113 protein-coding genes and 3 tRNA genes (2 of these 116 cut by a window edge) are annotated in these 112,089 nt (G+C 57.7%); 47 read left to right on the plus strand and 69 right to left on the minus strand.

Translation table 11 applies throughout. From position 1 onward, the window contains the following. A tRNA-Asp gene (locus AC4FIA_RS04915) sits at positions 1-55 on the minus strand; it reaches 122 nt to the left of the window's first position. Between the two features lie 30 nt (positions 56-85). Next, a tRNA-Asp gene (locus AC4FIA_RS04920) sits at positions 86-162 on the minus strand. A 244-nt stretch (positions 163-406) separates the two neighbouring features. Here AC4FIA_RS04920 and AC4FIA_RS04925 point away from each other — a divergent pair. The 7 genes from AC4FIA_RS04925 to AC4FIA_RS04955 all read left to right on the plus strand — a co-directional run bounded on the left by AC4FIA_RS04925 (position 407) and on the right by AC4FIA_RS04955 (position 7,137). Next, on the plus strand, positions 407-1,402 hold the full coding sequence (locus AC4FIA_RS04925; protein ID WP_490364938.1) for a LytTR family DNA-binding domain-containing protein: 996 nt from the start codon (positions 407-409) through the stop codon (positions 1,400-1,402). Then, positions 1,359-2,012: an ABC transporter ATP-binding protein gene (locus AC4FIA_RS04930; RefSeq protein WP_490364939.1), complete on the plus strand. Its 654-nt coding sequence runs from the start codon at positions 1,359-1,361 to the stop codon at positions 2,010-2,012. The genes AC4FIA_RS04925 and AC4FIA_RS04930 overlap by 44 nt, the downstream gene beginning before the upstream one ends. Next, positions 2,009-4,411 (plus strand): ABC transporter permease, encoded by a 2,403-nt coding sequence (locus AC4FIA_RS04935; RefSeq protein WP_490364940.1) that lies wholly within the window; start codon positions 2,009-2,011, stop codon positions 4,409-4,411. Before AC4FIA_RS04930 ends, AC4FIA_RS04935 begins: the two co-directional genes overlap by 4 nt. Continuing rightward, a complete protein-coding gene (locus AC4FIA_RS04940; RefSeq protein WP_490364941.1) occupies positions 4,401-5,450 on the plus strand; it encodes a lipocalin-like domain-containing protein in 1,050 nt (349 codons plus the stop codon). Before AC4FIA_RS04935 ends, AC4FIA_RS04940 begins: the two co-directional genes overlap by 11 nt. Positions 5,451-5,506: 56 nt before the next feature. Further along, on the plus strand, positions 5,507-5,866 hold the full coding sequence (locus tag AC4FIA_RS04945) for a hypothetical protein (protein ID WP_490364942.1): 360 nt from the start codon (positions 5,507-5,509) through the stop codon (positions 5,864-5,866). An 86-nt stretch (positions 5,867-5,952) separates the two neighbouring features. After that, on the plus strand, positions 5,953-6,546 hold the full coding sequence (locus AC4FIA_RS04950; RefSeq protein WP_490364943.1) for a copper chaperone PCu(A)C: 594 nt from the start codon (positions 5,953-5,955) through the stop codon (positions 6,544-6,546). Positions 6,547-6,549: 3 nt separating this feature from the next. Next, the gene (locus AC4FIA_RS04955; RefSeq protein WP_490364944.1) at positions 6,550-7,137 is read left to right on the plus strand and encodes an SCO family protein; all 588 of its coding nucleotides are present in this window, start codon (positions 6,550-6,552) and stop codon (positions 7,135-7,137) included. A 33-nt stretch (positions 7,138-7,170) separates the two neighbouring features. Here AC4FIA_RS04955 and AC4FIA_RS04960 read toward each other — a convergent pair. The 7 genes from AC4FIA_RS04960 to lon form a co-directional block, all read right to left on the minus strand. After that, a tRNA-Val gene (locus AC4FIA_RS04960) sits at positions 7,171-7,246 on the minus strand. A 173-nt stretch (positions 7,247-7,419) separates the two neighbouring features. Continuing rightward, positions 7,420-8,991 (minus strand): GMC family oxidoreductase, encoded by a 1,572-nt coding sequence (locus AC4FIA_RS04965; protein WP_103908588.1) that lies wholly within the window; start codon positions 8,989-8,991, stop codon positions 7,420-7,422. A gap of 22 nt (positions 8,992-9,013) precedes the next feature. Further along, positions 9,014-9,538 carry a twin-arginine translocation signal domain-containing protein gene (locus AC4FIA_RS04970; RefSeq protein WP_490364945.1) on the minus strand — a complete coding sequence of 175 codons (525 nt, stop codon included), beginning with the start codon at positions 9,536-9,538 and terminating at the stop codon, positions 9,014-9,016. Between the two features lie 51 nt (positions 9,539-9,589). After that, on the minus strand, positions 9,590-9,985 hold the full coding sequence (locus AC4FIA_RS04975; RefSeq protein ID WP_287473192.1) for a VOC family protein: 396 nt from the start codon (positions 9,983-9,985) through the stop codon (positions 9,590-9,592). A gap of 103 nt (positions 9,986-10,088) precedes the next feature. Next, positions 10,089-10,394: a ribbon-helix-helix domain-containing protein gene (locus AC4FIA_RS04980; RefSeq protein WP_287473193.1), complete on the minus strand. Its 306-nt coding sequence runs from the start codon at positions 10,392-10,394 to the stop codon at positions 10,089-10,091. A gap of 145 nt (positions 10,395-10,539) precedes the next feature. Further along, positions 10,540-10,995: an HU family DNA-binding protein gene (locus AC4FIA_RS04985; protein ID WP_490364946.1), complete on the minus strand. Its 456-nt coding sequence runs from the start codon at positions 10,993-10,995 to the stop codon at positions 10,540-10,542. A gap of 194 nt (positions 10,996-11,189) precedes the next feature. Next, a complete protein-coding gene (gene lon, locus AC4FIA_RS04990; protein WP_490364947.1) occupies positions 11,190-13,595 on the minus strand; it encodes an endopeptidase La in 2,406 nt (801 codons plus the stop codon). A 556-nt stretch (positions 13,596-14,151) separates the two neighbouring features. Here lon and AC4FIA_RS04995 point away from each other — a divergent pair. From AC4FIA_RS04995 to AC4FIA_RS05005, 3 genes are read left to right on the plus strand one after another with little or no spacing between them, the layout of a single operon-like run. Then, complete coding sequence (locus tag AC4FIA_RS04995) at positions 14,152-15,369, plus strand: NAD-dependent epimerase/dehydratase family protein (protein ID WP_488049798.1); 1,218 nt, start codon at positions 14,152-14,154, stop codon at positions 15,367-15,369. Next, positions 15,366-16,202: a glycosyltransferase gene (locus tag AC4FIA_RS05000; RefSeq protein WP_490364948.1), complete on the plus strand. Its 837-nt coding sequence runs from the start codon at positions 15,366-15,368 to the stop codon at positions 16,200-16,202. Before AC4FIA_RS04995 ends, AC4FIA_RS05000 begins: the two co-directional genes overlap by 4 nt. After that, entirely contained in the window at positions 16,199-17,020 is an 822-nt protein-coding gene (locus AC4FIA_RS05005) for an NAD-dependent epimerase/dehydratase family protein (protein WP_490364949.1), read from the plus strand. Before AC4FIA_RS05000 ends, AC4FIA_RS05005 begins: the two co-directional genes overlap by 4 nt. 3 nt (positions 17,021-17,023) lie before the next feature. Here AC4FIA_RS05005 and tgt read toward each other — a convergent pair whose 3' ends face one another. Further along, positions 17,024-18,151: a tRNA guanosine(34) transglycosylase Tgt gene (tgt, locus tag AC4FIA_RS05010; RefSeq protein WP_103908597.1), complete on the minus strand. Its 1,128-nt coding sequence runs from the start codon at positions 18,149-18,151 to the stop codon at positions 17,024-17,026. 150 nt (positions 18,152-18,301) lie between these two features. Between tgt and AC4FIA_RS05015 the strand changes: the two genes are divergently transcribed. The 3 genes from AC4FIA_RS05015 (at position 18,302) to AC4FIA_RS05025 (ending at position 20,062) form a co-directional block, all read left to right on the plus strand. After that, complete coding sequence (locus AC4FIA_RS05015) at positions 18,302-18,664, plus strand: SUF system Fe-S cluster assembly protein (protein ID WP_103908598.1); 363 nt, start codon at positions 18,302-18,304, stop codon at positions 18,662-18,664. A gap of 202 nt (positions 18,665-18,866) precedes the next feature. Next, the gene (locus AC4FIA_RS05020) at positions 18,867-19,553 is read left to right on the plus strand and encodes a DUF3307 domain-containing protein (protein ID WP_287473200.1); all 687 of its coding nucleotides are present in this window, start codon (positions 18,867-18,869) and stop codon (positions 19,551-19,553) included. 125 nt (positions 19,554-19,678) lie between these two features. Beyond that, a complete protein-coding gene (locus AC4FIA_RS05025) occupies positions 19,679-20,062 on the plus strand; it encodes a HesB/IscA family protein (RefSeq protein ID WP_103908600.1) in 384 nt (127 codons plus the stop codon). 4 nt (positions 20,063-20,066) lie between these two features. Here AC4FIA_RS05025 and AC4FIA_RS05030 read toward each other — a convergent pair whose 3' ends face one another. Continuing rightward, a complete protein-coding gene (locus AC4FIA_RS05030; RefSeq protein ID WP_490364950.1) occupies positions 20,067-20,969 on the minus strand; it encodes an isopenicillin N synthase family dioxygenase in 903 nt (300 codons plus the stop codon). Positions 20,970-21,089: 120 nt separating this feature from the next. Here AC4FIA_RS05030 and tpiA point away from each other — a divergent pair, with 120 nt between their 5' ends. After that, positions 21,090-21,827, plus strand: coding sequence for a triose-phosphate isomerase (tpiA, locus tag AC4FIA_RS05035; RefSeq protein WP_490364951.1), 738 nt, complete (start codon positions 21,090-21,092; stop codon positions 21,825-21,827). A gap of 106 nt (positions 21,828-21,933) precedes the next feature. Here the strand turns inward: tpiA and AC4FIA_RS05040 are convergent, their stop codons facing one another. The 5 genes from AC4FIA_RS05040 to AC4FIA_RS05060 all read right to left on the minus strand — a co-directional run bounded on the left by AC4FIA_RS05040 (position 21,934) and on the right by AC4FIA_RS05060 (position 28,348). Next, positions 21,934-23,310, minus strand: a complete 1,377-nt coding sequence (locus AC4FIA_RS05040) for a TRAP transporter large permease (RefSeq protein ID WP_490364952.1) — start codon at positions 23,308-23,310, stop codon at positions 21,934-21,936. 4 nt (positions 23,311-23,314) lie between these two features. Then, a complete protein-coding gene (locus AC4FIA_RS05045; RefSeq protein WP_490364953.1) occupies positions 23,315-24,004 on the minus strand; it encodes a TRAP transporter small permease in 690 nt (229 codons plus the stop codon). A 77-nt stretch (positions 24,005-24,081) separates the two neighbouring features. Then, entirely contained in the window at positions 24,082-25,086 is a 1,005-nt protein-coding gene (locus tag AC4FIA_RS05050; RefSeq protein ID WP_200813144.1) for a DctP family TRAP transporter solute-binding subunit, read from the minus strand. A 272-nt stretch (positions 25,087-25,358) separates the two neighbouring features. Beyond that, a complete protein-coding gene (locus tag AC4FIA_RS05055; protein WP_488049807.1) occupies positions 25,359-26,585 on the minus strand; it encodes a sigma-54-dependent transcriptional regulator in 1,227 nt (408 codons plus the stop codon). After that, positions 26,582-28,348: a sensor histidine kinase gene (locus AC4FIA_RS05060; protein ID WP_490364954.1), complete on the minus strand. Its 1,767-nt coding sequence runs from the start codon at positions 28,346-28,348 to the stop codon at positions 26,582-26,584. The genes AC4FIA_RS05055 and AC4FIA_RS05060 overlap by 4 nt, the downstream gene beginning before the upstream one ends. 59 nt (positions 28,349-28,407) lie before the next feature. On the opposite strand from AC4FIA_RS05060, the gene AC4FIA_RS05065 reads away from it, so the two are divergent. After that, a complete protein-coding gene (locus AC4FIA_RS05065; RefSeq protein ID WP_490364955.1) occupies positions 28,408-29,580 on the plus strand; it encodes a cytochrome P450 in 1,173 nt (390 codons plus the stop codon). Here the strand turns inward: AC4FIA_RS05065 and AC4FIA_RS05070 are convergent. Beyond that, on the minus strand, positions 29,577-30,032 hold the full coding sequence (locus AC4FIA_RS05070) for an Lrp/AsnC family transcriptional regulator (RefSeq protein WP_287473206.1): 456 nt from the start codon (positions 30,030-30,032) through the stop codon (positions 29,577-29,579). The genes AC4FIA_RS05065 and AC4FIA_RS05070 overlap by 4 nt on opposite strands. A 154-nt stretch (positions 30,033-30,186) precedes the next feature. Here AC4FIA_RS05070 and cysG point away from each other — a divergent pair, with 154 nt between their 5' ends. The 6 genes from cysG to AC4FIA_RS05100 all read left to right on the plus strand — a co-directional run bounded on the left by cysG (position 30,187) and on the right by AC4FIA_RS05100 (position 35,708). Beyond that, on the plus strand, positions 30,187-31,581 hold the full coding sequence (cysG, locus tag AC4FIA_RS05075) for a siroheme synthase CysG (RefSeq protein ID WP_490364956.1): 1,395 nt from the start codon (positions 30,187-30,189) through the stop codon (positions 31,579-31,581). Further along, positions 31,581-31,880 carry a DUF2849 domain-containing protein gene (locus AC4FIA_RS05080; protein WP_287473208.1) on the plus strand — a complete coding sequence of 100 codons (300 nt, stop codon included), beginning with the start codon at positions 31,581-31,583 and terminating at the stop codon, positions 31,878-31,880. Before cysG ends, AC4FIA_RS05080 begins: the two co-directional genes overlap by 1 nt. Positions 31,881-31,941: 61 nt before the next feature. Next, entirely contained in the window at positions 31,942-33,615 is a 1,674-nt protein-coding gene (locus AC4FIA_RS05085; RefSeq protein ID WP_490364957.1) for a nitrite/sulfite reductase, read from the plus strand. Continuing rightward, positions 33,605-34,390, plus strand: a complete 786-nt coding sequence (locus tag AC4FIA_RS05090) for a phosphoadenylyl-sulfate reductase (RefSeq protein ID WP_490364958.1) — start codon at positions 33,605-33,607, stop codon at positions 34,388-34,390. Before AC4FIA_RS05085 ends, AC4FIA_RS05090 begins: the two co-directional genes overlap by 11 nt. Then, complete coding sequence (locus tag AC4FIA_RS05095) at positions 34,387-34,758, plus strand: DUF934 domain-containing protein (protein ID WP_103908613.1); 372 nt, start codon at positions 34,387-34,389, stop codon at positions 34,756-34,758. The genes AC4FIA_RS05090 and AC4FIA_RS05095 overlap by 4 nt, the downstream gene beginning before the upstream one ends. Positions 34,759-34,844: 86 nt before the next feature. After that, positions 34,845-35,708 (plus strand): ferredoxin--NADP reductase, encoded by an 864-nt coding sequence (locus AC4FIA_RS05100; protein ID WP_488049813.1) that lies wholly within the window; start codon positions 34,845-34,847, stop codon positions 35,706-35,708. 73 nt (positions 35,709-35,781) lie between these two features. Here AC4FIA_RS05100 and AC4FIA_RS05105 read toward each other — a convergent pair whose 3' ends face one another. Further along, a complete protein-coding gene (locus AC4FIA_RS05105; protein ID WP_490364959.1) occupies positions 35,782-36,822 on the minus strand; it encodes a hypothetical protein in 1,041 nt (346 codons plus the stop codon). Positions 36,823-37,111: 289 nt separating this feature from the next. Between AC4FIA_RS05105 and infC the strand changes: the two genes are divergently transcribed. Further along, the gene (infC, locus tag AC4FIA_RS05110; protein WP_490365007.1) at positions 37,112-37,567 is read left to right on the plus strand and encodes a translation initiation factor IF-3; all 456 of its coding nucleotides are present in this window, start codon (positions 37,112-37,114) and stop codon (positions 37,565-37,567) included. A gap of 115 nt (positions 37,568-37,682) precedes the next feature. On the opposite strand, the gene AC4FIA_RS05115 is transcribed toward infC, so the two are convergent. The 4 genes from AC4FIA_RS05115 to dksA form a co-directional block, all read right to left on the minus strand. Further along, positions 37,683-38,684: a molybdopterin-binding protein gene (locus tag AC4FIA_RS05115; protein ID WP_490364960.1), complete on the minus strand. Its 1,002-nt coding sequence runs from the start codon at positions 38,682-38,684 to the stop codon at positions 37,683-37,685. Further along, on the minus strand, positions 38,681-39,649 hold the full coding sequence (locus AC4FIA_RS05120) for an XdhC family protein (protein ID WP_103908617.1): 969 nt from the start codon (positions 39,647-39,649) through the stop codon (positions 38,681-38,683). The genes AC4FIA_RS05115 and AC4FIA_RS05120 overlap by 4 nt, the downstream gene beginning before the upstream one ends. A gap of 71 nt (positions 39,650-39,720) precedes the next feature. Continuing rightward, entirely contained in the window at positions 39,721-40,893 is a 1,173-nt protein-coding gene (locus AC4FIA_RS05125) for an FAD-dependent oxidoreductase (RefSeq protein ID WP_103908618.1), read from the minus strand. Between the two features lie 105 nt (positions 40,894-40,998). Next, positions 40,999-41,454, minus strand: coding sequence for an RNA polymerase-binding protein DksA (gene dksA, locus AC4FIA_RS05130; protein WP_103908619.1), 456 nt, complete (start codon positions 41,452-41,454; stop codon positions 40,999-41,001). 196 nt (positions 41,455-41,650) lie between these two features. Here dksA and AC4FIA_RS05135 point away from each other — a divergent pair, with 196 nt between their 5' ends. From AC4FIA_RS05135 to AC4FIA_RS05160, 6 genes are all read left to right on the plus strand, one after another. Continuing rightward, positions 41,651-42,499, plus strand: coding sequence for an AAA family ATPase (locus AC4FIA_RS05135; RefSeq protein ID WP_103908620.1), 849 nt, complete (start codon positions 41,651-41,653; stop codon positions 42,497-42,499). A 312-nt stretch (positions 42,500-42,811) separates the two neighbouring features. Further along, positions 42,812-43,096, plus strand: coding sequence for a hypothetical protein (locus AC4FIA_RS05140; RefSeq protein WP_490364961.1), 285 nt, complete (start codon positions 42,812-42,814; stop codon positions 43,094-43,096). Next, complete coding sequence (locus AC4FIA_RS05145; RefSeq protein ID WP_490364962.1) at positions 43,096-44,469, plus strand: DUF2927 domain-containing protein; 1,374 nt, start codon at positions 43,096-43,098, stop codon at positions 44,467-44,469. The genes AC4FIA_RS05140 and AC4FIA_RS05145 overlap by 1 nt, the downstream gene beginning before the upstream one ends. Then, positions 44,466-44,633, plus strand: coding sequence for an apolipoprotein acyltransferase (locus AC4FIA_RS05150; RefSeq protein WP_103908623.1), 168 nt, complete (start codon positions 44,466-44,468; stop codon positions 44,631-44,633). Before AC4FIA_RS05145 ends, AC4FIA_RS05150 begins: the two co-directional genes overlap by 4 nt. A gap of 9 nt (positions 44,634-44,642) precedes the next feature. After that, positions 44,643-45,824, plus strand: coding sequence for a vWA domain-containing protein (locus AC4FIA_RS05155; RefSeq protein WP_490364963.1), 1,182 nt, complete (start codon positions 44,643-44,645; stop codon positions 45,822-45,824). 51 nt (positions 45,825-45,875) lie between these two features. Then, positions 45,876-46,562 carry a M48 family metalloprotease gene (locus AC4FIA_RS05160; protein ID WP_490364964.1) on the plus strand — a complete coding sequence of 229 codons (687 nt, stop codon included), beginning with the start codon at positions 45,876-45,878 and terminating at the stop codon, positions 46,560-46,562. Here the strand turns inward: AC4FIA_RS05160 and AC4FIA_RS05165 are convergent. Together AC4FIA_RS05165 and AC4FIA_RS05170 are read right to left on the minus strand one after the other, a co-directional pair. After that, positions 46,559-47,695: a hypothetical protein gene (locus tag AC4FIA_RS05165; RefSeq protein ID WP_490364965.1), complete on the minus strand. Its 1,137-nt coding sequence runs from the start codon at positions 47,693-47,695 to the stop codon at positions 46,559-46,561. The genes AC4FIA_RS05160 and AC4FIA_RS05165 overlap by 4 nt on opposite strands. A gap of 1 nt (position 47,696) precedes the next feature. Next, a complete protein-coding gene (locus AC4FIA_RS05170) occupies positions 47,697-48,476 on the minus strand; it encodes an SDR family oxidoreductase (RefSeq protein ID WP_490364966.1) in 780 nt (259 codons plus the stop codon). 148 nt (positions 48,477-48,624) lie between these two features. Here AC4FIA_RS05170 and AC4FIA_RS05175 point away from each other — a divergent pair, with 148 nt between their 5' ends. Continuing rightward, positions 48,625-49,638, plus strand: a complete 1,014-nt coding sequence (locus tag AC4FIA_RS05175) for a Hint domain-containing protein (RefSeq protein WP_490364967.1) — start codon at positions 48,625-48,627, stop codon at positions 49,636-49,638. Between the two features lie 100 nt (positions 49,639-49,738). Here the strand turns inward: AC4FIA_RS05175 and AC4FIA_RS05180 are convergent, their stop codons facing one another. Further along, positions 49,739-50,110 carry a SnoaL-like domain-containing protein gene (locus AC4FIA_RS05180; RefSeq protein WP_490364968.1) on the minus strand — a complete coding sequence of 124 codons (372 nt, stop codon included), beginning with the start codon at positions 50,108-50,110 and terminating at the stop codon, positions 49,739-49,741. Positions 50,111-50,251: 141 nt separating this feature from the next. On the opposite strand from AC4FIA_RS05180, the gene AC4FIA_RS05185 reads away from it, so the two are divergent. The 4 genes from AC4FIA_RS05185 (at position 50,252) to AC4FIA_RS05200 (ending at position 56,290) form a co-directional block, all read left to right on the plus strand. Further along, the gene (locus tag AC4FIA_RS05185) at positions 50,252-51,862 is read left to right on the plus strand and encodes a peptide chain release factor 3 (RefSeq protein WP_287473222.1); all 1,611 of its coding nucleotides are present in this window, start codon (positions 50,252-50,254) and stop codon (positions 51,860-51,862) included. Between the two features lie 109 nt (positions 51,863-51,971). Beyond that, entirely contained in the window at positions 51,972-53,744 is a 1,773-nt protein-coding gene (locus tag AC4FIA_RS05190; RefSeq protein ID WP_490364969.1) for a glycosyltransferase family 2 protein, read from the plus strand. Next, a complete protein-coding gene (locus tag AC4FIA_RS05195) occupies positions 53,741-54,679 on the plus strand; it encodes a glycosyltransferase family 2 protein (RefSeq protein WP_490364970.1) in 939 nt (312 codons plus the stop codon). The genes AC4FIA_RS05190 and AC4FIA_RS05195 overlap by 4 nt, the downstream gene beginning before the upstream one ends. A gap of 165 nt (positions 54,680-54,844) precedes the next feature. After that, positions 54,845-56,290, plus strand: coding sequence for a DEAD/DEAH box helicase (locus AC4FIA_RS05200; protein WP_490364971.1), 1,446 nt, complete (start codon positions 54,845-54,847; stop codon positions 56,288-56,290). Positions 56,291-56,362: 72 nt separating this feature from the next. Here AC4FIA_RS05200 and AC4FIA_RS05205 read toward each other — a convergent pair whose 3' ends face one another. The 27 genes from AC4FIA_RS05205 to AC4FIA_RS05335 form a co-directional block, all read right to left on the minus strand. Next, entirely contained in the window at positions 56,363-58,033 is a 1,671-nt protein-coding gene (locus tag AC4FIA_RS05205) for a ribonuclease J (protein ID WP_490364972.1), read from the minus strand. A gap of 6 nt (positions 58,034-58,039) precedes the next feature. Further along, on the minus strand, positions 58,040-58,816 hold the full coding sequence (locus tag AC4FIA_RS05210) for a type III pantothenate kinase (RefSeq protein WP_103908635.1): 777 nt from the start codon (positions 58,814-58,816) through the stop codon (positions 58,040-58,042). 13 nt (positions 58,817-58,829) lie between these two features. Continuing rightward, complete coding sequence (locus tag AC4FIA_RS05215) at positions 58,830-59,570, minus strand: biotin--[acetyl-CoA-carboxylase] ligase (protein ID WP_490364973.1); 741 nt, start codon at positions 59,568-59,570, stop codon at positions 58,830-58,832. 91 nt (positions 59,571-59,661) lie between these two features. After that, on the minus strand, positions 59,662-61,104 hold the full coding sequence (nuoN, locus tag AC4FIA_RS05220) for an NADH-quinone oxidoreductase subunit NuoN (RefSeq protein WP_103908637.1): 1,443 nt from the start codon (positions 61,102-61,104) through the stop codon (positions 59,662-59,664). 11 nt (positions 61,105-61,115) lie between these two features. After that, positions 61,116-62,666: an NADH-quinone oxidoreductase subunit M gene (locus tag AC4FIA_RS05225; RefSeq protein ID WP_490364974.1), complete on the minus strand. Its 1,551-nt coding sequence runs from the start codon at positions 62,664-62,666 to the stop codon at positions 61,116-61,118. Beyond that, on the minus strand, positions 62,666-64,765 hold the full coding sequence (gene nuoL / locus AC4FIA_RS05230) for an NADH-quinone oxidoreductase subunit L (protein WP_490364975.1): 2,100 nt from the start codon (positions 64,763-64,765) through the stop codon (positions 62,666-62,668). Before nuoL ends, AC4FIA_RS05225 begins: the two co-directional genes overlap by 1 nt. Before the next feature lie 4 nt (positions 64,766-64,769). Continuing rightward, on the minus strand, positions 64,770-65,075 hold the full coding sequence (nuoK, locus tag AC4FIA_RS05235; RefSeq protein WP_103908640.1) for an NADH-quinone oxidoreductase subunit NuoK: 306 nt from the start codon (positions 65,073-65,075) through the stop codon (positions 64,770-64,772). 134 nt (positions 65,076-65,209) lie between these two features. Then, complete coding sequence (locus tag AC4FIA_RS05240; RefSeq protein ID WP_103908641.1) at positions 65,210-65,812, minus strand: NADH-quinone oxidoreductase subunit J; 603 nt, start codon at positions 65,810-65,812, stop codon at positions 65,210-65,212. Then, entirely contained in the window at positions 65,812-66,216 is a 405-nt protein-coding gene (locus AC4FIA_RS05245; RefSeq protein WP_103908642.1) for a carboxymuconolactone decarboxylase family protein, read from the minus strand. Before AC4FIA_RS05245 ends, AC4FIA_RS05240 begins: the two co-directional genes overlap by 1 nt. 124 nt (positions 66,217-66,340) lie before the next feature. After that, on the minus strand, positions 66,341-66,835 hold the full coding sequence (gene nuoI / locus AC4FIA_RS05250; protein WP_103909369.1) for an NADH-quinone oxidoreductase subunit NuoI: 495 nt from the start codon (positions 66,833-66,835) through the stop codon (positions 66,341-66,343). Between the two features lie 51 nt (positions 66,836-66,886). Beyond that, positions 66,887-67,924, minus strand: a complete 1,038-nt coding sequence (gene nuoH, locus AC4FIA_RS05255) for an NADH-quinone oxidoreductase subunit NuoH (RefSeq protein ID WP_103908644.1) — start codon at positions 67,922-67,924, stop codon at positions 66,887-66,889. A gap of 7 nt (positions 67,925-67,931) precedes the next feature. Beyond that, entirely contained in the window at positions 67,932-68,339 is a 408-nt protein-coding gene (locus AC4FIA_RS05260) for a YNQ4 family lipoprotein (RefSeq protein WP_407703006.1), read from the minus strand. 4 nt (positions 68,340-68,343) lie between these two features. After that, positions 68,344-70,365 carry an NADH-quinone oxidoreductase subunit NuoG gene (gene nuoG / locus AC4FIA_RS05265; RefSeq protein WP_490364976.1) on the minus strand — a complete coding sequence of 674 codons (2,022 nt, stop codon included), beginning with the start codon at positions 70,363-70,365 and terminating at the stop codon, positions 68,344-68,346. 10 nt (positions 70,366-70,375) lie between these two features. Beyond that, on the minus strand, positions 70,376-70,786 hold the full coding sequence (locus tag AC4FIA_RS05270; protein ID WP_200813145.1) for a DUF5333 domain-containing protein: 411 nt from the start codon (positions 70,784-70,786) through the stop codon (positions 70,376-70,378). 127 nt (positions 70,787-70,913) lie between these two features. After that, positions 70,914-71,237 carry a hypothetical protein gene (locus tag AC4FIA_RS05275; RefSeq protein WP_103908647.1) on the minus strand — a complete coding sequence of 108 codons (324 nt, stop codon included), beginning with the start codon at positions 71,235-71,237 and terminating at the stop codon, positions 70,914-70,916. 45 nt (positions 71,238-71,282) lie between these two features. After that, positions 71,283-72,572, minus strand: coding sequence for an NADH-quinone oxidoreductase subunit NuoF (gene nuoF, locus AC4FIA_RS05280; protein ID WP_490364977.1), 1,290 nt, complete (start codon positions 72,570-72,572; stop codon positions 71,283-71,285). Between the two features lie 3 nt (positions 72,573-72,575). Then, positions 72,576-72,794 (minus strand): DUF5337 domain-containing protein, encoded by a 219-nt coding sequence (locus AC4FIA_RS05285; RefSeq protein WP_103908649.1) that lies wholly within the window; start codon positions 72,792-72,794, stop codon positions 72,576-72,578. Positions 72,795-72,810: 16 nt separating this feature from the next. Continuing rightward, entirely contained in the window at positions 72,811-73,845 is a 1,035-nt protein-coding gene (locus AC4FIA_RS05290) for a helix-hairpin-helix domain-containing protein (protein WP_490364978.1), read from the minus strand. 29 nt (positions 73,846-73,874) lie between these two features. Continuing rightward, positions 73,875-75,101, minus strand: coding sequence for an NADH-quinone oxidoreductase subunit E (locus AC4FIA_RS05295; RefSeq protein ID WP_490364979.1), 1,227 nt, complete (start codon positions 75,099-75,101; stop codon positions 73,875-73,877). An 87-nt stretch (positions 75,102-75,188) separates the two neighbouring features. After that, positions 75,189-75,563 (minus strand): hypothetical protein, encoded by a 375-nt coding sequence (locus AC4FIA_RS05300; RefSeq protein WP_473030969.1) that lies wholly within the window; start codon positions 75,561-75,563, stop codon positions 75,189-75,191. Further along, positions 75,560-76,789: an NADH-quinone oxidoreductase subunit D gene (locus tag AC4FIA_RS05305; RefSeq protein ID WP_473030979.1), complete on the minus strand. Its 1,230-nt coding sequence runs from the start codon at positions 76,787-76,789 to the stop codon at positions 75,560-75,562. Before AC4FIA_RS05305 ends, AC4FIA_RS05300 begins: the two co-directional genes overlap by 4 nt. Further along, positions 76,789-77,397, minus strand: a complete 609-nt coding sequence (locus AC4FIA_RS05310; protein WP_488049837.1) for an NADH-quinone oxidoreductase subunit C — start codon at positions 77,395-77,397, stop codon at positions 76,789-76,791. The genes AC4FIA_RS05305 and AC4FIA_RS05310 overlap by 1 nt, the downstream gene beginning before the upstream one ends. 10 nt (positions 77,398-77,407) lie before the next feature. Then, a complete protein-coding gene (locus tag AC4FIA_RS05315) occupies positions 77,408-77,941 on the minus strand; it encodes a NuoB/complex I 20 kDa subunit family protein (RefSeq protein WP_200813146.1) in 534 nt (177 codons plus the stop codon). Further along, positions 77,932-78,297: an NADH-quinone oxidoreductase subunit A gene (locus AC4FIA_RS05320; RefSeq protein WP_103908655.1), complete on the minus strand. Its 366-nt coding sequence runs from the start codon at positions 78,295-78,297 to the stop codon at positions 77,932-77,934. Before AC4FIA_RS05320 ends, AC4FIA_RS05315 begins: the two co-directional genes overlap by 10 nt. Before the next feature lie 334 nt (positions 78,298-78,631). Next, a complete protein-coding gene (locus tag AC4FIA_RS05325) occupies positions 78,632-79,288 on the minus strand; it encodes a glutathione S-transferase family protein (RefSeq protein WP_490364980.1) in 657 nt (218 codons plus the stop codon). Next, positions 79,285-80,841 (minus strand): AMP-binding protein, encoded by a 1,557-nt coding sequence (locus AC4FIA_RS05330; protein WP_490365008.1) that lies wholly within the window; start codon positions 80,839-80,841, stop codon positions 79,285-79,287. The genes AC4FIA_RS05325 and AC4FIA_RS05330 overlap by 4 nt, the downstream gene beginning before the upstream one ends. Before the next feature lie 21 nt (positions 80,842-80,862). Beyond that, complete coding sequence (locus AC4FIA_RS05335) at positions 80,863-81,153, minus strand: hypothetical protein (RefSeq protein WP_490364981.1); 291 nt, start codon at positions 81,151-81,153, stop codon at positions 80,863-80,865. A 175-nt stretch (positions 81,154-81,328) separates the two neighbouring features. Here AC4FIA_RS05335 and AC4FIA_RS05340 point away from each other — a divergent pair, with 175 nt between their 5' ends. Beyond that, a complete protein-coding gene (locus AC4FIA_RS05340; protein WP_490364982.1) occupies positions 81,329-81,790 on the plus strand; it encodes a CreA family protein in 462 nt (153 codons plus the stop codon). 12 nt (positions 81,791-81,802) lie between these two features. Here the strand turns inward: AC4FIA_RS05340 and AC4FIA_RS05345 are convergent, their stop codons facing one another. The 4 genes from AC4FIA_RS05345 to AC4FIA_RS05360 all read right to left on the minus strand — a co-directional run bounded on the left by AC4FIA_RS05345 (position 81,803) and on the right by AC4FIA_RS05360 (position 86,754). Then, positions 81,803-84,034: a response regulator gene (locus AC4FIA_RS05345; RefSeq protein WP_490364983.1), complete on the minus strand. Its 2,232-nt coding sequence runs from the start codon at positions 84,032-84,034 to the stop codon at positions 81,803-81,805. Continuing rightward, positions 84,027-84,560, minus strand: a complete 534-nt coding sequence (locus AC4FIA_RS05350; RefSeq protein WP_490364984.1) for a hypothetical protein — start codon at positions 84,558-84,560, stop codon at positions 84,027-84,029. The genes AC4FIA_RS05345 and AC4FIA_RS05350 overlap by 8 nt, the downstream gene beginning before the upstream one ends. Before the next feature lie 315 nt (positions 84,561-84,875). Further along, the gene (locus AC4FIA_RS05355; RefSeq protein WP_490364985.1) at positions 84,876-86,057 is read right to left on the minus strand and encodes a DegT/DnrJ/EryC1/StrS family aminotransferase; all 1,182 of its coding nucleotides are present in this window, start codon (positions 86,055-86,057) and stop codon (positions 84,876-84,878) included. A gap of 31 nt (positions 86,058-86,088) precedes the next feature. Then, positions 86,089-86,754 (minus strand): HAD-IA family hydrolase, encoded by a 666-nt coding sequence (locus AC4FIA_RS05360; RefSeq protein ID WP_490364986.1) that lies wholly within the window; start codon positions 86,752-86,754, stop codon positions 86,089-86,091. Between the two features lie 110 nt (positions 86,755-86,864). Here AC4FIA_RS05360 and glmU point away from each other — a divergent pair, with 110 nt between their 5' ends. The 4 genes from glmU (at position 86,865) to AC4FIA_RS05380 (ending at position 91,546) form a co-directional block, all read left to right on the plus strand. Continuing rightward, entirely contained in the window at positions 86,865-88,220 is a 1,356-nt protein-coding gene (gene glmU / locus AC4FIA_RS05365) for a bifunctional UDP-N-acetylglucosamine diphosphorylase/glucosamine-1-phosphate N-acetyltransferase GlmU (RefSeq protein ID WP_490364987.1), read from the plus strand. After that, positions 88,220-90,037, plus strand: a complete 1,818-nt coding sequence (gene glmS, locus AC4FIA_RS05370; RefSeq protein ID WP_490364988.1) for a glutamine--fructose-6-phosphate transaminase (isomerizing) — start codon at positions 88,220-88,222, stop codon at positions 90,035-90,037. The genes glmU and glmS overlap by 1 nt, the downstream gene beginning before the upstream one ends. A gap of 296 nt (positions 90,038-90,333) precedes the next feature. After that, entirely contained in the window at positions 90,334-90,687 is a 354-nt protein-coding gene (locus AC4FIA_RS05375; RefSeq protein ID WP_490364989.1) for a hypothetical protein, read from the plus strand. 151 nt (positions 90,688-90,838) lie between these two features. Beyond that, a complete protein-coding gene (locus tag AC4FIA_RS05380) occupies positions 90,839-91,546 on the plus strand; it encodes a DNA alkylation repair protein (RefSeq protein ID WP_490365009.1) in 708 nt (235 codons plus the stop codon). On the opposite strand, the gene AC4FIA_RS05385 is transcribed toward AC4FIA_RS05380, so the two are convergent. Beyond that, positions 91,547-92,050 (minus strand): hypothetical protein, encoded by a 504-nt coding sequence (locus tag AC4FIA_RS05385; protein WP_490364990.1) that lies wholly within the window; start codon positions 92,048-92,050, stop codon positions 91,547-91,549. It lies immediately after the preceding gene. 75 nt (positions 92,051-92,125) lie between these two features. On the opposite strand from AC4FIA_RS05385, the gene moaA reads away from it, so the two are divergent. Beyond that, positions 92,126-93,133 (plus strand): GTP 3',8-cyclase MoaA, encoded by a 1,008-nt coding sequence (gene moaA / locus AC4FIA_RS05390; protein ID WP_490364991.1) that lies wholly within the window; start codon positions 92,126-92,128, stop codon positions 93,131-93,133. Between the two features lie 9 nt (positions 93,134-93,142). On the opposite strand, the gene AC4FIA_RS05395 is transcribed toward moaA, so the two are convergent. Further along, complete coding sequence (locus tag AC4FIA_RS05395) at positions 93,143-94,198, minus strand: anhydro-N-acetylmuramic acid kinase (RefSeq protein WP_490365010.1); 1,056 nt, start codon at positions 94,196-94,198, stop codon at positions 93,143-93,145. Between the two features lie 97 nt (positions 94,199-94,295). Here AC4FIA_RS05395 and tyrS point away from each other — a divergent pair, with 97 nt between their 5' ends. After that, positions 94,296-95,546: a tyrosine--tRNA ligase gene (gene tyrS / locus AC4FIA_RS05400; protein ID WP_103908668.1), complete on the plus strand. Its 1,251-nt coding sequence runs from the start codon at positions 94,296-94,298 to the stop codon at positions 95,544-95,546. Here tyrS and AC4FIA_RS05405 read toward each other — a convergent pair. The 3 genes from AC4FIA_RS05405 to AC4FIA_RS05415 form a co-directional block, all read right to left on the minus strand. Continuing rightward, the gene (locus AC4FIA_RS05405) at positions 95,543-96,496 is read right to left on the minus strand and encodes a DUF3179 domain-containing protein (RefSeq protein WP_490364992.1); all 954 of its coding nucleotides are present in this window, start codon (positions 96,494-96,496) and stop codon (positions 95,543-95,545) included. The genes tyrS and AC4FIA_RS05405 overlap by 4 nt on opposite strands. Before the next feature lie 151 nt (positions 96,497-96,647). Continuing rightward, positions 96,648-97,193, minus strand: a complete 546-nt coding sequence (locus tag AC4FIA_RS05410; protein ID WP_490364993.1) for a peptidylprolyl isomerase — start codon at positions 97,191-97,193, stop codon at positions 96,648-96,650. After that, complete coding sequence (locus tag AC4FIA_RS05415; RefSeq protein WP_490364994.1) at positions 97,186-97,692, minus strand: peptidylprolyl isomerase; 507 nt, start codon at positions 97,690-97,692, stop codon at positions 97,186-97,188. The genes AC4FIA_RS05410 and AC4FIA_RS05415 overlap by 8 nt, the downstream gene beginning before the upstream one ends. Before the next feature lie 120 nt (positions 97,693-97,812). Here AC4FIA_RS05415 and AC4FIA_RS05420 point away from each other — a divergent pair, with 120 nt between their 5' ends. Together AC4FIA_RS05420 and AC4FIA_RS05425 are read left to right on the plus strand one after the other, a co-directional pair. Continuing rightward, a complete protein-coding gene (locus tag AC4FIA_RS05420; protein ID WP_490364995.1) occupies positions 97,813-99,000 on the plus strand; it encodes a phosphoglycerate kinase in 1,188 nt (395 codons plus the stop codon). 97 nt (positions 99,001-99,097) lie between these two features. Further along, positions 99,098-99,400 carry an FtsB family cell division protein gene (locus AC4FIA_RS05425; RefSeq protein ID WP_490364996.1) on the plus strand — a complete coding sequence of 101 codons (303 nt, stop codon included), beginning with the start codon at positions 99,098-99,100 and terminating at the stop codon, positions 99,398-99,400. A 3-nt stretch (positions 99,401-99,403) separates the two neighbouring features. Here the strand turns inward: AC4FIA_RS05425 and AC4FIA_RS05430 are convergent, their stop codons facing one another. Further along, complete coding sequence (locus AC4FIA_RS05430; protein ID WP_490364997.1) at positions 99,404-101,062, minus strand: ABC transporter permease; 1,659 nt, start codon at positions 101,060-101,062, stop codon at positions 99,404-99,406. A 112-nt stretch (positions 101,063-101,174) separates the two neighbouring features. Between AC4FIA_RS05430 and AC4FIA_RS05435 the strand changes: the two genes are divergently transcribed. Next, a complete protein-coding gene (locus tag AC4FIA_RS05435) occupies positions 101,175-102,056 on the plus strand; it encodes a hypothetical protein (protein WP_490364998.1) in 882 nt (293 codons plus the stop codon). Then, a complete protein-coding gene (locus tag AC4FIA_RS05440) occupies positions 102,053-102,784 on the plus strand; it encodes a YkgJ family cysteine cluster protein (protein WP_490364999.1) in 732 nt (243 codons plus the stop codon). The genes AC4FIA_RS05435 and AC4FIA_RS05440 overlap by 4 nt, the downstream gene beginning before the upstream one ends. 21 nt (positions 102,785-102,805) lie before the next feature. Here the strand turns inward: AC4FIA_RS05440 and AC4FIA_RS05445 are convergent, their stop codons facing one another. Next, entirely contained in the window at positions 102,806-103,066 is a 261-nt protein-coding gene (locus AC4FIA_RS05445; RefSeq protein WP_287473251.1) for a DUF2312 domain-containing protein, read from the minus strand. Positions 103,067-103,185: 119 nt separating this feature from the next. Here AC4FIA_RS05445 and AC4FIA_RS05450 point away from each other — a divergent pair, with 119 nt between their 5' ends. Further along, positions 103,186-103,401, plus strand: a complete 216-nt coding sequence (locus AC4FIA_RS05450; protein ID WP_103908678.1) for a hypothetical protein — start codon at positions 103,186-103,188, stop codon at positions 103,399-103,401. Positions 103,402-103,407: 6 nt separating this feature from the next. On the opposite strand, the gene AC4FIA_RS05455 is transcribed toward AC4FIA_RS05450, so the two are convergent. Next, the gene (locus AC4FIA_RS05455; protein WP_490365000.1) at positions 103,408-105,399 is read right to left on the minus strand and encodes an enoyl-CoA hydratase-related protein; all 1,992 of its coding nucleotides are present in this window, start codon (positions 105,397-105,399) and stop codon (positions 103,408-103,410) included. Between the two features lie 224 nt (positions 105,400-105,623). Here AC4FIA_RS05455 and AC4FIA_RS05460 point away from each other — a divergent pair, with 224 nt between their 5' ends. Beyond that, entirely contained in the window at positions 105,624-106,049 is a 426-nt protein-coding gene (locus AC4FIA_RS05460) for a protein tyrosine phosphatase family protein (RefSeq protein WP_490365001.1), read from the plus strand. Positions 106,050-106,056: 7 nt separating this feature from the next. Here the strand turns inward: AC4FIA_RS05460 and AC4FIA_RS05465 are convergent, their stop codons facing one another. From AC4FIA_RS05465 to AC4FIA_RS05485, 5 genes are all read right to left on the minus strand, one after another. Then, positions 106,057-107,007, minus strand: a complete 951-nt coding sequence (locus tag AC4FIA_RS05465) for a flagellar motor switch protein FliM (protein WP_490365002.1) — start codon at positions 107,005-107,007, stop codon at positions 106,057-106,059. A gap of 94 nt (positions 107,008-107,101) precedes the next feature. Continuing rightward, positions 107,102-109,795, minus strand: coding sequence for an ATP-binding protein (locus AC4FIA_RS05470; protein ID WP_490365003.1), 2,694 nt, complete (start codon positions 109,793-109,795; stop codon positions 107,102-107,104). Further along, a complete protein-coding gene (locus tag AC4FIA_RS05475) occupies positions 109,792-110,088 on the minus strand; it encodes a hypothetical protein (RefSeq protein WP_490365004.1) in 297 nt (98 codons plus the stop codon). Before AC4FIA_RS05475 ends, AC4FIA_RS05470 begins: the two co-directional genes overlap by 4 nt. Then, a complete protein-coding gene (locus AC4FIA_RS05480) occupies positions 110,085-110,456 on the minus strand; it encodes a response regulator transcription factor (RefSeq protein WP_103908684.1) in 372 nt (123 codons plus the stop codon). The genes AC4FIA_RS05475 and AC4FIA_RS05480 overlap by 4 nt, the downstream gene beginning before the upstream one ends. Positions 110,457-110,558: 102 nt before the next feature. Further along, positions 110,559-111,863 carry a helix-turn-helix domain-containing protein gene (locus AC4FIA_RS05485; RefSeq protein WP_490365005.1) on the minus strand — a complete coding sequence of 435 codons (1,305 nt, stop codon included), beginning with the start codon at positions 111,861-111,863 and terminating at the stop codon, positions 110,559-110,561. 216 nt (positions 111,864-112,079) lie between these two features. Between AC4FIA_RS05485 and AC4FIA_RS05490 the strand changes: the two genes are divergently transcribed. Continuing rightward, positions 112,080-112,089 carry the start of a substrate-binding protein gene (locus AC4FIA_RS05490; RefSeq protein ID WP_103908686.1) on the plus strand. It continues 1,328 nt past the right edge of the window, so only the first 10 of its 1,338 coding nucleotides appear in the window; it begins with the start codon at positions 112,080-112,082; its stop codon lies beyond the right edge, outside the window.

A 112,089-nucleotide genomic window follows, 5' to 3' on the forward strand; every position in this document is an offset into this window, starting at 1 on the left:
ACCCGCGACCCCCGGCGTGACAGGCCGGTACTCTAACCAACTGAGCTACAACCGCGCATCGCGCTGGACAGGATCAAGGCAGTGGTGGCGCGGTTGACGGGGCTCGAACCCGCGACCCCCGGCGTGACAGGCCGGTACTCTAACCAACTGAGCTACAACCGCTCACTGCTGCTTGATCGTCCAAGCGTGAGAGGCGTTCTACGCACGACCCCCATCCCCGTCAAGCGCTTTCGCGCGAGATTTTTCATCAATTATAACCCGCACCTGTCGAAGGCGAAAATCACGGTAGAATCAGTCGATTTTCGCTATTCATCGCGTGTATGCTTTTGGCACAGCGCCCAATATAGTTGTAATTGAACTTGCTCTTTCCGCTTACTAGGCCGCATACAAATGGCAGAGAAACGCCATGCCTACTTCAAAAAGTTTAAAATTAGACCTTTCTATCTGGGATCCGATCGGTGTCGCGCGGACCTTTTCGACATACGACGCCTACAAAGCCCTCGCACACCCGCGCACTTTGGTATTCATCTGCCTTTGCATTCTTTTGATGTCGGTGGCCGATCCGGCAAACCATTCCGCGAATCTGGGCCCGCAGCTTGTTTTCCTACTCTGGAGCGCGATCACCTGCGTCTTTCTTGCGACAAAAATCGCCGCGCATTGGCTGTTCGCCCTTTTTCAGAAACACGTCCTGCCGCTCCGAATCCCGTTGCCAGTGTTGACGTTTGCGTCGCTTTTTCCGGTGGTCGGCCTGTCTGAAAATCTTGCATGGCTGCTGTCCAAGCAAACCTTCGTGTCTCACTTCTGGCAGCAGTTCACGATTCTCTTCATCATCGCGTTCCTTCTCGAGGTGCTTTTTTTCCTCTTTGTGTTGCCAACACTGGGAATCGAAATACGCCAACAGGCCAAAGAAAACGCGCCGGCAGAACCGGAAGAACCGTCTCCCCTGCCCGCTCAATCAGAAGACGCCGCGCTGATCATCGGCACAGACCGCATTTCCATTGCCGATATCGTCTGTATCGAGGCGAAAGAGCACCACGTCTCGGTCCATTTACACGATGGCCTAATTTCGACCCGTGCACGTATGAAAGACATCGTAGCGCAAACCGACACAGATCAGGGGATCCAACCCCATCGGTCATGGTGGGTTCCACGCCATATGGCCAAAGAAACCGTCAAAGTGCCCGGGCGGCACGTATTGCGTCTGACAAACGGGCGCGACATTCCGCTCTCTCGTAATCGCGTAAAAGAAGTGGCCGAGTGGTTGACCGAGACGGCACAAAACACGGCAAGCACGCCAACGCCCTTTCAGTCGGAAAAAAACCACCTAGCTAGTGCCCCAAGAAACGACGAGGCCCGCGATGCTGTCAGCAGAAAACCTGAGGAAAGCCTTCCAAGCCAGTGACGGGGCCGTCGACGTCTTGCGCGGCGTCTCGTTAAAGGTTGCAAAAGGCGAAAGCGTGGCTCTGACCGGAGAGAGCGGATCGGGGAAAAGCACCCTTTTGCATTGCCTGGGCTGCCTTGAAGATATCGACAGCGGCACGATTTTTCTGAACGGTGACGCGCTTCATGATCTCGATGATGACGGCAAGTCGCAGATCAGGCGGCAAAAGTTCGGGATCGTTTTTCAGCAGCTAAATCTGATTCCCTCGCTGACAGTTGCGCAAAACCTGTCGTTCCACGCGCGCCTTGTAGGGCGCGACGATGCCGAGTGGACGCAGGAACTGGCAGAAAAGCTCGGCCTGGCGGCATTGCTTCACCGTTATCCAGAACAGCTGTCAGGTGGCCAGCAGCAGCGCGTCGCAATCGGACGTGCCATCGCCAGCCGCCCCGAGTTCGTTCTGGCCGACGAACCCACAGGCAATCTGGACGAGGATACCGCCGAAGCGGTCATGACCTTGTTGCAGGATTTGGTCAAAGAGGCCGGTGCAGGGCTGTTGATGGTGACCCACTCGGAACGCCATGCGTCTAAACTGGATCGCAGGTTGCATCTGAAAAACGGACTGATCGCGTGAACCGCGTCATCTTTAGCGCGCTCCTGTCGCATTGGCTGCGTCACAAAGTTCAATTCGTTACGCTTTTTCTGGGCCTTGCTCTGGCGACTGCCCTTTGGTCAGGCGTGCAATCGATCAATGCGCAGGCGCGGGCCAGCTATGATGACGCGGCTGGCAGCATAGGACAGCGCGGATATGATAAACTCGTGTCAGAAAACGGCGTGTCGCTGGACGATTTTGTCCGGTTGCGGCGCCTAGGCTATCTGGTGTCGCCCGAACTGGAAGGACTGCTGGTGGTTGGGGCAGACCGTGTCCAACTGACCGGTTTTGATCCGCTGACCAGCCCGCCGCGGGTGGGCATGGCCAGCCTTGATGAGCAAGGGCTGTTCGCCTTTTTATCCGATCAGGGGTTGGTGCTGGCATCGCCGGAAACGGCCAAAACGCTGACTGCCTTTTGGGGCGACGACGGGCCGATTGTTCAGGTTTCTGCCGAAATTCCCATCGGTCAGGCGCTGACTGATGTGACGACGGCGCAATCGCTGCTCAAAGCCGAATACCTATCGGCGCTGGTGATCGCCCCTGACCAACCCTTTGGCCTGCCGCCGATCACAAACTTGGATGGATACGCGGTAATACCAGCGCAGGGCACCGGCGATCTGGCACAGTTGACGGACAGTTTTCACTTGAACCTGACCGCCTTTGGCCTGCTGTCTTTTGCCGTCGGTCTGTTCATCGTTCAGTCAGCCATCGGACTGGCATTTGAACAACGCCGCAGCACATTCCGGACCCTACGCGCGATGGGCATCGGCCTGAAACGGCTTGTGACGCTATTGGCTGTTGAACTGGGGTTGATCGCCTTGCTTGCCGGATTGGTCGGCATCGTCCTTGGCTACGGTATCGCCGCGTCCCTTCTGCCGGGTGTCGCCGGTACCCTCAGGGGGCTTTATGGCGCGGCTGTCTCTGGCGATCTGAGCTTTGATCCGGTTTGGGCAATCAGCGGTTTGGCCATGACAATGGCAGGTGCCGCCGTCGCGGGGGCGCAGGCGCTATGGCGGGTTGTACGGATGCCGATCCTTGCGCCCGCCCTTCCCCGTGCGTGGGCAATGTCCTCGGCCAGAACCCTGCGGTTTCAGGCGTTTGCAGGATTGGGGCTGCTGGGCTTTAGCGGACTTCTGGCGATGTGGGGCTCGGGCCTGATCGCGGGCTTTGCCTGCCTTGCATCGCTTTTGATTGGCGCGGCCATCGTTTTACCCCCGATGACAAACGCCGTCCTGAAAATGGCAGGCAAGCTGCCACGTTCGCCGCTTGGCCAATGGATCGTCGCTGACACGCGTCAGCAGGTGCCTGCACTGTCTCTGGCCCTGATGGCGCTGCTGCTCGCGCTGTCGGCAAATGTCGGCGTGGCGACGATGGTGGGCTCTTTCCGCGCCACGTTTGTGGGTTGGCTTGACCAACGCCTCGCCGCCGAAATCTACGTAACCGCCCGCACGCCGCAAGAAGCAGAAGACATCCGGCGCTTTGCCGCGCCGCTCACGACCGCCGCCTTGCCCATCTGGTCCGTAGAAGCCACGCTGCTGGAACAGAACGTCGATATCTACGGCATCATCGATCACCCGACCTACCGCGATAACTGGCCTTTGCTGCAGGCAACCCAAGACGTCTGGGACGAAATCGGCACGGGCCAAGGCGTTCTGGTCAACGAACAATTCGCCCGCCGGAATGGCATCACCGTTGGCACCACTCTTTCGGTGACAGATACGTGGCCCCTGCCCGTGGTTGGCATCTATTCCGACTACGGCAACCCGCACGGCCAGCTGATCACGGCCCTCGCACCGCTAGAAAGCCGTTTTCCAAACCGGCCCAAACTTCGCTACGCCTATCGTATCGCGCCGGATCAGGCGGGGGAATTGGCCCGCGATATCCGCGAAAAGTTCAATCTGCCCGCATCCGCGGTCGTCAACCAATCGGACGTCAAACAGATGTCTCTACGGGTGTTCGACCAGACCTTTCTGGTAACCGGCGCGCTGAATGTCCTGACGCTGGGTGTCGCCAGCTTTGCCCTGCTGACCAGTCTTTTGACGCTGTCGACCATGCGGCTTCCTCAATTGGCACCTGTCTGGTCTTTGGGGATCACGACAAAGACCCTGTCGAAAATCGAATTCTGGCGCAGCCTTGCCTTGGCTGTGTTCACATGGATCCTGTCGATCCCGGTGGGGCTGGCGTTAGCATGGGTGTTGCTGTCGATCGTGAATGTCGAGGCCTTCGGCTGGAAGCTTCCGATGTACCTGTTTCCCACAGATTGGTTCAGGCTGGGCGTGCTGGCGGTTTTGGCCGCAGCAGTGGCCTGTTTCTGGCCGATCTACCGTCTAAGGCGCGTGCCCTCGGCGCAATTGCTACGGGTGTTTTCCAATGAACGTTAAAATCCTTCTGCTCCTTATTGGTCTTTTTCCCTCGATCGCATCCGCGCAGGGCTTTGCCGGTTTGGGAACCGAGGTCGACGGGTTCGCCGTTCCGGAACGCGGAACAAAGTTCACGTTTCCAAAAGATCATGCAGCCCACCCCGATTTCCGGATTGAATGGTGGTATCTGACGGCCAATCTGACCGACAGTGCTGGACGGGACTACGGCGTGCAGTGGACGCTATTTCGCTCGGCCAGCCAGCCCACGGGCCTGCCTGAAGACCAGCTTTGGATGGGCCACGCCGCTGTGACGACAGAAGACACCCATTACCACGCTGAACGGCTTGCACGGGGCGCAACCGGCCAAGCAGGCATAAGCCAGCCTCTAAATGCGTTTATCGATGACTGGTCGCTGGCTAGCGTGGCCTCTGGAAACAAGGATCTTCTCTCAGCAATCGACCTGACCGCGCGCGGGGCCGAGTTTGCCTATCAACTGAACCTGACCGCCAATGGCCCATTGGTTGCCCATGGCGACCAAGGCTATTCGGTCAAATCATCCTCGGGCCAAGCCAGCTATTATTACTCGCAACCGTTTTACGCGGTCTCGGGAACGCTCAATTTGCCAGATGGCGATATCGATGTGACCGGAACAGCGTGGCTGGATCGGGAATGGTCTTCCCAACCTTTGGCCTCTGATCAAAGCGGTTGGGACTGGTTCTCGCTCAATCTTGATAGCGGCGACAAGCTTATGGCTTTCCGACTGCGCAGCACGTCAGGAGACGACTACACATCAGGAACGTGGATCACCGCAGACGGCACCCCCACTGCAATCGACAACGGCGCAATCGAACTGTCGCCGATAGCCCAAACCACCACGCATGGCCGCGAGGTTCCGACCAGTTGGTCGGTAAAATTGCCCGAGAAGGACTTGGACATTACGGTAGAGGCCGTTCAGCCCGACGCATGGATGGACACACTATTTCCCTATTGGGAAGGCCCGGTCCGCATCACGGGATCGCACGGTGGTCGTGGCTATCTCGAGATGACAGGTTACAATTAGGTAATGCGTCAGCACGTCACTTTCGGCCACGTCGAAACCGTGTCATTCTTGCCGCCATGTTTGGACGACTCAAAAATCTGGTGATTGCCTGCCTGTCGGTGACGCTGTTCGCAGCGCTGACGGTCTATTCGGCGACCCAGATGGCGCCCGATCATGATGCCTTGATGCAAAAGGCCGAAATGATCTCGGCTGGCGCAACGCTGGCCGATATCTGTTCCGAGAACCTTGATCAGCACGATCATGAACACCGCTGTCCGGTTTGTAATGAACTGCCGCGGTCCGAACAGGCCCGCGCACCGGAAAGCATCATCAAGCTTTCGATCGCACTTGAGCATCACTACGCTGCGGACCTGATCACCGGCCCCCAGCTTCGCCATTCGCATGTCGCAGCCCGCGCGCCACCGGCCGCTGTCTGATTTTCCACATTTTCACCTGACAACGGGCCCTCTGGGCCGCCTACCGCAGCATGCACACGGCATCTGCGCGACCTTTGGAAAACGACATGACATTTTTGAACACATCCGCCCTGATCACAGGGTTTCTCATGACCCTCGCAACATCCACTTGGGCCGAAGACGCCCCCAAACCCATTCCCTTTCCGCCAAACCAGCAAGGCGGCGGAATGAACCATATGGATCACGGGGCCTATGCCCAGGGCATGCACGCCGTGGAAACTGTCGGCGATCTGGAAATCTCGGGCTACTATTCGCGCGAAACGCTGCCCAATGCGCCGGTCGCTGGCGGCTTTATGACAATCACCAACACCGGCAGCGCAGATGATCGCCTGATCGCCGCCAGCTCTGACATTTCCGGCCGCGTCGAAATTCATGAAATGGCTATGGAAAACGACGTGATGAAAATGCGCGAACTGGCCGACGGCCTACCGATCCCCGCTGGAGAAACGGTCGAGCTGAAACCCGGCGGCTACCACGTCATGTTCATGGAACTGAACAAAGCCCTCGTCCAAGGCGACACGGTCTCAGTAACGCTTGAGTTCGAACAGGCAGGCAGCACGACCATCACAATGCCCGTCGCCGCACGACAAGGCGGCATGGGTCACACCGGCCATGGCGGCCACATGAAGCACGGAAGCTAAATTATGACCAACCGCAAATCTACGTTTGTGGTCGCGGGAGGGCTGGCACTTCTGGCCCTCTTCGCAGCCCTCTGGGTGGTGATGATCATCCCGAAAATGAACCGCACTGCCGCAGACAGTCTAGGCATGGGCGACTACGCCCTGCTGACCACCGACCGGACACCGTTTACAGAAGACAGCCTGAAGGGCGCGCCATCGGCTGTGTTCTTCGGCTTCACCCACTGCCCCGAGGTCTGCCCGACAACGCTGGGCGATATCGCCGGGTGGCAGGCGGAATTGGCTGATCAAGGAAAAGAGCTGCGCACATACTTTGTCACCGTCGATCCAGAACGCGACACCATCGACATGATGCAGGAATACGTATCATGGGTGCCCGGCGTCGTTGGCGTGTCCGGCCCCGAGGACGAGATCAAGAAAGCCATCACCTCGTTCCGCGTTTATGCTCAGAAGGTGCCGTTGAAAAACGGTGGCTATACGATGGACCACTCGGCCTTTGTGATGCTGTTCGATAAGAAAGGGCGCTTTGTACAAACGATCAGCTACGGAGAGCAGTTCGACTCGGCCATGAAAAAGATCGACGCCCTGCTGTAGCAAGGGTGTTTGGTATCGATTTCAGGAAGAAAGTGGTGGGTGATGAGAGACTCGAACTCCCGACATCTTCGGTGTAAACGAAGCGCTCTACCAACTGAGCTAATCACCCGCCGTGGCGTGCCTTCTAGCTAAGGGCGTTCGGGCTTGCAAGACGTTTGTGGCAGTTTTGGAGAAAATTTTTCGCCTTTTTAAAAGCCACGAAGTTACCTTGAAAAACCTCGCATCACAGACACGAAAAAACGCCCCGATTTGGCCTCGGGGCGTTTCGATTTTTGGCAGGTTTTACAGGTTGCCCGCGCTCATTTCGCGGGCGATGTGATCGGCCTGACGGATAGCCAAAGCCACAATCGTCAGTGTCGGGTTTTCTGCTGCCCCTGTTGTGAACTGCGACCCGTCGGAAATGAACAGGTTCGAAATGTCGTGAGTCTGACCCCACTTGTTCACAACGCCATCACGCGCGTTTTCCGACATTCGGTTGGTGCCCAGATTGTGCGTCGACGGATACGGCGGCGTCGGGAAAACGCGGGTCGCGCCGACGGCCTCGTACACCGCGATACCCTGTTTGTAGGCATGGTTGCGCATCGCGATGTCGTTGGGGTGATCATCAAAATGCACGTTCGCCACCGGCAGACCATATTGGTCTTTCACATCGTGGTTCAGCGTTACGCGGTTGGTTTCCTGCGGCATGTCTTCGCCAACCAGCCACATGCCAGCCATGTTTTCATAGCCGTCCAAGGCAGTCGTGAACTCACGCCCCCAAGCGCCCGGATCAAGGAAGGCCGCCATGAACGGAATGCCCAGCGCCAGCGTTTCCATTTCGTAGCCACCGACGAATCCGCGGGATGGGTCGTGTTTGGCTTCGTCCTGAATGATGCCAGCCATGGTCGTGCCGCGCCACATGCGGACGGGTTTATCGAACACCGCATAAACCGAACCGGTCATGTGACGCATATAGTTGCGCCCCACCTGCCCCGAGCTGTTGGCCAGACCATCAGGGAACATCGAAGATGCCGAGTTCAGCAGCAAGCGCGGGCTTTCGAACGAATTGCCAGCCACACAGACAATGCGTGCTTTCTGAAGCTGCAGATTTCCATCCGCATCGAAGTATTCGACGCCTGTCACCTTGCCCGCTTCATTGTGAACGATGCGTGCCACATGGGCGCGTTCGCGGACTTCAAGGTTCCCTGTCGCTTCACCGCGCGGAATGTCGGTGTAGGCGGCAGACCACTTGGCGCCCCACTTACAGCCTTGGAAACAGAAGCCCGTTTGCTGACAGGCCATCCGTTCGTCGTTCCACGCCGAGTTGATCGCCATGCGACCGGTCGACACCTCTTTGTACCCAAGCGCGCGTGCGCCTTTTTCAAAGACCTTATAATTGTTGTTGCCCGGAAGGCCCTCGCGGCCGCCAGTGCGCGTTACGCCCAGTTTGTTCTCGGCCTTGGTGTACCACTGGTCCATTTCCGCCGGATCAATCGGCCAGTCCAGCAGGTTCGCGCCCTGGACATCACCGTAGGTCGTCTTGGCTTTCCATTCGTGGTCCTGAAACCGCAGCGATGCGCCAGCCCAGTGCGTTGTGGTGCCGCCAACCGCCTTAACGATCCACGCAGGCAGACCGGAAAAGTCCTTGGCAACGCGCCAGTCACCGGATGTGGTGCGAGGGTCGGTCCAGGCAAGCTGACCAAAGCTTTCCCATTCGTCGTTGATGTAGTCATCGGGCAAATAGCGCCCGCCCGCTTCCAGCGCGACGACCTTCACGCCCTTCTGGGCCAGTTCATTGGACAGAACCCCGCCACCGGCGCCGGTTCCGATTACAACGACAACACTGTCGTCATTCAGATCAAAAGGTGCAGCCATAGCTATCTCCTCCCACAATGGCTCAAAGCCAGTTGATGTCGTTGAAACCGCGCTCGATGTAGCCACCTTTCGAGTAGCTCTCGCCCTCATAGCCAAAGATCGGCCACACGGCCTTTTGGTTATAAAGGCCGGTCACAAGACCACCGCGGATTTGCTGGAAGAAGGCGCTGTCCTCCATCGAACGCAGGATATCGACGCGGTCGCGTTCCCATCCCGCCCCAAGGTAAGACCCATGACCGCGCCCCTGCGCCGCCGCATCCAACGCGGCGATGCCCACCGTAATGCCAGCGGCAGCATCAGCATTGTCGTAGCCTTTGACGGCCAGAACATAGTTTTCATCGGGGATACGGTCGTGCGGATAGATATCGCGTGCCATCTGGACCAGCGTGGCAAAAACCTGCGGGTCCAGATGAGTGGTTTCCATCGCCCAAGCGGCGTTCGGGGCTGCAATAAATCCTGCGCCGATGACGAATGATGCGCCAGCGGCTGTCGCTGACGACAAAAGCTGGCGGCGGGTTAACCCCCGCGGGCTTGCTGTGTGTGTCATGGGTCTCCTCCATCTCATGACAGTGTGTTCGGGTATTTCCGGCAGGTCAGATCACTTGAAGCGACCACCCCGCTCCAACACCTCGATTTCATAGCCGTCCGGATCGGCCACAAAGAAAAAGCGGGCGATCACATCGCCACCCGGCGCAAATTCGACCAGTTTTCTGGGATTCAGCCCTGCCTCGACAAAGCGGGCATGTTCGGCATCAAGGTTTTCGACCGACACAGCCAGATGACCGTAGCCGTCACCAAGATCATAGGGCTCTTCCCGCCCTTTGTTGACGGTCAGTTCCAGTTCGAATTCTGTTTCGGGATTGCTTAGGTAAACAAGCGTGAAGCTGTCGAAATCCAGTCGGTCGGCAACCTTTAGACCGAACGCTTGTTCGTAAAATTCCAATGACCGCGCTTCATCGAGAACGCGGATCATGCTGTGTATGGCTTTGGCCAAGGGCCCCTCCTGAATTGGTCAACGTGGTTACCAAGTCAGGATGACGCAGCGGCAGATCAGGCGGGTAGTAGCGTCATACTACACCTGAATTTTCTTCTATGGCCTATTCGGCAGCGATGGATTGCGACCCGTCATGATGGTCCGTCGCGTTGGATTGCGCCATAAAAACAAGGCACGCGGTCCGCAGAAGCGACGTGAAGTTCACAGGCTCGCCCCGTGTTTCAAGCACTTCTGCATGTAGTTTGGAAATAAAAGCCGGTGTCGAAACGCCGTCCGCTTCGGAAATCTGATCAAGGATCACCCAAAACGCGTTTTCAAGGCGCAGGCTTGTGCTTTGACCGTTCAATCGCAACCGTCGAGTCGTTGACGTGTACCGTTCCGGATCCTGTCCGGCGAAGACCTGGCACATGAGTAACTCCCTTCTTGGATGTGTTACTCAGCTTGTCACGACCGATGCCGCGACGTCCAGTCATCTTTCTGGATACGTATCGTGGGACCACCACACGCATACCTTTGCGCGTGGTGTGCAATCGAAAAGCAGTGGGATAAAATCCTCAGGCAGCGTCTTCGGATGTTTGGCTATCGTCTTTCGCGGCATCATGCAGGCGGATTTTGGCAACCATCACCTGTGTGCCATCGTTTTCCTTCATCCGCTGAACCTTCAGCTTGCCCAGTGGCGGCAAGTTGAATTCGCGACCATCGCCCAGCTCTTGCCCGAGAACTTCAAGCATAGCTTCGACAACCGGTTTGACGTCTTTCTTTTTCATGCCCGACCGCGCAACGACAAGATCGATGAATTCCTTGCGCTTCAGCTCTTCCGGCTCGCTGCTTTTGTTCAGGGTCGCGGCGACCGCCTGATCGATTGCTTCCTGCACTTCAAGTTCTTCTTTGACACGCACCTGATCGATGGACACGACCTGCGGCGCAGGCGCCTTGGCTTTCGTGGTTTTAGAAGCCGGAGCCTTCTTGGCAGCCGTAGTTTTCGCAGTTGTTGTTTTACGTGTTGTCATGCTCAATTGCCCTATTTTTATGATGGCCGCTTTGCACGGCACTGCACTTATGGGTTGAAGCAACCCTAGCAGACTCTGGCAAAAATGCAAAATGTGATTGGTAGATGCCTTAAAACGTTAATAATTTCTGAATAGCAAAAGCAAAGGGCCGCCCAATTAATGGGCGGCCCTTTTCAATCAATCACAAGCCTTGCTTAGTGCGCGATGGCGCCCGTTTTCTCGTCGGACTTTGACAGCGCCGCAGCAGCAGCTTCTTCAGCCTCTTCGTCCCATTCGATCGCCTCAGGCTCACGAATAAGCGCGTGCTTCAGAACCTCGGACACGTGCTCTACCGGAATGATTTCCAAACCGTTCTTCACGTTGTCAGGCAGCTCGGCCAGATCTTTTTCGTTCTCTTTAGGGATGAGAACGGTCTTGATCCCGCCACGCAGCGCAGCAAGCAGCTTTTCTTTCAGACCACCGATCGCCAAGGCGTTCCCGCGCAGTGTGACCTCGCCTGTCATAGCGATGTCCTTACGCACCGGAATACCGGTCAGAACGGACACGATGGACGTCACCATGGCCAAGCCTGCAGACGGACCATCCTTGGGCGTCGCGCCTTCGGGCACATGCACGTGGATGTCCCACTTTTCAAACTTGGGCGGTTTGACACCAATCTGCGGGCTGATCGACCGGACATAGCTGGATGCCGCATCAATCGACTCTTTCATGACGTCGCCCAGCTTACCTGTGGTCTTCATACGGCCCTTACCGGGCAGACGCAGTGCTTCGATCTGCAACAGATCGCCACCAACCGAGGTATAGGCCAGACCAGTCACAACACCGACCTGATGTTCGTCTTCGGCCAGACCATAGCGGTGCTTCCGAACGCCAAGGAAGTCAGGCAGATTTTCTGCCGTCACAACGACTTTCTCTGCCTCTTTCTTGACGATCTTGGTCACAGCCTTCCGCGCCAGTTTCGACACTTCACGCTCAAGGTTCCGGACACCGGCCTCGCGTGTATAGTAGCGAATGACGTCTGTCAGCGCTTCGTCCGTGATCTCGAACTCGCCGTCTTTCAGACCGTGGTTCGCGACCGCCTTCCCGATCAGGTGACGCTTGGCGATTTCCGCCTTTTCGTCTTCGGTGTAGCCAGACAGCGGGATGATCTCCATCCGGTCCAGAAGCGGACCCGGCATGTTGTAGCTGTTCGATGTGGTCAGGAACATGACGTTTGACAGATCGTATTCGACCTCAAGATAGTGGTCGACGAAGGTCGAGTTCTGTTCCGGATCAAGCACCTCAAGCATCGCGGATGCGGGATCGCCACGGAAGTCCTGACCCATCTTGTCGATCTCATCGAGCAGGATAAGCGGATTCGTGGTTTTCGCCTTTTTCAGCGCCTGAATGATCTTACCGGGCATCGAGCCGATGTACGTCCGACGGTGACCGCGGATTTCGGATTCGTCGCGCACACCACCCAGCGAGATGCGAATGAATTCGCGTCCCGTTGCTTTGGCCACGGATTTACCCAGTGATGTCTTACCAACACCCGGAGGGCCAACAAGGCACATGATCGGGCCCTTCAGCTTTTTCGAACGCTGCTGAACCGCCAGATACTCGACGATACGTTCCTTGACCTTATCAAGGCTGTAGTGATCGTCATCGAGGATCTTCTGCGCCCGCGCGAGGTCTTTCTTAACCCGCGATTTTGTGCCCCACGGAATGGACAGCATCCAATCCAGATAGTTTCGCACGACGGTCGCTTCAGCTGACATCGGGCTCATGTTCTTGAGCTTTTTGATCTCGGCCTCAGCCTTTTCCTTGGCCTCTTTGGACAGATCGGTCTCAGAGACGCGCTTCTCCAGCTCGGCCACTTCATTCTGGCCGTCTTCGCCGTCGCCCAGTTCCTTCTGAATGGCCTTCATCTGCTCATTCAGATAGTACTCGCGCTGAGTGCGCTCCATCTGGCTTTTGACGCGTGTCTTGATCTTCTTCTCGACCTGCAGAACACTCATTTCGCCCTGCATGTGGCCATAGACCTTTTCCAACCGGTCCGAGATCGCCAGCGTTTCCAGAATTTCCTGCTTCTGGTTCACTTCGATACCCAGATGACCCGCAACCAGATCGGCCAGCGTGGCAGCATCGGTTGTTTCACCAACGGCGCTCAGCGCTTCGTCGGGGATGTTTTTCTTGATCTTGGCATAGCGCTCGAACTCGTCCGCAACTGTGCGCACCAGCGCTTCGATTGCGGTGCTGTCGCCCGGCATTTCGGTCAACAGTTCGGCTTTGGCTTCAAAGAAGCTGTCGTTTTCTACGTATTCTTCAATCCGCACACGTGCCTGACCTTCGACCAGCACCTTAACGGTGCCATCGGGCAGCTTCAGAAGCTGAAGCACGTTTGCCAGAACGCCGGTCTGATAAATACCGTCGCTCTGCGGATCGTCCTCGGCAGGATCAATTTGGCTTGCAAGCAGGATCTGCTTGTCGTCAGCCATCACCTCTTCCAGCGCGCGTACCGATTTCTCGCGCCCTACGAAGAGCGGCACGATCATATGCGGGAACACGACGATGTCGCGCAGCGGCAGAACTGGATAGGATGCATTCAAAGGCTGTTGCATAGACTTTCCTTATACTTGGCAAGACGACCGCGTCCCAAAATCGGCAACTCAGATCGCCCCCGTGTCAGAAGGATAAACTGGGGTCTCGTCCGCAGTTTTTCAACTGCCCAGAGCATCCTTTGAACCTAGAATGACGCGCGGCGGGCATGGGTGCAAGCTGTGCATCAGGGCTTATTTCCAGAAAACGGCCAATCGCGCCGCCTTATCAGCGAATTGAAGATATTTTTTCGCACCGCGCGGGAATTTTACCGAGACTTTGCACAGTAACGCGCCGTTGCTCCCCAAGGTCCCACTGGTGATTTTTGGCGCTAAAATCCGGAACAATAGTAAATCAATACATCCAGCACGCGCATCAAGCAGGCGACAGCACCCAAGCCAATTCAGAAAAATACTGTTATTTATCAGAGATCAAACCAAATACCCGACAAGCAAGACCCCGCCAACCCCTTCAAAACAGGTGTAACAATCGGCATTTTAGCGTCATAAATCTGTAGCGAAACTGTTTCACAAAGCAGCAAGCACACGAACTGACGATCTGGGTTAGAGGAAAAAATTTATGAAAATTGCAATTCTGGGTGGGGATGGCTTCTGCGGATGGCCCACAAGCCTGCATCTTTCCAATCAAGGTCACGAAGTTCACATCATCGACAACCTGTCACGCCGCTGGATCGACACCGAACTGGGCGTGCAATCCCTGACACCCATGGACTCGATCCAGGAACGTTGCCGCATATGGAAGCAGACCAGCGGCGAGACGATCCATTTTCATCTGCTCGACCTTGCCAAAGAATACGAACGGCTGAAGGCGTGGATGATCGAACACAAACCCGACGCCATCGTGCATTTCGCGGAACAACGCGCCGCGCCCTATTCGATGAAATCCGACCGCCATAAGGTCTACACCGTCAACAACAACGTCAACGCGACGCACAACCTGATCGCTGCTGTGGTCGAGTCCGGCATTGATCCGCATATCGTGCACCTCGGCACGATGGGCGTTTACGGCTACTCGACCATCGGCGCACCGATCCCCGAGGGTTATCTGGATGTGTCCATCGACACGCCTAATGGCCCCAAGCATCAGGAAATCTTGTACCCGACGCGCCCCGGCTCGGTCTACCACATGACCAAATCGCTGGATCAGATCCTGTTCCAGTTCTACGCCCAGAACGACGGTTTGCGCGTTACCGATCTGCACCAAGGCATTGTCTGGGGCACGCATACCGACCAGACCCGCCGCCACGAACAGTTGATCAACCGGTTTGATTATGACGGCGATTACGGCACCGTTCTGAACCGCTTCCTGATCCAAGCGGCCATCGGTTACCCGCTGACAGTACACGGCACAGGTGGCCAGACACGTGCGTTCATCCATATCCAGGATTCCGTGCGCTGCATCGAACTGGCGCTTTCCGATGCGCCCAAGGCCGGTGATCGGGTTAAAATCTTCAACCAGATGACGGAAACACACCGCGTTCGCGATCTGGCGGAGCTGGTGTCGAAACTGACAGGGGCCGAGATCAAGTATCTGCCGAACCCGCGTAAGGAAGCCGCCGAAAACGATTTGATCGTGGACAACGACCAGTTTCTTGCTTTGGGCCTGAACCCAACCACGCTGGCCGACGGCCTGCTGGAAGAGGTCGTTGAAGTGGCCAAGAAATACGCCCACCGCATCGACCGGTCGCGCGTTCCGGCGGTTTCCGCATGGACCAAAGATATCGCGGGTCGCGTTGATCACGACCCCGAAGGCAAAGCGCTTAAATCCGTTTCATGAGCCTGCCGGACGATCTGAAACCAGAAGGCCCGCCCACATCGGTTCGGGCTTTCGTCACGCTCGTGACCAACGCGGATTTCGCGATGGGCGCCAAGGCTTTGATGAACTCTTTGCGGATGACGGGGACGGCGGCGGACCTTGTGGTCATGCATACCGAGGCCGTTCCTGAGGAATCCCTAGCCCCGCTACGGGATGCAGGCGTGCGCCTGATCAAAACCGAATTGCTGCCCACATCAGACGCGTTCAACCGCGCCCACGCCCGCGACGCGCTGCATGGCGCTGCGCCCTTCACCAAAGGCACCAAACCACCCTTCCACACGCCGCTGGATAACTTTGCCAAGCTCCGTCTGTGGCAATTGGATTATGACCGCGTGGTGTTTCTGGACGCAGACACCGTCGTGATCCGCAACATCGACACGCTATTCGACTACCCAGAGTTTTGCGCGGCACCCAACGTCTACGAAAGCGTCGCGGATTTTCATCGCATGAACTCTGGCGTTTTCACTGCGCGCCCGTCGCAAGCCACCTTTGATGACATGCTGTCCAAACTGGATGTCGAAGGCGCCTTCTGGCCGCGCACCGATCAGACATTTTTGCAAAGCTATTTCCCTGACTGGCACGGCCTGCCAGTGACTTACAATATGCTGCAATACGTCTGGTTCAACATGCCCGATCTTTGGAACTGGGACAGCGTCAAAATCGTGCACTTCCAGTATGAAAAGCCGTGGCAGGATCATGAAAAGGTCGAAAAACTGCGCCCATTGATTGACCTTTGGCACAGCTACCTGAACGGTGTTTCACCCGATTTATCCGCCTTGAAGAACCCCTCATGAAGATCGCGCTGACGGGGGCAACAGGGATCGCAGGCCAAGCAATTTTGCAAAACCTTGCCGCGCACGACGTGACCATTCTGGGCCGATCCCCCGTGGCGGGGCATAGCCACATAAATTGGTCACTCGACGCGCCAGCGCCGGACCTGAGCGGCTTTGATGCTCTGATCCACGCCGCCTTTCAGCACACCCTTGGCAAATACCGCGGCGGTGAAGGGGATGACCCCGCCGGTTTCATCAAATCCAATCTGGACGGAACTGTACGGCTGTTCGACGCCTCTGCCGCGCATGGGTTATCCCACGTGATCTTCCTGTCGTCCCGCGCAGTTTTCGACGGTTACCCCAAAGGCACCGCACTAAAAGAAGACCTGCCCCCTAAACCAACCTCACTCTACGGCGAGGTCAAAGCAAAGGCAGAGGCCCACCTTGCCGCCCTACCCCTGACTGGCATCACGCTCAGGGCGACGGGCTTGTACGGCAAAGGAAACGCCAACAAATGGGCGCCGCTGTTTGCTGATTACCTGTCCGGAAACGCGATTGAACCGCGCGTCGCGTCCGAGGTGCATGTGCAAGATCTGGCGCAAGCGTGTCAGATTGCACTGTCGCAAAACCAATCATCCACATTCCATGTATCGGACATCTTGCTGGATCGTCACGATTTGCTGAGAATGGTGCAGAACCTGACGAACAGCCCAAATTCACTGCCCAAACGCAGCGACGCTGACGTCAGCCAGTTGGAGTGCACGAACCTGAAGGCGCTAGGCTGGCAGCCGGGCGGGATGGAATTGCTTTGCCAAACGCTGCCCGACTTACTGCCTTAACCCTCAAAGCCGCTCGATATCACCTTCAGCGCGCTGGGCGTGGAATTCTGCTTCGAACTCTGCAAAGCGACCCGCTGCAATCGCGTCGCGCATTCCCTGCATAAGCTCTTGGAAATAGTGCAGGTTGTGCCACGTAAGAAGCATTCCCGAAATCATCTCTTGCGCGCGGAACACGTGATGCAGATAAGCGCGCGAATAGTTGCTGCACGCAGGGCATGTGCACTGTTCATCCAACGGGCGCGGATCATCCTGATGGCGGGCGTTCTTGATGTTGACCTGCCCGCGACGCGTCCACGCCTGCCCGGTGCGACCGGAACGGGACGGCAAAACGCAATCCATCATATCAATGCCGCGCTTGACCGCGCCAACGATATCGTCCGGCTTGCCCACGCCCATCAGGTAACGCGGCTTGTCCACTGGCAGCATATCAGGCGCGTAGTCCAGACAGCTGAACATGGCCTCTTGCCCCTCGCCCACCGCGAGACCGCCAATGGCGTAGCCATCAAAGCCGATGTCCTGCAGCGCCTTGGCGCTTTCTTCTCGCAGGTCCTGTTCCAAACCACCCTGCTGGATGCCGAACAACGCATGCCCCGGTCGATCGCCAAAGGCATCCCGGGACCGCTGCGCCCAGCGCATCGACAGGCGCATCGATTCAGCGATCCGGTCCTTGGATGCAGGAAGCGCAGGGCATTCATCGAAACACATCACAATGTCAGAGCCCAGTAACCGCTGGATTTCCATCGACCGTTCCGGCGTCAATTCGTGCTTTGACCCGTCGATGTGGCTTTTGAAGGTCACACCCTTTTCGGTCATCTTCCGCAGATCGGCCAAGGACATCACCTGAAAGCCACCCGAGTCTGTCAGGATGGGCCGATCCCAGTTCATGAACTTGTGCAAGCCACCCAGCCGGTCAATGCGTTCCGCCGTAGGACGCAGCATCAGGTGATAGGTATTGCCCAGCAAAATATCCGCACCGGTCGCGCGGACGCTTTCGGGCATCATCGCCTTGACGGTCGCGGCTGTTCCAACAGGCATAAATGCCGGTGTGCGGATTTCGCCACGGGGCGTCGAAATCTCTCCGGTGCGGGCGCGGCCATCTGTGGCGTGAAGGGCAAAGGAAAACTGTGTCATGGGTTCTCTCATGACCTATGCACAAAAAAATGCCAAGAGCACGCAAACGGTCGATTGCACTTTCGCAATGCAGCGATTTCGATACCCGCTCTTTACCCCCGTTTGCCTATTCCCTATATGAACGGTCAGGAACTCTGGAAGGATCAGTCGATGTCCGACGCAAACCCGCAGCTGGAAGGTGCCCCCCTGATTGCGCCCTCAAGCACCGATCACCCCCTGTATGATCAGGTGGTCGAGGCGTGCCGTACCGTTTACGACCCCGAAATCCCGGTCAACATTTATGATCTGGGCCTGATCTATACGATTGATATCGACGCGGAAAACGCCGTGAAGATCATCATGACCCTGACTGCACCGGGCTGTCCTGTTGCCGGTGATATGCCGGGTTGGATCGCGGACGCGGTCGAACCGCTGGCAGGTGTCAAACAGGTCGACGTCGATCTGACGTGGGAGCCGCCGTGGGGCATGGACATGATGTCTGACGAAGCACGCCTTGAACTGGGCTTCATGTAAGACCCTTAAAAACCACAATTTCTGAATTGGCCGGCATCGCGTCCGGCCTTTTTTGTGTCCCGAAACTTTAAAAAACCGTGCGAATGTGCGAAAACACACGGACGGACACAGATTGTGTCAGCACTTTTGAAAAAAACGATTATTTTTATTAGTTTGGCGAACGATCCAAAGATCGGCGTCCAAAGAATTTTGAGGTCTCATGATGAGCGACGCCGCTTTGCAGACGGCTCTTGCCTTATATTTGGGCCACTTGTTGGCTGATTATGTTTTCCAGACCGACGCAATGGTCGCCTATAAAAAAGACGCCAAGGTCATCGGCACCCACATCGGAATAGTCGCGCTTTGCAGCCTTGCCACGCTGGGTGGATCGCTTTTGGTGGTGCTGATAATTTCCGTGCTTCACTTGCTGATCGATCTTGCCAAGATTCATCTGGTGCGGGGCGGTTTCGGGTCGTACACGGTCGATCAAATTGCCCACCTGCTCTCGATTTTATTTGTTGCGTCGACTTTCCCGTTGGCCTTTGAAACAGGGATCTGGGGCCAGCTACCCGATTTCATCTGGCCTTGGGTGGCCGCCACCTGCGGCATTTTCCTGACCACATTCGCAGGCTATTACGGCGTAGATCTGGCGTTGAACAAACCGCATCGCCCACACAGGTCCGGTCAGCTTGTCGGGATCACTGAACGCCTTGCCATCTTGGTTCTGGGGCTGGAGGGATGGCTGATTGCGGCCCCTGTCCTACTGATCATCAAGCTTACAGCAAACAACAACAGGCTACGCGACGCGACCACCGGCAAGATCACCAATTTCGTCCGGGGATCGCTGGTTTCCTTTAGTTGGGGGATCGGCGCGACTCTGGTAACCCTTTATTTCCGAAACAATTTATAACTTGCGCTCAGGAACTGCGCATACGCGGCGCCTCTCGGAAAAATGAACCTGTCCAAAGTTTTGCCCCCCTTGTGTCACGGCGCTTGCAGCCCTAAATTCAGTAGTAAGTGACAGGAGAGCATTCCATGTTCAGCATTCCGGGCAAAACCCCCGTGACCATTACACCCGCAGCCGTTCAGCAGATCAGCAAGCTGATGGACCGTGAAAACCGTCATGGTTTGCGCATCGGTGTGAAAAAGGGCGGCTGCGCAGGCATGGAATACACCATGGATTACGTGGACGAAGCCGACCCCAACGATGAAGTCGTTGAACAGGATGGTGCCCGCGTTCTGATCGCGCCGATGGCGCAAATGTTCCTTTTCGGCACCGAGATCGATTACGAAACGTCGCTGCTGGAATCCGGCTTTAAATTCCGCAATCCGAACGTGGCCGACGCTTGTGGCTGCGGCGAGTCAATCAAGTTCAAGGACATCGAAGAACTTGAGGCTGAACGCGCAGCGGGCGAATAAAACCCTAGCTGGCCTTCATGTGCAGATAGGTTTCGGCAAAGCGCTTACCCAGATGCTCCCCCGCGATGATCGGGTCTGATCCCTTGGGGGCCACGTTGGTCTCGTAGTTCGGATTAAAGAACAACGGCACGGAAATTCGTGTCTCGGAAGTGCCTTTCACGCGGTGTAGCGTGGCCTTCACCTGCCCTTCCGTCCAGAACTCAAGCATCTCGCCAAAGTTGATCACAAACGTGCCCGGCTTGGCAGATACCGGCAGCCACGTGTCATCGCCAGACAGCACCTCAAGCCCCGCGACACCATCTGTGCCCAACAAGGTCAAACAGCCATAGTCGGTGTGCGCAGCGATGCCGAAATCCTTCTCGCCTGCCCAATCAGGCCGCTCGGGATAGTAGTTGCCCCGCAGCAGCGCCATTGGCCGGTCGAAGTGCTGATCAAAGTACCCGTCATCCTGTCCCAGCGCATTCGCCAGACCGCGCAGCAACACGCGGGCCACGGCCATCGCATCGCGGTAGTAGGCGGAAATGACAGTTTCAAATCCTTCAGGCAAATCCGGCCAGCGGTTCGGCGCATAGACGGCAAGGTCGGAAAATTCTGCGCCTTCCGGCAACGCAAAACCTGAATCGTAAACCTCTTTGTAATCGGGGTTGGCGTTTGGATCGACCTGTTCGGACTTGGGCGCCCCCCAACCGCGATTGGCCCCTGTAACAGCCATATTCACACGCTGTTTCTGATCCTCGGGCAGTTCAAAGAACGCGCGATACATCGCAAGGACTAGACCCATCCGCGCTGGCGTGATGGGGGTGTTGGTGACCGTAAGAAACCCGACCTCGCGCGCGGCTTTGGAAAGCTCCGAGAGGGTTTCAGGTGTACCCTGTTCAATATCGGCAAAGTCGAATTCGGGGATCATGCCAGTGCTCCGATCTGTGATCCCACCGATATTGCCCAACGGGTTTCCAGCCGCAAGTCGGCTTGACGTTTAGGCGGTAACGGGGAAGATGCGACCAAGATTTCAGGTAAGGGATACGACATGCGGATCAAACTGGCAGCAGGCAACTGGAAAATGAACGGCGTACAGGCCTCGCTGGCGGAGATCTCGGCGCTGTCCGGCCACGCTAAAGGGCCGTCCGAGGTCGCTATCTGCCCTCCCGCCACACTGGTCGCCGCAGCGGTTGGTGTTGCCGGTGATGTGGCGATTGGCGGTCAGGATTGTCACGCCAAATCGTCCGGTGCGCACACGGGCGATATCTCGGCCGAGATGCTGAAGGACGCCGGCGCAACGTATGTCATCACCGGCCATTCCGAGCGCCGCGAAGACCACAGTGAAAGCGATGCGGACGTGAACGCGAAAACCCAAGCCGGTTGGGCCGCAGGTTTGTCCGTGATCCTGTGCATCGGCGAAAGCCTTGAAGAACGCGAAAGTGGCGCAACGCTGGACCGGATGGCCGCGCAACTGGAGGCCTCGGTGCCGGATGGTGCCACAGGGGCCAATCTGGTCATTGCATACGAACCCATCTGGGCCATTGGTACGGGCAAGGTTCCGTCGCTGGATGAAATCGCCGAAGTACATGCCTTTATCCGCAAAACGCTGACGGATCGCTTTGGCGACGAGGGTGCGAAGATGCGCGTGTTGTATGGTGGTAGCGTGAAGCCGTCGAATGCGGCAGAAATTTTTGCCGTGGCTGATGTGGATGGTGCGCTGGTTGGGGGCGCGAGCCTGAAGGCCGCTGATTTTTCCTGCATCATCGCTGCCCTGAACGCCGCATAGGGGCTTTGCCCCCTTGGCCTACGGCCAATTCCCCCAAGGTATTTGGGGACAGAAAATACATGAGGTCAAAATGAAAGCGGCGCCCGATTGAGGCGCCGCTTTTGGTTCATTTGGTGATGATCTCGGGTCCCATCAGCATGGTCGGTAGCCATGTGGACAGGAACGGGATGTAGGTCACCATGATCAGGAAGACGAACAGCACCGCAAGGAACGGCAAGGCTGCACGCACCACCCGCATCATCGGCATGCCCGCGACGCCAGACGTCACGAAGAGGTTCAGACCAACCGGCGGTGTGATCATGCCGATTTCCATGTTGACCACCATGATGATGCCCAGATGGATCGGGTCGATGCCCAGTTCGATCGCAATCGGGAAAACCAGAGGCGCCACGATGACGATCAGGCCCGAGGGTTCCATGAACTGACCACCGATCAGCAGGATCACGTTGACGATCACAAGGAACATCACCGCGCCAAAGCCAGCAGACAGCATCGCGCCAGCGATGTGCTGCGGGATCTGTTCGTCGGTCAGCACGTGCTTCAGGATCAGCGCGTTGGCGATGATGAACATCAAGGTGATGGTCAGCTTGCCAGCCTCGAACAGTGTGTCCTTCGTATCTTTGTGCAAGAAGGCTGTGATCAGAGCGATGGGTTTGCGGATCAGGGACAGGTTCGCCTCACCTTCCGGACGGGACAGCGGCCCCATGTCGGAGTAGATGAAGTTCGCGATGATGAAGGCGTAAACAGCGGCCACAGCTGCCGCCTCGGTCGGGGTGAAGATACCACCATAGATACCGCCCAGAATGATCACGATCAGGAACAGGCCCCAAGATGCTTCACGTGCCGAGGAAAAGACCTCGCCCCAGCCCTGCCATTCACCTTTCGGCAGGTTACGGACGCGGGCGATCACATAGATCGTGGTCATCAGCATGAAACCAGCCATCAGGCCGGGGATCACACCCGCAAGGAACATACGGCCCACGGACACGTCGGTCGCCGACGCGTAGACAACCATAACAATCGACGGCGGGATCAGGATGCCCAGCGTACCCGCGTTGGCGATGACGCCAGCGGCAAAGTCCTTGGAGTAGCCCACCTGACGCATACCTGCGATCACGATGGAACCGATGGCAACAACCGTTGCGGGGGACGAACCGGACAGGGCCGCGAACAGCATACAGGCAAACACACCCGCAATCGCCAGACCACCCGGCAGATGACCCACCAGCGCAATCGAGAAGCGGATGATGCGGCGTGCCACGCCACCCGTCGACATGAACGACGACGCCAGAATGAAGAACGGGATCGCCAGCAGTGTGTAGTGGCCCGCCATCGCCTGAAAAAAGCTTTGGGCGATAGAGGCAAGCGACGTGTCAGACAGCACCAGAAGGAACACTGTCGAGGCGAAGCCAAGTGATACCGCAATCGGCACACCAAGCAGCATCAGCCCGATGATGAGGGCGAAAAGAATGACGACTTCCATTGTATTAACCCTCGCGGTTCATGTGCGCGACGTCTTCGATCGCGTCTTCTGCTTCGTGGCTGACGATCAGACCGGACTGTGTACCCTTCCACAGGCGAACAAAGGCCTGAGCAAAGCGGAACAGCAGCAAACCAGCGCCAAAGGGCAGCATCGCATAGGGGATAAAGCGCGGGAGCTTTTCATAGGATTCACCTTCGTTCATCAAAGGCTCGATCCAGCGCAGGAAATCGGGGATGGGAATGTCGATCGTCTCGTACCATGCGCGGTAGGACGTGCGCTTCATTTCCTCGAACCCTGTCGGGAACCAGCGGCCGGTTGTTTGCGGCAGGTTCGCGAAGTTCGCCCAATAGTCCCACGCGCCTTTGAACAACAGGAACGCATAGGCCAGACACACAACGCCAGCAAAAAGCGTAACCACACGACGTGTCCCTGTGGGCAGAATGTTGACGACCGCGTCAACACCAAGGTGTGCTGTAACTTTCACGCAATAGCTGACACCGAACAGGACAAGCCATGCAAACAGAAGTGATGTTGCTTCTAGGCCCCAGATAAGGCCGGTATTGAATCCGTACCGCAGAACCACGTTCACGAACGTGATCAGCGTCATAAGCCCGAGGATGATCGCGATGACGCTTTCCTCCAGCTCATTGACAAAACGATGTACGGCACCGTTGGCCGTGCTTCCGCTGGACATCGCTATCCCCTTTTTGAATGTCGGATACAAATAGCCCCGACACTGACCTTCAGCGCCGGGACAATTTCTAAGTCAGATTAGTGTTTTTCGTTGATCGCCTGAGCGGCGTCGATGTTTTCCTGACCTACATCTTCACGGAACTGATCCCAGACCGGCTTCATGGTTTCGACCCATGCCTGACGCTGGTCTGCGTCCAGTTGACGAACAACACCACCGGCTTCGATGATCGCCTGCTTGGCTGCTTCGTTCACGTTTGTGGACTCAGCGTTCCGTGTGGCTGTGACCTCGGCGATGATTGTGCTCAGCTGGTCACGAACCGCCGGATCAAGGCTGTCAAACCATTCTGTCGATGTAACGACGAGATAGTCGATGATGCCGTGGTTGGTTTCTGTTGTACCGTCCTGAACTTCAAAGAACTTCTGGCCGTAGATGTTGGACCACGTGTTTTCCTGGCCATCCACAACGCCTGTCTGCAGCGCGCCATATACTTCCGAGAATGCCATCGGCTGCGGGGATGCACCCATCGCTGCCATCTGTGCTTTCAGAACTTCAGAGTTCTGAACACGGAATTTCAGGCCGTTTGCATCGGACGGCAGGTTCAGCGCTTTGTTCGCCGACATCTGCTTCATGCCGTTGTGCCAGAACGCCAGACCCAGCAGGCCGCGACGTGTCATGGATTCTTTCATCGCCTGACCTGTTTCCGAGTTCTGGAACTCGTCTACAGCGTCGATGTTCTTGAACATGAACGGCAGGTCGAAGATGCGGAATTGCTTGGTGAACTGTTCGAACTTGGACAGCGAAGGTGCCGCCAGCTGAACGTCGCCCTGAAGCATCGCTTCCAGAACCTGGTCATCGTTATAGAGTGTCGAGTTCGGGAACACTTCCATGCAGGCCGTGCCGTTCATCTCTTCGTTGACACGCTCTTGCAGCAAGGACGCCGCGATACCCTTGGGGTGGCGGTCTGTGTTGGTGACGTGGCTGAACTTGATTACCATTTCGCCTTCGTCACAGGCAGCAAATGCAGTTGTTGCACCGGATGCCATTACCGCAGCGGTTGCTACGGTCATCATCAATTTCTTCATATTGTCCTCCCAAAGACAGCTTTGAAGCCAAACACCTTCAGCAAGATGGACCTTGCTCAGGCGTTGAGAGGAACAGACAACCCAAGGAAGCACCGTGCAAGGGATGTCTGGAAACTTTCTGAAATCTTAAGATAGGGCGTAAAAACAGGCGGTTATCCGCACGTCGCTGACAGGGCGATTTTTCCATGTGCGGATTTCCACACAGCGGTTAGCGCGCACAGTGCGGAAATCCGCACACCTTTTCCACAGGGCGAATCTGCTGCAAAGCAGCATTATTCGCGGAAATCTTCCGGCTTAAGGTTGTACTTGGACAGCTTGTCATAAAACGTCTTGCGCGGAAGCTTCAGGGCTTCTGCAGCGCGGCTGGCCTGCCCTTTTTCCCGCGTCAGTGTTTCAATCAGCAGCGATCTTTCGACTTGAGCCATACGCTCGGCCAGCCCCATACCTTCTGTCTGTGTGGCCGCATCCACAAGCCCAAGGGCAAAGCGCATCGCTTCGGACATGACAGCGCGCGCGTTGCCCGGCCATTCCCGCGCCATCAAGACCGCAATATGGTCTTCGGTGATCGCGGGCGGGGTCAGCCCTGCCTGCTCGCTGGCTTGTGCAACGTATTGCCGGAAGAGCACCGGAATATCTTCGGGGCGTTCTGCCAGCGACGGAATACGCAAGGTGCAGACCTGCAAACGATAGTACAGATCCGGCGTCAGCGGCCCGTCGTTGTCTGCATCGTCCAGCGGAACGTCCGTCCCGCCGATCAGCGTCGGACCGCCCTGTTCGATCAGATCGACCAGCGCGATCTGCGTATCCGCGGGCAGTGCGCCGATTTCATCCAGAAAAACGGTGCCGTCCCCTGCGTCCGTCCATAGCTTTTGAATATCACTGCGGGTCAGCCCGCGGGATGAGCGCTTTTCAAAGTTCAGCTTTGCACGTGGCGAACTCAGGTGAATGACCTCGGCCACCTTGGACAGGCCCGATCCCGGTGCCCCCGTGACCAGAATCGACGCCTTGGTTTTGGCCGCCGCCCGCACCGCGTTGCGCAGCGCCTCGGCCTGTGCAGACCGACCAAAGATCAGACGCGACGCCGGATCACCGGCTTCAAGCTCGGCCTTCAAGCGCCTGTTTTCCAGCACCAATTGCCGCGTTTTCAGCGCACGTTGGATCACAGCCACCAAATCGGCCGGCGCACAGGGCTTTTCAATAAAATCAAATGCCCCGTTCGACATGGCCCGCACGGCCATCGGAATATCGCCCTCGCCGGTCAGCAAGATCACTGGCAGATCTGCATCGGCCTTCTTTGCATACTCCAGAACATGAAATCCGTCGCGACCGGGCATGCGAATATCCGACAGGATGATCCCGTCGAAGTCCGGCGCGATCTTTTCTTTCACCTCGACAAACGACCCTGCGACCAGCGGTTCCAGATCGTTCAGCTCAAGCGTTTGCCCAATAGCATCGCGAACAGCAGCATCATCGTCGATCACCAGCACACGGTTCGTCATGCCGCCTGTCCTTCTTCCGTCGTTATTCCGTCGACCCAACGCTCAAGGATCACTGTAAAAACAGCACCGCCACCCTCTGCGTTCACGCCCCGAATGGTGCCGCCGAAACTTTGCACAAGGCCATAGCTGATCGACAGCCCAAGCCCCATGCCCTCGGCGCTACCCACCTTTTTCGTGGTGTAGAACGGATCAAAAAGCCGTTCGGGTTCTTCGATGCCCGGTCCCGTATCGCGCACGCTCACAGACAGCTCTGGCCCATCGTCGACGGCCACGTACAGCTTCCGTTCGGGGCTATCAACCATGGCATCGGCGGCATTGGTGATCAGATTTACGAAAACCTGTGCCAGTCGCACCTCACCTGCACGGGCCCAGACAGGACCCTTGGGAATATCGCAGATCAGCTCGACATCCGCCGCCTGAAGACGGGCTTCGGTTAATTCGAAAGCCGTCTGAAGAACCCCGACAACATCAATCTTGCCCGACGGAATACTTTCCTGCCGCGAGAACGCGCGGAGGTTTTGAATGATGCGGCCCATACGTCTTGCCAGATCGGAAATCCGGCTCAGGTTTTCGGCTGCACGGTCGGGTTTATCACGGTCTAGAAAGGCCGATCCGTTTTCTGCAAAGGACCGGATGGCCATCAACGGCTGGTTCAATTCGTGGCTGATACCTGCCGACATCTTGCCCAGCGCCGACAGCTTGCCTGCCTGGACAAGCTCGTCCTGCGCCTTTTTCAATGCGGCCTCGGCCTCTTGCCGTTCAGTGACCTCGCGGCGCAATTCCTTGTTCAACTGCAACAGCGCCTCGGTTCGCTTTGACACGCGGTCTTCCAATACAAGGTTGGCCTCGGCCAACGCACGGCGCCGTTCTAACGCCAGAAACAGCAAAGCGCCGAAGAACAGGCTGACCGCCCCGACAAATGCGGCCTGAAGGCTGGCAATACGGCGGGCGGGCGACACATCAATCAGTGCCGCACCCGTTAAGCCAACAACAGGAAGTGCTTCGGTGATATAAACAGCCGTTTCGGGGACATAGGGGCTCCAATCCTGCTGCCAGATCGTGTGGCTTCCGAACTGTACCGTGATCGCCTCGTAGGTACGCCCGTTCGGGGACACCATCTGCCGCGCGCCGTCCTTTCGCCAGAACAGAAGCTCGGACCGGTTGGTCGCAATGATGCGCCCGTCTTCGTCGGTAAAGAACACACTGGGCAGGTTGCCCCGCCAGTCCTGCTCCAACGTATCAAGGCTGACGGCCACAAGGATGATGCCCACCACATTCGCATCGCCGAACTGGGGCGCGGCGAAATAGAATACGCGCTTGGCGACGCGATCCCCAAGCACACCACGGCCCGACCCCAGCGCCCCGTTGGCCGCACGCTTCACGAAGGAGGAAGTGAGAACATTGGGCGGAACAGCCTCGCCGATCGAAGCCAGCAACGTCCCGTCCGGAGCCAGCAAAGCCGCCGCCAGCGTGCCGGTTTTATCAGAGGCACGCAGCAATACCTCTTCGGCACGCGCACGGCCTTCTTCGGTGTCAGCACCGTACATATCGGGATGATCGGCCATCAGAACCGCAAATTCACGGTAGCGCTGAAGCTGGATCACCAGACGATCCGCAGCCAGTAGCAAATCAGACCGGCCACGTGCCGCCACGGGATCAAGCGCCTGCTTATAGCCGTTCGCCCACACGCTGCCGACGATGGCCATCACGACCATCAGAAAAACTGCCAGCGGCGTTTTTTGTGTCCGAAAGAAACTTCCCATGCCTCACACTATCAACAGCGCCCTTGCCTGCGCCAGAGCGAACCGTCTACGGATTGTGTATGCAAACGTTCCAACAGCGCCCGACCGATCAGTCTTTTGTCCAAGACCCCTATCCGACCTACGCAAGGATGCGTGCTGCGGGGGATCTGGTGGCGTGGGCCGACTACGGGATGATTTGCGCAACCAGCTACGCGGCTGTCGACGCGATCCTGCGCGACAGACGGTTCGGGCGCGAAGTGCCCCCCGAGATGGCCGAAGAACCTGCCGACCACATCCGCGATTTTGCCCGCGTCGATGCGCATTCGATGCTGGAACTGGAGCCACCCCGCCACACACGTTTGCGCGGACTTGTCCTTCGCGCGTTCACGTCGCGCCGGATCGCAGCGCTGGCACCGGAAATCCACGCGTTAGCCCATCAGTTGATAGACGATCTGCCAGAGCCGCCCTTTGATATTCTACCATCCTTCGCGGAAAAGCTGCCCGTCATTATCATCGCGCGGCTGCTCGGGGTGCCGGACAGCATGGCGGACGACCTGTTGCGCTGGTCCCACGCAATGGTCGCCATGTATCAGGCGGGCCGTACGCGGCTGGTTGAAGACAAGGCCAACGCTGCTGCGCGCGAATTCACCGATTTCCTAACCGGTTACATCAACAAACGCCGCGCGACGCCAGCCGATGATCTGATCACACACCTGATCGCCGCCGAGGAAGACGGAGAACGCCTGAGCACGGATGAGTTGATCTCGACCGTCATTTTGCTCTTGAATGCGGGGCACGAGGCGACGGTTCACACCATCGGCAACGGATTGGCCGCGCTACTGCGCCACAGTGAAATCGTCACAACAGCAAATGCGGTGACGGCGGCAGAAGAAATCCTGCGCTACGATCCGCCGTTGCACATGTTTTCGCGCTACGCCTATGAACCCGTCACCCTGTTCGGTCATGACTTTGAACGCGGAGATGAGGTCGGGCTGCTGTTGGGATCCGCAAACCGCGACCCTGAATTCTGCGACGATCCCGACGTGTTCGACATCCAACGCCCCGCCACGCGACACACCAGCTTTGGCGCAGGGCTGCATTTCTGCGTGGGCGCGCCGCTGGCACGCCTGGAATTGCAGATCACCCTACCGATCCTGTTTGAACGGCTGCCAAACCTCGCGCTAAGCCACAAACCGCATTACGCCAACAGCTATCATTTTCACGGGCTGGAACGGCTGCTGGTCAGCGCCTAAAGCGGCAATGCTGTGGTCGACTTGATCTCTTCCATCGACAAAAGCGCGGTCACGTTGTGGACCTTCACCTCGGAAATCAGCGCCTGATAGAAGGCATCGTAGGCGCGCGCGTTTTTGACCCGCACTTTCAGGATATAATCGATGTCGCCCGCCAGCCTGTGGGCCTCTTGGACTTCTGGGCGTTCCTTCAGCGCTTTCAAAAACGCCTTTTGCCATTCAGCCTCGTGCTCAGAGGTGCGGATAAGAACAAAGAAACACGCTTCAAATCCAAGCGCTTCTGCATCCAGACGTACAGTCTGCGGCCCAATGATCCCTGCATCACGCATTTTGCGGATTCGGTTCCAAACCGGTGTTTTCGACGACCCAACCGCCTTGGCGATTTCATCCAAGGACAGGCTGGCATCCCGCTGAAGCTGGTCCAGAATTTTGCGATCCGTGCTGTCAATCCGCATGTTTGTTTCGTCCTTTGCGCAAAACGAAGACGCTGACCCACCCAGCCCCGCCAAACTAGAACAAACATCCTTGTTTCCGCAAGCATCTAGGCAGAAAGCGGAACAAAATTCTATATAGCAGGGACGTTTGCAGTCGCAGCAGGAGTCGGCCCCGATGCAGCATTTTCCGATCTTCGTGGCCCTGGCCGGGCGACGCGTCGTCCTTTCGGGCGGCGGCGATGCGGCAATTGCCAAATTGCGCCTGCTTTTGAAGACAGAAGCAAACCTGACAGTCATCACCCCCGCGCCCGCGAAAGAAATCGAAGCGTGGGAAGCAGAAGGCAAACTGCGCATCATCCGTCGTGCAATGGAACCCGGCGATGCGACCTGCGCGGTTCTGTTCTACGCCGCAGATGAAGACGAGGCAGAAGACGCCCGCACGGTTGCCCTGGCCCGTGCAGATGGCGCGCTGACCAACACGGTCGACAATCTGCAAGACAGCCAGTTCATCACACCCGCCATCGTGGATCGTGATCCCGTCACTGTCGCCATCGGCACCGAAGGCGCCGCGCCCGTTCTGGCCCGCGCGATCAAAGCCGATCTGGAAGAACGCCTGCCGACACAGCTAGGCACACTGGCCCGCATCGGCAAAGCCTTCCGCAAAATGGCAGATGCCCTGCCCATGGGCCGCAAACGTCGTGATTTCTGGGCAGACTACTATTTCAACCAAGGCCCCCACGCGATCGCCGAGGGCGAAGATGCTGTGCGCCCAGCGCTTGAGACCCTTTTGGATCAGCACCTGAACGCACAGGACAAAGTAGGCCACGTCTCCTTTGTCGGCGGTGGTCCGGGCGATCCCGAGCTTTTGACCCTGAAAGCCCGCAAGGCGCTGGATACAGCCGACGTGGTGATCCACGACCGTCTGATCAGCAGCGAGATTCTGGAACTCGCCCGCCGTGAAGCGATCCTGATTGACGCTGGCAAAGAGGGCTTTGGCCCGTCGATGAAGCAGGAAGACATCAACGCGCTGATCGTGAAGCACGCCAAGACAGGCGCGCAGGTCGTTCGCCTGAAATCCGGCGATCCGACCGTTTTTGGCCGTCTGGATGAAGAACTGGACGCCTGCAACGACGCTGGTATCAGCTGGAACATCGTTCCAGGCATCACCGCCGCGTCGGCATCTGTTGCCAGCATCGGCCAGAGCCTGACCAGAAGAGGCCGCAATGCGTCGGTCCGCTTCCTGACCGGCCACGACATGAAAGGCTTTGCCGATCACGATTGGAAAATCCTTGCCCGTTCCGGCGAGGTGGCAGCGATCTACATGGGCAAAAAAGCCGCGCGTTTCATCCAAGGCCGCCTGATTATGCACGGCGCTGATCCGGCGACCCCCGTCACAATCATCGAAAACGCATCGCGCGCCGATCAGCGCGTGCTGCCGACCACACTTGCCAATCTGGCACATGACATTGCCGAGGCCGGCCTCTCCGGCCCTGCACTGACCCTTTATGGCCTCGCCCCACGTTCTGTGGATGCGGTGCTGTCCCAAATCAAGACACAGGAGTTTGCCTGATGCCCCGCGCCTTTACCCCCAAGGTTGTTACCGGAAACGCATTGCTGGAAGGCGATGTCATCTATTTCACCGACAGCGACAGCTGGACCCGCAATCTGAAAGACGCCGAAGTCATCACAGATGAGGCCGTTGCACAGGTTCGCCTTCTGACGGCTGAATCGCAGGCAGCCGAAGTTGTTGGCGCATATCTGGCTGACGTCAAAGTCACCGAAGACGGCCCCGAGCCCACGCATTTCCGCGAGGATTTCCGCCGCACCGGCCCCTCCAACTATTTCCACGGCAAACAGGCAGAAGCCTGACCCCGCCGCAGACACCCGATCTTAGGACCCAGCGCTGGCTCCAGCACAAGGACACGTAAAGATGTACGCTTACTCCGAGTTTGACACAGACTTCATCGCAGAACGGAACCGCCAGTTCCGCGCTCAGGTTGAACGCCGCATTGACGGTTCCCTGACCGAAGACGAATTCCGCCCGCTTCGCCTGATGAACGGCCTGTACCTGCAGTTGCACGCCTACATGCTGCGCGTCGCGATCCCTTATGGCTCGCTGGACAGCGCCAAGATGCGTCAGCTGGCGTATATCGCGCAGCGTTGGGACAAGGGCTATGGCCACTTCACCACACGCCAGAACATCCAGTACAACTGGCCCAAGCTGAACGACGTGCCGGACATTCTGGATGCGCTGGGCGAAGTTGGCATGCACGCCATCCAGACCTCGGGCAACACGATCCGTAACGTGACCGCAGACCATTTCGCAGGTGCCGCCGCCGACGAAATCGCCGATCCGCGCCCCGTTGCCGAACTGATCCGCCAGTGGTCCACAGACCACCCCGAATTCCAGTTCATGCCGCGCAAGTTCAAGATCGCCATCACCGGCAGCCCGAACGACCGCGCCGTGACCGCAGCGCACGACATCGGCATCCGCATTGTCGAGAAAGACGGCGAGATCGGCTATCAGGTCATCGTTGGTGGTGGCCTTGGCCGGACCCCGATGATTGGCAAGGTGATCTCGGACTTCGTGACCGAAGAAGACCTGCTGCCGTATCTTGAGGCTATCGTGTCCGTCTGGAACGTTCTGGGCCGTCGCGACAACAAATACAAAGCGCGGATCAAGATCACCGTGCATGAACACGGCATCGACGAAATCCGCCGTCTGGTGGATGCCCGCTTTGCCGAGGTCAAGCCGACCTTCAAAGGCGTCGATCAGCAATTGCTGGCCGAAATCCGCAAGCACTTCCACCCGCCCGCGTTCCGCAACGCGCCGACGGATGCGTTTGATCAGGCCTATGAAAACGATCCGGTCTTCCGTTCGTGGGCCGATACGAACCTGACCGAACACAAAATCAACGGCTATGCCATCGCGCAGATCAGCATCAAGGCCCACGGCGAAACGCCGGGCGATGCAAGCGCCGAGCAGATGGAAGTCATGGCGGATCTGGCCGAAAAATACGGCCACGACGAACTGCGCATCAGCCACGAACAGAACGTCGTGCTGCCGCACGTCCACAAATCCGACCTGCCCGCGCTGCACGCCGAGCTGAAAAAGGTTGGTCTGGCGACAGCAAACATCGGCCTGATCTCGGACATCATCGCATGCCCGGGCATGGATTACTGCGCGCTGGCCACGGCCCGCTCGATCCCGATTGCACAGGAAATTGCCGTTCGGTTCGACGAACTGAAGCTTGAGCACGAAATCGGTGACATCAAGATCAAGATTTCCGGCTGCATCAACGCATGTGGTCACCACCACGTGGGCCACATCGGCATTCTGGGTCTGGATCGCGCTGGCATCGAAAACTACCAGATCACTCTGGGCGGCGATCATTCAGAGAACGCCAATCTGGGCGACCGGACTGGTCCCGGCTTCCCGGCTGAATCGGTTGTAGATGCCATCGAAACCATCGTGCGCACCTATCTGGCGGTTCGCAGCAGCGCCGACGAAACGTTCCTGGAAACGTATCGCCGCACCGGCATGGAGCCGTTCAAAGCCGCGCTGTATCCCCCCAAGGAAGAGGCAAAGGCCGATGCAGCATAATAGACGTCCCTCGGGCGATGCCGAAGGCGGTACAAGCGTTGCCGACCTTCAGGCATTGGCCGACAGGGTCAAATCCCTGAACGACCGGTATCGCCATCACGGCGCGACCGACGTGCTGCGCGGTGCCTTGAAGGATCCCGAGGCAGGCAAGATCGCGATGGTGTCCAGCTTTGGCGCGGAATCCGTGGCCTTGTTGCACCTGATTGCCATGGTCGACCGGAATACACCGGTGCTGTTCATCGACACGCGCCTGCTGTTTCCCGAAACACTGGCCTATCAGGCAGAGGTATCGGAACGTCTGGGCCTGAAAGATGTGCGGATCATCCGGACATCGGAACAGGAACTGGCGGCCAACGACCCCTACGGTGCCTTGCGGTTCTCGGATAAGGATGCCTGCTGCGCCCTGCGCAAAACGCTTCCGCTGGAACAGGCGCTGGACGGGTTTGACGGTTGGATCACCGGTCGCAAACGCTACCAGTCCGGCAGCCGCGCCAGCCTTGAGTTCTTTGAACTTGAAGAGGCCACAGGCCGGATCAAAGTGAACCCTCTTGCGCATTGGAACCCCGAGGACGTGCGCAACTACATGGATGAGAACCGCCTGCCCCGCCACCCGCTGGTCGCCCAAGGCTATCCGTCGATCGGATGCCACCCGTGCACCAGTAAGGTCGCCGCAGGTGAAGACCCCCGTGCCGGTCGCTGGCGCGGTGAGGACAAGGAAGAGTGCGGCATTCACATTGTGGATGGTCGCGTCGCAAGACAAGGAGAAAGCGCATGAGCGTGATCGTAACAGACAGCGGTTTTGCCGCAGACGATTGGACGGGCGCAACGGTCGAGATCGCATCGGATACGTCGCCGGAAGAACTTGAAACCCTGACCAAGGGTGCCGACATGGTGCGCGTGGCCTTTCCGTCTTTTTCGGATGGTCGTGGCTTTACACTGGGTCGCCTTTTGCGCTTACGTGGCTACCAAGGTCGCCTGCGGGCGGCAGGGCACGTGATTGCCGAGCAATACGCCATGGCACGCCGGTCCGGTTTTGACGAGGTCGAGATCAACGATGATCTGGCCGCCCGTCAGCCCGAAGATCAATGGCTGTCCCGCGCCAACTGGCAACAGCACGACTACCAGTCCCGCGTGCGGGGCTAATTGACCCACGAAAGACCTCTCCCCTTTCGTGATGACACAAACCGGATTACCTCAGAGGCGTCGGATGCTCCGGCGAGGATTTTGATATGACCGAACAAGCGATCGTTTCCGATACGACCCGCGACAAGCTGAAAGATGCACCCAAGCTTACTCTGCCCGACGCGCAGAAGGTGACATCGGTGCAGCATTGGACCGACAAACTGTTTTCGTTCCGCGTAACGCGCCCCGCGTCGCTGCGCTTCCGCTCGGGCGAGTTTGTGATGATCGGCCTGATGGGCGACCCCGACCCCAAGACGGGCAAGCAAAAGCCGCTGCTGCGCGCTTATTCCATTGCCTCGCCCAGCTGGGACGAAGAGCTCGAGTTCTACTCGATCAAGGTTCAGGACGGCCCGCTGACATCCAAACTGCAGCACATCCAACCCGGCGACGAAATCATCCTGCGTCCCAAGCCCGTTGGCACGCTGGTGCATGACGCCCTGCTGCCCGGCAAGCGCATCTGGTTCTTCTCGACCGGTACCGGCTTTGCGCCGTTTGCATCGCTTTTGCGCGAACCGCAGACCTATGAGGATTATGACGAGGTCATCATCACCCACACCTGCCGCGAAGTCGGTGAGTTGGAGTATGGCCGCAAGCTGATCGAAGACATCAAGCAGGACGAGCTGATGCAGGAACTGATCGGCGAAGAGAACCTGAACAAGATCCGCTACTACCCGACCACAACACGTGAAGAGAGCCCCAAGATGGGCCGCATCACCGATCTGATGCGCTCGGGCGAAGTGTTTGCCGATCTGGGCGTTGAGCCGCTGAACCCTGAAACAGACCGCGCGATGGTCTGTGGCAACCTGGCGTTCAACCTCGACATCAAAGAACTGTTGGAAGGTTACGGTCTGGAAGAAGGCGCAAACTCGGACCCGAAACACTACGTGGTCGAAAAAGCGTTCTTGGACTAAACTTCTGCCAAACAAATAAAAAAACGGCGCGAAGGAAACTTCGCGCCGTTTTCGTTTAACGAGCTGTCAGACGTTACTGGGTCAGGCCCATTGCGTCTTTCAGCTTTTCCAGAACGCCTTCCAGCATTTCCGGATTATCGCGTGCTTGGGTCAGAGCCGCTTTGGTCGATGTTTTAACCATCGCGTTCAGCTCGGAGCCGTCGATCATTTCGATGACTTTGTCATAGTCGAAACCTTCGACTGTCAGCAGTTCAGCAACTTCACCCAGACCCGAGTTTGCTTCTTCGGCAGCGTCGGATGCTTCTTCCGCTGCGTCTGCGGCTTCTGCAGCGGCATCAGCCGCCTCGGATGCAGCGTCAGCAGCTTCGGTCGCAGCCTGAGCCGCTTCTGTTGCAGCGTCGCCAGCGGCATCCGCCGCCTCTGCTGCTGTTTCAGTCGCTGTGTCAGCGGCAGCGTCTACGGCCTCTTCAGCCGCGTCAGTAGCAGCATCCGCTGCATCAGCTGCGGCGTCTGCTGCTGCCTTGGCTGTTTCTGTGGCGGCATCTACGGCGTCAGATGCAGCTTCGGTCGCGGCATCTGCAGCGTTCGATGCTGTTTCTGCGGCATCCGCAGCAACAGCTGCAGCTGCATCAGCGGCTTCGGCTGCTGTTTCTTGTGCTGCGTCTACTGCATCACCTGCTGCATCCGCTGTTGCGGCTGCGGCGTCTGTGGCGGCGTCTGTCGCTGCATCAACTGCGTCGCCTGCGGCTGCGGCTGCATCGCCAGCGGCTTCCTGCGCGGCATCTACTGCGTCGCCAGCAGCTTCGGTTGCGGCGGCAGCGGCATCTGCGGCTGCGTCAGCTGCATTCTCGGCCGCTTCGGTTGCTGTATCTGCCAGATTCGCTGCAGCTTCTGCTGTTGCGTCGGCTGCGCCCTCGACTGCTGCGGCTGCGTTGTCTACTGCGTTGCCCGCGGCGTCGCCAGCAGCGTCGGCTGCATTGGCGGCTGTTTCGGTCGCTGTAGTCGCTGCCTCGGACACAGTCTCCATTGCCTCTTCAGGCGTTTGACCTGTGTACCAGAAATAACCAGCGCCGGCAGCTACAACAACTGCTGCGCCAATAAGAACATTTTTCATAACCTTTTCCCTTTTTGGGCACTTAAGGGCATTCGTGACAAAACCGTTTGTCAGCCCCCCGTGCACCAGATGCGCCCATCAATGCGTGGCTTCAAGGGTAAAGCGACGGAAATAGCTGCAAATTTGACGTTTTGCCGCTTGAAAGCGCGTCTGCCCAAGTTTACCTTGCGCATTCGATAAATGTACCGAAAGGACCAAAACCATAGCCCGCAGACCGCATAATGCGCCGCCCCAACGCGAAACTGGCCCCCGTGTCAATGATCGTATCCGCGTCCCCGAAATTCGCCTGATTGGCGCTGAAGGGGAAAACATCGGAGTTGTGACTCCGGCACGTGCCATGGAGCTTGCTGACGAAGCAGGTCTCGATCTGGTCGAGATTTCGCCGAACGCAACGCCGCCCGTGTGTAAGATCATGGACTTTGGCAAGTTCAAATACGAACAGCAAAAGCGTGAGGCCGAAGCGCGCAAAAAGCAAAAGATCATCGAGGTCAAAGAGGTCAAGTTCCGTCCGAACACTGACACGCATGACTACGAAGTCAAAATGCGCAACGTGTTCAAGTTTCTGGAAAACGGCGACAAGGTGAAGGTCACTTTGCGGTTCCGTGGTCGTGAAATGGCGCACCAGAACCTCGGGCGCGATCTGCTGGAACGCGTGGCAGAAGACGTCAAGGAATTGGGCAAGATCGAAAACATGCCCAAGATGGAAGGCCGTCAGATGGTCATGATGATCGGTCCGAACAAGTAATCGGAACGGTTCAGGATTTTGGGAAAGGCACGCAGTTTGCGTGCCTTTTTTGTTTGGGGCTTTGCCCCCTTGGCCTGCGGCCAATTCCCCCAAAATATTTGGGGACAGAAAATACCTAGTCTGAATTGGCGTTACGCAGACGGCCCCGCAGCGGGATATCTTTCAGCAGACCGCCAACCCCCATCGCCGCGATGTCATCCGGCGTCACGGTGACGCCACACAGGATTCGTTCCAGAACCCAGTCTGCACCATTCAAAGCAGGCGAGCGCGCGCAGCCGGGCAGCCCGATCACCGGTTTGCCGTTCAGTTCACCGAAGAACAACAGGTTGCCGGGGTCGACCGGCATGCCGAAATGGTGAACCTCGCCGCCTGCGCGCACGACGGCCTCGGGAGCGGTGTCACGGATGTCGGAGGTGGCGGAACCAGTTAGGATGAACAGCACCTCTGCGTCCGAGGCCAGCAGAGCATCTGCAATCTGGTCTTCGTGGTGGCCGACAAGGCATTTGTCACCCAAAGACACCCCGAGCCGCGCCAAACGTTCGGCAATCGCCTTATGGCCTTTTTCGCCATTCTCATCGCCGATTGTACTTTGGATCAGATCGGCGGTTTTGTATTGCGGGGCGCGCATCGAAATTGCGTCCCGTGCAGCGTCACAGGCCGCATCGAGCGCCGTTTCAGGCACCGCATAAGCGATGATTTTGACCGTCGCGACCATATCCTTGGGCTCAAGCCGCTGCCATTCGGGCACCGTGGCAACAGTGATCATTGGATGAATGCGGTTCAGCGCGTGGATTTTCTTCGCATCAACCTGAGCGATCCCAGCGATGCGCGAGGTGACATTGACCCGCCCCGTTGCTGCGACCCCCAAGGCGATCTCGGCCGCTTCAGGATCAGGGACCAGCGCCTTGGCCAACCTGTCGGCGGCTTCGTCTTCGGGCACATCGCGTGCCTCGAATATCGCGACGGTGACCTGCGTCAGACCCTCGGTACGCAGGGTTTCGATGTCATCGTCGGTCAGCTCTTTGCCTTTGCGCAGCCGCCGACCGTTCGACAACGGGCAGGAATGCGCAAGGATACCGCCCTTGGCCTGATCAAGCGGGACTGGTCCGAATTTCATACGCCAAGCCTTAGTGCACTGGTGATTTGCGCCATGATTGAAACTGCGATTTCAGACGGGCCCGCCGCGCCGATGTTGAGCCCCACAGGGCCGTGGATGCGGGCGATTTGATCGTCTGTGTAGCCAGCCTTGCCCAGACGCTCGACACGTTTGGCGTGGGTTCGGGTTGACCCCAAAGCACCGATATAAAAGCATTTTGACGTCAGCGCGCGTTCCAGAGCCGGATCATCCAGTTTGGGATCATGGGTCAGCAGAACCAAGGCCGTACGCGTGTCCAAACCGATTTCATCGACGGCGTCGTCCGGCCAGTCGGTCAGGATGGTTTCACCGGGGAAACGGGCCTCGGACGCGAAGGCTTCGCGCGGGTCGATGATGTAGGGATCATAGCCGGTGATGCGGGCCATTTTGACCAGCGCCTGCGCGATATGCACCGCACCAACAATCACCATACGAAGAGGCGGGTTGTGAATGCCAACAAAGGTTGCCTCGTCATCCTCGAACCCAGAGCGATCCATCGCAAAGCGGCTTTCATGGCCCGAGCGATCCAGACGGCGGTCGCCGGTATCGGTGTTGATGACGTAAGCGACGGGTTCACGGGCAGCACGGGCCGCGACAAGATCCGCCAGAAGCGGCTCGGGCAATGCCGCGCCAACCGGTTCGATCCACACGCGGATGGTGCCACCACAGGCCAGACCGACGGCAAAGGCGTCTTCATCGCTGACGCCGAATTCCAGCATCTTGCCGGTGCCGCTTTCCAGCACGTCCATTGCCTCCATGATGACCGCACCTTCGACGCAGCCACCAGACACAGAGCCCTGAATGTCGCCCTTGCCCGAAATCACGAGCTGCGATCCAACGCGGCGCGGGGCCGAGCCCCACGTCTGCACGACCGTCGCAAGAACCGCACCTGTCCCGTCCTGATGCCACTTTAGGGCAATTTCGGGAATTTGATCGAAGTTATCCATGGTCTCGGGCCTCCCCCTGCCTGTTTAGACCTGTCTGACAGTGCTGTCTGCCCCTTCCAAAGTGCAACCCGTTAAGTTTGTCGGGTCACATCAAATCCATAGAGCCAATCGAACTGATGCAGCATCTGATCGGGGGCAAATCTGCCACCCAACGACAGAACTGTATGGGCCGCGCGGCGGATCAAGGGGTTGGACAGATGGAATTTTTTCGCGTTTCCGTTGGCCGTGGCGATGACACGCGGAACGCGTTGCAGGCGACGTTGCTGATACCGCGCCAATCCGTCTTTCTGGGTCTCGGCCTTCGATAGACTGTCCGCCAGGCACCAGGCATCCTCAAGCGCCATGTTTGCACCCTGCGCCAGAAACGGCAGCGTCGGATGCGCGGCATCGCCGATCAGGGCCACACCATCGCCAACCCATGTTTTCGCAACCGGGTGGCGATGAAGCCCCCACAGATTGACCTGTTCCACCGCTTGCAAAAGCGGTTTCGCCCCACCGCCGAAGCCAGCAAATGCACGCCGAAGGTTTTCCGGATCATCCTGATGATGCCAACCGTCATCCGCCCACGCCTGACGCTCTTCGACCGCGACGATGTTCACAACCGATCCGTCGCGCAGTGGATAACTGACCATATGACGCCCCGGCCCCATGTGGACCTGTGCCTCAAACGGGTGATGCGTGACGTTCGGGACAATCGCACGCCATGCCACCTGCCCTGTGAAAAAGGACTTGGTAGCGGGGTTCAAATGCGGTCTGAGAACGGAATGCAGGCCATCTGCCGCGACAACCAGATCGGCTTTGGCCACGTCGCCGGATGTAAACTTGATCGTTGCGGGGCTGCCTTCGGTGATTTCCTGCACCACTGCGCCCAGATGAACCGGAATACCTGCCTGCCTGACAGCGCGGGCCAGAACCTCGATCAAATCAGCGCGGTGCACCAACAGATATTGCTGATCCTCGGGCAAACGGGACAGGTCCAGTCGGGTCACTTCGCGACCCTGAGCGTAATCGCGCAGCGACACAGCGCGTGCGCGGGGCGTTTTGTCGAATTCAGGCAAAAGCCCCAATGCGCGCAGAACACAGACACCATTGGGCGAAATCTGAAGCCCTGCTCCTATCTCGGTCAGCGCATCGGCCTGTTCGTAAACGGTGACCTGTGCGCCGAACCGATGCAACGCCAGCGCCGAGGCCAGACCGGCGACGCCCCCACCAACAATCGCGATCTGCGTCTTTGACAAATCCATAAGCCACCCTTTGACAGACTTCCCTGCCCTTAGATCAATCCTTGCTGCAAAATGCAAAACGCCGAGGACATGCCCCGGCGTTTCAAATTTCAGTTTCGGATCAGATCAATCGTCGCGGTGAACTTTTTCGCGGCGTTCGTGCTGTTCCTGTGCTTCCAATGTCATGGTCGCAATCGGGCGTGCGTCAAGGCGCTTGAGGCTGATCGGCTCACCTGTTTTTTCACAGTAACCGAACTCGCCCTCATCAATGCGGCGCAGTGCTGCGTCGATCTTGGACACCAGTTTGCGCTGGCGGTCACGCGTCCGCAGCTCAAGGGCACGGTCGGTTTCTTCGCTTGCGCGATCTGTCACATCCGGAATGTTGCGGGTGCTGTCTTGCAGACCCTCAATCGTATCGCGGCTATCCGCGAGCAGTTCGTGTTTCCAGGCAACCAGCTTACGCCGAAAATATTCAAGCTGGCGGTCATTCATAAACGGCTCGTCCTCGGCAGGACGGTAATCATCAGGAAGAAAAGATTCAGGCTTCATTTCCGTACCCTTAGTAATGCCGATTTCTGCCATGATAAAAATACTCTCCAGTAAACCGGCTCCCCTACGGCGTGGCATTAAATGAACGTTCACAGGATGTCACTACCGAAAGGTCGTTTTCTAAGTAAACACACAGTCAAATAACGTTATGGCGCTATTGCGTGCAGCGCTTGCCAATGCCGTCAGGGATGTCTACCTCAGTCAGGACCCTGAATAAGAGTACTTGACGATGACTGCACGTTTTGACGGAACTGATCGCTATGTTGCCACCGACGACCTAACAGTCGCCGTGAATGCCGCAATCACTTTGGAACGCCCCCTTTTGGTCAAGGGTGAACCCGGTACCGGCAAAACAGAACTGGCCCGTCAGGTCGCCGACGCTTTGGGCGCCAAGATGTTGGAATGGAACATCAAATCCACGACCAAGGCACAACAGGGCCTGTACGAATACGACGCCGTCAGCCGGCTTCGTGACAGTCAGTTGGGCGACGAACGCGTCAATGACGTCAAGAACTATATCCGCAAGGGCAAACTGTGGCAGGCGTTCGAGGCAGATGAGCGTGTTGTTCTGCTGATCGACGAGGTCGACAAAGCCGATATCGAGTTCCCGAACGACCTGCTTCAAGAACTCGATAAGATGGAATTTCACGTTTACGAGACCGGCGAAACGATCAAGGCGCAAAACCGCCCGATCGTGATCATCACCTCGAACAACGAAAAGGAATTGCCCGACGCTTTCCTGCGCCGCTGCTTTTTCCATTACATCCGTTTTCCCGATCCCGACACGCTGCGCCGTATCGTCGAAGTACACCACCCGGGCATCAAACCCGCCCTTCTGACCGAGGCGCTGACGCAGTTCTACGAAGTGCGCGAACAGCCCGGCTTGAAGAAAAAACCGTCGACTTCTGAGGTTCTGGATTGGCTGAAACTGCTTCTGGCCGAGGATCTGGAGCCCGAAGATCTGAAACGCGATGGCGCGAATGCCCTGCCCAAGCTGCACGGTGCGCTGCTGAAGAACGAACAGGACGTGCACCTGTTCGAAAGACTCGCGTTCATGGCGCGTCGCCAAGGCCGGTAAGTCCGGCCTTTCGCGCAAAAACACATTCCGCCGACGTAGATTGTGGCATTGGTGGACACAGGATTTTCGGCATTTTATCGCTGAACCCTGTGGTTTCTACCCCGCCCCAACCTGCAGTTGTTGCTGAAAAGCCGCTCAAAACCCTCTGAAAACAAATAACTTTAACAAAACTCAGGGAAGTTGTCGGAAAATTAACAAGCCACGTTTCTCAACCGTGGCGTAATTCCCTGATTTTGCCCTATAGTGTCCCAACAGTGGACAAAAAAAACATGGATGTCTTGAACATCCGAATTGAGCAGGCAGGCTTCAAACGTGTCCGACAACGGTTCTAAAACGATGTGCATTGCGCGCATCGCCCAAAATATTGTGCCCGCATTGGCAATGTCCAGTGACGCGACATCCTGCAAGGATTTGCAGGGCGCGAAGGCCGTATCGGAAACAGATTTCCTGACAGACAGCACACACTTTCGCCAACCAAAAATATATGGCTTGGCAGCCGTCACTCTCTGGTTCGTTCGGATGTTCAAAGACACGGAAAAACGCCGCAAAGGCGCGACTGACGTGTTCAACCTGAGCTTCCAACCCCAGAGTATCTGATGCGTCGATTTATCCTTCCATTGTATCTGCTGCTGGGTGCTTGTGTGCCCGTTTCGCCGAACGAAGTGACCACACGTGCCGCCACCATGGCCGAAAGCACTTTGCCCGCGATGAAAACATTTGCGGTGCCCCGCCCCTACGCGCCCGAGGCATCGAACCGCGATATCGCCCGTGATTTCCTTGATCTGGCCTTTACGCTGGAAAGCGGCCGTGGCCTGACCAAGTTGACCCGTTTCGAAGGCCCGATTCGCATTCGCGTCACGGGTTCGCCGCCGCCGACACTGCCATCAGACCTGAACCGTGTCGTGCACCGCTTGCGGACCGAAGCACATATCGACATCGGATTGTCGCAAGATCGTTCGTCCCAAGTCACGGTCGAGGCTGTGCCGCGTTCGGAAATCCGCCGTTACCTGCCGCAAGCTGCTTGTTTTGTTGTACCCAACGTGTCGTCTTTGGCCGAATACGGAAAAGCACGCCGCACGTCTGTTGTGAACTGGTCCCGCATGGATCGCCGCGAACGCGTCGCTGTTTTCATCCCCGCAGACGCCAGCCCGCAAGAAGTGCGTGACTGCCTGCACGAAGAACTGGCGCAGGCCATTGGCCCGCTGAACGATCTGTATCGTTTGCCGGATTCTGTCTTCAACGACGACAACGTCCACACGGTTCTGACCGGCTTCGATATGCTGGTCCTGCGCGCCTATTACGATCCGGCCCTGCGCAACGGCATGTCACAAGGTGAGGTCGCCCAGCGCCTTCCCGCCATTCTTGCCCGTCTGAACCCGGCTGGCGAACGCATTCCAAGCCGCAACATCTCGCGCACGCCGCGCGCGTGGATCAGCGCCATCCAAACCGCCCTTGGCCCTGTTGCCAGCGATGCGCAGCGTCGTGCCGCAGCCTACGAGGCGCTACAAATCGCGACGGCCATGGGCTGGCAGGATCACCGTCGTGGATTTTCGCACTACGCCATGGGCCGCATTCTGCAGTCCGAAGATCCCTCTGCCGCGCAACGCTCGTTCCTTGCGGCGGACAAATTCTTTGCCGCCTCCCCGCGCACCCGCCTGCACCGCGCTTATGTCGCGTCGCAACTGGCCGCCTTTGCCATCAGCCAGAACCAGCCTGATCAGGCCCTGGACATCCTGCGCCCGCACCTTGACGTCGCGGCCCGCCACGAAAACGCAGCGCTTTTGTCGACCCTCATGCTCTTGCGCGCCGAAGCGCTTGACCTAGGTGGACAAGTGACCGCAGGGCGCGAAGTACGGGTGGACAGCATCGGCTGGGCAAGATACGGCTTCGGTCCGGATTGGGCCGTCCGCGCAAAGCTGCGCGAGATAGGTTCCCTTAACCCGCTAAAAGGAAGGATCGGCCGGTTATGATCGTTATTGCAGCTGCTCTGATTGGGGCCTTGCTTGGGGGCTTTAACGCCAAACGCCGCAAAGGAAACGCTGCAGATATTGCTCAGTACGCCGCGGTCTACGCCATTCTTTTTGCTGTGATCGGCCTGATCATTACCATCGTCATCGAAAAGATCGTGCTGTAAGAACAGGACATGTTTGTCCCGTTCTTCGAAACGCTCCGCTCTGCCGGTGTTCCGGTGTCCTTGCGCGAATACCTGTCCTTTCTGGAAGGACTGCGCGCAGGGCTCGCCACCTATGACCCCGAGACATTCTACTATCTGGCCCGCACGGCCATGGTGAAAGACGAACGGCATATCGACCGTTTCGACCGCGCCTTTGCCCACAGCTTTCAAGGGTTAGAACAGATCAGTGCCGATCAGGTTCTGAGCGCTGTCGACCTGCCCGAAGACTGGCTGCGCAAGATGGCTGAAAAGCATCTGAGCGACGAAGAAAAGGCCGAGATCGAAGCGCTAGGCGGCTTTGATAAACTGATGGAAACCCTGAAAGAGCGCCTGAAAGAACAGCAGGGTCGCCATCAGGGGGGCAACAAATGGGTCGGTACGGCCGGAACATCCCCGTTCGGGGCCTATGGTTACAATCCTGAAGGCGTCCGCATCGGCCAGAACGAAAGCCGCCACAAGCGCGCGGTCAAGGTTTGGGACAAGCGCGAGTTTCGCAATCTCGATGACAGCGTCGAACTGGGTACGCGCAACATCAAGGTCGCCTTGAAACGACTTCGTAAATGGGCACGTGACGGGGCAGCAGACGAACTGGATCTGGACGGCACCATCCGCGCCACAGCCGAAAACGGTTATCTTGACGTCAAAACCCGCCCTGAACGACGCAATGCCGTGAAGGTTCTGTTGTTCTTTGATATCGGCGGATCGATGGATGCGCATATCAAAGTGGTCGAGGAACTGTTTTCCGCTGCCCGTGCGGAATTCAAACATCTTGAACACTATTACTTCCACAACTGTCTGTATGAAGGCGTGTGGAAGGACAACCGCCGCCGCTGGGACGAACAGACGCCGACGCACGAAATCCTGCGGACCTATGGCTCTGACTACAAATGCATTTTCGTAGGTGACGCATCGATGTCACCGTATGAAATCGTGCATCCGGGTGGGGCCAACGAACACTGGAACCCCGAGGCCGGACAAGTCTGGCTCGAACGTGCCCGTGAACAGTGGCCGAACCACCTTTGGATCAATCCGGTGCCGGAAAAATACTGGCCCTACACCCAGTCCATCGGGCTTATTCAGGAAATCTTCGACAACCGCATGGTGCCGATGACACTGGAAGGGTTGGAACGCGGGATGCGGGTTCTGACCTAGGGCGACAATTCCGCCCTTGGCGACCTTCCCGCGCCGCCCCATATTAAGCGCATGTTGAAATTCACGCCCCTTCTTCTGGCCATTATCTACGGGATCATCATGTACCGCTTTTCGGCATGGCGTCTGGGTAAGACATTGGACCAGCAGTCGACCGAGCTGGCTGATCCTCAGTTGAAACAGTTCACAGACAAACTGGCTGCCGCGCTCGATCTGCCGCGCATCAAGGTACATATCTACGAAGTCGATCCGGTGAACGGCTTGGCCGCGCCCGACGGGCGGATTTTCATCACGCGCGGTTTTTTCAACAAATACCGTCAGGGCGAGGTGACAGCCGCAGAACTGACATCGGTCATCGCGCATGAATTGGGGCACGTGGCGCTTGGCCATTCGCGGCGCCGTATGATCGATTTCTCGGGCCAAAACGCACTGCGCACGGCGCTGATCCTGATCATCGGACGTATCCTGCCCGGTATTGGCGTTCTGATCGCCAACGCGCTGACGTCCATGTTGGCCGCGCGGCTGTCGCGGTCGGATGAATACGAGGCCGACGCATATGCCGCGGCCCTTTTGTCCAAGGCTGGCATCGGGATCGGCCCGCAGATTTCGCTGTTTGGAAAACTGGAAGATCTGACCAAATCGCGCAAAGGCGTGGTGCCCGCATGGTTGATGAGCCACCCCGCCACCGAAGACCGCATCGCCGCGCTGCGCAAGCTTGAGGCGAAGTGGACGAGCGCCTAGTTCGTCACCAGAAACGGCGCTTGAGCGACGTCCTTTCCATTCACTTGAATGATCAATTCGTGCGGGCCTTCGTGCCATGTGAACGTGCTGGCGTTGGCCTTGATCGAATGGCTTTTTGACAAGGTTACAGGCATTGCTGATGCCTGCCCGAGCTTGAATACCTTTTCACCCATGCGACCCGACGGACGATGAAAACGGATACGGTAGTCCACCATAAGCTTGCTGTTGGCCGTGCCTGACAGGTCGACATCAAACTGCAGTGCATCCCCGATGCGCACCTGATCATGCGCCAAGGTCAGGCCGACTTTCACGTTCACATCGGGATCAAAGCCCAGCAACGCCAGCGCCTTTGGCTCACCCCGCTTGACCGCTGTCCGCAAAGCATGGCGCGTCATCCACTCCAGCTCTTTCTCCGACTGACGCCCTTGAGACGCCCAGACAGACAGCCTGCCTGTCACCGCATCGGGTGCGATTTTCGACAAATCATTCAAATGGTTGGCAACAGAACGCGTCACGAACCGCGCGTTATCGGCGTGCAGTTTATCCAGCAGGCCCAAGGGCACCAACGGATCGATCGTGATATTTGCAGCCCACGGCAAACGCGGGCGTGTGCCTTCGGACACCAGACGCCGCACATGGTAGTTTTCATCCTCGGCCCAAAGGTGCAGGCGCGACAAGGTTTCCTCTGGCCAGCGGTTCAGAAAGGGTCGGATATAGAATTCCATTGAAAAGCGCTGCGTCGCATCGTGCAACAGATCCAGCGCCAGATCGCGATGGTCTGCCAGCCCGTGGCGCACGGCCAAAATGCCCGGCACCGCATGGATAAACCTACCGAAATCGTTGTCGGTCAAAGACGGATCCAACCGCGGCGGCATCGCGGCGCGCAGCGCCTCGACCATCGACGGAAAGTCGCGGGGCATCTGGGCCTCGACACAGGTCGCGATCCAATCCAGCCGTTCCAGCAGACCACGCCCTGCTAAGCCGCCGAGCGTGTCCGAGACGAAACGTTCAGCGTCAAAGCGTGGCAGCACCGAATACTCGCGCGCCAAGTCGCCAATGCTGGCCTCATTGAACAACTGGTCGGACAACGACGCGCCCGCGCCGCCGCCCTGCCCGTCTGGACCTCGCGCCATTTCAGAGGGTCGCGTTTGTTGCGCCACCATCCAGCAGAATGTTCTGCCCGACGATAAAGCCCGCGTGCTGCGAACACAGGAAGGCACAGGTCTGGCCGAACTCTTTTGCGGTACCATAGCGCCGCGCAGGAATGGTCGCTTCACGGGCCGCGCGGGCCTCATCCAATGTCATCCCCTGCTGCTTGGCAACGCCGGTGTCCAACCCAACAGCCCGATCCGTCGCGTGAATGCCCGGCAGAAGGTTGTTGATGGTCACACCGAACGGCGCCACCTGACGGGAGGTGCCCGCGACAAACCCCGTCAGACCGGCACGCGCCGAATTCGAAAGCCCCAGCGCCGCAATCGGGGCTTTGACCGACTGCGAAGTGATATTGACCACACGGCCCCACCCCTTTTCGATCATCGCTGGCAGGACGGCCTGCATCAAAGCAATGGGCGCCAACATATTGGCATCCAACGCCTTGATGAAATCATCACGCGACCAGTCGCTCCAGATCCCCGGGGGCGGGCCGCCTGCGTTCGTCACCAGAATGTCGACTGTTCCCGCCGCATCCAGAACCTTGGCACGGCCTTCGTCGGTGGTGATATCTGCGGCAACCGCCGTGACACCGACGCCATAGGCATCGCGGATTTCAGCGGCTGTCGCCTCCAGCGCCTCTTCTCCGCGCGCATTCAAAACCAGATCGACGCCAGCCTCGGCCAGCGCCTCTGCACAGCCACGACCCAACCCCTTGCTAGACGCGGTTACAAGTGCACGCTTGCCCTTTAGTCCCAAATCCATAAATTGCTCCTGTTCTCACTTGTCTTCAGCTATGCGGTCGCACCCTCTCAGGCCCGCTGCGCGGCATGGATCGCAATCGCCACCCGTGTTATCGAAAGAGTTATCAGTTGCCCGTATACCCCCACTGTCGTTTGCGTAGAATAGACCAATGTACAACAGAGACATAGAAGCCTCGCAGACACTTACCGTCTATCGCGCGGATCATTTTCGTGTGTCGAACGGCGCAAACCTTGGCGACAGCCTTGGCACCTCTGACGACGTGGCGCTGGATGATGTTTACCGCCTGTCGCCAGTGGCCAATGCGGTTCGCCTGTCGGTGATCGCGCGTCATGATGCCCCCTTTCAGATTGGCAAAGACAGCGAGATCGGTCAGTCGGGTGCGGATTTGCATCTGGACTGCGTCATCACGCTGATGTCCGGTACTGGTGAAACAAGCGAGGCACTGGTTTTGGTCGAAACCGACGCCGAGTTCGATATCGCGGGCGTCTACCTTCTGCCGCTGGCCGATATGCAGCGCCGCGTGGATTACGTTCTGGTGGGCATCGACACAGAAGGCGCGTTGCAAAAGTTCGCGCAGCTGGCCTGCGTGTCTTTCACGCGCGGCACGCTGATCACCATGGCAACAGGCGCCCAACGCCCTGTCGAAGACCTGAAGGTCGGCGATAAAATCCTGACGCGCGATGACGGCCCGCAAACCTTGCGCTGGATCGGCCATAGGACTGTGCGCGCCACCGGCGATTTCGCCCCGATCCTGATCAAGGCCGGTACGCTGAACAACACAAACGATCTGGTCGTTAGCCCCGATCACCGCCTGTTCATCTACCAGCGTGTCGACCGCATCGGTGCAGGTCGGGCCGAGCTTCTGGTCCGCGTAAAACATCTGGTCAATGAAACCACGATCGTGCGCCACGAAGGCGGCTTTGTGGAATACTACGAAATGCTGTTCGACCGGCACCAGATTATCTACGCCGAAGGCATCGCGGCTGAAACCATGCTCTTGGACACGCAGCGGCAGGCGTCCCTGCCCGATGATGTGCAAGACATGCTCGAGGAATTCACCGAAGGCCATTCCGACCGTTCCCATCAGGCGCTTGAGGTGCAGGAAGCACTTCTGAAAGGCCACGACGTGGCCGCGATCCTGCGCAAGTCGTCATCCGGCTGATTATCACACAACACCAGCCAAACGGCGGCCCGAGGCCGAAAGCCGAAGGCGACAGGCCGAGATATAAAGCGCGCGGGCGACCCGCCCGCGCTCGATCAGATCAATAAAAAAACTCTTCTTGCACGATCTTTCCGTTCGCAACGGTGTAGACGCCAACGTCATGCATGGGCATCCGCTGACCGGTTGCGCGATCTGTTGCATCAATCTTGAAGCAAACGGCAAAGCGGTCTGTCCCGTGCAAAAACGGCCCTTCGACAACCTGCTCATGCAACTCAATCGCGCTTTCGAACCACGCGTGCTTGCCCTTGATGCCATCTAAACCTTCGGTCCGGCGGCTGCCCTCTGGCTGCCCCTCCATATCCCGCGGTTCAATCGACACCGCATCGGGCGCATACAGCACATCCAGATTGGCCAGTTCTTCGCCCTTCCGGCATCCTTCAACCAATGCGTTTGCAATTTCTTCTAGCGTCACAGCCCCACTCCAATCTCATGTTCACATAATGTTCTCATCGATACGCTGATTCCATGTCCACGTCCACAACAATTCCGGCAGTGGGCTGGCGATGATCTAACCCCATTGCCGCCGCCCCATCGCGCAGGTATATGCGCGGGCATGTTGGATACCGCTTCAAACCGCCCCGAATTGCCGCCCGAAATCGCGCGGCGCCGTACCTTTGCGATCATCTCTCACCCCGACGCGGGTAAGACGACGCTGACCGAAAAGTTCCTGCTTTTCGGCGGGGCGATCCAGATGGCCGGTCAGGTCCGTGCCAAGGGTGAAGCCCGCCGCACGCGATCGGACTTTATGCAAATGGAAAAAGACCGCGGTATCTCGGTCTCGGCCTCGGCGATGTCGTTTGATTTCGGCAAGTATCGCTTCAACCTTGTCGACACCCCCGGTCACTCGGACTTTTCCGAAGACACCTATCGCACCCTGACGGCGGTGGATGCGGCTGTGATGGTGATCGACGGCGCGAAGGGTGTTGAAAGCCAGACACAAAAGCTGTTCGAGGTCTGCCGCCTGCGTGATCTGCCGATCCTGACCTTCTGTAACAAGATGGACCGCGAAAGCCGCGACACGTTCGAGATCATTGACGAAATTCAGGAAAATCTGGCGATTGACGTCACGCCTGCGTCCTGGCCCATCGGGGTTGGTCGCGATTTCCTTGGCGCATACGACATGATCAACGACCGGCTGGAACTGATGGACCGTGCCGACCGGAACAAGGTCGCCGAGTCGATCAAGCTGGAAGGTCTGGACGATCCGAAATTGGCCGAACACGTGCCTGCCGAGTTGCTGGAACAGCTGCGTGAAGAGGTCGAAATGGCCCGCGAACTGCTGCCGCCGCTTGATGCCCAAGCCGTTCTTGAAGGTCACCTGACGCCGATCTGGTTCGGTTCTGCCATCAACTCTTTCGGCGTGAAGGAATTGATGGAAGGCATAGGTCGTCTTGCGCCCGAACCCCAACCGACCCGGGCCGAGCCGCGTGAAATCGCGCCAGAGGAAAAGAAGGTCTCGGGCTTTGTGTTCAAGGTACAGGCCAACATGGACCCGAAGCACCGCGACCGCGTGGCGTTCCTGCGCTTGTCGTCGGGCCACTTCCAGCGTGGCATGAAGCTGACGCATGTGCGCACGAAAAAGCCCATGGCAATTTCGAACCCCGTGCTGTTCCTCGCCTCTGACCGTGAACTGGCGGAAGAGGCATGGGCCGGCGATATCATCGGCATCCCGAACCACGGCCAGCTGCGCATTGGCGACACGCTGACCGAAGGCGAATCCATCAAGGTCACAGGCATCCCGTCGTTCGCGCCGGAACTGCTGCAAAGCTGCCGTGCAGGCGACCCGATGAAGGCCAAGCACCTTGAAAAGGCGCTGATGCAGTTTGCCGAAGAGGGCGCGGCCAAAGTGTTCAAACCCGCCTTCGGCTCGGGCTTTATCGTCGGCGTTGTTGGCGCGCTTCAGTTCGAAGTTCTGGGCAGCCGGATCGAACTGGAATACGGCCTGCCTGTGCGCTTTGAGGCGTCTCAGTTCACCTCGGCCCGTTGGGTGCACGGCAAGAAAGACGACGTGGACAAGTTCGTGAACGCGAACAAACAGCACATTGCCCACGATAACGATGGCGACGTCGTCTATATGACCCGCCTTCAGTGGGACATTGATCGTGTTGTCCGCGACAATCCGGAAATTACCCTGTCGTCGACCAAGGAAATGATGGTCGGATAAGGCGTAAGGCCCCGAAACGTCTGAAAACTTGTCCTGATCCTGCCACAGCGGCGCGATATCCGGTGCGATCAATCTTGCCCGGTCCGCGCCACTCGGCCAAGGTTGCGCCATGAGCAGTCGCGAGAGTGATAAAACGCCCACCTATCCCGGTGGCATACAGGCCGTCCTGAAACAGATGGAAGGCCGCCGCGATGCTTTGGGCTTTGCCAAGGACGAGGCGCTGGCAGGCTTGGACACCGATCTGCACGCGCTGACACAACTGATCGTTCCAAACCCCGAAAAGCAGCCGGAATTTGAACGCCCCTTCCGGTCGGATCATCACCGCAAGACCTTTGAGGTGCGTCGCGAACTGTATGGCTCGTCCGAGCTTTGCGCCCTTCACGGGTTGACCATCGCGCATCTGCGCAAACGATCTTTTCCCGATCATGCCCCTGCCCTTTTCCAGAAAATCTGGGCCGAGGAGTATGACCATCTTCTCAAGCATCTTGATGCCCGCTGGCTTGTCTCTGCGATCACCACCTTTGGGGATCATGGCGTGAACGCCATCCAGCGCAGCACGGGTTTGGCGCTGTCGACGCTGTTCGGCACAATGAAGCTTTATGAAAACGAACGCCTGTATTCCGGAAAGACGCCCGACAAACCCTTTGCCCTGAAGGACAAAGTGCGCGCGTCCCTTCCGCTTGAGATGGATCCCTATTCGATCACCAGCGGCGGGTTGGACGTGAATATGCTCGGGCGGCTCTGGCAAGAGGCCTGTCAGGACCCTGTCGTTGCCCCCTTGGCCCAGCATCTGATCGATCTTCTTATTCACGACGACCGCACTGTTTTTCGCCGCCTGATGACCATGCGCAAACGCAAAAAACGTCAGGAAGAACGCCCCGCAGGTGCGCATGAGGCAGAAGCGCCCAACCCGGTTGTCGTACCGGACAACCCGCGCGCTTTAGATGTCAGAACCCTTCGTTGGGGCATTGTTGCGACGATCAAAGCGCCGCTTACTGACATTGCGCGCTTCGTGGCGCATCACCTTGAATTGGGCGCACATGAAATCTGGATTTATCTGGATGAACCTGATGCCGCGGTTGCGGACTATTTTGCGCCCTTCAGCCAAGTCAAAATCATCCAGTGTGATGATGCCTACTGGAAGGCCACGGGCAAAAACCGGATGGAGCAGCACCAGTTGAGACAGGCCTTCAATGCCACGCGGACGTTACGCGAGGCCGCTGGCAGCATCGACTGGCTTGCGCATATCGACGTGGACGAATTCCTGCTGCCCGACAGCGATATTGTCTCGGCTCTGGCAACGGCATCGCCCAAAACCGCCTTTCTGCGCATTCCAGCGATCGAGGCGCTGGCAGATGACGCACGCACGCCAACCGCATTCAAACGCACCCATCTGGCGGCGGGCGTCGCCAAGGCCAAGTTGGAAGATATCTATCCCACCTTTGGCATGCACCTCTGGGGCGGGTTTCTTAGCCACGTTTCGGGCAAGGTCTTTGCGCGGACAGGTATTGAAGATGCCCGTTTCGGCATTCACACGCTGAAGTACCAAGGCACGGAAATCACCGATAACCAAGACCTGACGTCGGTCGCGGTGGCCCATTTCCACGCCCCGTCGTGGGAACATTTCAAACAGCACCTCGAATTCCGCCAGACCAAAGGGTCGTACCGGCGCAAAACCGACGATCCGGACAAGATTCTGTTGGGCGACATTCTGGACCTTCTGATCGAAGAAGACGGCGAAGACGGGCTGCGCGCGCTGTTTAACGAAGTCGCCTTGGACACGCCCGATTTGCGGCAACGCCTGTCTGAACATGGAATGTTGGTGGAACATGACTTTGATCTGGATGGCGCCGTCAGGCGTGTGTTCGGGGATCTGCCATGACCCGCTGGGGAATTGTCACCACGACCAATGCCCGGCAGCAAAAGGTGCTGGAATTCGCTGCGTGGCATCTGGACCTTGGTGCCGACAGGCTGTTCATCTACCTCGACGATCCCGATCCGGAAACGCAGGCCATCCTGAATGCGCATCCGAAAATCCGCGCGATCCACACTGATGAAGCGTGGTGGGAAAAACGCAACCGCCGCCCTGTCAAACATCAGGTACGCCAATGCGCCAATGCGCGACACGCCAACAACCAAAAGCCCGACGTGGACTGGTTGGCGCATATCGACGTGGATGAATTCCTGATCCCGGACCAGTCCGTAGCCGAGGTTCTGGCCAACCTGCCACAAGACACCTTCTGCGCCCGTGTCCGGCCGATCGAGGCATTGGCTCCGGCCGAAGGCGATCCTGAAAACTCGCGTTATTTCAAAGCCTTTCATCGGGACCCGAAGCTGCGCCAAGCCGCGACAGACCGTTGCTTTTCTAGATGGTCAGAACATCTGTCAGGCGGCTTTCTAAGTCATGTCGCGGGCAAGTTGTTCTTCCGCACGGGCCACAAAGGTCTGGATATCAAAATCCACAATGTGATCCGCGACGACGTCCAGAACCCCGGCATGGTGGAACTGAGCCAGATCTCGCTTGCCCATTTCCATGCCGACAGTTGGGATCACTTTATTCACGCCTACCGCTTTCGTCTGGAACGCGGGTCGTATCGCGCCGATCTGAAACCGCAGGTCAAACGGGATCGCTCGATGTCCCTTCATGATCTGTTTCAAACCATCGAAGCAGACGGTGGCGTAGCGGCCTTGCGGCAGTTTTACGAGGACGTCGCGACCGCAACGCCCTCTCTGCGGGCAGCGTTAGACAAAGAAGGGCTGTTGCGGCAAATCGATTTCCAGCCCAAGGCGTTGCTTTCTAAACACTTCAACCTTTGACCAAAGGGCAATCCGCCTTAAATCACGGGCGTAGATTGACGATTTCACCAGTTTTCGCTAGACGGGCCACACTAAAGCGGCCACTGCTACCGCTCGGCGACCATTCGGGTCCCACACATACGTTGATGTACGGGCCGCAGTTGTGTCCGTAAAACTCGGATACAAATGACGAAATTTTCTGATCTGAACCTCAGCCCCAAAGTGCTGAAAGCCATCGAAGAAGCTGGCTATGAAACCCCAACGCCCATTCAGGCAGGCGCAATTCCCGCCGCGATTGAGGGCAAGGACGTTCTGGGAATCGCCCAGACCGGTACCGGGAAAACCGCCAGCTTTACGCTGCCGATGATCACCCTTCTGGCCCGTGGCCGCGCCCGCGCACGTATGCCGCGCAGCCTTGTTCTGTGCCCGACGCGTGAACTGGCTGCTCAGGTAGCGGAAAACTTTGACACCTATGCAAAACACGTAAAGCTGACCAAGGCGCTGTTGATCGGCGGCGTCAGCTTTAAGGAACAAGACCAGCTGATCGATAAGGGCGTTGACGTTCTGATCGCGACGCCTGGCCGTCTTCTGGACCATTTCGAACGCGGTAAGCTGCTGCTGACAGGCGTTCAGATCATGGTGGTGGACGAAGCCGACCGGATGCTGGACATGGGCTTTATTCCCGATATCGAACGCATCTTCTCGCTCACGCCGTTCACGCGCCAGACGCTTTTCTTCTCGGCCACCATGGCACCGGAAATCGAACGGATCACAAACACCTTCCTCTCCGCGCCCGAGCGTGTCGAAGTGGCCCGTCAGGCCACCGCGTCCGAGCGGATCGAACAGGGTGTGGTGATGTTCAAACCGTCGCGCCGTGATCGTGCCGATAAGGAAAAGCGCACCATTCTGCGCAGCCTGATCGATGCCGAAGGTGATAAGCTGGTCAACGCGGTTGTCTTCTGCAACCGCAAGATGGACGTGGATATCGTCGCGAAATCGCTGAACAAACACGGCGTCGACGCGGCCCCGATCCATGGCGATCTGGACCAGTCGCAGCGGACGGCCACATTGGACAAGTTCCGTGGTGGCGAGCTGAAGATCCTTGTGGCGTCTGACGTTGCCGCCCGTGGTCTGGACGTGCCGTCGGTCAGCCACGTGTTCAACTACGATGTTCCCAGCCACGCAGAAGACTATGTGCACCGTATCGGTCGTACAGGCCGTGCCGGTCGTGACGGTAAGGCCGTGATGATTTGTGGCCCGCGTGACGACAAGAACTTTGCCGATATCGAGACGCTGATCCAGAAAGAGATCCCGCGCCTTGAAAATCCTCTGGGTGACGTTGTCGAAGCGTCTGCGACACCGGAAGAGGCGAAAGAAGAAAAACCCAAGCGCCGCAGCCGCAGTGGCCGTGGGAGCCGCAGTAAAGATCAACAATCCGAGGCGACCGAAGCCGCGCCAATGCAGCAGGAAGAGCCGCAGGCAAAAGAGCGGAATGATCGCAACGATCGGAATGACCGCAAGAAAAGCGACAACAACCGTCGTGGCCGCGGCAATGACGACAAGGTCGTTGGCATGGGCGATCACATGCCGTCCTTCATCGCCATGAGCTTTGAAGAACGCCGCGCAAGCTGATTTTTTAAAAATAGAATACAAAAAGGCCTGATCATTCGATCAGGCCTTTTTCGTTTCACCAGTCGTCGGTTGTCAGGCCGAAAGGCGCGACACCACGACTGTGATCTCGGGCTTTTTGCCGATCTCGTTCTGGCAGGCATTCCGTGCCGCGCGACGCAGGGTCTCTTCGATCTTGTCGTCATCGGCCAGAACCTTGCGGCCAGCGCGCATGAGCGCCTGCCCCAGTTCTTCTTCCAGCATCTCGACCAGCGAATGACGGCTGCGGCCTGTTTCCGGCAGACCGTTCAGATCACACCACGGATCACCCAGAGGTTCGTCCGCTTCATCCAGAATGACCGTGACCATCACATGACCATTCAGCGCCATCCGGATACGGTCACGCACGATGCCATCAAGTGCCCCGATTTGAACGGAGCCGTCCAGATATGTGCGGCCTGTTTCGATGTAATCGACGATCTTGGGGGCGTTGCCTGTCAGATCAACCATGGTCCCGTTGACAGCCAGTACGCCTTGCATGCCCTTGCTGTCGGCAATCTTGGCATGTTCGCGCAGGTGACGGTGTTCACCGTGCATCGGAATAACGATCTGCGGCTTGACCAGATCATGCATCGCCTCAAGATCGGGGCGGTTTGCGTGACCGGATACGTGATACAGGTTCGAGCTGTCATCAACCACATCAACGCCCAGTTCGGACAGCTGGTTCATGATGCGGATAACGCCCTTTTCGTTGCCCGGAATCGTTTTCGACGAGAACAGGAAAAGGTCGCCTTCCTTCAGTTCGATCCCGAAGTGTTTGCCCCGTGCCAGTTGGGCAGAGGCCGCGCGGCGTTCGCCTTGGGACCCTGTCACGATCAGCATGAGGTTTTCACGCGGAATGTCATTGGCGTTTTCAACCGGAACAACCGAGGGGAAGTTTTTCAAGACACCCGTTTCAACAGCTGCTTCGACCATGCGGCGCATCGCGCGGCCCATCAGAACGATGGAACGGCCCGCTTTGACGCCAGCCTCGGCCAGCGTTTTTAGACGTGCGACGTTCGACGCAAACGTTGTTGCGACGACCATTCCAGACGCGCTGCGCAAAAGCTTTTCGACCTCGGGGCCGACAAGCGCCTCGGAGCGGCCTTCGTGATGCGAAAACACGTTGGTTGAATCGCAGACCAGTGCCTTAACTCCCGACCGACCCAACTCGGCCCACGCGTCGCGGTCGAAGGGTTCGCCCACGACCGGCGTTTCGTCGATTTTAAAGTCACCAGTGTGCACAACACGGCCCGAAGGTGTGTCGATAACCAGTCCCGAACTTTCGGGAATCGAATGCGAAATCGGCATAAAGCCAACGGTGAACGGGCCTGCCGTAATCGTTTCCGGCCATGCCGAGGCCGTGCGCACGGTTTCGGGCGAATGGCCATGCTCGGCCATCTTGTGGCGGGCGATGTTGGCAGTGAAGGCACGCGCATAGATCGGCGCGCCAAGCTGTTCCCAATAGTGCCCCACGGCGCCAACGTGGTCTTCGTGTGCGTGGGTGATAAAGATCGCCTCGATCCGGTCGCGGCGTTCTTTCAGCCACGTGATGTCAGCAAAGATCAGGTCCACGCCCGGTGACGTGTCCATATCCGGGAAGGTCACGCCGAGATCGACAACGATCAGGCGTTCTTCATCCGGTTTGCCATATCCGTAGACATAGCAGTTCATACCAATCTCACCGGCCCCACCGAGGGGCAGGTAGATAATGCGGTTCTCGCTCATAAGCGGTTAGTTTCCTTTGGTAACGTTGTGCTGATGGATGACAGTCAGTCCGTGCATCGTCAGCTCGTCCTTCCAGTCGTCAAATAGCTCTTCGTGTTGCTGGAACAACGGGGCCAGCCCTCCCGTCGCGATGATTTTCATAGGACGGTCGCGCTCCGTCTTAATTCTTGAACAGATTTCGCGAATGACGCCGACATATCCCCAGAACACGCCGGATTGCATACACTCTACTGTGTTGGTGCCGATCACCTTGTTCGGCTTGGTGATATCGACATGCGGCAGGGCAGCGGCGGCTTCGTGCAGGGCGCGCAGCGACAGGTTCACACCCGGCGCAATCACCCCACCGATATAGGCGCCATCAGCGGCCACAACGTCGAAGGTTGTTGCGGTGCCGAAATCGACCACGATCAGGTCACCCCCATACAGATCGTAACCCGCAACCGTATTTACAAGGCGGTCAGGCCCGACTTGCGTGCCCGCATCGACGCGCACGTCAACCGGCAGGTCGCATTCAGGCTTACCCACCACCAGCGGCCGGGTGTTAAAATAGCGATCCGACAGGACGCGCAGGTTGAACACCACACGCGGCACTGTGGTCGAGATGATCACATCGGTGATTTCAGCGTCGATTTTCTGGGCAGCCATCAGGGTCGACAGCCAGACATAATACTGGTCCGCCGTCCGGTTATGGTCCGTCGCGGTCCGCCACGTCGCGATAAAGCTGGTCCCGTCCCAGATGGAAAAGACCGTATTCGTGTTCCCGCAGTCGATGGCCAGAAGCATGTGCTTCGCCCCCTCAGAAAAAGACATCAGCCGCCGCAATGCTTTCGCGGCCCTTGCTGGTCTTTAAGACAAGATTGCCCGATGCGTCCACCGTCTCAAAGGTTCCGACGGTTTCGGACGTTACGGTCCGTGCTGTTATGACCTCACCCAAGCGCGCGGCGCGCGCGAGCCATGCTTCGCGCGTCGGGCCAAAGCCATACGTTGCCAAGGAATGTTCGCGGACGGCAAAAGCCGCCGCCAGTTCGGTCAGGAAGGTTTCGGTATCAACGTCTGCACCGGTTTCTGACACCAGCGAGACGGGGCGTACCGCGCCCTCTTCGACTTCGGCCTGATGGGGCGCGTTTTGCAGGTTCACACCGATACCTATCGCCAAAGCCTGAGACCGCCCAACGGTTTCCAGCAGAATGCCCGCGAGCTTGCCACCGTTCAGCAGCACATCGTTCGGCCACTTCAACGAGAACGCCTCCGGTCGGCCTGTAACAGAGACCAGCGCATCATAGAGCGCCAAAGAGGCCACGAAAGACCGCAACGCGAACAGTTGCGGCGGACCGACTGGGCGCAGGACCAGTGTGGCGGCAAGGTTGCCTTTGGGGTTGGCCCATGCCCTGCCCCGTCGGCCACGTGCTGCCGTCTGCTCATGCGCCATGATCCAGAACGCGCCCTGATCCACATCGGCACGGCGCGCCGCTTCGGCGTTGGTGCTGTCCACGGTATCGAGGATGATTACTCCGTATCCCTTGGGCCAATCGCTCATGTCTGTTCGTTCCGGAATTCAGGGGTGTTTCAAAGCAATACGACGCGCCCCTTGGGACGCGTCGTATTCGATTTTCAATTCTATGTGCCGATCACTGCAACAGGGTTGCTGCGGCGGCTTCTGCGATGCCTTCGATCCCGAACAGGTTCACAACACCGGCGACCATGATCACGGCCGATACCATGAGGAAGGCCCACTGGATCGGCGAACCGCCTGCGTCCAGACCATCGTCACGCTCTTCGCCGAAGTACATGAAGAACACGAGGCGCAGGTAGTAGAAGGCGCCGATCACGGATGCGACCACACCGGCAACCGCCAGCCATGCCAGACCTGCATCATAGGCCGCGCGCAGAACGTACAGTTTGCCGAAGAAGCCAACCAGCGGCGGAACGCCGGCAAGGCTGAACAGCAGAACCAGCATTGCCAGTGCGCGACCAGGCTCTTTCTTGGAATACATATTCAGCGACGCGATGTCCGTTACCGGCTGACCGTCACGGGACATGGACAGGATGAACGCGAAGGTACCGATGTTCATGGTGACATAGATCGCCATGTAGATCAGCATCGCCTGAACACCCAGCGCCGTACCAGCGGCCAGACCCATCAGGGCAAAGCCCATGTGCGCGATGGACGAGAATGCCATCAGACGCTTGATGTTTGTCTGACCAATGGCTGCAACCGCGCCAAGGAACATCGACAGAACCGACAGGAACGCGATGACCTGCTGCCATTGCTCTGTGATTGTGCCGAAGGCATCGAACATCAGACGGGCAAACAGCGCCATGGCGGCGACTTTGGGGGCCGTCGCAAAGAAGGCTGTAACCGGTGTGGGCGAACCCTCGTAAACGTCTGGTGTCCACATGTGGAACGGAACTGCGGACACTTTAAAGGCCAGACCGGCCATCAGGAAGACCAGACCGAACAGCAGTCCGACAGACACGCCTTCACCTTCAACCGCACCAATGATGCCCGAGAACAGGGTTGTGCCTGTGTAGCCGTAAACCAGCGATGCACCATAAAGCAGCAGACCGGAGGACAGCGCGCCGAGCACAAAGTACTTCAGACCCGCTTCGGTCGATTTCACGCTGTCACGACGCAAGGATGCCACGACGTAAAGCGCCAACGATTGCAATTCGAGGCCCATGTAAAGCGACATCAGATCGCCAGCCGATACCATGACCATCATGCCCACAACGGACAGGGCCACCAGCATCGGATATTCGAAACGCAGGAACCCGCGTTTCGCCATGAAATCCTGGCTCATCACAAGAATGGCCGCGGCTGATACAAGGATCATCACCTTAGCAAAGCGGGCAAAGCCGTCGTCGATGAAGCTGCCGCCAAAGGCCACCTTGGTTGTGTTGCCACCACCAGCAATCCAGAGCGCCAGAGCCACAAAGATACCTGCGGTCGCCCAGACCATTACCGGAGCGAGCGCGTCCTTGCGGGTATACACCGCAACAACAAGCGCCAGCATGGCGAATACCGCCAATACGATCTCGGGCAAGATTATAGAGAGGTCAGTCCCGATCATTGTCTTGGTCCTCAGTGCGAAGCGTCTGTGGCCACATGCGTCACAGCGGGTGCTGCGGCAACGGCGGTTTCATAGTCAGTGACAAGCGCGGCAACCGACGGTCCGATCCGGTCAAGGATCGGGGCCGGATATACGCCCATCCAGATTGTCATCACGACCAGCGGTGCGAAAATCGCCTTTTCGCGTGTGGTCATGTCAGTGATTGTGCGCAGGCTTTCCTTGATCAGGTCACCCATCACAACGCGGCGATAGAGCCACAGGGCATAGGCCGCCGACAGGATCACACCTGTTGTGGCAACCATCGCGACCCATGTGTTGACCTGGAAGATACCCATCAACGTCAGGAATTCACCGATAAAGCCCGATGTGCCTGGAAGGCCAACGTTTGCCATGGTGAACAGCATGAAGATCAGCGCATAGGCCGGCATCCGGTTTACCAGACCGCCATAGGCGTCAATCTCGCGTGTGTGCATACGGTCGTAGATCACGCCAACGCAAAGGAACAGCGCGCCCGAGATGAAGCCGTGGCTGATCATCTGGAAGATCGCACCGTCGATACCCTGCTGGTTGGCAGCAAAGATACCCATGGTGACATAGCCCATGTGTGCGACCGACGAATACGCGATCAGTTTTTTCATGTCTTCCTGAACCATGGCGACCAGCGATGTGTAAACAATCGCGATAGCCGACATCCAGAACACCAGCGGCGCCAGAAGATCAGACGCAACTGGGAACATCGGCAGCGAGAAGCGCAGGAAGCCATAGCCACCCATCTTCAGCAGGATCGACGCCAGAACAACGGAACCCGCCGTCGGGGCCTGAACGTGCGCGTCAGGCAACCAAGTGTGGACAGGCCACATCGGCATTTTCACCGCGAAGGAGGCAAAGAACGCCAGCCACAGCATCGTTTGCAAACCGCCCACCACATGGACACCCGCAATGTTGAAACCAGCTGCCGAGAAGTTGTGCTGCAGCAGCGTCGGGATGTCTGTTGTGCCAGCATCGGCAAACATCGCAACCATCGCCACCAGCATCAGAACCGAGCCGAGGAAGGTATACAGGAAGAACTTGAACGACGCGTAGATGCGGTTCGCGCCACCCCAGATTCCGATGATCAGGAACATCGGGATCAGGCCGGCTTCGAAGAACAGGTAGAACAGCACCAGATCCAGCGCCATGAACACGCCGAGCATCAGCGTTTCAAGCAGCAGGAAGGCGATCATGTATTCCTTGACGCGTGTCTTCACATCCCAGCTGGCAGCAATGACCAGCGGCATGATGAAGGTTGTCAGCATCACGAACAGAACCGAGATACCGTCGACACCCATCTTGTACTGAAGACCCAGCAACCATTCACCGGTTTCCACCATCTGGAAGTCGGTGTTCGACGGGTCGAACTGGGCAAGGATCAGAAGCGAAACAAGGAACGTCGCAGCCGTCGCGGCCAGCGCGCACCATTTTGCATTGCGCGCCGCTGCTTCGTCGTCACCACGCAGGAAGACCGCCAGAATGACAGCTGCCAGCGCAGGCAGGAAGGTAACAATGGACAGAAGGTTGTACATTATTCCGCTCCTCCTGTGAGCGTCATCCATGTGATCAGAACAGCGATGCCGATCACCATGGCGAATGCGTAAGTAAAGATGTAGCCGGACTGCGCGCGCCCTGCGAGACGTGTGAAGAACGGGATGATGCCCATGGCAACGCCGTTGATCGAACCGTCGATCACCTGACCGTCACCGCGCTTCCACAGGAAGCGGCCAATGGCCATCGCAGGCTTCACGAACACGAAGTCGTAGATTTCGTCGAAGTACCATTTGTTCAGCAGGAACTGGTAGAGCGGACGCTGGCTTTCGGCCAGACGCTTGGGCAGCGCTGGGTTCACAATGTAGAACCAGTAGGCGGTTGCCAGACCGATGATCATCGCGATGAACGGGCTGACCTTGACCCACTTGGGCACTTCATGTGCTTCGGTCAGGACGTGGTTGTCCGGTGCTTGATAGATCGCACCTTCGCCCGGCTGACCGGTAAAGACATAATGATGCTCACCTTCTTCGCCGTGCATGGCTTCTTCGCCATGGTCGTCGTCTGCTTTATGCGCAGCATCGTCTGCACCATGCTCGGTTGCTTCGGCATAAGGCACACCAAAGAACTTGGCGACCGTGTCGGTGTGACCAAAGAAGCTGTTGTACCAGACCATACCCGAGAACACCGCACCCAGCGCCAGAACACCCAGCGGGGCCAGCATGACCATCGGGCTTTCATGCGCGTGCTCATGCGTGTGCTTGTCGCCGCGTGCTTCGCCGAAGAACGTCAGGAAGATCAGGCGCCAGCTGTAGAACGAAGTGAACAGAGCCGCCACAACCAGCATCCAGAAGGCATAGCCACCTGCGGTGCCTGCATACGCGCTTTCGATCACGGCGTCTTTCGACAGGAAGCCCGCGAAACCGATGTGTGTCAGCGGAATACCAACACCGGTGATCGCCAGCGTGCCGATCATCATCGCCCAGAATGTGTAGGGCAGCTTTTTACGCAGACCACCGTAGTTCCGCATGTCCTGTTCGTGGTGCATGCCGTGGATCACGGAACCCGCACCAAGGAACAGCATCGCTTTAAAGAACGCGTGCGTGAACAGGTGGAACATCGCGACCGAGTAAACACCGACACCGGCAGCTACGAACATGTAACCCAGCTGGGAACATGTCGAATAGGCGATGACGCGTTTGATGTCGTTCTGAACCAGACCGACGGTCGCAGCAAAGAAGGCCGTTGTTGCGCCAAGGAATGTTACAAACGACATCGCCTCGGGAGCGAATTCCATCAGGGGCGACATACGGCAAACAAGGAAGACACCCGCAGTAACCATGGTCGCCGCGTGGATCAGGGCCGAAACAGGTGTCGGGCCTTCCATCGCATCCGGGAGCCATGTGTGCAGGATCAACTGAGCCGATTTACCCATCGCACCGATGAACAGCAGGAAGGCCAGCAGGTTTGCGGCGTTCCATTCGGTCCACAGGAAGGTCAGGTTGGTTTCTGCCAGTGCGGGTGCCGCAGCAAAGATGTCGTCAAAGCGGATCGAGTCCACCAAGAAGAACAAGCCGAAGATACCCAGCGCAAAGCCGAAGTCACCGACACGGTTGACGACAAACGCCTTGATCGCAGCCGCGTTTGCGGACGGCTTTTTGTAGTAGAAACCGATCAGCAGGTAGGATGCGACGCCCACGCCTTCCCAGCCGAAGAACATCTGAACAAGGTTGTCCGATGTGACCAGCATAAGCATGGCGAAGGTAAAGAAGGACAGGTACGCAAAGAAGCGCGCTTTGTAGTTCTCGCCCTCTTTGAAGTTGTCGTCATGGGCCATGTAGCCCATCGAATACAGGTGCACCAAGGCCGAGACCGAGGTGATCACGATCAGCATGATCGCAGTCAGACGGTCCAGACGGATCGACCAGTCAGTGGACAGCGTGCCACTTTCGATCCAGCGCAGGATTTGGATCTGTTCGGTTGTGCCGTCGAACGTCAGGAAGACAACCCAAGACAGGATTGCCGCAAGGAACAGAAGGCTGGTGGCGATCCACTGCGCAACAGTTTCGCCGGTAAACTTCCAGCCAAACCCCGCAATGAGCGCGCCCACCAATGGGGCAAATAGGATGAGCGTTTCCATCGGATCAGCCTTTCATCACGTTGACGTCTTCCACGGCGATCGTGCCGCGGTTGCGGAAGAAGCAGACGAGAATGGCAAGGCCAATCGCCGCCTCTGCTGCCGCAACGGTCAGGACAAACAGCGTGAACACCTGCCCAACCAGATCATTCAGGAAGGAAGAGAAGGCGACCAGATTGATGTTTACCGCCAGCAGCATCAATTCGATCGACATCAAAAGAATGATGACGTTCTTCCTGTTCAGGAACAGTCCAAAGATGCCGATGACGAACAATGTCGCCGCGACTGTCAAATAATGTTCAAGTCCGATCATGTCGTCCCTCTGGGCTTACGCCCGCTTCCCAACCGGGCCCTTATTGGTCCCGTTTTCATCAGTACACACCGTGGTTTACCCACGGCACTTTCCCTAGTTTTCGGCCCGCGCGACTTGGCGGGCCAAGGCAAGGATCAGAGACCCTGCCCCGGTTTCACATCGTGCAGTTCCATGGCTGTCGCCGGATCGCGATACATCTGGGCCAGAACATCCTGACGCTTAACGTCCGAACGGTGGCGCAGTGTCAGAACAATCGCACCGATCATCGCAACGAACAGGATCAGACCTGCCAGCTGGAACAGCAGGAAGTAGTCGTCATACAGGATCAGACCCAGCGCTTCTGTGTTATGGCGGCCTTCGGGTGTCGCCTGCGCAACCAGACCTGCTGCGGCCTCGGATGTCTGCCATTCGCCGAACGCGATGGTGAACTGCATCAGGATCACGATGCCGATCAGAAGTGCCAACGGCAGGTAGCGCGACATTTCCGCCTTCAGTTCGGCGAAATCCACATCAAGCATCATCACGACGAACAGGAACAGAACCGCGACCGCGCCAACGTAGACGATAACCAAAAGCATCGCGACGAATTCGGCGCCCAGCAGAACAAACAGACCAGCCGAACTGAGGAATGCGAGGATCAGCCAAAGCACCGAATGAACGGGGTTACGGCTGATGACTGTGAACAGGCCGCCCACAATCGTGCTGATGGCGAACAGATAAAAGGCAAAAACGGTCATTATTCGTCATCCTTGTCGTCAGCCATGACGTCACGCGCCAAATCCATTGCGCGTGTCATAGCGGGTAAGCCGGCAAACATCGACATTTGTGCGATGGTTTCGGCAATTTCTTCTTTTGTGGCTCCGGCCTCGAGCGCGTGGCGCACGGTTAGCCGGATTTGCGCATCAGCCTGCGCACCCTGCATGGTCAGACCGGCCAGCGTCAGCAAAAGACGTGTCTTTGCATCCAGCCCGTCCTTGGAGATGCCTTTGCCAAAGGCCATCTCCATGATTTCCTTGGGCATGGTCGGCCATAGCTTTTCAAACCCCGAGGGGCTGAAGTTTTCCAGCGCCGGATTGAACGCTTTCGCCATTTCCTGCGCTTGCGCCATCATCAGCTCGAACGGGGTCTTGCCAGTGTTCATGCTGCCGTCTCCGAAGTGAATGATTTGCCGGACGTCTGTACCGCCCCCACAACGCCGCGCGCTGTCACTACAAATGTGACCGCGTCAAAGCCCTTGAAGGGGGTGTTATCCGACAGCGCATGGATCATCGGTAAGGCGCATCCAGTTCCAGATTGCGAGCGATTTCAGCTTCCCAACGTTCGCCGTTCGAAAGCAGCTTTTCTTTATCGTAGTAAAGCTCTTCGCGGGTCTCGGTCGAGAATTCGAAGTTCGGGCCTTCGACAATCGCATCCACAGGGCAGGCTTCCTGACAGAAACCACAGTAGATGCATTTGGTCATATCGATGTCATAGCGCGTGGTGCGGCGGCTGCCGTCTTCGCGGGGTTCCGCGTCGATGGTGATCGCCTGTGCAGGGCAGATCGCTTCGCACAGTTTGCAAGCAATGCAGCGCTCTTCCCCGTTGGGATAGCGGCGCAGCGCGTGCTCACCGCGGAAACGCGGGGACAGCGGGCCCTTTTCGTGAGGATAGTTCACGGTGGCCTTGGGCGCGAAGAAGTACTTCAGGCCCAGTTTCATGCCCTGCCAGAAATCCTGCAGCAGGAAATACTTGGCCGCGCGGGTGTAATCGATCTGTGTCATCTCAAACCCTCCGGGTTCGTTATCAGTCATGCGCCCGAAAGCGCGCTATCCTCAGGCGCCTGTGGTCCAGCGGGCGAATAGGCCCCAGAACCAGCCGAACTTGGCGGCAAAGGCGACAAACACAACCCAACCAAGGCTGAGCGGCAGGAACACTTTCCAACCGATGCGCATCAGCTGGTCATAGCGGTAGCGCGGTGTGATTGCCTTCACCATGGCGAAGAGGAAGAAGAAGAAGCCCATCTTGGCAACCATCCACAGCGCACCATCCGGAATACCCGGGATCGGGGACAGCCAGCCGCCGAAGAACAGCAGCGTTGTCAGGGCACACATCAGGAAGATCGCGATGTATTCACCAGCCATGAACAGCAGGAATGGGGTCGAGCTGTATTCAACCTGGTAGCCCGCAACCAGTTCGGATTCCGCTTCGGGAAGGTCGAACGGCGGACGGTTGGTTTCTGCCAGCGCCGAGATGAAGAACAGGAACACCATCGGGAAGTGCGGCAGCCAGTACCAGTTGAAGAAGCCATAGGATCCGTCCTGCGCGCGAACGATGTCACCGAAGTTCATCGAACCGGTCGAGATGATCACGCCGATGATGATCAGGCCCAGCGATACTTCGTAGGAAATCATCTGAGCGGCGGACCGGAGCGAACCGAGGAACGGGTATTTCGAGTTCGATGCCCAGCCGCCCATGATCACGCCGTATACCTCAAGCGAGGACACCGCGAAGACGAACAGTACCGCCACGTTGATGTTCGACAGAACCCATGTGTCCGTGAAGGGGATCACCGACCATGCGATCATCGCCAGAACAAAGCTGATCATCGGGGCCAGCATAAAGACCGTGCGGTCCGCGCCGGCGGGGATAACCACCTCTTTCACGACATATTTCAGGGCGTCAGCCACTGTTTGAAGCAGACCGAAGACGCCAACGACGTTCGGGCCACGACGCATCTGGACAGCCGCCCAGATCTTACGGTCGCCGTACACAAGGAACAGCAAGCTGATCATCACAAAGCTCAGGACTGCGAGGCACTGCGCCACGATCAGAAGGGCGGTTCCGCCGGGAGTGGTCAGAAATTCAGACATCGGGTCCTCACACCATCGGTATTCCATTGTCCGCGCAGTTGAAGGCGGTGACTTCGGCATCGATCGTCTTCAGCCCGCGCGGGAGGGCTGGCGAGATGGTGTAAACCGCATCTGCGCGCCAGAGGCCACCCTCTTCGGTGACATTTGTGCGTAAATGCCGTGCGAAACCGTAGCCTCGTATCAGCGTATACTGCGCCGCAGCGCATTCTGCATAGTTCTCAACATCGATCGAGTCACGCGCACCGCGCATCTCGACCAGAAACGACACCAGATCACCGTCCAGAAGACGTGTCTCGACCCCGTTATACACGGGATTGAACGGCAACGAATCCCTGTCGACTGTCTCGACAGGCTCGCATCCGGCCAATGCCCCCGCGACAACCGCGAGAGAGAGTGATGTGGTGTCGAACCGCATCATATTACTCCGCGGCGATCTGTGTCTCTTTGCGCGCTTTCGCGTTGGCAGAGAGTTCCGCCATCAGCTGCGACGCACGTGCAATCGGGTTGGTCAGGTAGAAATCTGCGACCGCTGCGCCAAAGGCGCCCTGCCCCAGCTTGCCAGCGTCTTCCAACTTCCATTCGTTTTCAGGAACGTCGTCCACCTTGGCCAGATGCGGAACCGCCGCGACCAGCGCCTGACGCAGCTGCGCAAGGCTGTCGAACGGCAGCGTTTTGCCCGCTTCGGCAGACAGCGCACGCAGGATGGCCCAGTTTTCCTTGGCCTCACCCGGTGCGAAACCGGCGCGGAACGCCAGTTGCGGGCGACCTTCGGTGTTTACGAACAGACCGTTTTCTTCAGTGTAAGCAGCACCCGGCAGGATCACGTCAGCGCGGTGTGCACCGCGGTCGCCGTGGCTGCCTTGGTAGATAACAAACGGACCTTTGGCGATTTCGATTTCGTCTGCGCCAAGGTTGTAGACCACATCGGCACCGTCCATCGCGGCTTCGATGCCGCCTTCGGTGACTGCACCGATGTCCATCGCGCCCACACGGCCAGCGGCTGTGTGTAGTACCATGAACTTGGAGTTCGTCGCATCTGCCAACTTCATCGCGGCAGCCAGAACGGCAGCGCCGTCTTCGCCACGCAGGGCGGCCTGACCGATGATGATTACGGAAGGTGCGTCTTTGACCGCGCCGAACTCTTTGTTCAGCAGGCCTTCTAGCGCTGCGCGGTCGGTGCCGACGTGCGCATATTCGTATGTCAAATCAACGGCTTCGCCAACCAGACCGACGTTCGCACCAGCGGCCCATGCCTTACGGATGCGGGCGTTCAGAACCGGAGCTTCTGTACGGGGATCGGTGCCGATCAGCTGAATGAACTTGGCGCTGTCGATATCTTCGATGGACGCGGTGCCAACATAGCCCGAACGGTTGTCAGCAGGCAGCTTCGCGCCGTCTGTACGGCATTCAATTGCACCGCCAAATTCGGAAACCAGAGTTTTCAGGGCGAATGCGGCCTCGGTCGACACCAGATCGCCAACCAGACCGGCAACTTTCGTGGCCGACGCCAGCTTTTCTGCTGCCAGCGACAGGGCCTCGGGCCATGTTGCGGGGCGCAGTTTGCCGTTTTCGCGGATGTACGGGCGATCCAGGCGCTGGCGACGCAGGCCGTCCCAGACGAAACGGGTTTTGTCCGAAATCCATTCTTCGTTCACGCCGTCGTTGTTACGCGGCAGGAAGCGCATGACTTCGCGGCCTTTGGTATCCACGCGGATCGCAGAGCCCAGAGCATCCATCACATCGATGGATTCTGTTTTCGTCAGTTCCCAAGGACGCGCAGTGAAGGCGTAGGGCTTGGATACCAGCGCACCAACCGGACACAGGTCGATGATGTTGCCCTGCATGTTGGAATCAAGCGTTTGGCCCAGATAGGACGTGATCTCGGCGTCTTCGCCGCGACCTGTTTGGCCCATCTGCGTGATACCGGCGACTTCGGTCGTGAAACGGACACAACGTGTGCAGGAAATGCAGCGCGTCATGTGGGTTTCGACCAGCGGACCCAGATCCAGATCGGCATTGGCGCGCTTCGGTTCACGATAGCGGCTGAAATCAACGCCATAGGCCATAGCCTGATCCTGCAGGTCGCATTCGCCACCCTGGTCACAGATCGGGCAATCCAACGGGTGGTTGATCAGCAGGAATTCCATGACGCCTTCACGCGCCTTTTTCACCATGGGCGAGTTCGTGCGGACCTGCGGCGGCTGGCCTTCGGGGCCAGGACGCAGATCACGCACCTGCATGGCACAGGAGGCCGCCGGCTTGGGCGGGCCGCCTACAACCTCAACAAGGCACATCCGGCAGTTACCGGCGATCGACAGACGTTCGTGATAGCAAAAACGCGGGATTTCGATACCGGCCACTTCACAGGCCTGAATCAGCGTCATCGCGCCATCAACTTCGATTTCATTGCCGTCGATGATTACCTTGCGGAGGTCTGACATCTGTCTCGTCTCACCTTGCTTTAAGAAGAACGCCGATTTGGCTGCCCTTCGCTATTTCTTGTTTGCCAAAGGTGCAATAGGCGGCGTCGTTCTTTCGATCCACACCACGTTCGGCGAGGTATTCTTCACCGCGTGCACGCATTCTTTTCTGTTCGTCTTTCGACCCCGTGTACGCCTTGATTTCCTCGTCAGAGTAACCCAGCGAACGGGCTTTGCTTTTCAGTCCCTGGATATGCGTCAGGGCCTTGATCATACGGGCGTCGATGTCATCGCAGTTTTTGCGAAGATCATCCGCAATCGCGACCATCAACAGAGCATCGTCAATCTCGGGCACATCGCGCAGCGGCGGTTTCGCCACGGCGGACGTCGCCATGAAAGTCGCGGTCAGAGCCAGTGCGATCGATGTTTTTACCGGTGTCATGTCATCTCTCCTAAACAAGACAAAGCACCCCGCAGAAACGCAGGGGCATCGCCCGAGAGATGGGGATTGTGGCCATTGCTATGCAATAACCACGGCGATTTCCCGCCTGTATGTGCGGTGAAACCGATCATTCCTGACATGTCCCCCGCAGAACGATCCGGTCGCCATCACGCGGCAGCTGATCAACAGGGGTTTCCGGATCGAAGGCGAACTCGATGTCGGATGTGCCGTAGTATTTGATGCAGTGCTTGGTCGCCTCGTAGAAAGCGGCCGCTGCGGCACCTTCGATGCCACGGCTGATCGGGCCAGCGGTGGCAACAAAGTTCTGGCGTTCCTTACGCGGAGCTTTGGCCGAGGCGCGATAGTATTCGCCCTCGAACTGGGTGCGGCTGCCCTTGCCGCAGGACGCCAACATGGCCAGTGCGGCCAAAATCAGAACTGTCTTACCCATTCCTGTCACTCCGCTGTGCCGACACTGACGCGCCGGACGGTGGTGTTATTCAGCCGCGATACGACCGGCGCGCTGGTCTTTGATGCGATCTTCGATCTCGTCCCGGAAGTTCCGGATCAGACCCTGGATCGGCCATGCTGCCGCGTCACCCAAGGCACAGATTGTGTGGCCTTCGACCTGCTTGGTCACGTCCAGCAACATGTCGATTTCTTCGACCTCTGCCTGACCTTTCACAAGACGATCCATCACGCGCATCATCCAGCCTGTGCCTTCACGGCACGGCGTACACTGACCGCAGCTTTCGTGCTTGTAGAACTTGGACAGACGCCAGATCGCTTTGATGATGTCTGTGGACTGATCCATGACGATCACAGCTGCGGTCCCCAGACCGGACTGCAGATCATTGCGCAGATAGTCAAAATCCATGATCGCTTCGCGCATGTTTTCACCGCGCACACAAGGAACCGACGAACCGCCCGGAATAACCGCTTTCAGGTTATCCCAACCGCCACGGATACCGCCGCAGTGCTTTTCGATCAGTTCTTCGAAAGAAATCGACATCGCCTCTTCGACAACGCAGGGGTTGTTCACGTGGCCCGAGATTGCAAACAGCTTGGTGCCTGCGTTGTTCGGACGACCGAAGGACGAGAACCAGTCACCGCCACGACGCAGGATCGTCGGGACAACGGCGATGGATTCAACGTTGTTCACAGTTGTCGGGCAGCCATAAAGACCCGCACCCGCCGGGAACGGCGGCTTCATGCGGGGCATGCCCTTTTTGCCTTCAAGGCTTTCCAGCAGCGCGGTTTCTTCACCGCAGATATATGCGCCCGCGCCGTGGTGGACGAAGATATCAAAGTCCCAACCGGAACCGGCAGCATTCTTACCAACCAGACCAGCATCATAGGCCTCGTCGATCGCGTTCTGCAGCGCTTCGCGTTCACGGATGTATTCGCCACGGATGTAGATGTAGCAGACGTTCGCATTCATCGCGAAGGACGCGATCAGGCAGCCTTCGATCAGCGTGTGCGGATCGTGGCGCATGATTTCGCGGTCTTTACATGTACCGGGCTCGGATTCGTCAGCGTTGACCACAAGATAAGACGGACGACCGTCGCTTTCCTTGGGCATGAAGGACCATTTCAGGCCGGTGGGGAAGCCCGCACCACCGCGACCACGCAGACCGGATTTCTTCATCTCGTCCACGATCCAGTCGCGGCCTTTCTTGATGATGTTCGCGGTGCCATCCCAATGGCCGCGCGCCTGCGCACCTTTCAGGGTGCGGTCATGCATCCCGTAGATGTTGGTAAAGATGCGATCCTGATCCTGCAGCATTGCCTAGTCCTTGTCCTTCTGGCGGGACCGCCAGAGTTGGTAGATCATCCAAAGTGCCCATCCGAAACCAGCCAGCACGGCCAGATCGAACAATGCGCGGGTGCGCTGGCTCCAGTCCAACGCACCCCCAAGAGCGGTGATCGCGATCCAGAAGATGCCCAATCCGGCAACGACCAGCGCAAGAATGCGCCCTTGTCGTACTGTAGGATCGGTTTTCGTCATCGCGATTTAAGCCCCTTTATTTGTACGTGCCGTCTTTCGACGCGCGCTTGGAGAACTCGGTCTCTTCGCCCGCAGCCAAAAGTTTGGCCTGTTCGACCCAAGCGTCGCGCGTCGCGCGGCCCTTGAAGCCTTTGAGGTTCTGGTCAACCCATGCGACCTCGGCGTCTTTCCACGCCGCGACCTGATCGTAGTGGTAGAAGCCCAGCGAATGCAGCATCTCTTCCAGCTTGGGGCCAACGCCTTTGATCATTTTCAGATCGTCTGCGCCGCCTGCACGGGGTTTTTTGAGCGCCGCAGGCTTGGTGCCAGCGTCGGTTGCCGCCGCCGCAGGTGCAGCCTCGGGTGCTGCCGCCTTCTTGGCCGGTGCTTTCTTGGCCGCAGGCTTCTTTTCAGCCGCCTTCTTTGCAGGTGCCTTCTTAGCCGCTGGCTTTTTCGCCGGTGCCTTTTCTTTGGCGGGGGCTTCGTATTTCCACTCGCCCTTACGGCTGGCCAGCTCTTCCTCACCTGCAAGCGTGGTGTTCGACTTCACCGGTGTCGCGGCGGGGGCCGCAGCGGTGGATGTCGATACCGACGCAGCAGACGCTTCGGCAGCAGCAGGTTCGGCAGCTGCGCTTGCAGCAGGTGCTTCCGCGTCTGCCGATGCAGATGCGTCGCTTGCAGCATCGCCTTCGTATTTCCAGTCGCCCTTGCGGCTCGCAAGTTCATCTTCACCAGCCAGCGTGGTCTTCGACTTTACAGCGCCAGAGGTCTCTGTGCTGGCGGGTGTCGCCGCCGCAGGTGTCGCAGCAGCAGCGCCAGACGCGGCAGCGGCCGCCGGTGCAGATGTGGAAGATGTCGCGGTTGTTGTCGAAGTGGCGGCGTCATTGCTTGCGCAGAACAGCCAGTTGAACAGCAGCCCCGAAAGAACAAAAACCAACAGCCCCAAGAACAAAGCGGCAAATAAGCTGAAACCACTCATGATCGTCAAAATCACAAAGGTGATCAGACCGATGCCAGCGGCAAGTGCCCAGCATCCCGTCGAGCAACTCATGCCATTCTTCGGTTCACCCATTTTTTAACTCCCTGTCCGTATTCTTAAAGTTACGTGTCGTACACGTTGCCCTTTTTAACACGGGAAGAGAACTCCGTCTCGCCTCCGGACGCCAACAGCTTGGCTTGCTCGACCCATTCGTCACGGGTCACGCGGCCTTTGAAACCTTCAAGATTTTGGTCAACCCAGCGAATTTCTTCGCCAGTCCATGCCGCAACCTGATCGAAGTGATAGAAACCCATTGAATTCAATAGGCTTTCAAGCTTCGGACCAACGCCTTTGATCTGTTTCAGATCGTCGGCCTTGCCGTCGCGCGCAGCCGTCAGCGTTTGTGGCTTTGTACCTTCGTCGGATACGGCCTCTGCGGCTTTTGGTGCTGTTTCGGCCACAGTTTTGGCCTTCGCAGCAGGTTTTGCCGCCTTTTCAGTCGTTGTTTTGGGTTTCGCCTTGGATTTGGCATTCGCCTCGCGCTTGTCGACACCAGTGTCGTCAGCGGGCTTACCTTTGGACACAGCGGGCTTTTTGCCAGCAGCAGAATCAGACTTCACAACGGGGCCGGATGCGCCGCCGCGCTGATCGTTCCACGGCGCGGACAGGGGTACTTCGGTGCCGTCGATACGCTTGATCGAGTCACCGATGTCTGTCGCCAGCGTTGCCGAGGCGTTGTATTTATAACCTGCGTTGTCGCCTGTCAGCGACGTCAGACCAGCCTTGGGCTCGGATGTGAAACGGCCATTCTGCGGGCCCGGCGTCGGAACCTTGCCTGCTGCCATTTCGTCAATCATCTCGGCCAGACGCTCGGCCGTCAGGTCTTCGTAGTAATCTTTGCCGATCTGCGCCATCGGAGCGTTCGCACAGGCACCAAGGCATTCAACCTCTTCCCACGAGAACTTGCCATCTTCGGACAGCTGGTGCGGCTTGGCGGCGATCTTTTCCTTACAGACAGCAACCAGATCTTCCGCGCCACAGATCATGCAGGACGTTGTGCCGCAAATCTGGAAGTGCGCCACGCTGCCAACCGGCTGCAGTTGGAACATGAAGTAGAACGTCGCAACCTCGAGCGCACGCATGTAGGCCATGTCCAACATCGCTGCCACATGTTCGATTGCGGCACGAGTAAGCCAGCCTTCTTGTTCCTGAGCACGCCACAGCAGTGGAATGATCGCAGATGCCTGACGACCCGCAGGGTATTTGGTGATCTGCGCTTCTGCCCAAGCTTGGTTGGCCGGAGTGAAGGCAAAGCTTGCCGGTTGTTCAGGGTGAAGACGTCTCAGCATTGTTATGTCCTATTGCGTCGGCACGCGGATGGCAGGGAATAGAAGCCCCCTGCCCGGGTTATGTCGGTTCAGCGCCGCTGCTAAGCCTTAGCTCGCAGCAGCCGCTTCGGTTGTTGTCGCAGCTTCGTCCTCGGGCGCGCAGGCACCCACTTTCAGACGGAAGCCGCCGTTCGAGAGCAGTACGCCCTGACGAGAGTCGATCATGTACTCGGCCATCTCACCCAGTTTCATCGGAGACAGACCTGTCTGGATCTCGAGCGCCTGAAGATCACCTTCGTTACCAACGTCACAGCCCAAGGATTCCACCGCAGCGATATAGTTCGCCACATCATTGGTGCTGGTTCCTTCGGGGGGCATCGCACAAGCCCCGAGCAAAGCAAGCGGTGCAATCACACCAGCTACTTTTTTCAGGGACGCGTTAAAGCCGCCCACTGCGAACGTCTGAACGAAAGTCATTGTCATCTGTCGATTTCTCCAAACACGACGTCCATGGTGCCGATAATCGCGGCGACGTCAGCAAGTTGGTGACCGGTGGCAATGTAGTCCATTGCCTGCAGATGCAGGAACCCCGGCGCGCGCAGCTTGGCGCGGTAGGGTTTGTTGGAACCATCGGCCTTCAGGTAGACACCGAATTCGCCCTTCGGTGCTTCGACTGCGGCGTAAACTTCGCCTTCGGGCACGTGGAAACCTTCGGTGTACAGTTTGAAGTGGTGGATCAAAGCCTCCATCGAGGTCTTCATGTCCGACCGCTTCGGCGGTGTCAGCTTGCCACGGGCAAGAACATCGCCTTGGTTCTCGGGCATCTTCAGCTTGGCAATCGCCTGACGGATGATGCTGAGCGACTGACGCATTTCTTCCATGCGGACCAGATAGCGGTCATAGCAATCGCCGTTTTTGCCAACGGGGATTTGGAAGTCGAATTCGTCATAGCATTCGTAGGGCTGCGCACGACGCAGGTCCCATGCCAGACCGGAACCACGGACCATAACGCCCGAGAAGCCCCAGTTCTGAATGTCTTCTTCCGTCACAACACCGATGTCGGCGTTACGCTGTTTGAAGATGCGGTTTTCTGTCAGCAGGCCGTCGATGTCAGCAATTACGCGCGGGAATTCCACAGCCCACTGGTCGATATCGTCCAGCAGATCTTCGGGCAGGTCCTGATGGACACCACCGGGGCGGAAGTATGCCGCGTGCAAACGGGCACCACAGGCGCGCTCGTAGAAAACCATCAGCTTTTCACGCTCTTCAAAGCCCCACAGCGGCGGGGTCAGCGCACCTACGTCCATCGCCTGAGTGGTGATGTTCAGCAGGTGGTTCAGGATACGGCCGATTTCCGAATACAGAACACGGATCAGCGACGCACGACGCGGCACTTCAACGCCAGTCAGCTTTTCGATTGCCAGACACCATGCGTGTTCCTGGTTCATCGGCGCCACGTAGTCGAGGCGGTCGAAGTACGGCAGGTTCTGCAGGTAGGTGCGGCTTTCCATCAGCTTTTCGGTGCCACGGTGCAGCAGGCCGATGTGCGGGTCGCAACGTTCAACAATCTCGCCGTCCAGTTCCAGAACCAGACGCAACACGCCGTGCGCAGCAGGGTGCTGCGGGCCGAAGTTGATGTTGAAGTTACGGATTTTCTGTTCGCCAGACAGCGCGTCTACGCTGCCGTCATCAAACTTGGAGCCGTCCATCATTTCGATGCCTCCTGTTTTTCGTCACCGGGCAGCACGTATTCGGCACCTTCCCACGGCGACATAAAGTCGAACTGGCGATATTCCTGAACAAGCGACACGGGTTCATAGACCACGCGTTTCTGTTCTTCGTCGTAGCGGACCTCGGTATAGCCCGTTGTCGGGAAATCCTTGCGCAGCGGGTAGCCACGGAAACCGTAGTCGGTCAGGATACGACGCAGATCGGGGTGACCTGTGAACAGGATACCGAACATGTCGAAAACTTCGCGCTCGAACCAGTTGGCCGAGGGGTGCACATCAACGATCGAAGGAACCATGTCCTCTTCACGGATGCTGACACGCAGACGGATGCGGTGGTTCTGGTACATCGACAGGAAGTGGTAAACCACGTCGAAACGCTTGCCTCGCGCGGGGTAGTCCACTGCTGTGATGTCGACCAGCGAATTGAATTTGCAGGTCGGGTCGTTTTTCAGAAACTCGACCAGACCAGCGATGTTGGACGGGGCCACGTCGACGTTCAGTTCGCCAAATGTGACGTCCCAGCCGATGACGCAATCGGGGCGCTTGGCCTCGATATAGCCACCCAGTTCCTTAAGTGCTTCGGTCATCTTACTCTCCTCAGCGCGTCAGGGTGCCGGTGCGGCGGATTTTACGCTGCAACGCCATGATGCCGTACAACAGCGCCTCTGCCGTCGGGGGGCAGCCGGGCACATAGACGTCAACCGGAACGATGCGGTCACAGCCGCGCACAACGGAATAGCTGTAGTGATAATAACCACCGCCGTTCGCACAGGACCCCATCGAGATCACGTAGCGCGGCTCTGGCATCTGGTCGTAAACCTTACGCAGAGCGGGGGCCATTTTGTTGGTCAGCGTACCGGCAACGATCATCAGGTCGGACTGACGCGGGGATGCGCGCGGCGCTGTGCCGAAACGCTCAAGGTCATAGCGCGGCATGGATGTGTGCATCATTTCAACCGCACAACACGCCAGACCGAATGTCATCCAGTGCAGCGAACCTGTCCGCGCCCAGTTGATGATGTCTTCGGTCGACGTCAGCAGGAAACCTTTGTCGGCCAGTTCCTTGTTCAGGTTCTGAACAGCCACTTCACGATCCGCGCCTGCGGTGTTGGCTCCGGTCATCACTCCCATTCGAGTGCTCCCTTCTTCCATTCATATGCAAAGCCAGCTGTAAGCACGGCAAGGAACACCATCATCGACCAGAAGCCCACCATCGAGATGTCTTTGAAACCGACGGCCCATGGGAACAGGAACGCGATTTCAAGGTCGAAGATGATGAACAGGATCGACACAAGGTAGAAGCGGACGTCGAATTTCATACGCGCGTCGTCGAAGGCGTTGAAACCACATTCGTAGGCCGACACCTTTTCCGGATCCGGATTGCGGACCGCAAGGACAACAGCAGCAAGAATGAGAACAAGTCCTAGACCAATAGCAATGGCCAGAAAAACGAGAATGGGGAGGTATTCCCTCAGCATCTCTTCCACGGGGATGGCTCCTTTCCCAGCAGGTACCAGCGGATGGCACGGCCTGCGGCATCAAGTGGCGATGTTGACTTGCCAATCATCTATCCCCGTGCCGGATTGTGGTCAACCGACGCGAGGCTAGAATTCACAAGTTATACAACGGCGGCATATCGCCCCATTCTATTAAAAAATTCCACTAAAAAACAAAAACTTAGGCAAGAAGCAAATGATATAACAAGCGACTTTTGGCGAAATTCGCTGAGAATTCAGGCACTCACGACCAAAGAAACTGCGCTGTTATGCCCGCGTACAACTAAGGTCTGAAGCCGGAAATCCCGAATCCAGCGGTTTGTGATCACAGTCCCCACGGTGGATAGAACGCTTTTTCATACAAAACTGTATCGGATGCGGCGGGCAGGCTTTTCCGGAATGCATCGCGCGACGTTATGCGATCCAGCCAGGCCTCGACTGCGGGGAAGTCGTCCGTCTTGGCGAAATGGCGCGACATGTAAACCGCCTGCCCCACGCTGACGTCCGCCGCCGAAAACCCGCCGTCCAGAAGATAATCGCGGCCCTGCAAACGCTCTTCCACGGCGGAATAGCATTTTCCGATCCGCGCGGCCTCCAGCTTCATCACAATCGGGCTGCGCATCGCATCATCGTACAGCATCAAATGCTGCTGGGTCAGAGCAGCGGCATGCTGGCTGATAGTTTCGGCAAAATGCACCCAAACCAGCCAATCCGCCCTTTCCGCCGTCCCCGGTGCACGCCCTAGGCCTGTGTCCGGAAAGGTTTCGCTCAGAAATTCGGTGATGGCCGCGGTTTCAAACAGAACCTGCCCGTCTATTTCCATGGCAGGCACCCGCCCAGCCGGTGACAGCGCCAGATAGTCCGCGCTGCGCAACGACTTATCAAACGGATGTGTAATGCATTCGAATTCGACGCCCAATTCATACAGCAACCAGAGCGACCGCATGGATCGGGACTGCGGGACATGGTGCAGCCGGATCATGCCGCCTCATCCCGCGCCATGGCCTTCAGGTCTTTGCGGATAACCTTGCCTGTCACCGTCATGGGAAGTGCATCAAGGAAACCGATTTCGCGAGGATAGGAATAGCTGGCCAAACGGGATTTCACATATTCCTGCAGCTCCACCGCCAGATCGTCTGACGCCGCATAATCAGGCTTCAGCACAACATAGGCCTTTACGATCTCGGTCCGCATCTCATCCGGTTTGCCCACCACGCCAACCGTCGCAACGGCTGGATGGGTCATCAGGCAATCCTCAATTTCTGCCGGCCCAATCCGGTAGCCCGCAGAGGTGATGACGTCGTCTTCACGACCGACAAAGCGCAGATGGTCCCCTTCCCAGATGCCGCGATCCCCCGTCAGCATCCATTTGCCTTTGAATTTCTCTGCCGTTTCTCTGGGCTTGCGCCAATATTCCAACATCATCGACGCGGATCCACGTTTGACCGCGATATCGCCCTCGCCCTCAGTCGGTTCGCCATTTTCGTCCAGAACCGCCAAACGGTGCCCCGGAACGGCACGGCCGATTGTGCCCGGCTGGGGCGGGAACGCCGCGCCACATGAAGAGGCGATCATGTTGCATTCGGTCTGGCCGTAGAATTCGTTGATAGTCACGCCCAGCGCATCCTTGGCCCATTCGAGCATTTCAGCACCCAGCGGCTCGCCTCCCGACGCCACAGTCCGCAACCCCGGTATCCGCGTGTTCGACGCTTTCAACATGCGCAACACGGTGGGCGGGAAAAAGACGTTCTTCACATTGCCCTGCTTGCAGATGCGCACCGCATCCTCTGGCGTGAATTTGGGCAAGCGCGCCGCCACGACAGGCACACCCAACGCCAACCCCGGCATCAGCACATCGAACAGCCCCCCGATCCATGCCCAATCCGCAGGGGTCCAGAGCCTGTCACCACGTTCCCCAAGAAAATCATGGCTCATCTCAACTCCGGGCAGATGGCCTGTCAGAATGCGATGACCGTGAAGCGCGCCCTTGGGCTTGCCTGTGGTGCCAGACGTATAGATCAGAACGGCAGGGTCATCCGGCGTCGTGTCGGCCAAGGCGATCGTGGCCTGCGGTCGCGCAGGTAAAGTGTCGGGCGTGATGACGCCAAGACCAAATCCCTTCAGGCGCGGTTCGTTGGTGCGATCCGTGACCACCACGCCCATGCCCGAGTCATCAATCCGGCTGGCCAGTGCATCGTGCTGGAACAAGGTAAAGAGCGGTACAGAAATCGCCCCGAGACGCCAGCACGCGATGTGCGCGGCCGCCAACAACGGGCGCTGACTTAGGAAGACGCCGACGCGGTCCGTTGGCCGTACACCCTTTTCAATCAAAGCTGTTTCTACGCGCCGCGAATATTCCCACAACTGACCATAAGTGAAGGCCCGCGGTTCGGCCCCGTTCAGATCCAAAATGGCAATCCTGTCGGGGTCCGTTGCGGCCCAACCATCACAGACCTGATGCGCAAGGTTCAGATGTTCGGGCAAATCCCACCGGAATGATTTGTAAAGCTGGTCATAGGGTTTTCGTCGCAACATCATAAAGGTCGGTCCAATGCGTTATGCATCCGGCACAGGCGTGTGATCGATCCACAGCGTCCGCCCAAACCGGTCAATTCCTGTCAGCCAATTTGTCCCGCAGGACACCACAAGCCATTCGCGATCCTTCTCGGACGGATAGGCAAAGCAATCTGTCATCGCGCCGCCTGTCTTTTCGACATAGGCCCCCGCGACGGCATTGATGATTTCGGTCTCAGAAAGCGAAGTCATCTGCTGCCCTTGCTTCAATCCGAAGTAACCGAAGGTCAGGGTCAGGCAGGATACAGGCAAAAACCACAGCCATTTTGGCATCAGAACCTCTTAGTCTTAGAAGGCCGATAGGGCATTGAATTCTGAAATCCTTACGACATCGTTTCAGAACGCTAGGTCCGCAAACTCTGCGGGTCAAGAACTGCGGCGCACATTAGACTTGTGAAACACCGCCTGCCCCACCATCTAAAGATGACCCGTTTTGAAGGAGCGCACGATGAACCGCCTGAAATCCCTTTGCACCGCTGCCGCAGTTGCCTGCCTATCTACGGCCGCGCAGGCGGAACAGATCGGTGAAATCGGTGTGGACTGGGTCGGGAACGACATTATCGTCGAAGCGATTTCGGATCCCGAGGTCGAAGGCGTCACCTGTCACATCGCCTATTTCGAACGCGGCTTGTTTGACCGCCTTTCCAAAGGCAACTGGTTCGAGGACCCTTCAAACGCCTCGATCGCCTGCCGTCAGACAGGGCCAATAACAATCGGTGACATTGATAAGGATAAAGACGGCGAAGACGTGTTCCGGCAGTCCCGCTCGATCATTCTGAAATCGCTTAGGGTGAAACGTATTTGGGATGAGGCAAACCAAACGCTGATTTACGTCGCCCATGCTGCCGAATTCACGGACGGGTCGGCCAAGGTTTCGATTTCCACCGTTCCTTTGTATTCCAGCAACTGATCCGTTCCTTCATCAGGACTTGATCATGCCCTCGGTCGGCTTTTCCTGTTTGAGCTTTTCAAGTTCAAGCTGAACGTCCTCGATCGCAAGGCCGATGTGATCGCTTTGCACCCGGGCAAGCGCCTCAAGATCGCGCAGTGCTCCGGCAAGGCTGCCCATAGAGAGCATGGATGCCGCACCTTGCACGGGATGGATGACATCAACGATGGTGCCGAAGTCCTTTTTCTCCAACGCGCTTTTGGCTGCGATGATCGCCTCGGAAATATCCTTAAGGCAAAGATCGACGTATTTCTCGAAATTCGGGATCTTGACCGGCGCATTTGGTGTTCTGGCGTTCAGCGCATCGGCAAGTTCAGCCAGTTTGACCGGCTTTTGCACGACCGCGTTCATCCCGCACTTGCGACAGGTTTCAATGATTTCGTCATCCACATAGGCCGTCACACCAACAATATTGACGCCCTTCAGATGCGGCAGCTTCCGAATACGCTGCGCCGCCTGATACCCGTTCATATTGGGCATATGGATATCAAGAAGCACGTGATCTGGGGTGAAATCCCGCAAAAGATACATTGCGCTTTCCCCGTCCCGCGCTTCGATCACATCGGCGCCGAAGCTTGTCAGAATCTCGCGCATGATGTCGCAATTGATCGGGTTGTCGTCCGCGAACACAACGCTTTTGCCCGTTAGATCAAGACCAGCAAGCTGTGAATTCCGCTTGGGTTCCTTAGGCGCTTCGGCACGTGGTTTCGGCGCGGACTGCGCCGTCGGAACTTTGAACGCGACTTCGAAGGTCGTTTCCAACCCTTCCGTGGATTGAACCGTCATGAAGCCGTCCAGCTTTTCGACAAGGCTTTCCACAATCGAAAGGCCAAGTCCGACACCGCTGTGCACCTCTCGGATAGTGGCCGAGCTTTCGAAAGGCTGAAAGATTTTTTGCAAGCGCTCTTCACTGATGCCACAGCCTGTATCAGAGACCCGCAGACAGAGGTTATAGATATTGCTCTCGGGCACAGGCATCAGATCAGCTGTAACCGAAACAGCCCCGTAGTCTGTGAATTTGATCGCGTTCGAAATCAGGTTTTGCAGGATCGTGAACAAGAATTCGTAGTTTCCTGTCAGCGGCAGATTGCTTGGTCCCTTCACGGTCGAGATCAAAGCAATGCCTTTTTTCTTCGCCAAAACCTCGAACTGTTCGACGACATCATCCAACAACGCCTCGACAGTGAATTCCCGCACCGCGACAGCAGGCGCGGATCCCTCGGCTTTAAGGAAATGCAAAACGCTGTTAATCTGACGAAGCGCAACGTCCGAAGACTTTGCCGCCAGTTTGACAAGGCGCTGCTGCGGACCGCTCAACGTCTTATCGGCAGCCAGCATTTCAATCGCCGCGCAAATTCCGTTCATCGGGGTGCGCAGTTCGTGCGACATCGTCCCAAGAAAGCGGATCTTTTCCTTTTCGCCCGCACTGGCCCGGTCACTGGCCTCTTGCAAGCGCTTGGAACGCTCTAACGCGTCGGCATAGCGTTTACCCAGTGTCAGGTCGCGAACGGTTAGAACATACAGACCCACGTCACCCGTCGGCGGGCAATAGACAACCTCGACCGGCACCAGCCCATCAGCCGAGTTTATGGCTGCCTCAAAACTTTTAGACTTTCTGCCGAACACGCGTAGATTGCCGTCTGGCCGAATGAAATCCGGTACCGCCGAGTTAAAATCAAACAACTTCTGAATGTGGCATCCGACGATCTCTTCGCTTTTCGCGTCGACAAGTGCGATGAATGCGGGATTTGCCTCTTCAACGATAGCTTGTGGCGTCACTAGAAGCACACCGTCACCGGCGTTATTGAAGACATGGGAAAGACGCGCCTGAATTCCGCGGCGCTTTTCCATTTCGCGCTGCAATTTCTCGGTACTTTCGGTCAGGGCGCGGAAACGTAAATCCGATGCATCCTGCCGGAACCGAATGAGCACGCCCACCTGACCGTTAAATAGTGAAATCCTGTGCATTAGCGTGGAAAGGTTTTGATCGCCGATATGAACGGCAACGGGGATAGGCTCAGAAACGCTCCGCGCGACAGACAGCGGCTTATGCGCCGCTTCGCCATTCAACCAATCTTCAAAATCAAATTCCAAGTCTGATGCAGCCGGGTTCTTAAAAATCACTTCCGCATCAGGGCCAATCAAAAAGACTGGGTTTGGATCCTTGGACAAAAGCGAAATCAGGGCCGCAAGCAGATCATCCATCGGGGTCATCCCTGTAGAAAATCTGGCCCTCGCCTTCAAGATCATCCAGATACACCTGCATCCTGACCTTGCCAGTGTCCTCATCATCAGCAGTGCACAACAGCACACGTGCCTGCCCCACACTCTGAGCAGTCATATGACCAACCAAACCGCATGCGACCATGCCCAGATACCGATTGTCGATCTGGACACCACCAATGGGTTTAAACGTTCGGCTGAATTCAAAAAAGGACCCGTCCTTTGCGACCGCCAATTCATTCTCCATACGAGAGCTGAGCAAATGAAGTACTGAAAACAATTGCTTTTTGGATAACATTTCAACTCCAAGTGAGTCTAGATAAATGTTATACAACCTATCACCGATGGATTTCCCCACCAGTGTAAAATACCCGTTCGCCTCGACCGAACCGACGATCTCTTCAAGACCCTGGAACAATCCTCCGACGACAAATTCCAGGATCTGCTCGCGTGAGATTTGCGCACTTTTGACGACTGCATCGTCAGGAAATGTTTGCATCTTGGCCATGTCTTCACTCCTCGGCACTGATACGTGTCGGTCAGTAAACAGCCAAGTACGGGAAGATTTATGTTTCGCCCAGCGCCCGAGCGACCCAGTGACTGCAGGGAAATTAGGTTAAAAAAACGCCAGAGCTTCAAAATTAAGAGTTTAGTAAGATAGTTATAATGACTTTAAATAATTTCAAGAGGTGAAATTTATTTAAAGCATAATGGTCGCCATTTTAACTCAGGCAACATGGCACCCTTTTGGGGCACTTTCGTTTCTTTTGCAGAGTTTCCCCGCTTTTAAATATTTGAAAACGGCGAAACTAAAGGCGTTTTTTTACCCAGCATTCAATTCCTGGCAGATGATTTCCGCAATCAGTTCACAATCACGTTTAGAGAACGTGAGCGGAAGCCTCATATCGATGAGCCCCCTTAAAACATCGTCTGTTTCAGGCATCCGTTCGATGGATGTAAACTGCCACGAGTCGTATCGCGACGTGAAACCTTTTGGCTCCGGCTCTCCAAACCACTTTAACTCAACGCCGCGATTTTCACAACGTTTTATAAAACCTGAGATTGCATCCGAGGAAAAGTCAGAAAGCAGAAACTGAAAAGACGACCCGACATAGGCTTCATCCTGCGGGCGTTTAGGCACCACAACCTGTGGTGCGTTGGCCAAAGCGTGTTCCATCACACGATAAAGCACATTCCAGCGCTCGACCCGCTCAGGCAAATCACGCAGCTGAGGGCGAAGTATCGCAGCGCGCAGATTATCCATCCGACCCGAGATGTTGGGCGTCACATACTTCAGTCGCTCGAACACCTCGGGCAGTGGTGCCGCGATATGGCGCCCATGCATCATGTAAGAGCCGGACATCAGAACTGCGCGCGCCGCGATTTCGGGATCATCGCTTACCAGCAGCCCGCCCTCGCCTGAATTGGCGTGCTTATACGTTTGCGTCGAATAACAAGCGACGGCCCCGTGACGTCCTGACGGCACGCCGCGGAACGACGCACCCATCGTATGGGCGCAATCCTCGATCACGGTGACAGAGGCCTCTCGGCACATGTCCATCAACCTGTCCATATCGCAGATGTGCCCGCGCATGTGGCTGAGCAACAGAAAGCGAGCCTGTGGCAGCTTGGATTTCAGATCGTCCAGATCAATGGTCAGATCCTGCGTCACGCCCACATAAATCGGCACGGCCCCGACACTGAAAATCGCGCCTGGCACAGGCGCAAGGGTAAAAGCATTGGACAGAACCGTATCACCACTTAGAACGCCGACTGCGCGCAAGGCCGTTGCGATCGCATATCCGCCCGATGCGACGGCCAGACAGTACTTCGCCCCCACCATCTCAGCGAATTCTTGCTCAAGCAGCGCGGTTTCCCCGACTTCGCCATCGACCGTATTGTAGCGATGCAGACGCCCAGAGCGCAAAACAGCAAGGGCTGCATTTATCCCCTCTTCGGGGATCGGCTCTTGTTGAGTGAAGTTTCCGTTAAAACGCTTTTCCATGACCCATTGGTGCGACGTGCGCCTGCGTCCGTCAATCAGCCAAAAGGCGGCGTGACACGCCCAAAAGCTCATCAAAGTGTTCGATAATTGCTTCGGGCTTAAGCGTGGCAACCGTATCGCCTGCCGGACCGAACGCAACAAGCACCGAGGGCACCCCTGCGTTGCGGGATGTCTCACGGTCGGTGTTGGTGTCGCCGACCAACAAAGATTGCGCGCGATTGCCGCCCACGCCGTCAACCGCCGCAAAGAACGGACGCGGGTCGGGTTTGCGCACCGGCAGGGTGTCAGCTCCGATCATCGATCCGAAAATATCGCGTATTTTCAGGTCGTTCAGCAACTTCTCAGCCAAGCCTGACGGTTTATTCGTGCAGATACCCACCGCAAACCCGTCAGATTTCAACGATTCCACCGCTTCGATCGCCCCCGGATAAAGCGATGTGTGAACCGAGATATTGTCGTCATACGCGTCCAGAAGCACGGGGTACCACCTGTCAATCACGGCCTCGTCCACATCGCCCATACGCGAAAGACCCAAACGCAGCATTGCGCGTGCTCCGTGGAACGCGGTTTCAGCATCGCCCACCGCGTCCAGTTGCGGACCAACGCCCATTTCGATGAAACAGTGATTGGCAGCTGCAATCAGGTCTGCACTTGTGTCGGCCAAAGTGCCGTCCAGATCGAAAATCACCGTTCGCATTCCGCATTCTCCATATGTCACAGCCTGTCACTTTCCGTGAGCTGACACGACTTGTCCCCATGGCTGAAACGGTTAAAACGACCGCGACCTAAAGACAAAGAGTTTATCTGATGAATATTGCTCTGATCATCCTTGCGGCCGGCAAAGGCACACGCATGGAATCGGACCTTCCCAAGGTACTGCACAAGATCGCAGGCGCGCCGATGCTGGCCCATGTCATGAAGGCGGGCAACAGCCTCGAGCCGGAAAAAGTGGTGGTGGTGGCTGGCCATGGCGCCGATCTGGTGACCAAGGCCGCGCAAGATTATGATCCCGAGGCGACTATCGTCCTGCAGGAAGAGCAGCTTGGCACCGGCCACGCGGCCATGCAGGCGCGCGACGCGCTGGCCGGCTTCGAAGGCGATGCGATCGTTATGTTCGGCGATACCCCCTTCATCAGTCAGGACACATTGGAACGCATGGCCGAAGCGCGCGCCAAGCATGACGTGGTTGTGCTGGGCTTTAACGCAGCTGATCCGGCCAAATACGGTCGTCTTGTCACCGAAGGAGATACGCTTCTTCGGATCGTCGAATTCAAAGACGCCAGCGACGAAGAACGCGCGATTACCCTGTGCAATTCCGGCGTTCTCTGCGCGTCCGCTCCGATGCTGTTTGACCTGCTTGATCAGGTGAACAACGACAACGCGTCCGGCGAATACTATCTGCCTGATATCGTCGGAATCGCCCGCGACAAAGGCATGTCGGCCACCGCCGTAACCTGCGATGAGGCCGAAACGCTGGGCATCAACTCGCGCGCTGAACTGGCTGTCGCTGAAAAGATTTTCCAAACCAAAGCCCGCGCCGATCTGATCGAGGATGGCGTTTACATGCAGGCCCCTGACACGGTCTATCTGTCGTTCGACACGGTGATTGGCCGCGATGCCGAGATCGAGCCGAATGTTGTCTGCGGTCCCGGCGTGACCATCGAAAGCAATGCACAAATCCGCGCATTTTCGCATCTGGAAGGGTGCCATGTATCCCGCGGGTCCGTGGTCGGCCCCTATGCCCGCCTGCGCCCCGGCGCGGAACTGGCCGAGGATGTGCGCATCGGCAACTTCGTCGAGGTCAAGAACGCCCAGATCGATGAAGGCGCGAAGGTAAATCACCTGTCCTACATCGGTGACGCCCATGTTGGTGCAGGATCGAACATCGGAGCAGGTACGATCACCTGCAACTACGATGGTTTCTTCAAGCATAAAACCGAAATCGGCGCAGGCGCGTTCATCGGGTCGAACACCATGTTGGTGGCCCCCGTTAAAATCGGCGTTGGTGCCCTGACCGGTAGCGGTTCGGTGATCACCAAAAACGTTCCGGACGGCGCAATGGCGCTGGCGCGGGCTCCTCAGGACAACAAAGAGGGCCGCGCGACCAAAATGTTCGATATTTTAAAGGCCAAGAAGGCTAAATCCCAAAAGGATAAGTCATAATGTGTGGAATTGTGGGGGTTCTCGGGAACCATGAAGTTGCGCCTATTCTGGTAGAAGCGCTTCGCCGACTTGAATATCGCGGCTACGACAGTGCTGGTATCGCCACCGTGAACGGCGGAACTCTGGATCGCCGTCGCGCTGTCGGCAAACTGGTCAACCTGTCCGATTTGCTGGTTCATGAACCGCTGGCAGGCAAGTCCGGCATTGGCCACACACGTTGGGCGACCCATGGCGCGCCTTCGACCAAGAACGCACACCCCCACCGCGCAGGCCCTGTGGCCGTTGTTCACAACGGTATCATCGAAAACTACCGTGAACTGCGCGAAGAGCTGGCCCAGCATGGCTGCCAGTTTGTGACCGAAACGGACACAGAAACCGTTGCCCTGCTGACCGAGCACTACATCAAACAAGGCATGAATCACGTTCAGGCGGCCGAAAAAACGCTGTCGCGTCTGGAAGGTGCCTTTGCCCTCGCTTTCCTGTTCGAAGGCGAAGACGATCTGATGGTTGCGGCACGCAAAGGCAGCCCGCTGGCCATCGGGCACGGCGACGGCGAAATGTTTGTGGGCTCCGACGCCATCGCGCTGGCCCCGATGACCAATCGCATCACCTATCTTGAGGAAGGCGACCGCGCGATCCTGACCCGCCAAGGCGTTGATATTTACAACGAAGCTGGCACGTTGGTGAACCGCGAACTGCGTACCATTCAGGTCGACGCGACACGCATCGACAAATCCGGCTACAAACACTTCATGGCTAAGGAAATCGCCGAACAGCCCGCTGTTCTGGCCGACGCCCTGAACCGGTATATCGATCAGGATGCGATCACTGGCCCCATCGCAGATCTGGATTTTACAGACACAACAGGTATCACTCTGGTCGCGTGCGGCACGGCGTTCTACGCCTGCCTGACCGCCAAGTACTGGCTTGAAAAACTGGCCCGCATTCCGGTTGAGGTCGATATCGCATCCGAGTTCCGCTACCGCGAGCCGCCCATCGCCAAAGGCACCACAGCGATCTTCGTCAGCCAGTCCGGCGAAACCGCAGACACCCTTGCGGCACTGCGCTACTGCGCGGGCAAAGCGGATCGCATCCTGTCTGTTGTCAACGTTGCCGAAAGCTCGATCGCGCGGGAAAGCGATGTGGCGCTGCCGATCCATGCGGGCGTTGAAGTTGGTGTTGCCTCGACCAAGGCCTTCACATGCCAGCTGAACGTTCTTCTTTTGCTGGCGATCAAAGCGGCAACAGACAAGGGCGAGCTTGATCAGAAGGCACGCGCAAAGCTGCTGGAAACGATGCGCGCATTGCCCGGTATTTTCAACGTCGCGCTGGACCGTGACAGCGTAATTGAAGCAGCATCGGCCCAAATCGCCGAAGCCCGTGACGTGCTGTTTTTGGGTCGTGGACTAATGTATCCGCTCGCGCTTGAAGGCGCACTTAAGCTTAAAGAAATCAGCTACATACACGCCGAAGCTTATGCATCGGGCGAACTTAAACACGGCCCCATCGCGCTGATCGACAAATCTGTCCCAGTCATCGTCTTTGCCCCACGGGATTCACTGTTCGATAAAACCGTATCGAACATGCAAGAGGTCATGGCGCGCGGTGGCAAGGTGGTTCTTGTGACCGATGCCGCAGGCGCACAAAAGGCCGGAAGCGACACGTGGAAAACCATCATTCTGCCCGAGGTCGAAGAAGTGGTCGCCCCGCTTCTGTACTCCTTGCCCGCCCAGCTGATCGCCTATCACGCGGCGGTAGCCAAAGGCACCGATGTGGACCAACCGCGCAACCTCGCAAAATCCGTGACGGTTGAATAATTACAAAAAAGATCAGCTATCCTATATCACACCACTCAACAGGCAGTCGGCTTTTACTTCTTCGTGGGCCCGTTTCCCAACGCGGGCCTTCGACAAGACGCCTCCAGTAGTTGCGCTCTGTTCAGTGACAGGTAAATATGCCACCTAGAGGCGAGTGTAAGTCATTCAGAAACTGGAGCCACGCAAGGAATTTTCCCAAAGATCAAACTAACTGAACCCAAATTCTGATTCATAAAACGCATTGGCCCGAAACTTATGGCCGCTCAACGATAAGCAAACCAAACCAGGACGCATTAATGAGAATTTTTCTATTACTTTCGTGTGCAAGCACACTTGCTCTAACGGCGTGTTCGAACGCCAAGACGGCAGATGAAGTTAACGCTGCATTCGTACCAACGGGCAAATACGAGCGCATGTCTTGCAAGGCTTTAAGTACCGAGGAACGGGAAGCGGAGCGAGAACTTGCCGACATGACTGCAGCAATTGAGAAATCTTATCGTGATGACAAAACAGCGGAGTTTGTTGCTTGGTTTCTATTCGCCCCCGCACTGCTCATGATGGACGGAAATTCTGAAGAGCAAAAAGAATACGGCGAAGCAAAGGGAAAACTTATCGCAATACAGGACGCGATGGATGCCAAGGGCTGCTAGGTGCCCCAACCAAATTTCAATCAAGCTGTTAAGGGGGGATGTTCATCCTCCCTTTTTGTTTCTAAATATGCTTTGCACAAGCTCTGGCTGTTCAAGAACTTCAATGAGCTTGCACACAACTGGGTCAGCCATCAAAGGCGCGCTGCAAGCCATGAACGATCTTGAAAACGTGTCCCTTCCTGAGAACGCAGAAGATGCGATCAACGCGCTTCGTGAACACGTTGTCGAAGGGCGCACTGAGGAGATGGCCGCTTATCACAAAGTGGATCGCCCCTACCTTGGCGTGCCCAATCCGGTTCTGAATGACTTGTCCACGATTTGGCGGCGCGGATTGCCCCTCGATGCACGAGTGGCGTTGGCCGAGGATTTGTGGGCGAGTGATATTTTCGAAGCTCGGGTCACGGCTGCCAAACTGCTGACGCAAGCGCGGATCAAGGATGATAGGCAGGTTTGGGGACTAATCACCAGTTGGGTGCCTGATTTCGATTCCTGGGCAATTGCCGATCATGTGGCATCGGCAGGCGGAAGGCGCTTGACCGCCCATCCGGAACGGTTGGACGAGGTCGAGGGCTGGACGACAAGCGATCACATGTGGACGCGCCGCGCGGCGTTCGTCTTTACCCTGCCCTTCGGAAAATCCCGCCACCCGAGCGAGATCGAATTGGCCGCACGAGAGCGCATTCTTGGCTGGGCCGTTGACCTTGCCGGTGATCCGGAATGGTTCGTTCAGAAGGCTATCGCATGGTGGCTGCGTGATCTGTCACGCCATGCACCGGAACAGGTGCACGATTGGCTGGCGGAACATGGCGGCGCGCTTAAACCTTTTGCCCGCAAAGAGGCCGCGCGCCACCTGCCCTGATTACCCTTCGATATAGACCTCGATGGTCGGCAAATCGGTCAGCGGCGCTTCGATCAGGCGCATTGCCGCGAGCGAAATCCGGCTGCCAGCACCATCAGGCGCGTCAATCGGAATTAGATCGACCTGAGCGGACTTACCGGAGCCCGGAAACACAACACGTCCCTTTGCGGGGGCATCCACCAAAGGCGTTTCCAGCCAGAAGCCTGCCTTGGTGGGGTCCCCGAGAGATGCGATCGTTGTACCCAAAGAACGTCCGCCGGTCGCTGGGGCGGCGGCCTCGACACGTTCTTCGGCGGTGGTTGTGTCGAACTCTTCGACCGTACGCGCATTTTGCGGCGGGCGTACAGCAGACCGCACTTCTTCCACGGTTTCCTCCGAAGGTTCGACCGCGACAGCAGGCTGAGCCGCTTCGGTGTTTTCCAGTGGCGGTTTGACTTGGAACGGGCCAGTGCCACATCCAACAATGGGAAGCGCCAGAAGCAAACAAACGAAAGTGTTACGCATGATAAGACCTTTGTCCTGTGATCAGGTTTGCAGCAATACTTGCCCGAGCTTGCAGGAATTACTAGGTTGATCGGCATGATAACGCCACTCGTCGATCCATTTCATCGCCCGATCAGCTATCTGCGTGTCTCTGTGACCGACAGGTGTGACTTCCGCTGTGTGTACTGCATGTCCGAAAACATGCAGTTTCTGCCTAAGAAAGAGCTTCTGACGCTAGAAGAACTGGACCGTATGTGTTCGACCTTCGTCAATCTCGGGGTCGAGAAGCTACGCATCACGGGTGGCGAACCCTTGGTGCGTCGCAACATCATGTCGTTCTTCCACAACATGACGCGGCACCTAGAATCAGGTGCACTAAAGGAACTGACACTGACCACAAACGGATCGCAGTTGGCGAAATTCGCAGATGATCTTTATTCCGCCGGTGTCCGCCGCGTAAACGTTTCGCTGGATACGCTGGACGACAAGAAATTCGCCGACATCACCCGCTGGGGCAAACTGGATCAGGTGCTGAAAGGCATTGATGCCGCGCAAAAGGCAGGGCTGCGGATCAAGATCAACACCGTTGCGCTGAAGGGCTTCAACGAAGACGAGCTGTTCACCCTGACCGAATGGTGTGCCAGCCGCGACATGGACCTAACATGGATCGAGGTCATGCCAATGGGTGACATCGGCAACGAAGACCGTCTGGGCCAATACTGGAAACTGGACGATCTACGTGCGCGTCTGGGCGAAAACTATACGCTGACCGATCTTGCCGAACGCACGGGCGGCCCGGCCCGCTATGTGCGGCTGGAAGAAACCGGTCAGAAGATCGGCTTTATCACGCCGCTGACACACAACTTCTGCGAAAGTTGCAACCGCGTGCGTCTGACCTGCACCGGCGAGCTGTTCATGTGCCTTGGGCAAGAGGACAACGCCGATCTGCGTGCGGCACTGCGCAATCACCCGAACGACAACACGCCGTTGGAAGAAGCCATTCGCGCAGCGATTAAGCTGAAGCCCAAGGGCCACGACTTTGACTATTCCCGTCAAACCGTCGATGGCCGCGTGTCCCGCCATATGAGCCACACGGGCGGCTGATCCAGCCGGTTACACCCTGCTGATCTTGCCGCCGCCGACAGCGGCGCGCACGCCTGTGGTCGATGGCCCGGATGTTGGCAGCCCGCGCAAAACACGCACGGCCAGATAGCCGAATGCCTGCGCCTCAAGCATATCACCGTTAAGGTCCACATCCTCGACCGGCAGCACATCGCAATCCAGACCGGCCTGAAGCATTGCCATCATCACAGGGTTATGCCGCCCGCCGCCGGTGACGAGCAAACGCTCTGGCACAGTCGGGCAATGTTCCATCGCCTGCATCACAGCGGCGGCAGACATGGCGGTCATGGTCGCGGCGGCATCCCCATCATCCAACTCGCGGACCAGATCCAGCATCAGACCGAAATCATCGCGGTCCAAGGACTTGGGCGGCATGCGGCGGAAATAGGGTTCCTCAAGAAACAGCTCTAGCGCCCCATCGACAACCTTACCTTTGGAGGCCAACGCGCCGTCTTTGTCGTAGGGCAATCCGCAGCGCTCCATCATCAGATCATTAATCGGTGCGTTTGCGGGGCCGGTATCAAAGGCCAGACAGGCCCCTTCGGCATCCGGTTTCGGGAGACTCGGATCAACCCACGTCAGGTTGCCCACGCCACCAAGGTTCAGAAATGCGACTGGCGCAGTGGCCTTGATCCATTTTGCGCAGGCAAAGTGGAAATACGGGGCCAGTGGCGCGCCTTCGCCGCCAAGCTCCACGTCAGTTGAGCGAAAATCCCAAACCGTTGTAACGCCCAGCGCCTCGGCCAAAGCGGCGCCGTCACCGATCTGATGCGTCCCACGCCCACGCGGATCATGGGCCAGCGTCTGGCCATGAAACCCCACGATCTGGGCGCCGTCAAAACCGGCCAGAACCTCGGTGTGCGCGGTCTGGATCACGTCCAGCGCAGCTTGGGTGTCGTCCTCGGGCCACTTGCCCAGCGCATCTTTCAGAACTTGCCGTTCCGCGTCGCTGTAAGCGCGATAATCGGCATCGCCGAATTCGATAATCTGATCCCCGTCTGTCAGGATCATCGCCGCATCGACACCGTCCAAAGAGGTGCCCGACATGGCCCCCAAAGCCCATATCGGTTCTTGTTGCAACTTACCCTTCACCTTAGCGCGCCCCGGTCTTATACGATGCTGCGAACTATAACGGGGAAATACGATGACCTACCATCCCAAATCCGACTTCATGCGCGTCATGATGGAACGCGGCTTTCTGGCCGATTGCACGGATTATCAAGGCCTTGATGACGCTTTGGTTGCTGGGGTGGTGCCGGGTTATATCGGTTTTGACGCCACAGCCAAATCACTCCACGTGGGCAGCCTGATCCAGATCATGATGCTGCGCTGGCTGCAAAAGACCGGCCACAAGCCGATCACGCTCATGGGCGGTGGCACGACCAAGGTCGGCGATCCGTCCTTCCGCGCAGATGAGCGCCCGCTTCTGACGCCTGAACAGATCGACAGCAACATCGATGGCATCAAGCAAGTGTTTGCGAAATACATCAGCTACGACGACGGCCCCACAGGCGCGTTGATGCTGAACAACGCGGAATGGCTGGACGATCTGAACTACCTCGAGTTCCTGCGGGACATCGGGCGGCATTTCAGCGTCAACCGTATGCTGTCGTTTGAATCGGTGAAGTCCCGTCTGGACCGCGAACAGTCGCTGTCGTTCCTTGAATTCAACTACATGATCCTTCAGGCCTATGACTTCCTTGAACTGAACCGTCGCTACGGCTGTCTGGTGCAGTTCGGCGGGTCGGACCAGTGGGGCAACATCGTTAACGGGATCGACCTGACGCGCCGCGTGATCGATCAGCAGATTTTCGGCCTGACGTCGCCGCTGCTGACCACCTCTGACGGCAAAAAGATGGGCAAATCGCAGGACGGCGCGGTTTGGCTGAACGCCGATATGCGCTCGCCCTATGAATTCTGGCAGTTCTGGCGGAACACGACCGACGCCGATGTTGGCCGTTTCCTGAAGCTTTATACAGAGCTTCCTCTGGACGAATGCGAACGCCTTGGCGCGCTGGCAGGATCCGAGATCAACGACGCCAAGATCGTGCTTGCGAATGAGGTCACAACGCTTTGTCACGGTGCCGAGGCCGCTGCTGCTGCCGAAGCCACCGCGCGCGAAGTGTTTGAAAAAGGCGGTGTTGGTGATGACCTGCCGACGCTGGAACTGACTGCGGACGAACTGGGCGATGGCATTTCCATCGTTCAGGTGCTGGTCAAATCCGGTCTGGCTAAATCCGGCAAAGACGCCAAGCGTCTGATCGCGGAAAACGGCGCCAAGATCGACGACGAACCGCTGACCAACGCGGGCCTGATGCTGGACGCAGCGGCTCTGTCTTCGCCTGTCAAGCTGAGCGCGGGTAAAAAGCGCCACGCATTGGTCAAGCTGTCTTAATCCAGCATCCACTGGCCTTTGGGCCAGAATGCATGAAAGGCAAAGGCAAACAGCACGTCATGTGCAATGTCTTTGCCTTTTTCATTTTTGACACGGATCGCGCCGACGTCGCGGCCACTGCCGATCGCATCTGTGTCTAGGGCCGAGGCTTGCGTGTCTGCCCAGATCAGTGTGATGCCAGCCTCGGTGATCTTGCCCTCTTTCGCCAATCGTGACATCGGCCAAGCCCTGTCGCCCACCCTAACCACGCGTTCCAACGCAGGGATGCCATGTGGCGGCGGATCGCCCGAATACAGGAACGGACGCTGTGACGTGTCATAGCGGCGATATGGGTTGGTGCCGTAGGATCGGGGGAAGGCGGGCTCGGCCATCACCAACCCATCGGGATGCGCGGCTTGAAACGCCTCCCAGCTTTCCATCCAACTAGGCAACGTGTTCAGCGTGGTGCCGGTGAGATCACCAACAATCCCCTGCCCCAAGGCCTGCTGCCACCAGCTTTGCGTTTCGCGGTCGTACATGATCATGTCCGAGTTGCGCAGCTTGCCCGTGACGCCAAAGCTCAGAACCTGCCCAGCGACGCGACGGTCGAACACGATGGCAGAGTTGCAAAGCGGGCAATAGGTGACGGCCACAGACACGCCACCGACGCTGTCATTTACGATCTCATGCCACATCAGATAGCGCAGGGGATAGGCACGGGCGCGCGCGCCATCGGGTGCCAGCGTGATCACCGGTTCGCGCGGTTCCAGCCCCTGTTTCTGGTTCACGTCCACCCACTGCGGATCATCCAGTGCAGGAATGCCATCCTTGCCCGGCCCGCCTGACAGGATATTGGCCCAACTACTGACGCTGGTTTTGCCGAAATCCGTGTCAGGCCATTCGTGTTTCCAGAATGACGGATCGGCCAAGGCCGCGCCGCACCACAAAAGCCAGACAAATACCCACCGCATCCTGCGTCCTCCTGCGCAAAGCTGCCTTAAGCATTGCACAGCGATGGATTCGCTCAAGTAGACCTACAGAAAGTTGAAGCGACGGTGATCAATGGCCAAACAAAAAGGGCGGGAAAACTCCCGCCCTTTCCAGCTTCGATTTAACGAAGGCTTATTCTGTGACACGGACCGCGGACATGCGATCGGGTTCACCGATCACAGCACCGTTCGGGCCAGCGCCCTTTTTGATCGCATCGACCACATCCATGCCCTCGGTCACCTGACCAACGATGGTATACTGGCCGTTCAAGTGCGGCGCAGGTGCGAACATGATGAAGAACTGCGAGTTCGCCGAATGCGGGCTGCGCGCGCGGGCCATGCCGATCACGCCACGTTCGAAGTTCAGGTCAGAAAACTCTGCCTGAAGATCGGGGCGGTTTGATCCGCCAGTACCCGCCATGCGCATGTCCATGCCCGGCTTACCGAATTCGACGTCGCCTGTTTGCGCCATGAAGCCGTCAATCACACGGTGAAAGACCACATCATTGTAGGCACCCTCGGATGCCAGCGCAGTGATCTGCTCAACGTGGTTCGGCGCGACGTCCTCGAACAGGTCGATAACGATTGTGCCGTTGGCTTCGCCTGTGACGTCAATCTCAAGCCCTGTGGCACCCGCAGGTACCGCCAGAAGGCTCAGAAGAGCTGCCAGCTTATACATCTGCAGCAACCTTGACGCTGATCATGCGGTCGGGGGATGCAGGCGGCTCGCCACGTGTGATGGCGTCGACGTGCTCCATGCCGGACACTACGCGACCGTAAACGGTATACTGACCGTTCAGGAAGTGGTTGTCCTTGAAGTTGATGAAGAACTGCGAGTTTGCCGAGTTCGGGTTCTGGCTACGCGCCGCACCCAACGTGCCACGGTCATGCGGCAGTTTCGAGAATTCAGCAGGCAGGTTCGGCAGATCGGACCCCCCTGTACCCGCCAAACGCAAGTTGAAATCCTTTTCCATGTTGCCGTTGGCCACGTCGCCTGTCTGCGCCATGAAACCGTCGATCACGCGGTGGAAGGCCACGTTGTCGTACTGACCGGAACGCGCCAGTTCTTTCATGCGCGCGCTGTGCTCCGGCGCAACGTCGGGCAGAAGTTCGATAACGACGGTGCCGTCTTTCAGCTCCATCAGGATTGTGTTTTCGGGGTCCTTGTAGTCGGCCATGTCTTGCTCCCTTGGCAAATTTCTTCCCTACGTAGCCCTGTCACGCGGTCTTCACAAGTGAGGCGCATTGACCTTCGGGGACCAAACCGCCAAACCTGCGACAAATCTGAGGAGATCGACATGGCCTGGAAAACACTCGACGATATGGACCTTGACGGGAAGCGCGTTCTGACGCGCGTGGACATCAACGTACCGGTCGAGGACGGGCGCGTGACGGACGCCACACGGATCGAACGGATTGTTCCCACGGTTCAGGACATCATCGGAAATGGTGGCGTTCCTGTCCTTCTGGCCCACTTTGGCCGCCCCAAAGGCAAAGTTGTTCCCGAAATGAGCCTGCAGCAACTGGTGCCCGCTCTGGAAAAGGCGATCGGCAAAGACGTGATCTTTGTCGCCGATAGCCGTGGCCCTGCGGCCGAAGCCGCGATTGCCGCCGCGCAGGCCGGTCAGGTTGTTCTGCTGGAAAACACCCGCTTCCACGCAGGCGAGGAAAAGAATGATCCCGAGTTGGCCAAGGAAATGGCGGCACTTGGCGATGTGTATTGCAACGATGCGTTCTCGGCCGCACACCGCGCCCACGCCTCGACCGAAGGTCTGGCCAAACTGCTGCCCGCTTGCGCAGGTCGCCTGATGCAGGCCGAACTGTCGGCGTTGGAAGCGGCCCTTGGTGCCCCTGAACGCCCCGTTGTCGCCGTTGTGGGCGGCGCGAAAGTGTCGACCAAGCTGGATCTGCTGTCGAACCTGATCGAAAAGGTCGACGTGCTGGTGATCTGCGGCGGCATGGCGAACACGTTCCTTGCGGCCAAAGGCATCGATGTGGGCAAGTCGCTGTGCGAACACGACATGACCGGCACCGCGAAAGAGATCATGGAAAAGGCCAGCGGCCTGAACTGTGAAATCCTGTTGCCCAGTGATGTCGTTGTCGCGCGTGAATTCAAAGCAGGCGCAGACAACGAAACCGTCGCCAATGACGCCTGCCCCGCCGATGCGATGATCCTTGATGCGGGCCCCGATGCCGTGGCCAAGATCACAGCCGCTTTGGACAACGCCAAAACGCTGATCTGGAACGGTCCGCTGGGTGCCTTTGAAATCGCGCCCTTCGACACAGCCACAAACGCAGCAGCGGCCCATGCGGCGGCCCTGTCGCGCGCTGGCAAACTGGTGTCTGTCGCAGGTGGCGGTGACACGGTTGCGGCCCTGAACAAGGCCGATGCAGCCAAGGATTTCACCTATATCTCGACCGCTGGCGGTGCCTTCCTTGAATGGATGGAAGGCAAGGTTTTGCCGGGTGTTGCGGCACTGGGTTAATCCAAACGAATCGAATTTGAACGGCGGGGATTCACATCCCTGCTTTTTTTTGGCATACTCACGCCAAAGCGCCGCAAAAGGCGCAATGAGGCAGAGCATGACCTACTCCAAAAACCGCCCCGCGCTTGGGGCGCTTGTCTATTTTGCAGGCGCAATCAGCATTGGCGCGTACTTCACGTTTGCCGCGGTCCAAGGGGACTACGGCCTGTTCCGTCGTGCGGAAATCGAAGTGGATGCGCAGAAGCTGGAACAGGAACTGGCAGCATTGAACGCCGAAGTGTCCAGCATGGAAAACCTGACGCAGCGGTTGTCGGACGACTATCTTGATCTGGATCTGCTGGATGAACAGGCCCGCGACGTGCTGGGCCTGATCCGCGCTGACGAAATGGTGGTGCGCTAACCCCTAGCGGTTCGCCCGCGCCAAAAGCGCCACAGCAAACAACCCGACCAAAATCACCAGAACCGCAGCCGGGGCCGCGCCACCAAGGTTTTCAAGGCTGGCCTGCTCATGCACGCGCGTCGCAAGCGTGTCATAGTTGAACGGGCGCAGAAGCAAGGTCGCGGGCAGTTCCTTAACGCTGTCCACGAACACCAGCAGCAGCGCCGACGCGATCGAGGCGCGCATCATCGGGAAATAGACCAAGCGCAGGGTCTGGCCTTGATCTTTACCCAAGGACCGTGCGGCCAGCGACAGGTTCGGTGAAACCCGCCCCATTGCTGCGTCTGCCGCACCTTGTGCGATCGCAAAGAAGCGCACTGTGTAGGCCAGAACCAACGCAAAGGCCGATCCGGTCAGGATCAGGCCAATGTCGATACCAGTGGTGTTTTCAACCAAATCCGCCAACCCATGATCTAGCACTGCCAGCGGGATCAGAATGCCCACACCCAGAACCGCGCCCGGTGCGGCGTATCCAATGCTGGTCACTGGCATCAAAAGGCGGGGCAAGGTGCGGCGGCTGATGCGCACGCCGTAAACCATGAACACGCCGCCCAGAACCGTCAGCACGGCGGCAATGCCGCCCACTGTAAGCGTATTGGCCGTCGCGCTGAATAGCTTGGGGTCGGCCCATTCCTCGGCGTTGGCCAAGGCGTGTTTCAGAATGACACCTGCAGGCAGCACAAAGCCCATCAGGAACGGGATAGTACAGGCGACGGTGGCAAACACCGCCGCAAACCCGTGCAGTTTCACATGCTCGGGCGGTCGATGGCGGGTCGACAGGTTAAAGAAGCGCATCTTGCGACGCGAATACCGTTCCAGCGTCACAAGGATCACGATCAAAGCAAGCACAACACACGCAATCTGCGCGGCCCCGCCAGCGTTGCCCGACTGCAGCCAGACCGAGAAGATGCCGGTGGTCAGCGTCTGAACCGCGAAATAGTCCACCGTGCCGAAATCATTGACCGTTTCCATCATCACTACGGCGACACCTGCCGCGATGGCAGGACGCGCCAATGGCAGGCCAACACGCAGGAACCGTTTGAACGGCCCTGCCCCAAGGCTGCGCGCGACTTCCTCGGCGCTGCCGGATTGTTCGCGGAATGCCGCACGTGTCAGCAGGTAAACATAGGGATAAAGCGAGGCCGACAACACAAGAATAGCCGCACCCATCGACCTTATTTCAGGGAACCAGTAATCGCGGGCCGATTGCCAGCCGAACACGGCCCGCAGCGCGCTTTGCACCGGTCCGGCATATTCCAGAAGATCCACCAGCGCGTAAGCCCCCACATAGGCGGGGATCGCCAAGGGCAAAAGAAGCAGCCATTGCAACCACTTGCGTAGGGGAAACTCGTAGCGGGTCACCATCCATGCGGCACCCGTGCCCATGCAGGCCGTCATCAACCCCACGCCAGACATCAACACGCCTGTCGTTGTCAGATAGCGGGGCAATGTTGTCGAAATCAGATGCGGCCAGATGTTTTCCTTGGGAAACATCGCCAGAAACACGACGCTCAGGATCGGCAACAGAACGATTGCCGCAATAATCATGGCCCCGATGGACCACGGGTTCAGCCATTCGCGTTTTTTAGCGTGTGTGCCGGCTTGGATGTCTGTCACTGCCATAGTTCTGGTCTGTTTCGCCTATACCTAAGTGCGGCCGTTCTTGGCGGAAAGCTGTTTGACTGCCAGCAAAAGCGTTTATAGTCCAAGCAACAGGCAACAAAAAGACCCCCGCATGCAGGTAATCTTACACACCGGAGTGCACTTTACCGACGAAGGCCGTCTTCTGAAGGGATTGCAGCGCAATGCGCCGTCATTCAGAGAGCACGGCGTCGCCGTTCCAGGGCCTGCGCGCTACAAAACTTTGTTGGGCGAAGCCGCCCATTCGCTGACCAATGCGGCACCCGCCCCTGATGCCCGCGAAATCATGCTGGATGAATTGCTGACAGACGATCCGGAACACGTCAGCCGCATCCTTCTAAGCCATCAGCACATCTTTGGCGTACCCAAAATTTCCATGCAGGGGGGCATCCCCTATCGCAAAGCCGAAGAACGCATTGGCGCGCTGAAGTCGCTGTTCAAAGGCGACGAGATCGAGTTGTTCATCGGGCTGCGCAACCCAGCGACGTGGTTGCCCGCGATGTTCAACGACGTGCCGCAGCCTAGTTTCGAAGACTTTATGGGCGGCTTGGACCCGCGCGATTTTCTTTGGTCGGATTTCCTGAAACGCCTGCGCAACGCACATCCCGACGTCTCTCTGACGGTTTGGTTCAACGAAGATACGCCCCTGATTTGGGGTCAGATCATGCGCGAAATGGCGGGGATCGAAATCACCCAGAAGATCGCGGGCTCGTTCGATCTTCTGTCGCAAATCATGTCTGTTGAAGGGATGAAGCGCTTCCGCTCGTATCTGGCGCAGCACCCGACCATCAACGAACGGCAAAAACGCCGTGTCATGGTGGCGTTTCTCGACAAATACGCCATCGAGGACGAGATCGAAGAAGAACTCGACATTCCGGGCTGGAACGAAGCGATGGTCGACACACTGACCGAAACCTATGATGACGACATGTGGGAAATAGAACGCGTTCCCGGTGTCACAGTGATCACCACATGAGCAAAGCCAAGGCCGTTGACTATGCAACGCTGCGCAAACGGCTGGAAAAAGCGCGTTTGAAAAGCACGGTGTCTGCGACAGTGGACCGCGCGCGCAATCTGCTGCTGGTCTATCTGGATCACGCGCAGGCGCAGAACATTCCTGTTCAGGAACTGGCGCGACAAATCCAGCAGGGGCTTCCAGCGTTGCGCATTGGCGGGGCCGATCTGGCGGCAGCGGCGGAAAAACCTGACGGCCCGTTTGGCGACATTGCCTGCGCGTCGGGCTGTGCGTTTTGCTGTATTCTGGCGGGAGAAGACGGTGGAGTCATCACCGAGGCCGAGGCGCGCAATGTACATGCCGCGCTATCGCAGCTTCCCAAGGGGTCTGATGGCCGCGCCTGGCATCCCCGTGCCTGCCCGTCACTTGATCCCGAAACGCGCATGTGCCGCATCTACGATGCACGTCCGATGATATGCCGGTCCTACATTTCGAAAGATGTCACCGCCTGCGAGGCAATTTCGACCGGCATTCCGGCCGATGGCGCGGGCGTTGTCGGCGCGCAATCCATCTATCTGGCCGTTCACGCCTTGGGACGTGCCGCATTGAAGGGGATTGCAACGGTCCCGACCTTCAGTTTGTCCGCCGTTGCCACCGCTGCTTTGGACGGCGTCGATGAGGCCGCAGCATTGCAAGGGGCCAAACACAAACCGCGCACTCTCGATGACGAAAGCGCGCGGCTGTCTTAAGCGTTCAGAAGGCCTATAAAATCAGGCCATGCCCAAAGCGGCTTTGTACATGTCCAGTACCGCCTCTTCTTCGGCGATGTCGTTGGCGTCGCGCTTGCGCAGCGCGATGACCTTGCGCATGACCTTGGTGTCATAGCCACGGCCTTTCGCCTCGGCCATCACCTCTTTCTGGGCATCGGCAATGTCTTTTTTCTCGCTCTCGAGGCGTTCGTAACGCTCGATGAACTGGCGCAATTCGCCTGCGGCAACGCCGTAACTGTTCGATGATGTTTCGTCGTTCATAGCTGTCTCCTGCCGATCAGATGTTGGGATACCCAAGCCCGCCCCGACCATCAAGGGGTTGCGAGCGCGGTTGTGATCAATTACCGCCTACGGCGCACAACAAATTCAGGGGATACCAAATGGACATGTTGATTTGGGCAGGCACTGTCGTTTCCGTGGTCGGGCTTGTCGGTCTGGTCTGGTGCATCCTGAAAGTCGCCAAAGCCAAGAAAGCCAGCCAAACCGACGAAGAGTTGCGCGCTGCCATTCAAAAGGTTGTGCCCCTGAACCTTGGCGCGCTGTTTCTGTCCGTGATCGGCCTGATGATGGTGATCGTGGGCATTTTTCTTGGCTAAAACGGTCTAGTTTAGATCGTTGAAATTCCGACCATTCTTGATCAGGTTCTGCCAACCGTTGCGCGGTTCAAAAAACGCCGTGTCAGGATGATCCAGCACATCAAGACGCCGCTTCAGGCGGAATAGACCGATCAGATCTGCGGCAACCATTGGCCCGCCGCGCCATCTGGGAAACGACTGCCCCTTGATCATCGCAGTGTCGACGATCAACGGATGCGACACCATTTTGTTTTCCAGCATCCGCATCGTTTCATTCGCCATCGCCGCCAAAATCGTTTCCACGATCTCGTCGTCCGGCATCTTTTTCTTGGGAACGCGTGTCGCATTGATCAGGTCAAGCACCGCTTTATCCGGCACAAGGCTGCCGTTCTCACCGATGCCGTAGAACCCGCCGCCGTCGCCGCGCCCTTTGCGCCCGTTGGCCACCAGATAGGCCGACCAGTTGCGCCCCGCCTCGGCCCTTGGTGCCGTGGCAAATTCCTCAAGCCCGCGTCCATCGCGTGTGGCGAACGGCGCCGCGCGCCAGCCCCAAGCGTTCAAGGCAGTGTCGATATCATAGGGCGACTGCCCCAAATCGACGAGGATATCGGCCATCCGATGCAGCGACGCCATCATACGTCCGACCACGCTGCCCCCTTGGGATTTCACGCGGATGGGCGTTTTGTTCATCCGGTGGACCAAAGCGTAGCACGCCATAAGGTCATCTTCGGATGCCTCCGGACCCTGCAAAATCTCGACCAGCCCATGCATGTGTGCTGGCGGGGCGAACCGCAGCGCGACCGAGTTTACCTGATCCGGAAACGCCTTGATCCGGGCCGCGCCTTCGGGGCCGGGAACACCGCTTTGGCCACGCGCGGCGTGAAGGATCACGTCACAGCCTTTGGCCATCTCTTCGGCGTCCCCCATGGCGAGATTGCCCAACTCGGCTTTGGCGCGGTCCTCGCTGATGCGTTTCAGCTTGATCGACTGGCGGTAAAACCCGTCGATCTGTGCAAAACCGCGCTTTAAGACTTCGGGATTCTTTGTGCCCCAGCGTACCTTCATGCCAGAATGCAATGCCGCGATAGCCAGATGCGAGGCGAGCGATCCGCCCCCCAGAATGCCCAGCACATTATACCGCGGAATCGGTTGATCGGTTTGTGGTCGCGCAAGCTGCCCTGCTTTCCGCTCGGCCACAAAGGCACGGCGCAGCGCCTTGGATTGATCCCCCTGACGCAGATCTTCGAACGTCTGGCCCTCAAGCGCCAATCCTGCATAAATCGGAAGCAACTGTGCCGCCTCGACGCAATCCAGAATGGCCACAGGGGCGCTTTCCGGAAGTGCCGCAAGTCGCGCCCGGCGGGCCTGGATCACGTCCTGATAGCCTGCCGCATCAATGAACCCGCGCGTGGCGTCCGAGGTCTTTCGTGGTCCACGCCCGTCTTTTTGCAGCGTTTCGCAAAACTTGATGGCTTCGGCCTGCGGGTCGTCCGAGGCAAACAGGGCGTCCACGATCCCCTGCGCAGGCATCCGGTCAACCGCATGGGATTGGCCACCCACCAGAATATCCAGGGCCGCCGCCGCGCCGATCAGGCGGGGCAGCCTTTGCGTCGCACCACCAAAAGGAACAATCCCAAGCCGCACCTCGGGCGCGCCCACGCGCGTCCCGCGATGCGCGATCCGGTAATGCGCCGCCAAGACCAGATCCAGCCCGCCCCACAAAACCGCGCCATGCAGAACCGCGACCACGGGCTTTGAACAATCTTCGATCTGCCGCGCCAGTTCCGACAAATCGGGCTGGTCAAACGGGTCGTCCAGCTCATGCAAGTTCGCTGCAGTACAAAAACCGTTGCCCTGCCCCATAATGGCAATCTGGGTGACGGCATCATCGGCCAATGCGTTGGAAAGGGCCTCTGACAAAGCAGTGCGAAGCGGGGCCGTCAGGGCGTTGAACGGAGGATTGTGCAACGCCAATACCGCCACACCGTTTGTCACGGATGAAACTACTAACTCTGACAAATGCCTGTCCTTAATTGCGGCCACTGCTGGCGCTTGCGCTCTGCTTTTTGGTTTTGGCGATATTAGACGGCAAAATCGCGAATCAGGCAATAGGCGAACGAATCACTTCGCAGGCAGTGTTGCGCGGCCAAAACCACGCAGTTTCAGGCGGGAAAATGCGCCAACCTGTCGGCCCGTCATCGTAGAATCTAGACAGAACATTCGCAGGGCGCTAATGCGGTTTTATGGATATCCGTCAGGTCACACCCCGCTATCACGTTTCGCCTCAGATTTCGGTCGAGGACATCCCCGCATTGCAAGCTGCTGGTTTCAAGAAAGTCATCTGCAACCGGCCCGATGCCGAGGTTCCGCCCAGCCACCAATCCGCAACCATTGGCGCGGCTTTGGCAGAAGCAGGCATCGCATATGACGTGCTTCCCCTGACCCACCAGACGATGACACCTGAAAACGTGGCCAAACAGGCGGCGTTTGCGGCCGAGGGCGAAGGCCCGGTTCTGGCCTATTGTGCATCCGGCACGCGCTGCACTGTTGTTTGGGCCTTCGGTCAGGTCGGCAAGATGAGCACGGACGAGATTTTGCAGACAGCGGCGAACGCCGGCTATGATCTGGCCGGTCTGCGCCCGACGCTGGACGCCCTGTCCCAGCAATAAGCGCCCCTTACTCGGCGGGCAGCGCCTGTTTTTCCGGCACTGCCCCGACCTGCGCGATTTCGGCGTCGTCGGCCTCTTCTTCTTTCAGATGCGCAATCAGGGGCGAGTCCTCATCGATGCGGAACGCCCGCTGGCCATCCAGACGCCCCAATTGACCCGAGCCAAAGCCCGACCGGTCCCGCGCCATTAACTCGACCGTCTGCTCGACATTCTTTGGCAAGGGCAACCGATCGCCCACGCTTAATTCGTGTAGCTGCTGCAAGGGCATCTTCAATTTGCACAGCACTGCATCAAAGCAGACGTTAAGCTCCATCAGCATGTCATCTGACAGATGAACCGGCTTGTCCTCTTCCACGGGCTGGTGCGGCGGTTCGGTGGGGACCAGCAACGTCAGAACACCCTTTCGTAGCCCCGAGGCCAGTTCGACCGTTGCATTGACCTGACGATACGCAACCGCGCCCATCAACAACCGCGCGGCGCGGCCGTTTTCAAGCCGTTCCCCAACCCCAAACCCGCAGAAATCCGAAGATGCCTCAGGCCGGGCAAGCGCCATGGACAGGCGCGTCATAACCCCGTCTACGAACGGCGCGGCAAGCATTGCATCAATGCTGGTAAAGCCACGTTTTTCAGGGGGCGCGCCGGTAACCTGACCTATGGTTTGGCTTTCGACGATAGCCGAATGCAGATCAGCGTCGATCGAGGCAAAGCCCAAACCGCCGTGCTGTCCCTTCAACGACAGAAACAAACGGTCCGTTCCCAGCACATCGCCGCATTCGTCCTGCAACAGCACATTCTGAGAAACTGACGCGACATCCAGTACCAGGCCCCACAAATCCCGTGCCGTCGTGGAAAGCGCTCGTTCCAAGGCCTTATCCACGGGCAAATCTGAAAGATCCGCCATGCGACGGGTCGTCGATGCCTTTTTCAGAATGATCTGCCTGTGGGTATTGATGTCCATCTGGTGCCTGTGCCGTCGTACGCACCAACGGTTTTCGCTAAATATCGTTAGCAAAAGCTTTCCCGCACCGGGAAATGCACGGAAAAATCACGGCTTATTGTGCGGCCAAAGCCATTTCCAAAGGCAGTGTAAGCCGGAACCCCGCGCCTTTGGTGGTTGGCAGATACACGATCTCACCGTCCAGACGCGCCATGATTTCACGGCAAATCGCAAGCCCAAGCCCCGCTCCACCTGCCTTTTGTTCGCCAATCCGCGCGAACTTTTCAAAGATCATATCGCGGGCTTCGATGCTGATCCCCTTGCCGTTGTCGACAAAATCGATCCGGACCTGCCCGTCTTTCTGGCTGATCGTGATCGTCAGTTCGGGATCATCCGCCTCGCAGTATTTGCGCGCATTGCTCAGCAGGTTGATAAAGACCTGCGTCAAGCGATCCAGATCGGTCTGCACCCAGACGTCCTCGGCATCACGGTTGCGGGTGATCCGAATAGAAAGCCCGCCATCCGCATTGCTGGCCGCTGCGGCCTCGGCCCGATCCAGAAGGTCCCCCAGACGCCCGCGCTGTACGTTCAGGCTGACCTTGGCGTTTTCCAGAACGCTCAGATCCAGAAGATCGTCCAAAAGGCGCGTCAGGCGGATCGCTTCGTCATGGATGATGGACGAAAACTTGCTTTGCTCGGCACCATCCAGATCACGTCCGTCCCGCAGGATTTCCGAAAACGCGCGGATCGAGGACATAGGAGTTCTGAGTTCATGACTGATCTGGCTTAGGAACGCGTCTTTCTGGACCGAAAGGCGCGTCAGCTTGTCATTTGCCTCCCTCAGCTTCCGGGCCGTTCGTGTCAGTTCAGCGGACTGAGTTTCCAGTCGGGATGAATATTCCATAAGCTGCGCGGATTCGTCGGCCACGGCCATCAGGTCCTCGACCGAAACAGAATGGCCACCCACGATCTGGCCGACCATTGCGTGCGCTGTCGCAGCCCCCACAGAGCCCGCAAGTTCACGTTCAAGGACCTGAAGGAAATCGGGTGTGGGTTCGGGCAAATCACCGGACACCTTTTGCCTGTTGGCCTCACGCTCGAACAACGCGAGGGCGTCGGCGGCCCCCAGAATGCGCTGCGCCATGATCAACAGATCCTCGGTCTGCGCGACCCCTGCCGACCAACTACGCGGGCTGGCGGAATGCTGGAAGATATTGACGAATTGCGCGCCTTGAAGCCGTTCGATTGGGCCCGGAAAACTGATGATCGAGAACACGAAAAAGGCAATTGTGTTCAGCATCATGCTCCAGAACAGCGTGTGCAGAAGCGGATCGATATTTTCAATGCCGAATAGCGCTTGGGGTCGCAGCCAGTCGATGCCCCACGGACCTTGCGACATCATCTGGGCCGAAAAAATCACGCCATCGCCCAATGACGGAAGGAAAAGCGAATAGGTCCAGATCGAAAAGCCCGTCACGACCGCTGCGATGGCCCCTGCTCGCGTCGCCCCACGCCAGAAAATACCGCCCAGCATTGCAGGCAAGACCTGCGACACGCCCACGAAAGAAACCAGACCAATCGCGGACAATGCGCTGCCGCCGCCTGACAGTTTATAATAGGCGTATCCCAGCATCACGACCAAAGCGATCGACACGCGCCGTGCAGTCAGAACGACATAGCGCACGTCGCCCGACATGGTCGCCCCCACCCCGGTCAGCCGCAGCCAGATCGGCATTACGATATGGTTCGACACCATGGTCGACAGCGCGATGGCCACCACGATCACCATCGACGTTGCCGATGAAAACCCGCCCAAGAACGACAGAACAGCCAGCCCTTCGTATCCTTGGCTCAGCGGCAACGTCAGAACAAACAGGTCAGGGTTTGACCCTGCGGGCAGCAGATCAAGCCCGACAACCGCGATTGGCACAACGAACAACGACATCAGCATCAGGTACGTCGGAAAGGCCCAGCTGGCCGTTCTCAGGTGCGCATCATCAGCGGCCTCGACGACCAGAACCTGAAACATGCGCGGCAGGCACAGAAACGCCGCAGCAGACAAAAACGTAATACCGGCCCAGCGACCGCCATCGACCTGCCAGATGCCGATCTCCGATGCGTCGATGCGTTCGAGGATGTCCGGAATGCCATCAGACAGCCCCCAGACAACGAAAATGCCGACAGACAGAAGCGCGGCAAGCTTCACCACCGCCTCGACCGCAATCGCCATCACAACGCCGTGGTGCCGTTCGTTCGCATCCAGATTTCGGGTGCCGAAGAAGACGGTAAAAATGGCAAGACCGATCGCAACCCAAAAGGCCGTGCGCGTCTTGGGATCGCCCCCGCCAGACACGCTTTCCGCAAGCCCGAAAACCTCAAAGCTGAGCGTCACAGACTGCAGCTGCAGAGCGATATAGGGCGTTGTCCCCAGAACGAAGAAGATCGTCACGCACATGGCAAGGAAGTTCGACTTGCCATAACGCGACGAAATAAGATCAGCGATAGAGGTGATGCGCTGGCTGCGTCCGATGCGCACCAGCTTTCGCACCGCCCAGAACCAGCCGATCATCACAAGGCTTGGCCCCAGATAGATCGCCACATATTCAATGCCGTTTCGTGCAGCAGAGCCCACCGCGCCGTAAAACGTCCACGCGGTACAGTAAATCGACAGCGACAGCGTATAGACCACGGGCGAGCGCAACCAACGCACGCGGCCCTGCATCGCGGATCGTTCAGCCACGAAGGCCACAACAAAAAGGAAAAAGACGTAGGCCAGACAAATGGCCAGAAGGGCGTTGAACGAGGTCATTGCTGCCCGTCCCGTCCGCCCTGAGTGTCCTGATTGGCGCGCTCGTTGCGCGACATACGGGATGAAATCAGGAAACACGCGCTGATCAGCGCGGCCCAGACCAGAAAAACATAGGTCAGAACATTGGACGAAGCGGGCGCCTTGGCAGAATCAACTGACCACAAAAGCGGCACCATCCACCCCAACAGCCCCAGCACCGGCAACAAACGCGCCGCGTCATGAAGCCTTCTGCGGCGGTAACTGCGCCGCTCCAGAAAAACAGGTAACCCGGCCTTTTCCTCGTCGTCGATCATGGCTGCAGGGCAAGCGCCCGAACAGCTTCAACGACATCCGCGTTGGAAAACGGCTTGGTCATGAACCGGCTGGCACCTGCCTTTTCAGCAAGTTCGCGATCCTTGGTCTGACCGCGGGCGGTCAGCATAAGCACAGGAATCCCTGAGATATCAGGCTCTTCCCGGATTTCACGTAAGATATCATAACCACTTTTTCCCGGCAGCATGACATCCAGAATAATCACATCCGGTTTCAGGCGCGATGCGGTTTCAACCGCATTCGTGCCATCCGAATGGGCCCTGACGGACCAGCCGTCACGGCTTAGAATGAAACTGATCGCTTCGATGATATTCGGCTCATCCTCGATCAGTAGCAAATGTTTTGGCATTCACGATGTTCCTCCCCTGTCACCCCGCCCCGCTTTCACGGGCCTCACGCGTGGGCGACCCCTAATTTATTACCTGCCTGACGCGATCTGTCAAAAATCCAATCATTGTCCTGTCGACAAAATTGAAGGCTCGCGGCGCCCGGCACAGTCATTGCGTGGACAAATCCGGCACGAAACACCCACTGCTTCGGTCTTTTCGTCTGCCGCACCAAAGGGCACGGGGACCATCAGCATATGAACTTTCAGCAGCCGCGCGCCATCCAAAGCGGGCGCTTGCGTGTCTTCGGCATAGGCGAACGCCTTGATCTGACGATCTGTCGCACCGGGCTGGGCGATCAACCGCATGATCGGCATCCCCGGCGCGCACAAAGCGGAATAAAGCGGCCATAGCGGGCAGCCAGCACCAAAGCGCGGCAATGAAAAATCCTGAAGAGGCTTGCGATAAGTCAACGTGCCCGTACCATCGCAAAGCGCCAAACCGAAATCATCGTCCAGAACCGAGCCCGACAAAATCGCCATGCGGCGCATGACCAGACCGGGCGATAGACGCAGCGCTGCTGCGATTGCAAATGGGTCCGTTTCGCCCGCCAGCATTTTGGGGGCCAGAATTTCGTGCGGCAGTTGCTCTGCATCGCTGGCATAGCGGCTCAGGTGTGCATCTAACAAAGTGCGCGCATCCGCCGACAGTTCGACACCCAAGGTTTCAGATAGATCCGAGATGCCGTCGGGGCTGTGCTCCAGAGGCTCAAGAAAATAACCGGCGCTGGCCAGAACCGCATCCATTTCATCCTGCGGCGCGCTTGCCTCAGACGAGGCATCACCTGAGGCTTCAAGATAGCCCACCAGCGCGCGGCTGGTTTCGGCAAGACGTGTGGCGTCTTCATAAACGTTGCGGTGGAAACGGGCGCTCCATTCAGGGCTCAGGTCCGCTGGATCGTTCAGAATAGAGGCCGTCGACCGGATCGAGGTCACCGTTGACAGCATCTCATGCAAAGAAGCCGCCAGATGCGGATCGTGCGTCAAGCGGTCGGACAGCGTTTCAACGGTCCGTTCAAGCGACGCGATGCGGCGGCGGTTGTCTGACAACAGCCCTGCCCAACCCGGAAAGCGCCCTGCGAACTCGTCGACGCGGTCCACTTCAACCGGCGCAGCCTTTGGATCGGACGCGGCCTCGCGCAGTGCAGCGATCAACGTCGCCTCGGCCCCTTCGCTAAGCAAGGCCGGTTCTACGCCCAGAACTTCGGCGATATCGAGAAGAAGCTTACCGCCGATTCCGCGTCGATTATGTTCAATTAGATTGAGATATGAGGCCGAAATTCCCGCTGCGCTGGCCAATTCAGCCTGCTTCAGACCTGCCATGACGCGACGTTCGCGTATTCGACTTCCGGTTAGCGTGTCCCGTGCCATCAATTTTTCCTGACTCTTCAACGCACTTCTGCGGCGCGGCGTAAGTAAATTTACAGTTTACTGAAGTATACTGTTCATTAATTGACAAAAAAATTGAAGTATAAAAAGCAGTTGTTGCGCAATTTTCTTTCTCCAACACATACTGACTTTGCACACTAGTGCGCGCGTTTGCGGAAAAGAGGAGCCGCAAATGCAAATCACCTAGGGAGGATTTCTATGTCCAAAT

Source organism: Thalassococcus sp. (assembly GCF_982780845.1).

What these genes read in the sequence shown, in the direction of transcription:
- AC4FIA_RS04925 (WP_490364938.1), top strand. Translation starts at nt 407, where the DNA reads ATGCCTACTTCAAAAAGTTTAAAATTAGACCTTTCTATCTGGGATCCG.
- AC4FIA_RS04930 (WP_490364939.1), top strand. Translation starts at nt 1,359, where the DNA reads ATGCTGTCAGCAGAAAACCTGAGGAAAGCCTTCCAAGCCAGTGACGGG.
- AC4FIA_RS04940 (WP_490364941.1), top strand. Translation starts at nt 4,401, where the DNA reads ATGAACGTTAAAATCCTTCTGCTCCTTATTGGTCTTTTTCCCTCGATC.
- AC4FIA_RS04945 (WP_490364942.1), top strand. Translation starts at nt 5,507, where the DNA reads ATGTTTGGACGACTCAAAAATCTGGTGATTGCCTGCCTGTCGGTGACG.
- AC4FIA_RS04950 (WP_490364943.1), top strand. Translation starts at nt 5,953, where the DNA reads ATGACATTTTTGAACACATCCGCCCTGATCACAGGGTTTCTCATGACC.
- AC4FIA_RS04955 (WP_490364944.1), top strand. Translation starts at nt 6,550, where the DNA reads ATGACCAACCGCAAATCTACGTTTGTGGTCGCGGGAGGGCTGGCACTT.
- AC4FIA_RS04965 (WP_103908588.1), bottom strand. Translation starts at nt 8,991, where the DNA reads ATGGCTGCACCTTTTGATCTGAATGACGACAGTGTTGTCGTTGTAATC.
- AC4FIA_RS04970 (WP_490364945.1), bottom strand. Translation starts at nt 9,538, where the DNA reads ATGACACACACAGCAAGCCCGCGGGGGTTAACCCGCCGCCAGCTTTTG.
- AC4FIA_RS04980 (WP_287473193.1), bottom strand. Translation starts at nt 10,394, where the DNA reads ATGTGCCAGGTCTTCGCCGGACAGGATCCGGAACGGTACACGTCAACG.
- AC4FIA_RS04985 (WP_490364946.1), bottom strand. Translation starts at nt 10,995, where the DNA reads ATGACAACACGTAAAACAACAACTGCGAAAACTACGGCTGCCAAGAAG.
- lon (WP_490364947.1), bottom strand. Translation starts at nt 13,595, where the DNA reads ATGCAACAGCCTTTGAATGCATCCTATCCAGTTCTGCCGCTGCGCGAC.
- AC4FIA_RS04995 (WP_488049798.1), top strand. Translation starts at nt 14,152, where the DNA reads ATGAAAATTGCAATTCTGGGTGGGGATGGCTTCTGCGGATGGCCCACA.
- AC4FIA_RS05000 (WP_490364948.1), top strand. Translation starts at nt 15,366, where the DNA reads ATGAGCCTGCCGGACGATCTGAAACCAGAAGGCCCGCCCACATCGGTT.
- AC4FIA_RS05005 (WP_490364949.1), top strand. Translation starts at nt 16,199, where the DNA reads ATGAAGATCGCGCTGACGGGGGCAACAGGGATCGCAGGCCAAGCAATT.
- tgt (WP_103908597.1), bottom strand. Translation starts at nt 18,151, where the DNA reads ATGACACAGTTTTCCTTTGCCCTTCACGCCACAGATGGCCGCGCCCGC.
- AC4FIA_RS05015 (WP_103908598.1), top strand. Translation starts at nt 18,302, where the DNA reads ATGTCCGACGCAAACCCGCAGCTGGAAGGTGCCCCCCTGATTGCGCCC.
- AC4FIA_RS05020 (WP_287473200.1), top strand. Translation starts at nt 18,867, where the DNA reads ATGAGCGACGCCGCTTTGCAGACGGCTCTTGCCTTATATTTGGGCCAC.
- AC4FIA_RS05025 (WP_103908600.1), top strand. Translation starts at nt 19,679, where the DNA reads ATGTTCAGCATTCCGGGCAAAACCCCCGTGACCATTACACCCGCAGCC.
- AC4FIA_RS05030 (WP_490364950.1), bottom strand. Translation starts at nt 20,969, where the DNA reads ATGATCCCCGAATTCGACTTTGCCGATATTGAACAGGGTACACCTGAA.
- tpiA (WP_490364951.1), top strand. Translation starts at nt 21,090, where the DNA reads ATGCGGATCAAACTGGCAGCAGGCAACTGGAAAATGAACGGCGTACAG.
- AC4FIA_RS05040 (WP_490364952.1), bottom strand. Translation starts at nt 23,310, where the DNA reads ATGGAAGTCGTCATTCTTTTCGCCCTCATCATCGGGCTGATGCTGCTT.
- AC4FIA_RS05045 (WP_490364953.1), bottom strand. Translation starts at nt 24,004, where the DNA reads ATGTCCAGCGGAAGCACGGCCAACGGTGCCGTACATCGTTTTGTCAAT.
- AC4FIA_RS05050 (WP_200813144.1), bottom strand. Translation starts at nt 25,086, where the DNA reads ATGAAGAAATTGATGATGACCGTAGCAACCGCTGCGGTAATGGCATCC.
- AC4FIA_RS05055 (WP_488049807.1), bottom strand. Translation starts at nt 26,585, where the DNA reads ATGACGAACCGTGTGCTGGTGATCGACGATGATGCTGCTGTTCGCGAT.
- AC4FIA_RS05060 (WP_490364954.1), bottom strand. Translation starts at nt 28,348, where the DNA reads ATGGGAAGTTTCTTTCGGACACAAAAAACGCCGCTGGCAGTTTTTCTG.
- AC4FIA_RS05065 (WP_490364955.1), top strand. Translation starts at nt 28,408, where the DNA reads ATGCAAACGTTCCAACAGCGCCCGACCGATCAGTCTTTTGTCCAAGAC.
- AC4FIA_RS05070 (WP_287473206.1), bottom strand. Translation starts at nt 30,032, where the DNA reads ATGCGGATTGACAGCACGGATCGCAAAATTCTGGACCAGCTTCAGCGG.
- cysG (WP_490364956.1), top strand. Translation starts at nt 30,187, where the DNA reads ATGCAGCATTTTCCGATCTTCGTGGCCCTGGCCGGGCGACGCGTCGTC.
- AC4FIA_RS05080 (WP_287473208.1), top strand. Translation starts at nt 31,581, where the DNA reads ATGCCCCGCGCCTTTACCCCCAAGGTTGTTACCGGAAACGCATTGCTG.
- AC4FIA_RS05085 (WP_490364957.1), top strand. Translation starts at nt 31,942, where the DNA reads ATGTACGCTTACTCCGAGTTTGACACAGACTTCATCGCAGAACGGAAC.
- AC4FIA_RS05090 (WP_490364958.1), top strand. Translation starts at nt 33,605, where the DNA reads ATGCAGCATAATAGACGTCCCTCGGGCGATGCCGAAGGCGGTACAAGC.
- AC4FIA_RS05095 (WP_103908613.1), top strand. Translation starts at nt 34,387, where the DNA reads ATGAGCGTGATCGTAACAGACAGCGGTTTTGCCGCAGACGATTGGACG.
- AC4FIA_RS05100 (WP_488049813.1), top strand. Translation starts at nt 34,845, where the DNA reads ATGACCGAACAAGCGATCGTTTCCGATACGACCCGCGACAAGCTGAAA.
- AC4FIA_RS05105 (WP_490364959.1), bottom strand. Translation starts at nt 36,822, where the DNA reads ATGAAAAATGTTCTTATTGGCGCAGCAGTTGTTGTAGCTGCCGGCGCT.
- AC4FIA_RS05115 (WP_490364960.1), bottom strand. Translation starts at nt 38,684, where the DNA reads ATGAAATTCGGACCAGTCCCGCTTGATCAGGCCAAGGGCGGTATCCTT.
- AC4FIA_RS05120 (WP_103908617.1), bottom strand. Translation starts at nt 39,649, where the DNA reads ATGGATAACTTCGATCAAATTCCCGAAATTGCCCTAAAGTGGCATCAG.
- AC4FIA_RS05125 (WP_103908618.1), bottom strand. Translation starts at nt 40,893, where the DNA reads ATGGATTTGTCAAAGACGCAGATCGCGATTGTTGGTGGGGGCGTCGCC.
- dksA (WP_103908619.1), bottom strand. Translation starts at nt 41,454, where the DNA reads ATGGCAGAAATCGGCATTACTAAGGGTACGGAAATGAAGCCTGAATCT.
- AC4FIA_RS05135 (WP_103908620.1), top strand. Translation starts at nt 41,651, where the DNA reads ATGACTGCACGTTTTGACGGAACTGATCGCTATGTTGCCACCGACGAC.
- AC4FIA_RS05145 (WP_490364962.1), top strand. Translation starts at nt 43,096, where the DNA reads ATGCGTCGATTTATCCTTCCATTGTATCTGCTGCTGGGTGCTTGTGTG.
- AC4FIA_RS05150 (WP_103908623.1), top strand. Translation starts at nt 44,466, where the DNA reads ATGATCGTTATTGCAGCTGCTCTGATTGGGGCCTTGCTTGGGGGCTTT.
- AC4FIA_RS05155 (WP_490364963.1), top strand. Translation starts at nt 44,643, where the DNA reads ATGTTTGTCCCGTTCTTCGAAACGCTCCGCTCTGCCGGTGTTCCGGTG.
- AC4FIA_RS05160 (WP_490364964.1), top strand. Translation starts at nt 45,876, where the DNA reads ATGTTGAAATTCACGCCCCTTCTTCTGGCCATTATCTACGGGATCATC.
- AC4FIA_RS05165 (WP_490364965.1), bottom strand. Translation starts at nt 47,695, where the DNA reads ATGGCGCGAGGTCCAGACGGGCAGGGCGGCGGCGCGGGCGCGTCGTTG.
- AC4FIA_RS05170 (WP_490364966.1), bottom strand. Translation starts at nt 48,476, where the DNA reads ATGGATTTGGGACTAAAGGGCAAGCGTGCACTTGTAACCGCGTCTAGC.
- AC4FIA_RS05175 (WP_490364967.1), top strand. Translation starts at nt 48,625, where the DNA reads ATGTACAACAGAGACATAGAAGCCTCGCAGACACTTACCGTCTATCGC.
- AC4FIA_RS05185 (WP_287473222.1), top strand. Translation starts at nt 50,252, where the DNA reads ATGTTGGATACCGCTTCAAACCGCCCCGAATTGCCGCCCGAAATCGCG.
- AC4FIA_RS05190 (WP_490364969.1), top strand. Translation starts at nt 51,972, where the DNA reads ATGAGCAGTCGCGAGAGTGATAAAACGCCCACCTATCCCGGTGGCATA.
- AC4FIA_RS05195 (WP_490364970.1), top strand. Translation starts at nt 53,741, where the DNA reads ATGACCCGCTGGGGAATTGTCACCACGACCAATGCCCGGCAGCAAAAG.
- AC4FIA_RS05200 (WP_490364971.1), top strand. Translation starts at nt 54,845, where the DNA reads ATGACGAAATTTTCTGATCTGAACCTCAGCCCCAAAGTGCTGAAAGCC.
- AC4FIA_RS05205 (WP_490364972.1), bottom strand. Translation starts at nt 58,033, where the DNA reads ATGAGCGAGAACCGCATTATCTACCTGCCCCTCGGTGGGGCCGGTGAG.
- AC4FIA_RS05210 (WP_103908635.1), bottom strand. Translation starts at nt 58,816, where the DNA reads ATGCTTCTGGCCATCGACTGCGGGAACACGAATACGGTCTTTTCCATC.
- AC4FIA_RS05215 (WP_490364973.1), bottom strand. Translation starts at nt 59,570, where the DNA reads ATGAGCGATTGGCCCAAGGGATACGGAGTAATCATCCTCGATACCGTG.
- nuoN (WP_103908637.1), bottom strand. Translation starts at nt 61,104, where the DNA reads ATGATCGGGACTGACCTCTCTATAATCTTGCCCGAGATCGTATTGGCG.
- AC4FIA_RS05225 (WP_490364974.1), bottom strand. Translation starts at nt 62,666, where the DNA reads ATGTACAACCTTCTGTCCATTGTTACCTTCCTGCCTGCGCTGGCAGCT.
- nuoL (WP_490364975.1), bottom strand. Translation starts at nt 64,765, where the DNA reads ATGGAAACGCTCATCCTATTTGCCCCATTGGTGGGCGCGCTCATTGCG.
- nuoK (WP_103908640.1), bottom strand. Translation starts at nt 65,075, where the DNA reads ATGATCGGACTTGAACATTATTTGACAGTCGCGGCGACATTGTTCGTC.
- AC4FIA_RS05240 (WP_103908641.1), bottom strand. Translation starts at nt 65,812, where the DNA reads ATGACCGTTTTTGCCTTTTATCTGTTCGCCATCAGCACGATTGTGGGC.
- AC4FIA_RS05245 (WP_103908642.1), bottom strand. Translation starts at nt 66,216, where the DNA reads ATGAACACTGGCAAGACCCCGTTCGAGCTGATGATGGCGCAAGCGCAG.
- nuoI (WP_103909369.1), bottom strand. Translation starts at nt 66,835, where the DNA reads ATGACACAGATCGATTACACCCGCGCGGCCAAGTATTTCCTGCTGCAG.
- nuoH (WP_103908644.1), bottom strand. Translation starts at nt 67,924, where the DNA reads ATGTCTGAATTTCTGACCACTCCCGGCGGAACCGCCCTTCTGATCGTG.
- AC4FIA_RS05260 (WP_407703006.1), bottom strand. Translation starts at nt 68,339, where the DNA reads ATGCGGTTCGACACCACATCACTCTCTCTCGCGGTTGTCGCGGGGGCA.
- nuoG (WP_490364976.1), bottom strand. Translation starts at nt 70,365, where the DNA reads ATGTCAGACCTCCGCAAGGTAATCATCGACGGCAATGAAATCGAAGTT.
- AC4FIA_RS05270 (WP_200813145.1), bottom strand. Translation starts at nt 70,786, where the DNA reads ATGACACCGGTAAAAACATCGATCGCACTGGCTCTGACCGCGACTTTC.
- AC4FIA_RS05275 (WP_103908647.1), bottom strand. Translation starts at nt 71,237, where the DNA reads ATGGGTAAGACAGTTCTGATTTTGGCCGCACTGGCCATGTTGGCGTCC.
- nuoF (WP_490364977.1), bottom strand. Translation starts at nt 72,572, where the DNA reads ATGCTGCAGGATCAGGATCGCATCTTTACCAACATCTACGGGATGCAT.
- AC4FIA_RS05285 (WP_103908649.1), bottom strand. Translation starts at nt 72,794, where the DNA reads ATGACGAAAACCGATCCTACAGTACGACAAGGGCGCATTCTTGCGCTG.
- AC4FIA_RS05290 (WP_490364978.1), bottom strand. Translation starts at nt 73,845, where the DNA reads ATGGGTGAACCGAAGAATGGCATGAGTTGCTCGACGGGATGCTGGGCA.
- AC4FIA_RS05295 (WP_490364979.1), bottom strand. Translation starts at nt 75,101, where the DNA reads ATGCTGAGACGTCTTCACCCTGAACAACCGGCAAGCTTTGCCTTCACT.
- AC4FIA_RS05300 (WP_473030969.1), bottom strand. Translation starts at nt 75,563, where the DNA reads ATGACAATGACTTTCGTTCAGACGTTCGCAGTGGGCGGCTTTAACGCG.
- AC4FIA_RS05305 (WP_473030979.1), bottom strand. Translation starts at nt 76,789, where the DNA reads ATGGACGGCTCCAAGTTTGATGACGGCAGCGTAGACGCGCTGTCTGGC.
- AC4FIA_RS05310 (WP_488049837.1), bottom strand. Translation starts at nt 77,397, where the DNA reads ATGACCGAAGCACTTAAGGAACTGGGTGGCTATATCGAGGCCAAGCGC.
- AC4FIA_RS05315 (WP_200813146.1), bottom strand. Translation starts at nt 77,941, where the DNA reads ATGGGAGTGATGACCGGAGCCAACACCGCAGGCGCGGATCGTGAAGTG.
- AC4FIA_RS05325 (WP_490364980.1), bottom strand. Translation starts at nt 79,288, where the DNA reads ATGATCCGGCTGCACCATGTCCCGCAGTCCCGATCCATGCGGTCGCTC.
- AC4FIA_RS05330 (WP_490365008.1), bottom strand. Translation starts at nt 80,841, where the DNA reads ATGTTGCGACGAAAACCCTATGACCAGCTTTACAAATCATTCCGGTGG.
- AC4FIA_RS05335 (WP_490364981.1), bottom strand. Translation starts at nt 81,153, where the DNA reads ATGCCAAAATGGCTGTGGTTTTTGCCTGTATCCTGCCTGACCCTGACC.
- AC4FIA_RS05340 (WP_490364982.1), top strand. Translation starts at nt 81,329, where the DNA reads ATGAACCGCCTGAAATCCCTTTGCACCGCTGCCGCAGTTGCCTGCCTA.
- AC4FIA_RS05345 (WP_490364983.1), bottom strand. Translation starts at nt 84,034, where the DNA reads ATGGATGATCTGCTTGCGGCCCTGATTTCGCTTTTGTCCAAGGATCCA.
- AC4FIA_RS05350 (WP_490364984.1), bottom strand. Translation starts at nt 84,560, where the DNA reads ATGGCCAAGATGCAAACATTTCCTGACGATGCAGTCGTCAAAAGTGCG.
- AC4FIA_RS05355 (WP_490364985.1), bottom strand. Translation starts at nt 86,057, where the DNA reads ATGGAAAAGCGTTTTAACGGAAACTTCACTCAACAAGAGCCGATCCCC.
- AC4FIA_RS05360 (WP_490364986.1), bottom strand. Translation starts at nt 86,754, where the DNA reads ATGCGAACGGTGATTTTCGATCTGGACGGCACTTTGGCCGACACAAGT.
- glmU (WP_490364987.1), top strand. Translation starts at nt 86,865, where the DNA reads ATGAATATTGCTCTGATCATCCTTGCGGCCGGCAAAGGCACACGCATG.
- glmS (WP_490364988.1), top strand. Translation starts at nt 88,220, where the DNA reads ATGTGTGGAATTGTGGGGGTTCTCGGGAACCATGAAGTTGCGCCTATT.
- AC4FIA_RS05375 (WP_490364989.1), top strand. Translation starts at nt 90,334, where the DNA reads ATGAGAATTTTTCTATTACTTTCGTGTGCAAGCACACTTGCTCTAACG.
- AC4FIA_RS05380 (WP_490365009.1), top strand. Translation starts at nt 90,839, where the DNA reads ATGAACGATCTTGAAAACGTGTCCCTTCCTGAGAACGCAGAAGATGCG.
- AC4FIA_RS05385 (WP_490364990.1), bottom strand. Translation starts at nt 92,050, where the DNA reads ATGCGTAACACTTTCGTTTGTTTGCTTCTGGCGCTTCCCATTGTTGGA.
- moaA (WP_490364991.1), top strand. Translation starts at nt 92,126, where the DNA reads ATGATAACGCCACTCGTCGATCCATTTCATCGCCCGATCAGCTATCTG.
- AC4FIA_RS05395 (WP_490365010.1), bottom strand. Translation starts at nt 94,198, where the DNA reads ATGTCGGGCACCTCTTTGGACGGTGTCGATGCGGCGATGATCCTGACA.
- tyrS (WP_103908668.1), top strand. Translation starts at nt 94,296, where the DNA reads ATGACCTACCATCCCAAATCCGACTTCATGCGCGTCATGATGGAACGC.
- AC4FIA_RS05405 (WP_490364992.1), bottom strand. Translation starts at nt 96,496, where the DNA reads ATGCGGTGGGTATTTGTCTGGCTTTTGTGGTGCGGCGCGGCCTTGGCC.
- AC4FIA_RS05410 (WP_490364993.1), bottom strand. Translation starts at nt 97,193, where the DNA reads ATGTATAAGCTGGCAGCTCTTCTGAGCCTTCTGGCGGTACCTGCGGGT.
- AC4FIA_RS05415 (WP_490364994.1), bottom strand. Translation starts at nt 97,692, where the DNA reads ATGGCCGACTACAAGGACCCCGAAAACACAATCCTGATGGAGCTGAAA.
- AC4FIA_RS05420 (WP_490364995.1), top strand. Translation starts at nt 97,813, where the DNA reads ATGGCCTGGAAAACACTCGACGATATGGACCTTGACGGGAAGCGCGTT.
- AC4FIA_RS05425 (WP_490364996.1), top strand. Translation starts at nt 99,098, where the DNA reads ATGACCTACTCCAAAAACCGCCCCGCGCTTGGGGCGCTTGTCTATTTT.
- AC4FIA_RS05430 (WP_490364997.1), bottom strand. Translation starts at nt 101,062, where the DNA reads ATGGCAGTGACAGACATCCAAGCCGGCACACACGCTAAAAAACGCGAA.
- AC4FIA_RS05435 (WP_490364998.1), top strand. Translation starts at nt 101,175, where the DNA reads ATGCAGGTAATCTTACACACCGGAGTGCACTTTACCGACGAAGGCCGT.
- AC4FIA_RS05440 (WP_490364999.1), top strand. Translation starts at nt 102,053, where the DNA reads ATGAGCAAAGCCAAGGCCGTTGACTATGCAACGCTGCGCAAACGGCTG.
- AC4FIA_RS05445 (WP_287473251.1), bottom strand. Translation starts at nt 103,066, where the DNA reads ATGAACGACGAAACATCATCGAACAGTTACGGCGTTGCCGCAGGCGAA.
- AC4FIA_RS05450 (WP_103908678.1), top strand. Translation starts at nt 103,186, where the DNA reads ATGGACATGTTGATTTGGGCAGGCACTGTCGTTTCCGTGGTCGGGCTT.
- AC4FIA_RS05460 (WP_490365001.1), top strand. Translation starts at nt 105,624, where the DNA reads ATGGATATCCGTCAGGTCACACCCCGCTATCACGTTTCGCCTCAGATT.
- AC4FIA_RS05465 (WP_490365002.1), bottom strand. Translation starts at nt 107,007, where the DNA reads ATGGACATCAATACCCACAGGCAGATCATTCTGAAAAAGGCATCGACG.
- AC4FIA_RS05470 (WP_490365003.1), bottom strand. Translation starts at nt 109,795, where the DNA reads ATGACCTCGTTCAACGCCCTTCTGGCCATTTGTCTGGCCTACGTCTTT.
- AC4FIA_RS05475 (WP_490365004.1), bottom strand. Translation starts at nt 110,088, where the DNA reads ATGATCGACGACGAGGAAAAGGCCGGGTTACCTGTTTTTCTGGAGCGG.
- AC4FIA_RS05480 (WP_103908684.1), bottom strand. Translation starts at nt 110,456, where the DNA reads ATGCCAAAACATTTGCTACTGATCGAGGATGAGCCGAATATCATCGAA.
- AC4FIA_RS05485 (WP_490365005.1), bottom strand. Translation starts at nt 111,863, where the DNA reads ATGGCACGGGACACGCTAACCGGAAGTCGAATACGCGAACGTCGCGTC.